Annotated in this window: 117 protein-coding genes, 4 tRNA genes, 3 rRNA genes, 1 pseudogene, 2 riboswitches and 1 other annotated feature (2 of these 128 only partly in view); of the genes and pseudogenes, 86 read left to right on the plus strand and 39 right to left on the minus strand. The window is 41.5% G+C overall.

Going from position 1 to position 113,652, the window contains the following annotated elements:
* Together MHI58_RS02805 and MHI58_RS02810 are read left to right on the plus strand one after the other, a co-directional pair.
* Positions 1 to 192, plus strand: the 3' portion of a protein-coding gene (locus tag MHI58_RS02805; RefSeq protein ID WP_045035188.1) for an MmcQ/YjbR family DNA-binding protein. The gene continues 186 nt to the left of window position 1, outside the view; the window shows 192 of its 378 coding nt (coding positions 187–378); its start codon lies off the left edge, out of view; its stop codon occupies positions 190 to 192.
* Between the two features lie 111 nt (positions 193 to 303).
* Positions 304 to 1,065: an SDR family oxidoreductase gene (locus MHI58_RS02810; RefSeq protein ID WP_041507603.1), complete on the plus strand. Its 762-nt coding sequence runs from the start codon at positions 304 to 306 to the stop codon at positions 1,063 to 1,065.
* A 93-nt stretch (positions 1,066 to 1,158) separates the two neighbouring features.
* Here the strand turns inward: MHI58_RS02810 and MHI58_RS02815 are convergent, their stop codons facing one another.
* Positions 1,159 to 1,755 carry a UPF0715 family protein gene (locus MHI58_RS02815; RefSeq protein ID WP_324606730.1) on the minus strand — a complete coding sequence of 199 codons (597 nt, stop codon included), beginning with the start codon at positions 1,753 to 1,755 and terminating at the stop codon, positions 1,159 to 1,161.
* A 25-nt stretch (positions 1,756 to 1,780) separates the two neighbouring features.
* On the opposite strand from MHI58_RS02815, the gene MHI58_RS02820 reads away from it, so the two are divergent.
* Positions 1,781 to 2,929, plus strand: a complete 1,149-nt coding sequence (locus tag MHI58_RS02820; RefSeq protein ID WP_007496435.1) for a type II asparaginase — start codon at positions 1,781 to 1,783, stop codon at positions 2,927 to 2,929.
* A gap of 35 nt (positions 2,930 to 2,964) precedes the next feature.
* On the opposite strand, the gene MHI58_RS02825 is transcribed toward MHI58_RS02820, so the two are convergent.
* From MHI58_RS02825 to MHI58_RS02835, 3 genes are all read right to left on the minus strand, one after another.
* A complete protein-coding gene (locus MHI58_RS02825; RefSeq protein ID WP_045035190.1) occupies positions 2,965 to 3,858 on the minus strand; it encodes an alpha/beta fold hydrolase in 894 nt (297 codons plus the stop codon).
* A gap of 63 nt (positions 3,859 to 3,921) precedes the next feature.
* Entirely contained in the window at positions 3,922 to 4,368 is a 447-nt protein-coding gene (locus MHI58_RS02830; RefSeq protein ID WP_192876920.1) for a MarR family winged helix-turn-helix transcriptional regulator, read from the minus strand.
* A 109-nt stretch (positions 4,369 to 4,477) separates the two neighbouring features.
* Positions 4,478 to 4,663, minus strand: a complete 186-nt coding sequence (locus tag MHI58_RS02835; RefSeq protein ID WP_024719177.1) for a hypothetical protein — start codon at positions 4,661 to 4,663, stop codon at positions 4,478 to 4,480.
* Positions 4,664 to 4,800: 137 nt separating this feature from the next.
* Here MHI58_RS02835 and MHI58_RS02840 point away from each other — a divergent pair, with 137 nt between their 5' ends.
* The 6 genes from MHI58_RS02840 (at position 4,801) to MHI58_RS02865 (ending at position 12,076) form a co-directional block, all read left to right on the plus strand.
* Positions 4,801 to 5,406 carry a TetR/AcrR family transcriptional regulator gene (locus MHI58_RS02840; protein WP_007496429.1) on the plus strand — a complete coding sequence of 202 codons (606 nt, stop codon included), beginning with the start codon at positions 4,801 to 4,803 and terminating at the stop codon, positions 5,404 to 5,406.
* Between the two features lie 31 nt (positions 5,407 to 5,437).
* Positions 5,438 to 6,634: an MFS transporter gene (locus tag MHI58_RS02845; RefSeq protein ID WP_045035191.1), complete on the plus strand. Its 1,197-nt coding sequence runs from the start codon at positions 5,438 to 5,440 to the stop codon at positions 6,632 to 6,634.
* A gap of 140 nt (positions 6,635 to 6,774) precedes the next feature.
* A complete protein-coding gene (locus MHI58_RS02850; protein ID WP_045035192.1) occupies positions 6,775 to 7,806 on the plus strand; it encodes an acyltransferase family protein in 1,032 nt (343 codons plus the stop codon).
* Positions 7,807 to 7,955: 149 nt separating this feature from the next.
* Positions 7,956 to 10,133, plus strand: coding sequence for an MMPL family transporter (locus MHI58_RS02855; protein WP_045035193.1), 2,178 nt, complete (start codon positions 7,956 to 7,958; stop codon positions 10,131 to 10,133).
* 102 nt (positions 10,134 to 10,235) lie between these two features.
* Positions 10,236 to 11,420 (plus strand): sensor histidine kinase, encoded by a 1,185-nt coding sequence (locus MHI58_RS02860; protein WP_045035204.1) that lies wholly within the window; start codon positions 10,236 to 10,238, stop codon positions 11,418 to 11,420.
* A 5-nt stretch (positions 11,421 to 11,425) separates the two neighbouring features.
* Positions 11,426 to 12,076 (plus strand): response regulator transcription factor, encoded by a 651-nt coding sequence (locus tag MHI58_RS02865; protein ID WP_045035194.1) that lies wholly within the window; start codon positions 11,426 to 11,428, stop codon positions 12,074 to 12,076.
* A 60-nt stretch (positions 12,077 to 12,136) separates the two neighbouring features.
* On the opposite strand, the gene MHI58_RS02870 is transcribed toward MHI58_RS02865, so the two are convergent.
* Entirely contained in the window at positions 12,137 to 12,553 is a 417-nt protein-coding gene (locus MHI58_RS02870; RefSeq protein ID WP_045035195.1) for a hypothetical protein, read from the minus strand.
* Entirely contained in the window at positions 12,550 to 12,990 is a 441-nt protein-coding gene (locus MHI58_RS02875; RefSeq protein ID WP_024719172.1) for a LytTR family DNA-binding domain-containing protein, read from the minus strand. Before MHI58_RS02875 ends, MHI58_RS02870 begins: the two co-directional genes overlap by 4 nt.
* Positions 12,991 to 13,151: 161 nt before the next feature.
* Between MHI58_RS02875 and MHI58_RS02880 the strand changes: the two genes are divergently transcribed.
* Positions 13,152 to 13,940 (plus strand): GNAT family N-acetyltransferase, encoded by a 789-nt coding sequence (locus tag MHI58_RS02880; RefSeq protein WP_045035196.1) that lies wholly within the window; start codon positions 13,152 to 13,154, stop codon positions 13,938 to 13,940.
* On the opposite strand, the gene MHI58_RS02885 is transcribed toward MHI58_RS02880, so the two are convergent.
* The gene (locus tag MHI58_RS02885; RefSeq protein ID WP_008346715.1) at positions 13,932 to 14,405 is read right to left on the minus strand and encodes a GNAT family N-acetyltransferase; all 474 of its coding nucleotides are present in this window, start codon (positions 14,403 to 14,405) and stop codon (positions 13,932 to 13,934) included. The two genes, MHI58_RS02880 and MHI58_RS02885, sit on opposite strands and share 9 nt — an antisense overlap.
* 51 nt (positions 14,406 to 14,456) lie before the next feature.
* Here MHI58_RS02885 and MHI58_RS02890 point away from each other — a divergent pair, with 51 nt between their 5' ends.
* Complete coding sequence (locus MHI58_RS02890) at positions 14,457 to 14,726, plus strand: YesK-like family protein (RefSeq protein WP_024719170.1); 270 nt, start codon at positions 14,457 to 14,459, stop codon at positions 14,724 to 14,726.
* 12 nt (positions 14,727 to 14,738) lie between these two features.
* Here MHI58_RS02890 and MHI58_RS02895 read toward each other — a convergent pair whose 3' ends face one another.
* From MHI58_RS02895 to MHI58_RS02905, 3 genes are all read right to left on the minus strand, one after another.
* The gene (locus tag MHI58_RS02895) at positions 14,739 to 15,263 is read right to left on the minus strand and encodes a GNAT family N-acetyltransferase (RefSeq protein WP_045035197.1); all 525 of its coding nucleotides are present in this window, start codon (positions 15,261 to 15,263) and stop codon (positions 14,739 to 14,741) included.
* Positions 15,260 to 15,655 carry a VOC family protein gene (locus tag MHI58_RS02900; protein ID WP_008346708.1) on the minus strand — a complete coding sequence of 132 codons (396 nt, stop codon included), beginning with the start codon at positions 15,653 to 15,655 and terminating at the stop codon, positions 15,260 to 15,262. Before MHI58_RS02900 ends, MHI58_RS02895 begins: the two co-directional genes overlap by 4 nt.
* Positions 15,656 to 15,723: 68 nt before the next feature.
* Positions 15,724 to 16,347, minus strand: coding sequence for a GNAT family N-acetyltransferase (locus MHI58_RS02905; RefSeq protein ID WP_045035198.1), 624 nt, complete (start codon positions 16,345 to 16,347; stop codon positions 15,724 to 15,726).
* Between the two features lie 150 nt (positions 16,348 to 16,497).
* Here MHI58_RS02905 and MHI58_RS02910 point away from each other — a divergent pair, with 150 nt between their 5' ends.
* The 6 genes from MHI58_RS02910 to MHI58_RS02935 all read left to right on the plus strand — a co-directional run bounded on the left by MHI58_RS02910 (position 16,498) and on the right by MHI58_RS02935 (position 20,569).
* The gene (locus MHI58_RS02910; RefSeq protein ID WP_024719167.1) at positions 16,498 to 17,049 is read left to right on the plus strand and encodes a TetR/AcrR family transcriptional regulator; all 552 of its coding nucleotides are present in this window, start codon (positions 16,498 to 16,500) and stop codon (positions 17,047 to 17,049) included.
* A gap of 79 nt (positions 17,050 to 17,128) precedes the next feature.
* The gene (locus MHI58_RS02915) at positions 17,129 to 17,668 is read left to right on the plus strand and encodes a dihydrofolate reductase family protein (RefSeq protein WP_082055602.1); all 540 of its coding nucleotides are present in this window, start codon (positions 17,129 to 17,131) and stop codon (positions 17,666 to 17,668) included.
* A gap of 109 nt (positions 17,669 to 17,777) precedes the next feature.
* A complete protein-coding gene (locus MHI58_RS02920; RefSeq protein WP_007496406.1) occupies positions 17,778 to 18,251 on the plus strand; it encodes a MarR family winged helix-turn-helix transcriptional regulator in 474 nt (157 codons plus the stop codon).
* Positions 18,235 to 18,858, plus strand: coding sequence for a nitroreductase family protein (locus MHI58_RS02925; RefSeq protein ID WP_039170198.1), 624 nt, complete (start codon positions 18,235 to 18,237; stop codon positions 18,856 to 18,858). Before MHI58_RS02920 ends, MHI58_RS02925 begins: the two co-directional genes overlap by 17 nt.
* 17 nt (positions 18,859 to 18,875) lie before the next feature.
* Complete coding sequence (locus MHI58_RS02930; protein WP_024719164.1) at positions 18,876 to 19,928, plus strand: LLM class flavin-dependent oxidoreductase; 1,053 nt, start codon at positions 18,876 to 18,878, stop codon at positions 19,926 to 19,928.
* 371 nt (positions 19,929 to 20,299) lie between these two features.
* Positions 20,300 to 20,569, plus strand: a complete 270-nt coding sequence (locus tag MHI58_RS02935; RefSeq protein ID WP_234710332.1) for a hypothetical protein — start codon at positions 20,300 to 20,302, stop codon at positions 20,567 to 20,569.
* 45 nt (positions 20,570 to 20,614) lie between these two features.
* Here MHI58_RS02935 and MHI58_RS02940 read toward each other — a convergent pair whose 3' ends face one another.
* Positions 20,615 to 21,169, minus strand: a complete 555-nt coding sequence (locus MHI58_RS02940; RefSeq protein WP_024719162.1) for a helix-turn-helix domain-containing protein — start codon at positions 21,167 to 21,169, stop codon at positions 20,615 to 20,617.
* Between the two features lie 112 nt (positions 21,170 to 21,281).
* On the opposite strand from MHI58_RS02940, the gene MHI58_RS02945 reads away from it, so the two are divergent.
* Positions 21,282 to 21,869: a LysE family transporter gene (locus MHI58_RS02945; protein WP_039170191.1), complete on the plus strand. Its 588-nt coding sequence runs from the start codon at positions 21,282 to 21,284 to the stop codon at positions 21,867 to 21,869.
* A 4-nt stretch (positions 21,870 to 21,873) separates the two neighbouring features.
* Here MHI58_RS02945 and MHI58_RS02950 read toward each other — a convergent pair whose 3' ends face one another.
* Positions 21,874 to 22,425: a GNAT family N-acetyltransferase gene (locus MHI58_RS02950; protein ID WP_024719160.1), complete on the minus strand. Its 552-nt coding sequence runs from the start codon at positions 22,423 to 22,425 to the stop codon at positions 21,874 to 21,876.
* A gap of 126 nt (positions 22,426 to 22,551) precedes the next feature.
* On the opposite strand from MHI58_RS02950, the gene MHI58_RS02955 reads away from it, so the two are divergent.
* Both MHI58_RS02955 and MHI58_RS02960 read left to right on the plus strand, forming a co-directional pair.
* Positions 22,552 to 22,737 (plus strand): CsbD family protein, encoded by a 186-nt coding sequence (locus tag MHI58_RS02955; protein WP_024719159.1) that lies wholly within the window; start codon positions 22,552 to 22,554, stop codon positions 22,735 to 22,737.
* A gap of 153 nt (positions 22,738 to 22,890) precedes the next feature.
* A complete protein-coding gene (locus MHI58_RS02960) occupies positions 22,891 to 23,553 on the plus strand; it encodes an O-methyltransferase (RefSeq protein ID WP_045035200.1) in 663 nt (220 codons plus the stop codon).
* A gap of 35 nt (positions 23,554 to 23,588) precedes the next feature.
* Here the strand turns inward: MHI58_RS02960 and MHI58_RS02965 are convergent, their stop codons facing one another.
* Entirely contained in the window at positions 23,589 to 23,909 is a 321-nt protein-coding gene (locus MHI58_RS02965; RefSeq protein WP_039170187.1) for an AzlD domain-containing protein, read from the minus strand.
* Positions 23,906 to 24,631, minus strand: a complete 726-nt coding sequence (locus MHI58_RS02970) for an AzlC family ABC transporter permease (RefSeq protein WP_007496390.1) — start codon at positions 24,629 to 24,631, stop codon at positions 23,906 to 23,908. Before MHI58_RS02970 ends, MHI58_RS02965 begins: the two co-directional genes overlap by 4 nt.
* Before the next feature lie 296 nt (positions 24,632 to 24,927).
* On the opposite strand from MHI58_RS02970, the gene MHI58_RS02975 reads away from it, so the two are divergent.
* Positions 24,928 to 25,803: a DMT family transporter gene (locus MHI58_RS02975; protein ID WP_045035201.1), complete on the plus strand. Its 876-nt coding sequence runs from the start codon at positions 24,928 to 24,930 to the stop codon at positions 25,801 to 25,803.
* Between the two features lie 79 nt (positions 25,804 to 25,882).
* Positions 25,883 to 26,902 carry a S66 peptidase family protein gene (locus MHI58_RS02980; RefSeq protein WP_045035202.1) on the plus strand — a complete coding sequence of 340 codons (1,020 nt, stop codon included), beginning with the start codon at positions 25,883 to 25,885 and terminating at the stop codon, positions 26,900 to 26,902.
* Between the two features lie 38 nt (positions 26,903 to 26,940).
* Here the strand turns inward: MHI58_RS02980 and gltP are convergent, their stop codons facing one another.
* Positions 26,941 to 28,191, minus strand: a complete 1,251-nt coding sequence (gltP, locus tag MHI58_RS02985) for a glutamate-aspartate/proton symporter GltP (RefSeq protein ID WP_024719154.1) — start codon at positions 28,189 to 28,191, stop codon at positions 26,941 to 26,943.
* A gap of 369 nt (positions 28,192 to 28,560) precedes the next feature.
* Between gltP and MHI58_RS02990 the strand changes: the two genes are divergently transcribed.
* The 12 genes from MHI58_RS02990 to tsaD all read left to right on the plus strand — a co-directional run bounded on the left by MHI58_RS02990 (position 28,561) and on the right by tsaD (position 37,808).
* Positions 28,561 to 28,637 (plus strand) — tRNA-Arg (locus tag MHI58_RS02990).
* A 15-nt stretch (positions 28,638 to 28,652) separates the two neighbouring features.
* Positions 28,653 to 28,726: transfer RNA gene (locus tag MHI58_RS02995), tRNA-Gly, on the plus strand.
* A gap of 134 nt (positions 28,727 to 28,860) precedes the next feature.
* Positions 28,861 to 30,409 (plus strand): 16S ribosomal RNA (locus MHI58_RS03000).
* Between the two features lie 181 nt (positions 30,410 to 30,590).
* Positions 30,591 to 33,521, plus strand: a 23S ribosomal RNA gene (locus MHI58_RS03005).
* Positions 33,522 to 33,582: 61 nt separating this feature from the next.
* Positions 33,583 to 33,698, plus strand: a 5S ribosomal RNA gene (gene rrf, locus MHI58_RS03010).
* The 16S, 23S and 5S rRNA genes sit together here with 4 tRNA genes alongside, the layout of an rRNA operon.
* A gap of 17 nt (positions 33,699 to 33,715) precedes the next feature.
* Positions 33,716 to 33,792, plus strand: a tRNA-Met gene (locus MHI58_RS03015).
* Between the two features lie 49 nt (positions 33,793 to 33,841).
* A tRNA-Asp gene (locus MHI58_RS03020) sits at positions 33,842 to 33,918 on the plus strand.
* Between the two features lie 278 nt (positions 33,919 to 34,196).
* The gene (thiL, locus tag MHI58_RS03025; protein ID WP_045034400.1) at positions 34,197 to 35,174 is read left to right on the plus strand and encodes a thiamine-phosphate kinase; all 978 of its coding nucleotides are present in this window, start codon (positions 34,197 to 34,199) and stop codon (positions 35,172 to 35,174) included.
* 12 nt (positions 35,175 to 35,186) lie between these two features.
* Positions 35,187 to 35,663 carry a tRNA (adenosine(37)-N6)-threonylcarbamoyltransferase complex ATPase subunit type 1 TsaE gene (gene tsaE, locus MHI58_RS03030; protein WP_007496038.1) on the plus strand — a complete coding sequence of 159 codons (477 nt, stop codon included), beginning with the start codon at positions 35,187 to 35,189 and terminating at the stop codon, positions 35,661 to 35,663.
* Entirely contained in the window at positions 35,644 to 36,333 is a 690-nt protein-coding gene (gene tsaB, locus MHI58_RS03035; RefSeq protein ID WP_041506699.1) for a tRNA (adenosine(37)-N6)-threonylcarbamoyltransferase complex dimerization subunit type 1 TsaB, read from the plus strand. Before tsaE ends, tsaB begins: the two co-directional genes overlap by 20 nt.
* 25 nt (positions 36,334 to 36,358) lie before the next feature.
* Complete coding sequence (gene rimI, locus MHI58_RS03040) at positions 36,359 to 36,787, plus strand: ribosomal protein S18-alanine N-acetyltransferase (RefSeq protein WP_041506698.1); 429 nt, start codon at positions 36,359 to 36,361, stop codon at positions 36,785 to 36,787.
* A complete protein-coding gene (gene tsaD, locus MHI58_RS03045; protein ID WP_017359857.1) occupies positions 36,780 to 37,808 on the plus strand; it encodes a tRNA (adenosine(37)-N6)-threonylcarbamoyltransferase complex transferase subunit TsaD in 1,029 nt (342 codons plus the stop codon). The genes rimI and tsaD overlap by 8 nt, the downstream gene beginning before the upstream one ends.
* 268 nt (positions 37,809 to 38,076) lie before the next feature.
* Here tsaD and MHI58_RS03050 read toward each other — a convergent pair whose 3' ends face one another.
* Positions 38,077 to 39,999, minus strand: a complete 1,923-nt coding sequence (locus MHI58_RS03050) for an ABC-F family ATP-binding cassette domain-containing protein (RefSeq protein ID WP_045034401.1) — start codon at positions 39,997 to 39,999, stop codon at positions 38,077 to 38,079.
* Between the two features lie 138 nt (positions 40,000 to 40,137).
* On the opposite strand from MHI58_RS03050, the gene moaC reads away from it, so the two are divergent.
* Genes moaC through tatC form a run of 4 tightly spaced genes read left to right on the plus strand, consistent with a single transcriptional unit; the run spans position 40,138 to position 42,276 of the window.
* Positions 40,138 to 40,629, plus strand: coding sequence for a cyclic pyranopterin monophosphate synthase MoaC (gene moaC, locus MHI58_RS03055; protein ID WP_026050052.1), 492 nt, complete (start codon positions 40,138 to 40,140; stop codon positions 40,627 to 40,629).
* Between the two features lie 15 nt (positions 40,630 to 40,644).
* Complete coding sequence (locus MHI58_RS03060) at positions 40,645 to 41,298, plus strand: redox-sensing transcriptional repressor Rex (protein WP_008355687.1); 654 nt, start codon at positions 40,645 to 40,647, stop codon at positions 41,296 to 41,298.
* Between the two features lie 27 nt (positions 41,299 to 41,325).
* Positions 41,326 to 41,505 (plus strand): twin-arginine translocase TatA/TatE family subunit, encoded by a 180-nt coding sequence (locus MHI58_RS03065; protein WP_008344374.1) that lies wholly within the window; start codon positions 41,326 to 41,328, stop codon positions 41,503 to 41,505.
* A 6-nt stretch (positions 41,506 to 41,511) separates the two neighbouring features.
* The gene (gene tatC, locus MHI58_RS03070; RefSeq protein WP_096881072.1) at positions 41,512 to 42,276 is read left to right on the plus strand and encodes a twin-arginine translocase subunit TatC; all 765 of its coding nucleotides are present in this window, start codon (positions 41,512 to 41,514) and stop codon (positions 42,274 to 42,276) included.
* A gap of 39 nt (positions 42,277 to 42,315) precedes the next feature.
* Here the strand turns inward: tatC and MHI58_RS03075 are convergent, their stop codons facing one another.
* From MHI58_RS03075 to MHI58_RS03085, 3 genes are read right to left on the minus strand one after another with little or no spacing between them, the layout of a single operon-like run.
* Positions 42,316 to 42,942: an NUDIX domain-containing protein gene (locus tag MHI58_RS03075; RefSeq protein ID WP_045034402.1), complete on the minus strand. Its 627-nt coding sequence runs from the start codon at positions 42,940 to 42,942 to the stop codon at positions 42,316 to 42,318.
* Between the two features lie 57 nt (positions 42,943 to 42,999).
* Positions 43,000 to 43,194, minus strand: coding sequence for a YdiK family protein (locus MHI58_RS03080; protein ID WP_017366710.1), 195 nt, complete (start codon positions 43,192 to 43,194; stop codon positions 43,000 to 43,002).
* Positions 43,191 to 43,925, minus strand: a complete 735-nt coding sequence (locus tag MHI58_RS03085; protein ID WP_045034403.1) for a CPBP family intramembrane glutamic endopeptidase — start codon at positions 43,923 to 43,925, stop codon at positions 43,191 to 43,193. The genes MHI58_RS03080 and MHI58_RS03085 overlap by 4 nt, the downstream gene beginning before the upstream one ends.
* A gap of 228 nt (positions 43,926 to 44,153) precedes the next feature.
* Between MHI58_RS03085 and groES the strand changes: the two genes are divergently transcribed.
* The 5 genes from groES to MHI58_RS03110 all read left to right on the plus strand — a co-directional run bounded on the left by groES (position 44,154) and on the right by MHI58_RS03110 (position 48,124).
* Entirely contained in the window at positions 44,154 to 44,438 is a 285-nt protein-coding gene (gene groES / locus MHI58_RS03090; protein WP_003214120.1) for a co-chaperone GroES, read from the plus strand.
* A 56-nt stretch (positions 44,439 to 44,494) separates the two neighbouring features.
* Entirely contained in the window at positions 44,495 to 46,129 is a 1,635-nt protein-coding gene (gene groL / locus MHI58_RS03095) for a chaperonin GroEL (RefSeq protein WP_007496015.1), read from the plus strand.
* A gap of 376 nt (positions 46,130 to 46,505) precedes the next feature.
* Complete coding sequence (locus tag MHI58_RS03100; RefSeq protein ID WP_039170043.1) at positions 46,506 to 46,958, plus strand: MarR family winged helix-turn-helix transcriptional regulator; 453 nt, start codon at positions 46,506 to 46,508, stop codon at positions 46,956 to 46,958.
* Between the two features lie 21 nt (positions 46,959 to 46,979).
* A complete protein-coding gene (locus MHI58_RS03105; protein WP_045034404.1) occupies positions 46,980 to 47,498 on the plus strand; it encodes a GNAT family N-acetyltransferase in 519 nt (172 codons plus the stop codon).
* Positions 47,499 to 47,518: 20 nt separating this feature from the next.
* Complete coding sequence (locus MHI58_RS03110; protein WP_045034405.1) at positions 47,519 to 48,124, plus strand: FMN-binding negative transcriptional regulator; 606 nt, start codon at positions 47,519 to 47,521, stop codon at positions 48,122 to 48,124.
* 145 nt (positions 48,125 to 48,269) lie between these two features.
* On the opposite strand, the gene MHI58_RS03115 is transcribed toward MHI58_RS03110, so the two are convergent.
* On the minus strand, positions 48,270 to 48,806 hold the full coding sequence (locus tag MHI58_RS03115; protein WP_045034406.1) for a lipoprotein: 537 nt from the start codon (positions 48,804 to 48,806) through the stop codon (positions 48,270 to 48,272).
* 237 nt (positions 48,807 to 49,043) lie between these two features.
* Here MHI58_RS03115 and MHI58_RS03120 point away from each other — a divergent pair, with 237 nt between their 5' ends.
* The gene (locus MHI58_RS03120) at positions 49,044 to 49,487 is read left to right on the plus strand and encodes a hypothetical protein (RefSeq protein WP_126268984.1); all 444 of its coding nucleotides are present in this window, start codon (positions 49,044 to 49,046) and stop codon (positions 49,485 to 49,487) included.
* Positions 49,488 to 49,517: 30 nt separating this feature from the next.
* On the opposite strand, the gene MHI58_RS03125 is transcribed toward MHI58_RS03120, so the two are convergent.
* The 3 genes from MHI58_RS03125 to MHI58_RS03135 form a co-directional block, all read right to left on the minus strand.
* A complete protein-coding gene (locus tag MHI58_RS03125; protein ID WP_045034408.1) occupies positions 49,518 to 49,868 on the minus strand; it encodes a DUF4064 domain-containing protein in 351 nt (116 codons plus the stop codon).
* A 138-nt stretch (positions 49,869 to 50,006) separates the two neighbouring features.
* Complete coding sequence (locus tag MHI58_RS03130; protein ID WP_017366718.1) at positions 50,007 to 50,474, minus strand: hypothetical protein; 468 nt, start codon at positions 50,472 to 50,474, stop codon at positions 50,007 to 50,009.
* Between the two features lie 321 nt (positions 50,475 to 50,795).
* Positions 50,796 to 51,470, minus strand: coding sequence for a hypothetical protein (locus MHI58_RS03135; RefSeq protein ID WP_039170029.1), 675 nt, complete (start codon positions 51,468 to 51,470; stop codon positions 50,796 to 50,798).
* Positions 51,471 to 51,680: 210 nt separating this feature from the next.
* Between MHI58_RS03135 and MHI58_RS03140 the strand changes: the two genes are divergently transcribed.
* Both MHI58_RS03140 and MHI58_RS03145 read left to right on the plus strand, forming a co-directional pair.
* Positions 51,681 to 52,049 (plus strand): RlpA-like double-psi beta-barrel domain-containing protein, encoded by a 369-nt coding sequence (locus MHI58_RS03140; protein ID WP_003213878.1) that lies wholly within the window; start codon positions 51,681 to 51,683, stop codon positions 52,047 to 52,049.
* A 73-nt stretch (positions 52,050 to 52,122) separates the two neighbouring features.
* Complete coding sequence (locus MHI58_RS03145; RefSeq protein ID WP_045034409.1) at positions 52,123 to 53,172, plus strand: hypothetical protein; 1,050 nt, start codon at positions 52,123 to 52,125, stop codon at positions 53,170 to 53,172.
* A gap of 217 nt (positions 53,173 to 53,389) precedes the next feature.
* Here MHI58_RS03145 and MHI58_RS03150 read toward each other — a convergent pair whose 3' ends face one another.
* From MHI58_RS03150 to gabP, 3 genes are all read right to left on the minus strand, one after another.
* On the minus strand, positions 53,390 to 53,764 hold the full coding sequence (locus tag MHI58_RS03150) for a carboxymuconolactone decarboxylase family protein (RefSeq protein WP_045034410.1): 375 nt from the start codon (positions 53,762 to 53,764) through the stop codon (positions 53,390 to 53,392).
* Positions 53,765 to 54,031: 267 nt separating this feature from the next.
* On the minus strand, positions 54,032 to 55,561 hold the full coding sequence (locus tag MHI58_RS03155) for a multicopper oxidase family protein (protein WP_045034411.1): 1,530 nt from the start codon (positions 55,559 to 55,561) through the stop codon (positions 54,032 to 54,034).
* Positions 55,562 to 55,658: 97 nt separating this feature from the next.
* A complete protein-coding gene (gene gabP, locus MHI58_RS03160; protein ID WP_024719380.1) occupies positions 55,659 to 57,047 on the minus strand; it encodes a GABA permease in 1,389 nt (462 codons plus the stop codon).
* A gap of 482 nt (positions 57,048 to 57,529) precedes the next feature.
* Between gabP and MHI58_RS03165 the strand changes: the two genes are divergently transcribed.
* The 5 genes from MHI58_RS03165 to guaA all read left to right on the plus strand — a co-directional run bounded on the left by MHI58_RS03165 (position 57,530) and on the right by guaA (position 64,618).
* Positions 57,530 to 58,429, plus strand: a complete 900-nt coding sequence (locus MHI58_RS03165; protein WP_008344349.1) for a cation diffusion facilitator family transporter — start codon at positions 57,530 to 57,532, stop codon at positions 58,427 to 58,429.
* 102 nt (positions 58,430 to 58,531) lie between these two features.
* Positions 58,532 to 59,494 (plus strand): MoxR family ATPase, encoded by a 963-nt coding sequence (locus tag MHI58_RS03170; protein WP_017366721.1) that lies wholly within the window; start codon positions 58,532 to 58,534, stop codon positions 59,492 to 59,494.
* A complete protein-coding gene (locus tag MHI58_RS03175; protein ID WP_041506685.1) occupies positions 59,491 to 60,681 on the plus strand; it encodes a DUF58 domain-containing protein in 1,191 nt (396 codons plus the stop codon). Before MHI58_RS03170 ends, MHI58_RS03175 begins: the two co-directional genes overlap by 4 nt.
* Before the next feature lie 11 nt (positions 60,682 to 60,692).
* Positions 60,693 to 62,891 (plus strand): transglutaminaseTgpA domain-containing protein, encoded by a 2,199-nt coding sequence (locus tag MHI58_RS03180; RefSeq protein ID WP_045034412.1) that lies wholly within the window; start codon positions 60,693 to 60,695, stop codon positions 62,889 to 62,891.
* Between the two features lie 185 nt (positions 62,892 to 63,076).
* Complete coding sequence (guaA, locus tag MHI58_RS03185; RefSeq protein ID WP_041506683.1) at positions 63,077 to 64,618, plus strand: glutamine-hydrolyzing GMP synthase; 1,542 nt, start codon at positions 63,077 to 63,079, stop codon at positions 64,616 to 64,618.
* Between the two features lie 79 nt (positions 64,619 to 64,697).
* Here guaA and MHI58_RS03190 read toward each other — a convergent pair whose 3' ends face one another.
* From MHI58_RS03190 to MHI58_RS03210, 5 genes are all read right to left on the minus strand, one after another.
* A complete protein-coding gene (locus MHI58_RS03190; RefSeq protein WP_045034413.1) occupies positions 64,698 to 65,183 on the minus strand; it encodes a YbaK/EbsC family protein in 486 nt (161 codons plus the stop codon).
* A gap of 88 nt (positions 65,184 to 65,271) precedes the next feature.
* Positions 65,272 to 66,330, minus strand: a complete 1,059-nt coding sequence (locus MHI58_RS03195) for a helix-turn-helix domain-containing protein (RefSeq protein ID WP_045034414.1) — start codon at positions 66,328 to 66,330, stop codon at positions 65,272 to 65,274.
* The gene (locus MHI58_RS03200; protein WP_368004366.1) at positions 66,331 to 67,992 is read right to left on the minus strand and encodes a 2-isopropylmalate synthase; all 1,662 of its coding nucleotides are present in this window, start codon (positions 67,990 to 67,992) and stop codon (positions 66,331 to 66,333) included.
* 55 nt (positions 67,993 to 68,047) lie between these two features.
* Positions 68,048 to 68,312, minus strand: a binding site (T-box leader).
* A gap of 239 nt (positions 68,313 to 68,551) precedes the next feature.
* Positions 68,552 to 69,079 (minus strand): hypothetical protein, encoded by a 528-nt coding sequence (locus tag MHI58_RS03205; protein WP_234710300.1) that lies wholly within the window; start codon positions 69,077 to 69,079, stop codon positions 68,552 to 68,554.
* 29 nt (positions 69,080 to 69,108) lie between these two features.
* Complete coding sequence (locus MHI58_RS03210; RefSeq protein WP_234710301.1) at positions 69,109 to 69,438, minus strand: helix-turn-helix domain-containing protein; 330 nt, start codon at positions 69,436 to 69,438, stop codon at positions 69,109 to 69,111.
* 517 nt (positions 69,439 to 69,955) lie between these two features.
* Here MHI58_RS03210 and MHI58_RS03215 point away from each other — a divergent pair.
* Positions 69,956 to 72,268 (plus strand): SIR2 family protein, encoded by a 2,313-nt coding sequence (locus MHI58_RS03215; protein ID WP_045034416.1) that lies wholly within the window; start codon positions 69,956 to 69,958, stop codon positions 72,266 to 72,268.
* 643 nt (positions 72,269 to 72,911) lie between these two features.
* Here MHI58_RS03215 and MHI58_RS03220 read toward each other — a convergent pair.
* Positions 72,912 to 73,496, minus strand: a complete 585-nt coding sequence (locus MHI58_RS03220; protein ID WP_045034417.1) for a GNAT family N-acetyltransferase — start codon at positions 73,494 to 73,496, stop codon at positions 72,912 to 72,914.
* Positions 73,497 to 73,664: 168 nt separating this feature from the next.
* Between MHI58_RS03220 and MHI58_RS03225 the strand changes: the two genes are divergently transcribed.
* Positions 73,665 to 74,204, plus strand: coding sequence for a hypothetical protein (locus tag MHI58_RS03225; protein WP_235340253.1), 540 nt, complete (start codon positions 73,665 to 73,667; stop codon positions 74,202 to 74,204).
* Positions 74,205 to 74,248: 44 nt separating this feature from the next.
* Here the strand turns inward: MHI58_RS03225 and MHI58_RS03230 are convergent, their stop codons facing one another.
* Positions 74,249 to 74,422 carry a hypothetical protein gene (locus MHI58_RS03230; protein ID WP_008344319.1) on the minus strand — a complete coding sequence of 58 codons (174 nt, stop codon included), beginning with the start codon at positions 74,420 to 74,422 and terminating at the stop codon, positions 74,249 to 74,251.
* A 179-nt stretch (positions 74,423 to 74,601) separates the two neighbouring features.
* On the opposite strand from MHI58_RS03230, the pseudogene MHI58_RS03235 reads away from it, so the two are divergent.
* Both MHI58_RS03235 and MHI58_RS03240 read left to right on the plus strand, forming a co-directional pair.
* Positions 74,602 to 75,143 (plus strand): annotated as a pseudogene (locus MHI58_RS03235) (sigma-70 family RNA polymerase sigma factor).
* Positions 75,112 to 76,557 carry a DUF4179 domain-containing protein gene (locus MHI58_RS03240; RefSeq protein WP_041506673.1) on the plus strand — a complete coding sequence of 482 codons (1,446 nt, stop codon included), beginning with the start codon at positions 75,112 to 75,114 and terminating at the stop codon, positions 76,555 to 76,557. The pseudogene MHI58_RS03235 and the gene MHI58_RS03240 overlap by 32 nt, the downstream one beginning before the upstream one ends.
* Positions 76,558 to 76,575: 18 nt before the next feature.
* Here the strand turns inward: MHI58_RS03240 and MHI58_RS03245 are convergent, their stop codons facing one another.
* Positions 76,576 to 77,763 carry an MFS transporter gene (locus tag MHI58_RS03245; RefSeq protein WP_041506672.1) on the minus strand — a complete coding sequence of 396 codons (1,188 nt, stop codon included), beginning with the start codon at positions 77,761 to 77,763 and terminating at the stop codon, positions 76,576 to 76,578.
* Positions 77,764 to 77,863: 100 nt separating this feature from the next.
* Between MHI58_RS03245 and MHI58_RS03250 the strand changes: the two genes are divergently transcribed.
* The 21 genes from MHI58_RS03250 (at position 77,864) to ablB (ending at position 98,246) form a co-directional block, all read left to right on the plus strand.
* Positions 77,864 to 78,742: a LysR family transcriptional regulator gene (locus tag MHI58_RS03250; RefSeq protein ID WP_045034418.1), complete on the plus strand. Its 879-nt coding sequence runs from the start codon at positions 77,864 to 77,866 to the stop codon at positions 78,740 to 78,742.
* A 126-nt stretch (positions 78,743 to 78,868) separates the two neighbouring features.
* Positions 78,869 to 78,970: riboswitch (purine riboswitch) on the plus strand.
* Between the two features lie 145 nt (positions 78,971 to 79,115).
* On the plus strand, positions 79,116 to 80,441 hold the full coding sequence (locus tag MHI58_RS03255) for an NCS2 family permease (protein WP_045034513.1): 1,326 nt from the start codon (positions 79,116 to 79,118) through the stop codon (positions 80,439 to 80,441).
* 207 nt (positions 80,442 to 80,648) lie between these two features.
* On the plus strand, positions 80,649 to 80,810 hold the full coding sequence (locus MHI58_RS03260) for a hypothetical protein (protein ID WP_008344307.1): 162 nt from the start codon (positions 80,649 to 80,651) through the stop codon (positions 80,808 to 80,810).
* Positions 80,811 to 80,828: 18 nt separating this feature from the next.
* Positions 80,829 to 81,011: a YezD family protein gene (locus MHI58_RS03265; RefSeq protein ID WP_045034419.1), complete on the plus strand. Its 183-nt coding sequence runs from the start codon at positions 80,829 to 80,831 to the stop codon at positions 81,009 to 81,011.
* 216 nt (positions 81,012 to 81,227) lie between these two features.
* Complete coding sequence (locus MHI58_RS03270) at positions 81,228 to 82,025, plus strand: hypothetical protein (protein WP_212361068.1); 798 nt, start codon at positions 81,228 to 81,230, stop codon at positions 82,023 to 82,025.
* Between the two features lie 305 nt (positions 82,026 to 82,330).
* Positions 82,331 to 82,885 (plus strand): DUF2179 domain-containing protein, encoded by a 555-nt coding sequence (locus MHI58_RS03275; RefSeq protein WP_008344300.1) that lies wholly within the window; start codon positions 82,331 to 82,333, stop codon positions 82,883 to 82,885.
* Positions 82,882 to 83,082: an NETI motif-containing protein gene (locus tag MHI58_RS03280; protein ID WP_368004367.1), complete on the plus strand. Its 201-nt coding sequence runs from the start codon at positions 82,882 to 82,884 to the stop codon at positions 83,080 to 83,082. Before MHI58_RS03275 ends, MHI58_RS03280 begins: the two co-directional genes overlap by 4 nt.
* Before the next feature lie 79 nt (positions 83,083 to 83,161).
* Positions 83,162 to 83,263: riboswitch (purine riboswitch) on the plus strand.
* 169 nt (positions 83,264 to 83,432) lie between these two features.
* Complete coding sequence (gene purE, locus MHI58_RS03285; RefSeq protein ID WP_017359824.1) at positions 83,433 to 83,921, plus strand: 5-(carboxyamino)imidazole ribonucleotide mutase; 489 nt, start codon at positions 83,433 to 83,435, stop codon at positions 83,919 to 83,921.
* Complete coding sequence (gene purK, locus MHI58_RS03290) at positions 83,914 to 85,056, plus strand: 5-(carboxyamino)imidazole ribonucleotide synthase (RefSeq protein ID WP_025206860.1); 1,143 nt, start codon at positions 83,914 to 83,916, stop codon at positions 85,054 to 85,056. Before purE ends, purK begins: the two co-directional genes overlap by 8 nt.
* Positions 85,053 to 86,348 (plus strand): adenylosuccinate lyase, encoded by a 1,296-nt coding sequence (gene purB, locus MHI58_RS03295; protein WP_008355754.1) that lies wholly within the window; start codon positions 85,053 to 85,055, stop codon positions 86,346 to 86,348. Before purK ends, purB begins: the two co-directional genes overlap by 4 nt.
* 72 nt (positions 86,349 to 86,420) lie before the next feature.
* Positions 86,421 to 87,143, plus strand: coding sequence for a phosphoribosylaminoimidazolesuccinocarboxamide synthase (gene purC / locus MHI58_RS03300; protein ID WP_007496901.1), 723 nt, complete (start codon positions 86,421 to 86,423; stop codon positions 87,141 to 87,143).
* Positions 87,136 to 87,390 carry a phosphoribosylformylglycinamidine synthase subunit PurS gene (gene purS / locus MHI58_RS03305; RefSeq protein ID WP_008344293.1) on the plus strand — a complete coding sequence of 85 codons (255 nt, stop codon included), beginning with the start codon at positions 87,136 to 87,138 and terminating at the stop codon, positions 87,388 to 87,390. Before purC ends, purS begins: the two co-directional genes overlap by 8 nt.
* Complete coding sequence (gene purQ, locus MHI58_RS03310; RefSeq protein ID WP_008344292.1) at positions 87,387 to 88,070, plus strand: phosphoribosylformylglycinamidine synthase subunit PurQ; 684 nt, start codon at positions 87,387 to 87,389, stop codon at positions 88,068 to 88,070. Before purS ends, purQ begins: the two co-directional genes overlap by 4 nt.
* Positions 88,054 to 90,285, plus strand: coding sequence for a phosphoribosylformylglycinamidine synthase subunit PurL (gene purL, locus MHI58_RS03315; protein ID WP_008344291.1), 2,232 nt, complete (start codon positions 88,054 to 88,056; stop codon positions 90,283 to 90,285). Before purQ ends, purL begins: the two co-directional genes overlap by 17 nt.
* Entirely contained in the window at positions 90,261 to 91,691 is a 1,431-nt protein-coding gene (gene purF / locus MHI58_RS03320) for an amidophosphoribosyltransferase (protein WP_017359819.1), read from the plus strand. The genes purL and purF overlap by 25 nt, the downstream gene beginning before the upstream one ends.
* A gap of 96 nt (positions 91,692 to 91,787) precedes the next feature.
* Positions 91,788 to 92,828 (plus strand): phosphoribosylformylglycinamidine cyclo-ligase, encoded by a 1,041-nt coding sequence (gene purM / locus MHI58_RS03325; RefSeq protein WP_017366751.1) that lies wholly within the window; start codon positions 91,788 to 91,790, stop codon positions 92,826 to 92,828.
* The gene (gene purN, locus MHI58_RS03330; protein WP_056705691.1) at positions 92,825 to 93,394 is read left to right on the plus strand and encodes a phosphoribosylglycinamide formyltransferase; all 570 of its coding nucleotides are present in this window, start codon (positions 92,825 to 92,827) and stop codon (positions 93,392 to 93,394) included. The genes purM and purN overlap by 4 nt, the downstream gene beginning before the upstream one ends.
* Positions 93,395 to 93,409: 15 nt before the next feature.
* Positions 93,410 to 94,948 carry a bifunctional phosphoribosylaminoimidazolecarboxamide formyltransferase/IMP cyclohydrolase gene (gene purH / locus MHI58_RS03335; protein ID WP_008344287.1) on the plus strand — a complete coding sequence of 513 codons (1,539 nt, stop codon included), beginning with the start codon at positions 93,410 to 93,412 and terminating at the stop codon, positions 94,946 to 94,948.
* 12 nt (positions 94,949 to 94,960) lie between these two features.
* Positions 94,961 to 96,235: a phosphoribosylamine--glycine ligase gene (purD, locus tag MHI58_RS03340; protein WP_368004368.1), complete on the plus strand. Its 1,275-nt coding sequence runs from the start codon at positions 94,961 to 94,963 to the stop codon at positions 96,233 to 96,235.
* Positions 96,236 to 96,386: 151 nt separating this feature from the next.
* Positions 96,387 to 97,028 carry a hypothetical protein gene (locus tag MHI58_RS03345; RefSeq protein WP_071167948.1) on the plus strand — a complete coding sequence of 214 codons (642 nt, stop codon included), beginning with the start codon at positions 96,387 to 96,389 and terminating at the stop codon, positions 97,026 to 97,028.
* 372 nt (positions 97,029 to 97,400) lie between these two features.
* A complete protein-coding gene (gene ablB, locus MHI58_RS03350; protein ID WP_039168506.1) occupies positions 97,401 to 98,246 on the plus strand; it encodes a putative beta-lysine N-acetyltransferase in 846 nt (281 codons plus the stop codon).
* On the opposite strand, the gene MHI58_RS03355 is transcribed toward ablB, so the two are convergent.
* Positions 98,241 to 99,899, minus strand: coding sequence for a PucR family transcriptional regulator (locus MHI58_RS03355; RefSeq protein ID WP_019743753.1), 1,659 nt, complete (start codon positions 99,897 to 99,899; stop codon positions 98,241 to 98,243). The genes ablB and MHI58_RS03355 overlap by 6 nt on opposite strands.
* 191 nt (positions 99,900 to 100,090) lie before the next feature.
* On the opposite strand from MHI58_RS03355, the gene MHI58_RS03360 reads away from it, so the two are divergent.
* From MHI58_RS03360 to MHI58_RS03375, 4 genes are read left to right on the plus strand one after another with little or no spacing between them, the layout of a single operon-like run.
* Positions 100,091 to 101,455 (plus strand): aspartate aminotransferase family protein, encoded by a 1,365-nt coding sequence (locus MHI58_RS03360; RefSeq protein ID WP_368004369.1) that lies wholly within the window; start codon positions 100,091 to 100,093, stop codon positions 101,453 to 101,455.
* 12 nt (positions 101,456 to 101,467) lie between these two features.
* Positions 101,468 to 102,154 carry a CoA transferase subunit A gene (locus MHI58_RS03365; protein WP_008344277.1) on the plus strand — a complete coding sequence of 229 codons (687 nt, stop codon included), beginning with the start codon at positions 101,468 to 101,470 and terminating at the stop codon, positions 102,152 to 102,154.
* Entirely contained in the window at positions 102,130 to 102,795 is a 666-nt protein-coding gene (locus MHI58_RS03370) for a 3-oxoacid CoA-transferase subunit B (protein WP_081114587.1), read from the plus strand. Before MHI58_RS03365 ends, MHI58_RS03370 begins: the two co-directional genes overlap by 25 nt.
* A gap of 14 nt (positions 102,796 to 102,809) precedes the next feature.
* On the plus strand, positions 102,810 to 104,075 hold the full coding sequence (locus MHI58_RS03375) for a peptidase (RefSeq protein WP_368004370.1): 1,266 nt from the start codon (positions 102,810 to 102,812) through the stop codon (positions 104,073 to 104,075).
* Between the two features lie 194 nt (positions 104,076 to 104,269).
* Here the strand turns inward: MHI58_RS03375 and MHI58_RS03380 are convergent, their stop codons facing one another.
* The gene (locus tag MHI58_RS03380) at positions 104,270 to 104,491 is read right to left on the minus strand and encodes a DUF2892 domain-containing protein (protein WP_008344274.1); all 222 of its coding nucleotides are present in this window, start codon (positions 104,489 to 104,491) and stop codon (positions 104,270 to 104,272) included.
* Between the two features lie 125 nt (positions 104,492 to 104,616).
* On the opposite strand from MHI58_RS03380, the gene MHI58_RS03385 reads away from it, so the two are divergent.
* Together MHI58_RS03385 and MHI58_RS03390 are read left to right on the plus strand one after the other, a co-directional pair.
* Positions 104,617 to 106,359, plus strand: coding sequence for an adenine deaminase C-terminal domain-containing protein (locus tag MHI58_RS03385; protein ID WP_007496880.1), 1,743 nt, complete (start codon positions 104,617 to 104,619; stop codon positions 106,357 to 106,359).
* 532 nt (positions 106,360 to 106,891) lie between these two features.
* Positions 106,892 to 107,206, plus strand: coding sequence for a YerC/YecD family TrpR-related protein (locus tag MHI58_RS03390; protein WP_007496879.1), 315 nt, complete (start codon positions 106,892 to 106,894; stop codon positions 107,204 to 107,206).
* A gap of 80 nt (positions 107,207 to 107,286) precedes the next feature.
* On the opposite strand, the gene MHI58_RS03395 is transcribed toward MHI58_RS03390, so the two are convergent.
* Both MHI58_RS03395 and MHI58_RS03400 read right to left on the minus strand, forming a co-directional pair.
* Entirely contained in the window at positions 107,287 to 107,802 is a 516-nt protein-coding gene (locus tag MHI58_RS03395) for a DUF3916 domain-containing protein (protein WP_035391438.1), read from the minus strand.
* A gap of 93 nt (positions 107,803 to 107,895) precedes the next feature.
* The gene (locus tag MHI58_RS03400; RefSeq protein WP_081114584.1) at positions 107,896 to 109,476 is read right to left on the minus strand and encodes an FMN-binding glutamate synthase family protein; all 1,581 of its coding nucleotides are present in this window, start codon (positions 109,474 to 109,476) and stop codon (positions 107,896 to 107,898) included.
* Between the two features lie 147 nt (positions 109,477 to 109,623).
* Here MHI58_RS03400 and MHI58_RS03405 point away from each other — a divergent pair, with 147 nt between their 5' ends.
* Positions 109,624 to 109,854 carry a hypothetical protein gene (locus MHI58_RS03405; RefSeq protein WP_019743748.1) on the plus strand — a complete coding sequence of 77 codons (231 nt, stop codon included), beginning with the start codon at positions 109,624 to 109,626 and terminating at the stop codon, positions 109,852 to 109,854.
* Position 109,855: 1 nt separating this feature from the next.
* Here the strand turns inward: MHI58_RS03405 and MHI58_RS03410 are convergent, their stop codons facing one another.
* Positions 109,856 to 110,257 (minus strand): DUF2283 domain-containing protein, encoded by a 402-nt coding sequence (locus MHI58_RS03410; protein ID WP_234833540.1) that lies wholly within the window; start codon positions 110,255 to 110,257, stop codon positions 109,856 to 109,858.
* A gap of 273 nt (positions 110,258 to 110,530) precedes the next feature.
* Here MHI58_RS03410 and MHI58_RS03415 point away from each other — a divergent pair, with 273 nt between their 5' ends.
* The 3 genes in view from MHI58_RS03415 to ligA are tightly spaced (at most 57 nt apart) and all read left to right on the plus strand, a layout consistent with a single transcriptional unit that may run on beyond the window.
* Positions 110,531 to 111,223, plus strand: coding sequence for a heptaprenylglyceryl phosphate synthase (locus MHI58_RS03415; RefSeq protein ID WP_046344937.1), 693 nt, complete (start codon positions 110,531 to 110,533; stop codon positions 111,221 to 111,223).
* Positions 111,224 to 111,280: 57 nt separating this feature from the next.
* Positions 111,281 to 113,503, plus strand: coding sequence for a DNA helicase PcrA (gene pcrA / locus MHI58_RS03420; RefSeq protein ID WP_138278189.1), 2,223 nt, complete (start codon positions 111,281 to 111,283; stop codon positions 113,501 to 113,503).
* A 44-nt stretch (positions 113,504 to 113,547) separates the two neighbouring features.
* Positions 113,548 to 113,652, plus strand: the start of a protein-coding gene (gene ligA / locus MHI58_RS03425; RefSeq protein WP_330547069.1) for an NAD-dependent DNA ligase LigA. 1,902 nt of this gene lie beyond the right edge of the window; only the first 105 of its 2,007 coding nucleotides appear in the window; its start codon is at positions 113,548 to 113,550; the stop codon falls past the right edge of the window.

Genomic DNA, 113,652 nt, shown 5'->3' on the forward strand with positions numbered 1-113,652 from the left:
GAAATGCATGAAGGAATTATTCCCGGCTATTACATGAATAAGACGCATTGGAATTCTATTTATCTTGATGCAGATATTCCATCTTCATTTGTCGAAGAGCTAATTGAACATTCCTATCAACTGGTTTTTCACAAATTAACCAAAAAAGCTCAGCAGGCTATCCTCCAACATGATTCAACAGAAACCGATTAAATGCTGAACGTTCAGTTGTTCATGTCTCTTTGAATCTCTTCAAAATTGACTAGAGTCACATGCTCTCGCTATACTTTAAACAGCTAGAAGATACGAATAGGGGGATATACAATGGGCTATACAGTCATTACAGGGGCAAGTTCAGGTATTGGGTATGAAACGGCTTTGGCCTTTGCAGCAAGAGGAAAAAATCTGATCTTAGCTGCACGCCGGCTTGATAAACTCCAAGAACTGAAAGAAAAGATTCTAGAAACATATCCCGATATTCAAGTGAAGGTCCAGTCTGTTGATTTAACAGACAGAGAGCAAGTGTATTCTTTCTATGAGTCATTAGCTGGTGATGAGCTGGATACGTTCATTAATAATGCTGGGTTTGGCCATTTTGGTTCAATAGGAGAGCAGGATGTGAAAAAAATTGGGGACATGCTTCATCTCAATATTGAAGCGTTAACAATTTTATCCACTCTGTTTGTCCGTGATTATGAGCAAAAAGAGGGGACGCAGCTAATCAATATCTCTTCAAGAGCGGGTTATACCGTCGTCGGCAACGCTGTCACTTATTCAGCCACGAAATTTTATGTGAGCGCCTTTACAGAAGGGCTGGCCCTAGAATTGAAAGAAAAAGGAGCCAAATTACAGGCAAAAGTATTAGCGCCTGCTGCGACAGAATCGGAATTTGCAAAGCGTTCATTAGATGTCGATCAATTCGAATATGAAGGCACTATCAAGAAATATCACACATCAAAAGAAATGGCAGCGTGCTTGCTTGAGCTTTACGACAGTTCAAAAACAGTTGGTATCGTTGATGGGAAGACATTTGATTTTGAATTGAAGGACCCCATTTTTTCACACGCTGGCACAAGCATGAAATAAAAAGTTCCAATCACTGAGATAGATTCTCTTAGCGATCAGCAGGATACCGAGCCGAAAGATGTCTTGGATAATGTGGAGCACTGTCAACACATACTAGAATAGATAAAAACACCTATACATTAGGTGTTTTTTTATACTTCTTTGATGAATGAAAGAATCGCAGGTCCAGTAGATGAGACTGCTGACAATCATGATCGGAAGGGATGTGGAGCTCTCAATTCCATCCATAACAAAAAGCATGACAATCATTGCTATCAGTAAGTAAGCCGCTAAATAAAGAGGATCAAAAGCCTTGGGCTGTAAAGAAAACAACAACTGTAAAGGTACCGCAAAGATGAAATAATAAACAAAAAAGACGGGAGTGTAAAACATCATAAACGCAGGCTCGCCCTGAATCGGTGGATACAAACATACGAACAAGCTGAGTAAAATGGAACTGAAGAATAGTGTGAGTAGGATTTTGTAAAATGGTTGAACGGAACGCACTGTATGTACTCCTTTTTTGTAATATTTCCTATATTTTATCATAAATGGGTTGAGAACAATTTCTGAAGTCAATTTAGGTATTATGGTATAAATAAATTTTGATAATAGTGCCCTTTTTCCTTTATTTGGTTCTGTGACTTTCACCTCATGCTGATGAATGAAGGAATGGTATAAAGTAAACCCTATAGACAGATAATTATTCATCACATTTAAGAAAAGAGATGATCTTATGAACGTAACAAAATGGTTTGGTGCTGCCCTTCTTTCTGTTTCACTATTGGTGACCGCAGCTTGTGCGAACGATAGCACTCAAGAGAATAATCAAAGTAATCAAGAAAGCACTACTAGTGAAACAAAAGAAAAAAACACGGCTGTTGAGACAGGGAACAAATCTTTATCCAACATTAAGGTGCTGGCAACAGGCGGAACGATTGCCGGTAGTTCAGATAGTAATACAGATACGACTGGATATAAATCTGGTGCACTTGGAATCGATAAAGTCATTGCTTCCGTACCACAGCTGAAAGATATTGCAAATGTCACGGGTGAGCAAGTAGCGAACGTCGGCAGTGAAAATGTGGATAACGCTCTTCTTTTAAAATTAGCGAAACGAGTCAATCAGCTTTTAAATGATGATCAAGTGGATGGCATTGTGGTGACACATGGTACAGATACTTTAGAAGAAACGGCCTATTTTTTACATTTGGTTGTAAAAAGTGATAAGCCAGTGGTGGTCGTGGGTTCCATGAGGCCAGCATCTGCCATTAGTGCGGATGGCCCGCTTAACCTGTATCATGCAGTGAAAATTGCTTCGACAAAAGAAGCCAAAGGCAAAGGTGTAATGGTGACATTAAATGACCGAATTGCCTCTGCTCGTTTTATTACGAAGACAAATACCACCACAACCGATTCGTTCAAGTCTCTTGAGCAAGGGTACATTGGAGAAGTGGCGGGTGAAGTTGTCTCTTTTTATAACGAACCGACAAGAAAACATACAGCTGACAGTGAATTCGATATTTCAAAGCTAAAAGAGCTGCCGCAAGTGGATATCTTATACGGCTATCAAAATGATCAAAAGTATGTGTATGATGCTGCGGTTAAAGCAGGAGCGAAAGGCATTGTCGTTGCCGCCGCAGGAAATGGAACGATGTCAACAGAAGCGATCAATGGGGCAACAGATGCAGTGAAGAAAGACGTGGTGATCGTGAGGTCAAGCCGTGCAGGAAATGGCATTGTCACACATGAAAAAATGGATGATGAACATCATTTTGTCTCATCGGATTCATTAAATCCACAAAAAGCCCGCATTCTACTCATGCTGGCTCTGACGAAAACAAAAGATCCAGATAAAATTCAATCCTATTACGAGCAGTATTAAAAAGAAAAAGACCCGACGTATCATTGGGTCTTTTTTTATATGTGTACCTGATGTTCAGCCCGTTTTTTTAAAGAGAGTAAAATGTCTCTCCAAACATCATCTATATCAGTAAGAAAATGTCCTGCTTGCTCGATATAGTGCGTTTTGGCGTTTGGAATGTTCGGAGCCATTCTTTCTATCTCTGCAAAAGGGGCCATCTGATCCTCTTTTCCATGCCAGACATCCACAGGGATTTGTATATCTTTCATATCGAATGCCCATGACCGTGAGAGTAAATCTGGTTCATGAATACATTCATCAACCGATTGACGAGTAGCTTCGTATAAATGCATCATCATCAGCTCCAGTTGCTCATCGGTTTGAAGAAATTGCCGATCCGATGGATGTAAATGTTTGTTCCCTTTTTTCGTTAGTTTCTTGAATTTCTCTGGTTTCTTTTCAATTAGTTTTTTCTGAGCGCGATAACTTGCCTTTAAGAGCCAAGGCATTCTTTTACTGAGGAAAAAGGCAATCTTGTTCTCTTTTAGCATACTTTTAGGCGGTTTACCATCCTGAAATGGAGTGGTACTTGAGACGAGAGCAGCCGAAAGAATGCGATCTGGCAATTGATAGGCACAACCAGCAGCGAATGCCCCGCCTCCAGAGACACCAATCACTGAAAAATGGGAGATGTCAAGATGATCGGCCACTTCCTGTACGTCTTTTGCCCAGTCTAAAATGGTACGGTTAGGTTGCGGATCAGATAAACCAAAACCAGGTCTGTCTAAAGAAATGAGACGAATGCCAAGCTCTTTTGAGATTGGATCATCATCTAAAAACATCACTCTCGATCCAGGTGTCCCATGAAAAAAGAATACTGGGAATCCTTCAAGATCACCGTATTGAGACAAACCAATATGACGTCCATCTTGCAAATGAATCCTATCCATATGATCATCCCCTTCATCGTTTATCGTTTATCTAGCTTACATATTCATGCATGAAAGGCCGGGTTAAGGCGTTTCTTTCGCAATTTGATAGATTTTTTCGTAAAGCGATAATAATGTTTTTAGATCTTCTTTTGAAAGCTTGGCATAGTATTTTTGAATAAGATGTAGCTGAATTTTTTCAATATCTTTATGATAGTCATGGCCCTTTTGAGCAAAATCAACAATGATTTCTCTACGGTTATGTGGATTAATCTCTCTTTTCACATATCCAAGCTGTTCAAGCTTTGATATGAGCTGGCTAGCGGCACTAGATGAAATGGAGAAATAATCAGCTAGTTCATTGATTGTTCTCGTCTTCGACCGCAGCAATTCAAGTGTCAGTTCTTGTTTGCTTGTTAAATCTGCATACTCATTTTTTAAGAATCGTTGATACTCTTCTACATAGATAGAGCCTAGCGCGTTTGAGTACTCAATGATTTTTTTGCTGTAATGAATGATATCCTCATCCAATGACTTCACCTCTTTTCTCCTATATTATATGTGATCTTAATATTTAAGTGAAGTTAAATATTAAGAAAAATTAAATAAAAGAGGGATAGATGTGATGAGAAAATGACCTCTACCTCCACTTTCTCATCAACAATGGACAAAGAATACTTCCTGTTATCCCTAAGCATTCATAAAACATAGTTGGTTTGATTTTGAACATGTAGTAGGCTAAGGTGGCAATGAATAGATCATAGAAGAAAAACAAGTATACGTCCTTTTTGGTGATGGCATAAATGATCGTTTTGTTTGTTTTCACTTAGATTCACTCCTTAGGAAGTCGATGCCTTTTTCATTGTATTATGGGCGATCTCCATTTATAATAAAAAAATAAACCAACTGGTCGGTTTTATTTGTCCGTGTGAAGAAATGCAAGGTAGAAGGGATTGTTCATAGATGACAAGTACACAAAGCGGGGCTGGAAAAAGTGAAAAGACGAAGCAGAAGATTGTCACCGCTTCACGTGATTTATTTGCGAAAAAAGGATATTCCGAAACATCCGTGCGAGATATTCTAGAGGCGGCTGAAATTAGTAAAGGCAACCTTTATCATCATTTTAAAGGAAAAGAGTTTTTGTTCCTTCATATTATGGAAGAGGATCATCGATTCATGATGGAGACGTGGCATGAAGAGAAACAAACGCTGCACCGGGCCATTGATAAGCTCGCAGGGTTTGCAGAGCTGCTTAGTCAAATGGGGATTAACTATCCTTTAATGAGAGCAAGTGAAGAATTCTGTGCCAGTGCATTTACATCAGATGAAGTCATGGAGCGGCTGAACAAGATTGATGTAGACTTTGATGATGTAATGCGAGACATCCTGCTTGAAGGAAACGAAGATGGCAGCTGGTCGATTCAGCATGTTGAATCAAAAGTGAAAATATTACTTTCTGTATTCTATGGATTAGACGTGTTATATAAAAATGACACGATGCAGCAGAAAAAGGAATTACAAAAAGAGGCGATCTCATTGTTTATTCACGGAATCAACCATCATGAGTAACAAGTGAGTCAGTAAAGGGGAAACAAACATCATGCAAAAACCGATTCGTGAGCAAAAAGCGGTACTTGTTATTTTATTAAGTAATATATTTATTGCGTTTTTAGGTATCGGTCTGATTATACCTGTCATGCCGCTCTTTATGAATGTCATGCATTTAACGGGCAGTACGATGGGATATCTTGTGGCGGCGTTTGCTGTTGCACAGCTTATCGCATCACCTATTGCGGGAAGATGGGTAGACCGATACGGAAGAAAGATCATGATTGTGTCTGGGCTGTTTCTATTCGCGTTATCAGAACTCGTTTTTGGCTTAGGAACACACGTATATGTTCTGTATTTTGCAAGGGTTCTTGGCGGCATTAGTGCAGCATTTATCATGCCGGCTGTCACTGCCTATGTCGCTGATATCACAACCGTTCAAGAAAGATCAAAGGCAATGGGGTATGTATCCGCTGCTATTAGTACCGGATTTATCATTGGCCCGGGAATTGGCGGATTTATTGCAGAATATGGCGTTCGCCTGCCGTTTTTCTTTGCAGCAGGGATTGCATTTATTGCTGTGATTTCGTCTATGTTTATGCTGAAGGAACCATTAACAAAAGAAGAGCGAGAGAAACAAATGGATCAAGTGAAGGAATCGAGCTTCTTTAAAGACTTGAAAAAATCGATTCATCCAAGCTATCTCATCGCCTTCATCATTGTCTTTGTGCTGGCGTTTGGACTATCTGCATATGAAACGGTCTTTAGCTTGTTTACAAATCACAAGTTTGGATTTGGTCCGAAGGATATTGCGATTATCATTACCGTCAGTTCAATTGTAGCCGTCATCATCCAAGTCCTCGTGTTTGGTAAAATGGTGAATGCGCTTGGGGAGAAACGAGTTATTCAACTATGCTTGATTGTTGGAGCAGTTCTCGCTTTTGTTTCCACAGTCGTGTCAGGCTTTATGGTTGTGCTGATCGTGACGTGTGTGATTTTCCTTGCGTTCGATTTATTGCGCCCTGCACTCACGACCTTCTTATCAAAAATCGCTGGCAATCAGCAAGGATTTGTCGCAGGGATGAACTCTACCTACACAAGTCTTGGTACGATCTTTGGCCCGGCACTTGGCGGCATTTTATTCGATCAAAATATTCATTTCCCATTCCTGTTTGCAGGTGTTGTCTTATTTCTTGGATTGGGCTTAACCCTTATTTGGAAGGGGAAGGCGACGGTTGAATCTGATTAGATTAGGGGCTCTAACTAGGGCTCTTTTTTTTGTTCCTTTTGGATAGATGATTGAAAAATAATCACAAGGTCCCTGTTGATAAGGTGTTATACATGTTAATCTAATACATGTTTTACCAAAATGCAGGAGGAGGATTTTCAATGCAAATTAAAGAGATTTTTTATATTCGGTGTATCTCGTGTTTGAGTGTTGTGCTCATTCATGCAATAGCCATTTTATCTAGCTCTCATTCATCATCTATTCTTGTAGCACTACTCATGTTCAGTACCCCGAGTTTTATTTTCATTTCTGAGTTTTTATTGGCTCATGCTTATCCGAATGGTACCCCTAAAGGATTTATGTGGAAGAGGGTGAAAGCCATCTTTTTCCCATTTGCTTTTATTGGGATTGTCGATGGTTTTTTGCATTCGGCATCTTTAAATGGAGGGGCAGTTGACTTTTTTAAAAGAGCTTCAGCAAATGTCTTATTGGGAAATTATATTGGTTATTTTGTTCTGATTATTTTTCAATTTTACTTTTTGCACATGTTTTTTCACAAAATGGCTAAGCGTACCTCAGCTAAATGGGTATTGCCGATCTCCTTTATCATCACAGTTGGTTATTTAAGTGTCATGAACCTCGTCAAAATCCCACAACCTCAATTACCTAATCCAATGTTCGGCTTAGAATGGATTCCATTTCCAGGGTGGTTGTTCTATTTTTGTTTAGCCTATTATTGTGGAGCGAATTATCAGCAGTTTATCACAAGACTTCATCGTTTTAAGTATGCCGTGTATGGACTTGTTTTGATTTCAGCAGCGACCCTTCTAAGCAATTCATATGTAGGCTTTTTCGAGTCTTCTTCTAAGAGGCCAGACGTTGTTCTTTATACAGTCAGTATTGTCTTCTTATGTTTTCTCTTGTTTTCTAAAGTGAAAAGCGTTCCACCTTTCGTAGCTGTCATTAGTCAATATTCATTCACCATCTATTTGCTTCACGGGTATTTTCTAGGTATCTCTGTGTTACTATGGGGACAATTAAAAGATTATCCATTCTTTGTAGGGACAATCATAACATCAGCACTTGCAATTGCTGGACCTATCCTATTGTCACGGATAGCAAATCATTATAAATATGGCTATATGTTTGTCGGTAAAATCAACAGAACGAGGCGAAAAACAGTCGCTTCATAAACGTTTTAAAGGGGATCTTAAGAAGATGCCCTTTTTTTGTTGCCTAAAAGTACAATGCTTCTTGCCCGAAAGTACAATTTCAATCGACCATCTCATTGCTTAGAATAAAGAGATCAAGTTCACGAAGTTGAAGAAAAAGGAGTAAGTGAATGGCAAAATTTTTATATCATTTAGGAAAAAGTGCATTTTCTAAGCCGAAACGGATGATTATCGGTTGGTTACTTGTTTTAGTAGCTGTTGTGGCGGCAACAATAGGGACAGGAGTTTCATTTAATGGCGATATGTCGATTCCAGGAACAAAGTCAGAAAAGGCAATGGATCTCTTGGAGAAAAGGTTCCCAGCAGGTGATGATGGCGGGACGATTCGTCTGATCTTTAAAGCACCTAAGGGTGAAACATTAGAAACAAAAAAAGTAAGAAACAAATTGAACGAAACGATCAAAGAAGTCAAAAAGGATAAAGCAGTCAAGCAAGTGACGGATTTATATCAGACATTTGCTATTAGTAAGGATAAGAAAATAGGGTATGCGGATATTACATACCGGGTAAAGGCGGATGAGGTAAAAACATCCTCAAAAGAGAAAGTATTAGATAGTATTAAGATTTCAAGAAAGGCTGGCATCCAAACAGAATTAGGCGGCTCCGTCACATTCTCAGAAATTGAGGTAGGCGGGATTTCGGAAGTCATAGGTATTGTCATGGCCTTCTTTATTTTAGCCTTTACCTTCGCTTCACTATTGATTGCAGGACTACCAATCTTGACGGCTGTCATTGGGTTAATAATCGGCGTGATGGTCATATTAATTACCTCAAATTTTGTTGAGATGTCTGCATTTAGTCTTACATTAGCTGTGATGATTGGACTTGCAGTAGGAATTGATTATGCATTATTTATCATTTCTCGTTATCGACAGTTATTAGCAGAGGGTTACGAATTGAAAGAAGCAGCTGCTAGAGCTGTTGCTACAGCAGGCAGTGCTGTATTGTTTGCAGGTGTTACCGTCGTAATTGCACTATGCGGACTTGTATTAGTCGGTATACCATTTTTAGGCGTTATGGGTCTTGTAGCTGCATTCATGGTACTATCAGTTATGCTTGTGTCTCTCACAATTGTTCCTGCCATACTAGGGATTCTTGGTGATAAAGTAAGCCCTTCAAGAAAGAATAAATGGTTCTCTAAATTACAATCTCAACAAAAAGAAGAAGCCACAGCTTGGGGAAGGTTTATCAAGAAGTATCCAGGTAAGATCATCTTAGGTGTCATTGTATTGACTGGTCTACTCAGTTGGCCAGCACTTCATATGGAGTTGGGTCTTCCTGATAACGGCATGAAGGGGAAGGAAACAACTGAACGTAAGGGCTATGACCTGTTAGCAGAAGGGTTTGGTAAAGGGTTTAATGGGCCACTGGTTGTTATCATTGATGCCTCCCGTGCAAATAACGCAATGAAATCTATTGAGAAAACAACAAAAGTATTAGAGAAGATGGATGGCATCAAACAAATGGCACCGCCTGTTCCTAATCCATCGGGTAAGTACGCCATGCTGACCATCTTACCGAAAAGCGGTCCAGAAGATAAGGCGACAAAGCAATTAGTCAAAGATATACGAAATGAATCTAGTCAGACTGCTGCAAAGTATGATACGAAATTACTTGTTACTGGTTCTACGGCAGTTAATATAGATATTTCAGATAGACTCAGTGAAGCGTTACCGAAATTTGCAGGAGTCATTATTGGATTTGCTTTGATTTTGATGATTCTTGTGTTTAGATCCTTCCTTGTTCCATTAAAAGCGGTTTTAGGATTCCTTATGACATTGACCGCTACACTAGGTTTTTCAGTCTTTGTTTTACAGGATGGACACCTTGCGCCATTGTTTGGAATACCAGCAAATGGCCCATTGTTAAACTTTATGCCTGTACTAGTGACAGGAATATTATTTGGTCTTGCAATGGATTATGAGGTCTTTTTAGTCAGTCGAATGAGAGAAGATTTCCTTCTATCAGGTGATGCGAAAAAGTCCGTTGTATCAGGTTTGAAGCACAGTGGAAGAGTAGTGACTGCCGCAGGCTTAATCATGATCTTCGTCTTTGCTAGTTTTATCTTTGCAGATGACTTGATTATCAAAACAATGGGGTTAACGTTGGCATTCGGTGTTCTGTTTGATGCATTTGTCATAAGAATGACTTTTATCCCAGCTTGTATGATGCTGATCGGACGAGCTGCTTGGTACTTACCCAAATGGTTTGAAAGCTGGCTTCCACGTATAGACATTGAAGGTGAGTCTATTTCTCAGAAGGATGAGAAAGAAGAGAAGGTGATTTAGTCACTGATAGTCTTACATGGTATGATTGATGATACCGCCATTACCTCGATAAAGGGTGGGCGGTATTTTTTGAGTGAATATGAGGCTCGGATGGTGATATTTATGGCGAAACGACGGATAGACCCTTTTAATGAAATGATCTATTCGCGAATTCCAACATTATTATGGGTCATTCTTGTTTATATTGCAGCAATGATATTTCAGTTTATAACCACCCCATTAGCACTTTCTGGCCTGTTTTTTTCTGCACTTATTGCCGTACATCTGATTCTGCATTGGTGGTCATTTTACTGGTTTCGGCAGAATCCATGGGTATATTTTCTGATTCAAGGAATAGTGATTTTACTTTGTGTTTCAGTCATGCAGGCGGCTTCCCCTGTGATCTTAATTGGTCTGTTACCGGTACTAATAGCGCAAAGTATTGGGGTATATTATCATACATTGAAGGTGATTTTGACAGGGCTTAGTTTTTATGTTCTTTTTTTTCTTGCCCTTATTTTGGTCAATGATACAGATGATTTGACCGTATACATTCCTATTTTGTTTTTGATTCTGATTGTAGTCATCGCATACTCCATTTTATTTTTTAGACAAGTCAAAGCTAGAATTCGTACACAAACATTTTTAAAGGAACTTGAATTGGCACATCAACAAGTGGAAGAGCTGACACTTGCTAATGAGCGTCAAAGAATGGCGAGAGATTTACATGATACCCTTGCACAAGGGCTGGCAGGTATTATTATGCAGCTAGAAGCGGTCCATGCCCATTTAGAGAATCAGAATGTTGAGCGTGCTCAAAGCATTATTAAAGGTTCAATGAGCCATGCGCGGACGACATTAGGTGAGGCGAGATTGGTCATTGACGACCTTCGAACATACAGCCAGGATCAATATGACTTAGCTGATTCTGTGAAAGATGAAGTGAATCGGTTTAGGACGGCGACGAATATTCCAGTTCATACAAAAGTGGCTGTCTCTTATCAAGTGTCCCCTTTCCTCATCGAACATACTGTATACATTGTCAGTGAATGTTTGACGAATATTGCCAAGCATGCCAAAGCAAGTAAGGTCGAATTGATGATGAAGCAACAAGATGATCACATCTCCTTGCAAATCACAGACAATGGAGTGGGTTTTGAAGAGAAAAAACAAGAATCCACTTCCGGGCATTACGGTCTAATTGGTATGTCAGAACGTGCCCGACTGCTTGATGCACAGCTACACTTGAAAAGTGAAAAAAATGAAGGTACACAAGTGACGGTAACCATACCTTTGAAAAAGGAGTAAAAACAATGTCTTATCAAATTGTGATTGTCGATGATCATTTTGTTGTTAGAGAAGGATTAAAATTAATTCTTGAGACAGATCAACGATTTGATGTTGTTGGTGAAGCAGAAGATGGAGCAAAGGGTTTAGATATCTTGAAAGAGAAGGCTCCAGACCTTGTATTACTTGACCTCAACATGTCTAACATGAGTGGGCTTGAGATGTTAAAAGAGATGCAGTCTCTTCAATTAAAAGTGCCGGTCCTGATTCTCACTACCTATAACGAAGAGAAATTAATGATTGAAGGGCTGCAACTTGGAGCAAAGGGCTATCTTTTAAAGGATGCCAGCAGAGAAAATTTATTTTATACAATTGAAGCAGCTATCAGAGGGGATATTCTTCTTCAAGCAAACGTCGCTGCTAAAGTATTTGAATCACCAGAGCATCAAGTGACTCCGACCCATTTGAAAAAAGAAATAAACATGCTGACTGAAAAAGAGATGCTTGTCTTACAAGCAGTGGCTAGGGGATATCGAAGTAAGGAAATTGCATTTGATATGGGGATTTCCGAGAGAACTGTCAAAGCTCATTTAACAAATATTTATCAAAAGCTGGAGGTCACTTCAAGAGCGGAAGCAATTAAAGCAGCAGTGGAATTAGGGGTGATTCATTTTTAGAGAGAATGAGTTAGCAGCAGAATAATAGACAAGAGACCTTTCAAATAAGGTCTCTTTTTTTTAAGGCTGCGGCTTCAGGTGATTCAGTGCCTGCGCCAGTTTTTGATTTTGTTGCTTTTTGTAAAACAGAAAGGCGATGATATGGCCTACTAATGTGAGAAAGGCTATACCGATAAAATAAGGCATGATCCATTCGAGCAGTGCAGTCGAATATAAAGCGACGGCTCCTACTTGAAACCCTAAATTGACGACAGTGGAGATGAGAATGTTGGTGGGTGCTGGAAAGGTAAAGTAGTTCCATAGTAAAGGATACATGACCCCAAAGACGATGCCTGCCAGAGTACCGATGCCAATGATGTGCCACACGTAATGAAAAGGGATAGAGGATGACCATTGAGTGATTGACAGGATGAGTGTCAGCCATACGATAGAGACAAAAGCTGTTTGCATAAATTGATGTTTTAGTTCCTTGATCATTTGAATCGCTCCTTTATATATTTGGCGTAATGACGACTGACGGTGTAACTGTTTTTCGAGATGGTTTCGACCTCTAAGCGAGCGTACGTACCAGCGACAAAACTGTCGACTTGCGCTAAATTGAGAATGACTGCATTGTTGATACGATAGAAATGTTCACGCTCTAACGACTTCAGATCCTTCAGCCGTTTACTGAGAAAATACGTCGTACCCTGAGTCGTGATCACCTTTGACAGATGTCCAAGCGCAGAGATCGCTTCAATTTGTTCTAATGGTAAAAGAGACTGCCGATCATTTTTTGGATCTTTGACCGTTAGAGATGTACTAGTCTCCAGCATTGATGCCATCTTTTGTAAACGTTCTTGATTATGTGGATGGCTGATGACGTCTACTTCCGTCACATCCTTTTCTTGATTCCAGATCAAACGAAATTTCATCCATAAACCTCCTCTCACAATGAGCATAGCAATAGATGAAAGCGAATGCGATTGAATGTTGCTTTGATGCAGAAGAATTCTTTTTGTTGCAAAGATTCACCGCGTGTCTGCGGCTTTCCTTTATAATGAAAAGATACTCGTTCGTGAATGGAGGAATGATGTTGTATCTTGTAGATCAACAAAGGACAGGAGCGGTAAAAGAGGAAATTCGGCGGATTGATCCTGCCTATCCAGTGTTCGTAGATGCGATACTCGATGGCGTGATACAAGGAGATTTATATGTGGATCACCGAGATCACCCGTGTGTCTATTTTGCAGGGACTACAACCGGCATTTATTATGTCGCAGGCAAAACAGAAGCAGCACTCTCATTATGTTCAACGTTCATTGTGGATGTTTATAAAAAGCAGAAAAGAGATAACAGACGGTTCACTTTGTTTTCAGCAAATCCAGCATCAGATGAGATGATGAAAAAATGCTTCGGTTCCCAACTGAATGAAATGCAAAGACATGCGTATTCTTATGACTTGACCTCTCCTGATCTGATTGTGCCTGATCAAGACGAAATGATCAAACGCACGAATGAACAAGTCATTGCCGCAAGCAAAGTATTCCCATCCAGCTATTATGAAGCATATTGGGGAGGAGTAGATCACTTTTTATCTAATGGCGTCGGAGTTGCCATCTTAAATGGTGAAGATGTGGTCAGTGAATGTATCTCTATTTTTTTAAGTGAAAAACGTGTGGAAATCGATATTTGGACAGATGAAGCCTGCCGTGGAAAAGGGTTGGCTTTGTTAGCAGCTCAGCAAATGATCAGCATCTGTGTTGAAAAAGGGAAGACACCGCATTGGGATTGCGATGTCCATCATGCAACCTCGGCAAAATTGGCAGAGAAGCTAGGTTTTCAGTGGACAAAGACGTATCGCTTATTTTATGCCTCACGCTGAAAAGGTTTTGAGATACCAAGCATCCATGGCAGAATGCTCTGAGCCTTCAATCGGTGCAGGAAGAAGAGAGAAGTCATACCGTTGATAAAGACCAGTAGCAGCTGTTAATTCACTGCGGGTTTCTAAATAACAAGCATCGTAGTATGTAGCAGCATATTGCAGGGCCGTATCCATCAGTTTCTTGCCCGCACCTTTGCCTTGTGCTTTTGGGCTTAAATAAAGCTTTTGCAGCTCACAAATGCCATCTGTGAAAGGGGCAATGCCAACGCCACCAACAATTTCACCATGTTCTTCGGCAATCCAATAGGCTGCATGAGTCAATGATTGATAGTATTCGAAAAGCTGATCAAGGTGTGGGTCTGTGTAGGCTGTACCTTCAATCGCAAGATTCGCTGATTCTAATGACTGGCGGATAATGGCCGCGATAAAAGGATTGTCCTGCTTTTGAATCGGTCTGATATTCATTGGAAAAACCTCCATTGTCATAGGATAAAAAAGAAAAGGAGTTGATGCGATATGTTCTGGCTGCAAACCGCTATTTTTACTGTCATTGTACTCTGTCTCTCGTGGTGGGCAGGAAAAAGACGCAGGCATCGCCATGCCGGGCTGATTGTTCCGATATGTATCACCTTGTTTGGATTGCTCTTATTGATCGGGAGTTTCTTCATTGGCAGATGGGAAGGGATGGCGCTCAGCATATCAAGCGTCTCTATCGTTCTCTCTTCTATCATTTGTTTGATCATCGTTACAGGGGTTCATTTGTTTAAAAAAGATGACCCATCGTAGGCTGGGACATCTTTATGATTTGATTCTATCGTATTCCTCACGAAGGATGCCCATCATGATGACATCCGAATAAGCACCGTTGAAATAGAGCGCTTGACGTCTTTTTCCTTCATATTGAAATCCGGCTTTCTCATAGCTTCGAAAGGCTCGTGGGTTATGGGAAAAAACTTCAAGCTCAAGCCGATTGAGTTCTAACGTCTCAAAGGCAAATGTTTGGACCATCCGAACAGCCTCAGTGCCATATCCTTTGTGAAAATGCTCTGGACCATGTAGCGCAATGCGGAAACTTGCCGTATGGTTTATCGGATCAATATCCACAATCGCCGCATCCCCGATCATTTCTTTCGTGTCTAGCAGACAAATAGCAAAGTCTCGTCTACTGTCATCCAGCAGAAAACGGGTATAGGCTGAACGAATTTCTTCTAGTGTGAACGTTTTGCGTGTGCCAGTCATATAAAGTGTTTCTACATGCTGGCATCCTCTATGAATACCAGGATAATCTTTTTCTTCAATCGGTCTCAAAAATAATCGAGTCATGATGGATCAGCCTCCTCTATATATCGGGAGATTTCAATTAAGTTCATATCAGGATCACGGATATAAATGGATTCAATCGGACCTAATGCACCAGAACGTCTGACCGGACCTTCTTCAATTGGAACAACCTGCTTTCGAAGATGAAGCAATAAACTGTCTATATCTAAATCGGTGATAAAACACAAGTCAGCAGACCCAGGCTGGGGATGAGCAGCTTTTGGTTCAAATTCATGACCCGCTTCATGAAGGTTGATCTTTTGTAAGCCAAAACGAAGGGCTTTACGGCCTTCTCCAAAAGTTTCTTCCTTCATTCCTAATACGTTTGTATAAAAGCGAATGGTTTCCTCCATATGTTGAACAGTCAACACGATATGATCAAGTCGTCGTATCATCAGTCTCTCCTCCAAGTATGATCATTGTTTGAACTGCTTCTATTATATCATCCCTTGAAGAAGATACCTTATTTGATCACGGTTTTATAACTCCAGCTTTCTAGGGACATCTCTTCTCCGTGCAGTACTCTCTCATCAAACTCCGTCCACCCATTTTTTCGATAGAAATGACGATTGGCCTCGTTGTGTGTAATCAGTGTGAACAGTCCGCCGCCTTGCCGGGCGATAAAGGGGAAAAGGCATTGCTTTAACATACGGCTTCCAAGTTTTTTTCCTTGTTGGTCTTTTGCAACGACAAGAGCTTCTAAATACCAGTAAGGTTTCTTTAAGGAGGAACACGCTTTTTTTGCCTCCTTTAACATCCGGAACACATGCTGAATCGCCGATATGCCACCAGTAAAGAGCAGCTTTAACCCACCAGATAACACATAATCCATGAGTCCTGGCTCAGGAAGACGGGGATGTTTTAACAGGGCGGCAGACACAATTTTCTCGTTCTCAACCCCGACCAAACAGATTTGATGCTGAAAATATACCTTTGTATTGACCAAATGCAACTGCCGGGCGAAAGCAGCACGCTTGGTAACCTTTTCGCATAATAAATCAAAAAATGAATAGTTCTGAAATGAATCATCTAACAACGCTGCCACTTGAGGCAGTTCATCCTCTCTAGCAAGTCTGAATTGAAACATATGATGGTCCTCCTTTTTTTGAACAGATATAGATTATTGAACATGTGTCTATTATAATAAGAGGAAAATAAACCGAACATCGGCAATGAATGATCTCTTGTTCATAAATAGACAGGTATAGCCAGATTGTTCAAAAATGGAGGGTGTTTGATGAAGGACAGACGAACAATCAAAACCAAAAAGGCGATACGGGAAAGCTTTCTTGAGCTTTTAAAGGAAAAAGATGTTCAACAAATTACAGTATCAGAGCTATCTAGAAGAGCGGATTTAGGAAGAGGGACCTTTTATTTGCACTACCAAGATGTATTTGATTTGCATGAACAGCTTGAGAAGGAACTATTCGATCAGCTTGGCGGACTATACGATGAATCGTTTCCAAGCCAGGACCCGCTTGATATGCTGTCCTTTTTAAACAAAACAACTGAGTATTTAAAAGAAAAACAATTCATGATGACGTTGTTTGTCAAACCGAATAGCCCAACGACGAATCAATTCAAATCGTTTTTTAAAGAAAAAATCATGAAAGAGTGGCAGCTTGATCAGCGGCAAATTACGGAGCATGAACAGATTGTGGCCTCATTTGTTGTGTCTGGTGTTGTTGGTGTACTGGAGGAATGGATTCATGAAGGGATGACAGTCGAAGCGGGGCAGCTTGCACACATCTTGTACAAACTTCTCATGAAGGTAGAACAGGAATCGTAAGAAACGAATGGATCATATATCATTTATCTATTCTTTCTGTTAAAATGGGAATATACGTTCTTATTTCAGGCGGGGAGTGGTGAGATTGAAAAGGAAATTACTATTTTATGGGGCAATGAGCATTGATGGATATTTAGCAAGGGATGATCACCGTTTAGATTGGCTCATAGGAACAGAGGGCGAAGAGGATACGAGATATGAGGAATTTTATGCTTCCGTCGATACGCTGATCATGGGACGGAACACATACGAACAGGTTCTAAAGCTCTCACCTGATGGGTTTCCTTATGAAGACAAGACATGTTATATCGTTTCTCGCACTTTACAAGACAGTCATACAGGAACCCATATCATTCGTGAAGATGTTCTCTCATTTATCCACAACTTAAAAAATGAAAAAGGGCAGCATATGTGGATAGTAGGAGGCGGGGAACTGCTTCAAGCATTATTAAAAGAAAAATTAGTCGATGAGCTGTATCTCCAAATCGCACCTGTCATGATTGGAAAAGGAATCCCTCTTTTCCCTCCAACTGATCAGGAATCTAGATTTTCATTACAACAAGTGAATCAATACAAACAAATTGCTGAAATGCATTTTGTGTCAAAAGAAGACCACTGAATCACAGGGGTCTTTTTTTTAATCAAACAAAAATGTTGACAAGAAAATATCCTAGTGTTAGGATAAATTTATCCTAGTTTTAGGATTTATTGAAAAAGGAGTAGTTGCCATGGTGCAGCAAGATCAGGAATTAGACTTAAGGCTTTTCCGAGTGTGGATGAAAGCCTACCATGCCCTTTTTGCAAACATCCAAAAAGACATTGAACGTTATGATATCGGATTTGAAAACTTTCAAATTCTTGAATTACTGTATAGTAAGGGACCGCATCCCGTTCAAAAAATTAGTGAGATTCTATCCATTCCAAGTGGGAGCATCACCTATGTGGTCAACAAATTAGAAAAACAAGAATTAGTCAAAAGACAATGTGCACCTTCTGATAAACGTGTATTCCATGTATTACTGACAGATAAAGGGAAGCAGCTATTTGACGATATTTTTCCAAAACATACAGATGTCATTTCACAAAATCTGTCCTTTATCGAAACAGAGGAAAAAGAACAGCTCATTGAATGGTTGAAAAAAATCGGTTTAGGTGCAAAACAACTTCACGAAAAGGGGAAACAAGATGACACACAGCTTTGATACATTGGTACGTGAAAGACGATCAGCATCAAATTTTTTGCCAAATATCTCGATTTCGAGAGAAGAGCTTAATAGTATCTTTGAAGAAGTGAAGCTGGCACCTTCAGCCTTTAATTTACAGCATACGCAATATGTCGTCGTCCAATCAGAAGCGCTTAAAGAGCAAGTAAGAGATGCTGCATTTGGACAATATAAGGTGCATTCCGCTTCAGCAGCGATCATTGTACTCGGCGATCCGAAAGCTTATGAGCAAGCAGGAAACATTTATGAAGGCCTAAAAATGCTCGGCATCTTAAATGCGCAACAATATGAGGAAATGGTCAGAGAGACGATGAGTTTTTATGTGCAGAGAGGATCAGACTTTCAGAAAGAAGAGGCGATTCGCAATGCTTCATTATCTGCCATGCTATTTATGCTTGCCGCCAAAAACAAGGGATGGGATACTTGCCCAATGATCGGCTTTGACCCCGAAGCAATGAAAAAGGTGTTAAACATCGAATCAGATTTGGTTCCTGTATTAATGATTACACTCGGAAAAGAAAAAGTAGAAAGCAGACAAGCGAGAGGCTACCGCAAGCCGGTCTCTGAATTTGTGACATATTTATAAGATAGGGGGTTCCATTCATGGAACTAGGAATTAGTACATTTGTAGAAACAACACCTGATTTTCAAACAGGAAAAACAGTCAGCCACGCACAGCGTATTCGTGAAGTAGTAGAAGAAATTATTTTAGCAGATCAAGTGGGTCTCGACGTTTTTGGTGTAGGAGAGCATCATCGTGAAGATTTCGCCGCATCAAATCCAGCAGTCGTATTAGCAGCTGCGGCAACGCAAACAAAGAATATTCGTCTGACAAGTGCCGTAACTGTTCTTTCATCGGCAGATCCTGTTCGTGTGTTTCAAGATTTTGCGACATTAGATGGCCTTTCTAACGGTCGTGCAGAGATCATGGCTGGCCGTGGATCATTTATTGAATCGTTCCCGCTTTTTGGCTATGACTTAGATGATTATGAAGAATTATTTGAAGAAAAACTAGATTTACTGTTGAAATTACAGCAGTCAGAGCGTGTGACGTGGAGCGGTAAGCACCGTCCTTCCATTCAGGATGTCGGCGTATATCCAAGACCTGTTCAAGATCCGCTTCCCATCTGGATTGGCAGTGGAGGAAACAGAGAATCTGTCGTACGTGCTGGATTATTAGGATTACCACTTGTCCTTGCCATTATTGGCGGCAGCCCTAGACAGTTCGCACCGCTAGTGCAGCTCTACAAGCAAGCTGCGATTCACGCTGGACATGATCCTGAGAAATTAACGGTGGCATCCCATTCACATGGATTTGTTGCGGAGGAAACAGAATTAGCAGCAGATCAATTCTTCCCTTCTACACAGCATGTCATGAATACATTAGCAAGAGAACGAGGCTGGGGACCTTATACCCGTTCTACATTCGATGCAGCAAGAACATTAGAAGGTGCATTGTATGTAGGAGATCCAGATGCCGTAGCAGAGAAAGTGATTCATCTGCGAAAAAATGTAGGCATTACGCGCTTCATGTTGCACGTGCCAGTCGGTTCAATGCCGCATGATCAAGTGCTGAAAGCTATTGAGTTATTTGGGAAAGAAGTGGCTCCTAAAGTAAGAGAAGAGGTTGCTCGCTGGGAAGCCGAACAAGCATAACAAAAAAGTCGATCAAGTGAATAGGCTTGATCGACTTTTTCTTATGCTTAAGGATCAATAACACATGGTTTCACTGTAGGGCATGAAGCAGCAGAAGCAAATGGTGTGGCCGTCAAGGTGAAGAGGAAAACAAGTTGAAAACAGATAAGCCATTTTTTCATGAAATCACCTCCGTTATCAATTGTTTCACTAGAATGAGGTGAGGATAAAAGCATAGAAGTATGTAACACTCTCTATCCAGCATAAGACAATCATATCAAAATTTTCAAAAAAATGAAAAAATAACTTACTAAAGTTCTAAATTATGGTATGGTTAATATGTTCAACAAAAAAAGGGGGGGTTTTTTATTAAAAAGGTCATAACTTCTGTTTTGGTTGGAGCAATTGTTTTAACGGGTGCGGGTGTTACCGCTGTCCCGGTAGAAGCGAAGGGGAAAGTAAGCAGTGAAGTAACGGTACAAGCAAGTCGAACCGTCTCGGAAACGAGAACATATACGACGTCAAACATTCCATCAAGTATTACATATGCAAAGGATGGATGGGTCGGTATTCTCTATCAATCGTCAATTGAAGAGTTAGGTTTAGGAAAATATAGAGTTACCTTTACTGGAACGGTTGTACGCGATCCAGGATTTAATTAAATATAAAATGTAAAGCTGACAGGTGGACAAGCCTGTCAGCTTTTTTTAATGGGGATAATAAAGAATCATTTGCATCCGTACCATCTGTTCTCCTGATTGTTTATACTCATGGGCACGGTCAGCTTTAAACCGAATCGAGTCACCAGCTTGTAATGTGTATTGCTCATCACCGATCGATAAATCAAGTGCTCCCTCAAATACGGTAATCAATTCCTCTGTACCGCCGATATGTTCTTCCGCACTTAACGACCCATGAGGATCAATTTCTACCTGATAGACTTCAAATTTTCTCAGGTCATCAAATGGGAACGTCGTATATACCCGATACTTTCCCTCATCCTCGGTTAAAACTTGTCCTTCTTCTTTTCGCACGATCTTAATTTCAGGTTGCGGTGCGTATATGAGTTCACTAAAAGACACCTTCAACCCATTGGCGATTTTCCACAGAGTGGTGATGGTCGGTGTGGATTCTCCTCTTTCGATTTGCCCAATCATCGTTTTACTCACACTTGTTACCTCAGCCATCTTTTCTAGGCTTAATTTCTTTTGCTCTCTTAGCAGTTTGACATTTCTAGCAATAATTGATTGTACATCCTCCATCAAAAAACTCCTTTCTTTTATTTACTTTATAACGACCGAATAGTACAATGAAACGTAATATACGCAATAAAGACTTTTGAGTCTAAATAACGTATGAAAAGGAGGTAACGATTTGATTGTTTCCATGTTGATTTATGCTTTTGTTACCAGTTTCACCCCTGGGCCGAATAATATCATGGCGATGGTCTTTACGAATAAATATGGGGTCAAGCAAACATTTCGATTTTGTTTAGGGGTTGGGATCGGATTTTTGGTCATTTTGTGTTTGAGTGGTTTCTTTAATCTCATTCTTTATCAAGTCATGCCGAAAATCGGCTGGGTCATGGCTTTCATAGGAGCCGGTTACATGATCTATTTGGCTGTTAAAATCATGAAAAGTAAAGGCGGAGATGACGAAACATTAGACCGCTATAATCATTTTATCCCGGGAATGCTGCTGCAATTTATTAATCCGAAAGCCATTTTGTATGGGTTAACCGTCATTTCCACTTTTGTTCTGCCGTATGGACAGTCCAATATGCAATACATGTTGTTGACGCTGATTCTCGCCATCATTGGTTTTTTAGGCACATTTAGCTGGAGTTTATTTGGCTCTGTATTCAAGCGTTTTTTAACTCTTTATCAGCGGCCGTTCCAGTTCGTCATGGGGCTGCTGCTTATGTATAGTGCGATTTCGATGATCTGGAGTTATGTCATGTAAGCGGTCAGGAGACTGGCCGCTGCCTGCCCATCACAACCGTATCATAATACATGCCGTCCGCCAGCCGTTTATCTTTTTTTAACAAGCCTTCAATCTCAAAGCCATAGTGTTCATATAAACGAATGGCTTTTTGATTGGTTTCCATTACTTGAAGTGACATCTTTTGAATGCCTTGCTGATCTGCCCAGTCGATCGATGTAGCTAAAAGTTCTTTCCCGATGTGATAGCCCCAAGCGGCCTTCTGTACGGCGACGCCAAACGTTACTTTGTGAGCAGAGCGCTTAAGAGAATGTCCTTCGCATCTTGAAAAACCGACAATGTCTCCTTCAATATCTGCAACTAAAAAGAGATGACGGCATTCATTGGAATCCTCTTGAATCAACGCCTCGAACCCTTTCTCATCAATAAAAGCTTCACCCGGTTCACGATCTAAATATTCGGTTTCACCATCGATTTTCAGTCTGAGAGTTGATAACTGTTTGGCATCTGCTAATGCAGCAGAGCGAATACGATAGGTCACACCACGTACAGTGAACATACTTTCAGAAATGATCATTGAACAGACCACCAACCTTTCATTCCATTATGTCTATCATACCTGAAACGCGCACACAGCACACTCAGATGTTTTGTCGTGTGCAAAAAGGCTAAATAAACAGTATCAAACGTGGAGGTGGAACAAATGAGTGAACAAAATGGACATATGGATAAAGCGAAAGGAAAAACAAATCAAGTCAAAGGTCAAGTGAAAGAAAAACTTGGCGAAGCGACAGATCGTGAAAACCTGAAAGCAGAAGGAAAGAAAGATCAAGTAAAAGGAAAGCTTCAAGATAAAAAAGGTGACGTGAAAAATAAGCTGAATCAGTAGTTTGCGCATACTTGCAGGTACTCGCCCCATGTATCCATCATCACATTCCTTTCATCAATAAAATCAATAGGTGTGTGAAAAGAATTGATTATAAATTCTTGCTTCCGTCATGTAGACTTTAAATAGAAGACATGAACAAGGGAGATGGATGAAATGGAGCAAGTATGGGGGAAAGTTGACGAGTATATCAAAGACAAATTGATGGCCAAAGATGACGTATTGGAGCAAACTCTTATCAAGAATAAGCAAGCCGGGTTACCAGAAATAGATGTGTCGCCGGCCCAAGGAAAACTGCTTTATTTGTTAGCAAAAACCAAGGGTGCAAAGCGCATTTTAGAAATCGGTACACTTGGCGGTTATAGTACCATTTGGCTTGCCCGTGCACTTGAAGCGGATGGAGAACTCATGACATTAGAGGCTGTCAGTCATCATGCAGAAACCGCACAGCAAAACATAGACAGAGCAGGCCTAGCAGAACGTGTCACCATTTTACAAGGAAAAGCGTTAGATACTTTATCTCAGTTAAAAGAGCAGGATACGCTTCCGTTCGATTTGATTTTCATTGATGCAGACAAACCGAACAACCCGCAATATTTGAAGTGGGCGTTACATTTCTCAAAAAAGGGAACAGTCATTATTGCAGACAATGTGGTCAGAAATGGGGCAGTTCTTCATGCCTCTGATCAAGATGAGCGAGTGAAGGGAACGCGTGAATTTTTCGATTTACTCAAACAAGAGTCGAGAATTGAAGCAACTGCTATTCAAACTGTTGGCGAAAAAGGCTATGACGGCTTTATATACGGTATCGTAAAATGAAAAAAGCTTAACCGCATCCGGTTAAGCTTTTTCTATTAGAAAAACCATCTAGCTGTACCCATCAGCATGACGCCTACTAGAACGGTGAGGGACAAGCTTTTTGTCCAAATAGCGATTAACACAGTTGGAACCAAGACAGCAAGGTACATCCAGTGAATGGTGACGCCTGCTGTAGTATGTATGAAAAGATGCTCTGCAATCAAAGCGGTAAATATACAAATAGGAATAAACGATAACCATTTGAGCACCACTTCTGGCATCTGGATACTCCTTACAAATAAAAATGGAACGACTCTTGGGATGATGGTCACAATCATACAGCCAAGAATAAGCCATAACATAAAACTGCTCATCATTTATCTGTCACCACCCCAATAGTGGCAACAAGCACAGTCGCCAACAAAACAGCCACGTGTGAAGGAACAAAATGAAGCAGCACAAACATCGCAACAAACATATATAAAACAAGTGACAAGCGATGGGTTAGCTTATTTTTTGGCACCGTCTGTAAAGAAAGAATGAGCAGCGCAGCAAACATCGCGGATAGGGCAAAATCAAGACCAAGCGCCTCTGGATTTGAAATCCAGTGTCCGAATATTCCGCCAAGTGTACATGCAGCAATCCAGCATAAATAAGCCGTAATATTCAGTCCATGCATCCATCTGTTATTCAATTTTCCTTGCTGTGCTAATTTATTCATCGCTACGCCAAAGGATTCATCAGTAAGCAGAAGACCAAACCCGATGTTCTGCTTTACAGAGTAGCGTGTAAAATGGGGGGCAAGCGTAAGGCTGAGTAACAAATGCCGTAAATTGACAATGAACGTGGTGAAAATAATAGCGGAAAGGGGGCTTCCTGTCACAAGTAATGCACAGATGATAAACTGTGAAGCGCCAGCATAAATAAAGATAGAGAGCAGCGCGATTTCCCATATACTTAACTGCGAACTAATGCCAACAATTCCAAAGGCAAACCCAATGCTCATATAACCAAGCAAGGTTGGCACACAATCTTTTATTCCCTCAAGAAACGGTTCGTTTCCGGCAGTGGGAATGTGTTTCCTAGCTTCAACATCCAAAGACCTCTACTCCTTTTCTGTGTAAACCTCAATTGTTGTACTTACTATAAGAAAACGAATTCATCATGTCAATCCTATTGAACTTCTATTATATGAAGAAACATGGCGATAAAAAAGGATTGAAGTGAACCAGATTTTGTTATAAAGTAATCAGAAAATAAAAACAATTGGGGTGACTGATATGCAATGGAAGCCTTTATTTGAACATGATGTACCAAATCACCTCCGTCCATAACGGAGAGTGATCTCCGTTTGTGGATATCGCAGTGAATATATCCAGTAACGGAGGGGAAAAAATGAATGAAAAATATATAGGAGCCCTTTACTTAGCGTTAGCTGCTAGTATTTGGGGCGGTATGTATGTAGTGGTCAAAGTAACAGTTGCGGTGGTCCCGCCACTTGAGCTCGTCTGGATGAGATATGCAATAGCTGGAGTCGTTCTTGTGTTCACGATTTGGCGTTTGGGCTACTCTTTTCGGTTAGACAAAAAGGATATCCCGCTGATTGTGGCGATTGGATTGATTGGCAACTTTCTTTCGATCGTGACCCAAGAAATTGGCACAATGTATACGTCTGCACAAATGGGTGCCGTCATCACATCGGCCACACCTGCTTTTATGGTGCTTTTCGCTTTCTTTCTATTAAAAGAATCTTTCACAATGAGAAAGTGTGTCTCCATTCTGCTTGCTACAGTAGGTGTGCTGACGATGATTGGGCCTGTCGCTGTTCAAACGGATGAGTTTGTTGGCGGTCTTTCACTGGTTATTGCTGCATTAACATGGGCGCTGATGTCTGTTCTTTTGAAACGAGTTCCAGGAAAGTATCCTCAAGTAGTGACGACAACATATGCGATCATTGTGGCCTTTATCGTATTAACACCACCTGTCATGTTTCGTTTGCCTCATCTTGATGTGCAGCAAATGGCAAGACCGGAAATATGGGGCGGCATTCTGTATCTAGGTATCATCTCAACGGCCCTTGCTTTCTTTTTGTGGAATAGAGGGCTTCAACTGATGGACGCTTCAAGCGGTGGTCTTTTTTTCTTCTTTCAACCAATCGTTGGCACGGTTCTTGGATGGATGCTTCTAGGTGAAGAGATGGGCTTACGTTCGTTTGTTGGGATTTTGTGTATTTTCGCAGGTGTATATACTGTCCTGCGTCAGAGAGAGTAAGACGAGATTCCCCTTGGAGAAGGGGAATTTTCTTTACAATGAATAGATGAGAGATTCATAGAAGGTGGAGGTGAGCAGGATGATCCAGTATCCATTTTTGCAAAAAGGACAAACGATTGGGGTGACAGCACCTTCCTCAGGTGTGCAGCCCTCTTTGCATGAGATGTTTCAACTGTCTTGCGATCGGATGAAAAAAAGAGGCTATGAAGTCATATGTGGAGAGACAGTATGGCAACAGGAAAAAGCGAAATCAGCCCCTGCAATCAAGCGAGCAAATGAGTTACAGCGGATGATGACTTGTCATGAGATTGACCACATCATCCCGCCATGGGGCGGACAGCTGCTTATTGAAGTGTTAGAGCATCTTGATTTCTCAGTGATGCAAAAAAAGTGGATTCTTGGGTTTTCTGATACAAGTCTCCTTCTATTAGCTTTGACATTAAACACTGGCATTGCGACAGCGCATGGACCGAACCTTGTGGATCTTCAGGGGGAAGAGCTTGATCAGGTGACGGCTATGTGGGAACAAATACTTTCCACTCCAGAGAAAAAGGACGTTACTCAATTTTCTTCTGATATGTATCAAAAGGAATGGCAGTATGACCATCCAAGCATTCATGTCTTTCATTTAACCGAGCCAACCGCATGGCGTACTGTTGATCACTTAGAGACGACGATGAAGGGAAGACTGATGGGTGGCTGTATTGATGTGATCCGGCACTTAGCTGGCACGCCTTTTGGAGATGTCAAAGCTTTTCAAGAAACATACCTGAAAGGTGAACCCATACTATGGTATTTTGAGAACTGTGAATTAAATGCTGCGAGCATGAAGAGGTCTCTTGTTCAATTAAAACTAGCAGGCTGGTTTGATCGTTGCTCTGGCATCATGTTTGGCAGGAGTGCAGTGGACACTCCTGTGGAAGGATATGAATATACGGATCTATATGAAGAATTGCATAAGGAATTACACATACCGATTGTTTACGATATTGATTGTGGACACGTACCTCCGCAAATGACCCTCATTAACGGAGCATATGCGGAGGTACAGTTGCAACAAGAAGGTAAAGCCGTGCTGAAGCAGACATTTTTGCCATAAAAAAAGGAAAGGGCGATCCCTTTCCTTCATAAAAAACATTACATTCCTTTTGTTTCTTCACCTGCTTTTGGAACTTCCCATGCAGACTCTCGGAATACTTTTTCCCATTTAGAAACGACAATACAGGCAACCGCATGTCCAGGAACATTCACGCCTGTTCGAGCCATATCCATAATCCGGTCAACCCCGGCGATAATAGCGACACCTTCTGCTGGCAGACCTACTGCATGAGCTGTTGCCAAAAGAACGACAAGTGAGCCAGACGGGACAGCTGCAATGCCTTTACTTGTTAAAACAAGGACAAGCATCATGAGGAGCTGCTGTGATAAACTCATATCGACACCAAACGCTTGTGCAAGAAACACACAGGAAACCGATAAATATAAACTTGAACCATCGCAATTAAGAGAAAGACCTGACGGGATGACGAAGGAAACGATTCTTTTTGGGCAGCCGTATTTCTCCATCCGTGACATGAGCTGTGGAAGAACAGTTTCTGTACTTGTAGTAGAAAAGGCAACCAAAAACAAATCCCAAATCATTTTCAACACTTCGAAGTAGTTAAAACGGAAGATCAGTGCGACAAGAGGGAACAAAACAAATAGAATAATAAACAATCCTAAGAAGACAGTGCCAACAAGTTTCATCATAGGAATGAGTAAAACAATGCCGTATTGTCCGACAGAAGCTGCCATTAATGCTAAAACTCCAATAGGAGCTGTCACCATGACCATTTGTGTGAGCTTAAACATAATTTGTGCTACTGATTCAAAGAAGGTAAGGACAGGAGCGGAAGCTTTCCCAATGCCGCTTGCGGCTACACCGAATAAAATAGCGAAGAAAATCACTGCTAGTAAATCATTCTGAGCCATGACATCGATGATATTGGTTGGAATGATGTCTAAAACCATCTGTTTAAAATCGACGACCTTTTGAGTATAACCATCGAGTTCCCCAATATCTTTCTTAGCTAATTGAGAGAAATCGAGTCCAACGCCTGGCTTTAACACGTTGGCCAATAAAAGTCCGATTCCAAGAACGATGGTCGTAATGACTTCAAACCAAATGATTGTCTTTAATCCGAGACTGCCCATTTTCTTCATTCCACCGCTGCCAGCTGCGCCGATGACAATCGTAGAGAAAACAATAGGGACCACAATCATTTTAATCAATCGGATAAAGCCATCCCCAATGGGCCGCAGTGCCATTCCGAAATCAGGGAAGAAGTGGCCGATAAGAGCTCCTATCACCAAAGCGATCATGATTTGAAAAGCGACAAACTTTTTCATCATCTCCTACCTCCTTTAAATGCATGGAAAATATTAAGAATTTTCCAATAAATAAAAATTCTAGGTGACTATGTTTTGTCCTCCTTTGGATTTAGAAAGATTTTATTTAAGAATCATTAGAATTATGAAGAAAGAAATGAAAATAGGGCGATTGAAACTCTATTTATCTAACAAAAGAGCACTTCTTAAAAAACATTAAACTTTTTTAGAAAAATGTATTGACCCTTTTGTATGATCCATGGTATATTTTTATTCGTCGCTGATGACGCATCTGAAACACTGATGCTCAGACAGATACGACAAACAAACTTTAAAAAGATGTTGACTTAATAAAAACGATATGTTAAGATAATTAAGTCGCCTGATTAAGCGCCCGTAGCTCAATTGGATAGAGCGTTTGACTACGGATCAAAAGGTTAGGGGTTCGACTCCTCTCGGGCGCGCCAATAACATTTAACCACGCGGGTGTAGTTTAGTGGTAAAACCTCAGCCTTCCAAGCTGATGTCGTGAGTTCGATTCTCATCACCCGCTCCATTTTAAAAAAATGATCTTTGAAAACTAAACAAGACAAAACGTACCTGTTAATTCGAGTTTTTATAAAAAATCCTATGATACATCATAGGTAGTCAGTCAAACGCTGACGAAAAACAAAACTTCGGTTTTGTACTTTTTCGGAGAGTTTGATCCTGGCTCAGGACGAACGCTGGCGGCGTGCCTAATACATGCAAGTCGAGCGGACAGAAGGGAGCTTGCTCCCGGATGTTAGCGGCGGACGGGTGAGTAACACGTGGGTAACCTGCCTGTAAGACTGGGATAACTCCGGGAAACCGGAGCTAATACCGGATAGTTCCTTGAACCGCATGGTTCAAGGATGAAAGACGGTTTCGGCTGTCACTTACAGATGGACCCGCGGCGCATTAGCTAGTTGGTGAGGTAACGGCTCACCAAGGCGACGATGCGTAGCCGACCTGAGAGGGTGATCGGCCACACTGGGACTGAGACACGGCCCAGACTCCTACGGGAGGCAGCAGTAGGGAATCTTCCGCAATGGACGAAAGTCTGACGGAGCAACGCCGCGTGAGTGATGAAGGTTTTCGGATCGTAAAGCTCTGTTGTTAGGGAAGAACAAGTGCAAGAGTAACTGCTTGCACCTTGACGGTACCTAACCAGAAAGCCACGGCTAACTACGTGCCAGCAGCCGCGGTAATACGTAGGTGGCAAGCGTTGTCCGGAATTATTGGGCGTAAAGGGCTCGCAGGCGGTTTCTTAAGTCTGATGTGAAAGCCCCCGGCTCAACCGGGGAGGGTCATTGGAAACTGGGAAACTTGAGTGCAGAAGAGGAGAGTGGAATTCCACGTGTAGCGGTGAAATGCGTAGAGATGTGGAGGAACACCAGTGGCGAAGGCGACTCTCTGGTCTGTAACTGACGCTGAGGAGCGAAAGCGTGGGGAGCGAACAGGATTAGATACCCTGGTAGTCCACGCCGTAAACGATGAGTGCTAAGTGTTAGGGGGTTTCCGCCCCTTAGTGCTGCAGCTAACGCATTAAGCACTCCGCCTGGGGAGTACGGTCGCAAGACTGAAACTCAAAGGAATTGACGGGGGCCCGCACAAGCGGTGGAGCATGTGGTTTAATTCGAAGCAACGCGAAGAACCTTACCAGGTCTTGACATCCTCTGACAACCCTAGAGATAGGGCTTTCCCTTCGGGGACAGAGTGACAGGTGGTGCATGGTTGTCGTCAGCTCGTGTCGTGAGATGTTGGGTTAAGTCCCGCAACGAGCGCAACCCTTGATCTTAGTTGCCAGCATTCAGTTGGGCACTCTAAGGTGACTGCCGGTGACAAACCGGAGGAAGGTGGGGATGACGTCAAATCATCATGCCCCTTATGACCTGGGCTACACACGTGCTACAATGGACAGAACAAAGGGCTGCGAGACCGCAAGGTTTAGCCAATCCCACAAATCTGTTCTCAGTTCGGATCGCAGTCTGCAACTCGACTGCGTGAAGCTGGAATCGCTAGTAATCGCGGATCAGCATGCCGCGGTGAATACGTTCCCGGGCCTTGTACACACCGCCCGTCACACCACGAGAGTTTGCAACACCCGAAGTCGGTGAGGTAACCTTTATGGAGCCAGCCGCCGAAGGTGGGGCAGATGATTGGGGTGAAGTCGTAACAAGGTAGCCGTATCGGAAGGTGCGGCTGGATCACCTCCTTTCTAAGGATATATGGAGCAGTGTGCGTTTTCGTCTTGTTTAGTTTTGAAGGATCATTCCTTCAAACATGTCTCTAGCGAGACAGGATTGTTCTTTGAAAACTAGATAACAATAAGTAATACATTCACATTGAATGCAATGCAAAGTTCATCACACATAGTGATTCTTTCTAAAGTAAGAAATGGTTAAGTTAGAAAGGGCGCACGGTGGATGCCTTGGCACTAGGAGCCGATGAAGGACGGGACGAACACCGATATGCTTCGGGGAGCTGTAAGCAAGCTTTGATCCGGAGATTTCCGAATGGGGAAACCCACTGCTCGTAATGGAGTAGTATCCATACTTGAATACATAGAGTATGAGAAGGCATACCCGGGGAACTGAAACATCTAAGTACCCGGAGGAAGAGAAAGCAAATGCGATTCCCTGAGTAGCGGCGAGCGAAACGGGAACAGCCCAAACCAAGAGGCTTGCCTCTTGGGGTTGTAGGACACTCTATACGGAGTTACAAAGGAACGATATAAGCGAAGAGGTCTGGAAAGGCCCGCCAAAGAAGGTAACAGCCCTGTAACTGAAATGTTGTTCTCTCCAGAGTGGATCCTGAGTACGGCGGAACACGTGAAATTCCGTCGGAATCCGGGAGGACCATCTCCCAAGGCTAAATACTCCCTAGTGACCGATAGTGAACCAGTACCGTGAGGGAAAGGTGAAAAGCACCCCGGAAGGGGAGTGAAATAGATCCTGAAACCGTGTGCCTACAAGTAGTCAGAGCCCGTTAACGGGTGATGGCGTGCCTTTTGTAGAATGAACCGGCGAGTTACGATCCCGTGCAAGGTTAAGCAGAAGATGCGGAGCCGCAGCGAAAGCGAGTCTGAATAGGGCGCATGAGTACGTGGTCGTAGACCCGAAACCAGGTGATCTACCCATGTCCAGGGTGAAGTTCAGGTAACACTGAATGGAGGCCCGAACCCACGCACGTTGAAAAGTGCGGGGATGAGGTGTGGGTAGGGGTGAAATGCCAATCGAACCTGGAGATAGCTGGTTCTCTCCGAAATAGCTTTAGGGCTAGCCTCAAGGTAAGAGTCTCGGAGGTAGAGCACTGATTGGACTAGGGGCCCCTACCGGGTTACCGAATTCAGTCAAACTCCGAATGCCGATGACTTATCCTTGGGAGTCAGACTGCGAGTGATAAGATCCGTAGTCGAAAGGGAAACAGCCCAGACCGCCAGCTAAGGTCCCAAAGTATACGTTAAGTGGAAAAGGATGTGGAGTTGCTTAGACAACCAGGATGTTGGCTTAGAAGCAGCCACCATTTAAAGAGTGCGTAATAGCTCACTGGTCGAGTGACTCTGCGCCGAAAATGTACCGGGGCTAAACGTATCACCGAAGCTGCGGACTGTTCTTACGAACAGTGGTAGGAGAGCGTTCTAAGTGCAGTGAAGTCAGACCGGAAGGACTGGTGGAGCGCTTAGAAGTGAGAATGCCGGTATGAGTAGCGAAAGACGGGTGAGAATCCCGTCCACCGAATGCCTAAGGTTTCCTGAGGAAGGCTCGTCCGCTCAGGGTTAGTCGGGACCTAAGCCGAGGCCGAAAGGCGTAGGCGATGGACAACAGGTTGATATTCCTGTACCACCTCCTCACCATTTGAGCAATGGGGGGACGCAGGAGGATAGGGTAAGCGCGGTATTGGATATCCGCGTCCAAGCAGTTAGGCTGGGAAATAGGCAAATCCGTTTCCCGTGAAGGCTGAGCTGTGATGGCGAGCGAAATTTAGTAGCGAAGTTCCTGATTCCACACTGCCAAGAAAAGCCTCTAGCGAGGTGAGAGGTGCCCGTACCGCAAACCGACACAGGTAGGCGAGGAGAGAATCCTAAGGTGATCGAGAGAACTCTCGTTAAGGAACTCGGCAAAATGACCCCGTAACTTCGGGAGAAGGGGTGCTTCTTAGGGTGTTAAAGCCCCGAGAAGCCGCAGTGAATAGGCCCAGGCGACTGTTTAGCAAAAACACAGGTCTCTGCGAAGCCGTAAGGCGAAGTATAGGGGCTGACGCCTGCCCGGTGCTGGAAGGTTAAGAGGAGCGCTTAGCGTAAGCGAAGGTGCGAATTGAAGCCCCAGTAAACGGCGGCCGTAACTATAACGGTCCTAAGGTAGCGAAATTCCTTGTCGGGTAAGTTCCGACCCGCACGAAAGGCGCAACGATCTGGGCACTGTCTCAACGAGAGACTCGGTGAAATTATAGTACCTGTGAAGATGCAGGTTACCCGCGACAGGACGGAAAGACCCCGTGGAGCTTTACTGCAGCCTGATATTGAATGTTGGTACAGCTTGTACAGGATAGGTAGGAGCCTTGGAAACCGGAGCGCTAGCTTCGGTGGAGGCATCGGTGGGATACTACCCTGGCTGTATTGACCTTCTAACCCGCTGCCCTTATCGGGCAGGGAGACAGTGTCAGGTGGGCAGTTTGACTGGGGCGGTCGCCTCCTAAAATGTAACGGAGGCGCCCAAAGGTTCCCTCAGAATGGTTGGAAATCATTCGCAGAGTGTAAAGGCACAAGGGAGCTTGACTGCGAGACCTACAAGTCGAGCAGGGACGAAAGTCGGGCTTAGTGATCCGGTGGTTCCGCATGGAAGGGCCATCGCTCAACGGATAAAAGCTACCCCGGGGATAACAGGCTTATCTCCCCCAAGAGTCCACATCGACGGGGAGGTTTGGCACCTCGATGTCGGCTCATCGCATCCTGGGGCTGTAGTCGGTCCCAAGGGTTGGGCTGTTCGCCCATTAAAGCGGTACGCGAGCTGGGTTCAGAACGTCGTGAGACAGTTCGGTCCCTATCCGTCGCGGGCGCAGGAAATTTGAGAGGAGCTGTCCTTAGTACGAGAGGACCGGGATGGACGCACCGCTGGTGTACCAGTTGTTCTGCCAAGGGCATCGCTGGGTAGCTATGTGCGGACGGGATAAGTGCTGAAAGCATCTAAGCATGAAGCCCCCCTCAAGATGAGATTTCCCATTCCGCAAGGAAGTAAGATCCCTGAAAGATGATCAGGTTGATAGGTCTGAGGTGGAAGCGTGGTGACACGTGGAGCTGACAGATACTAATAGATCGAGGACTTAACCTATATTCTAATGTGAAAAATGAACATTGTTATCTAGTTTTGAGAGAACATTCTCTCCATCAGGTTTGGTGGCGATAGCGAAGAGGTCACACCCGTTCCCATACCGAACACGGAAGTTAAGCTCTTCAGCGCCGATGGTAGTTGGGGGTTTCCCCCTGTGAGAGTAGGACGCCGCCAAGCTTTTCATTTTATATCGTCGCGGGGTGGAGCAGTTCGGTAGCTCGTCGGGCTCATAACCCGAAGGTCGCAGGTTCAAATCCTGCCCCCGCAACCAAATTATTTTACCTATTAAATATGGAGTACTCATTGAGTACAGCCAAAATGGTCCGGTAGTTCAGTTGGTTAGAATGCCTGCCTGTCACGCAGGAGGTCGCGGGTTCGAGTCCCGTCCGGACCGCCATTTTTATGACTTGTAAACGAAAACGTATAGTTTCGTTTTTTTTTATGTCTTTTTCTTTCAATAAGTATCCTAGATGCAATGAAACTCCTTGTGTTTGGCTACACTAAATGTGATAAGAAAAGATCATGACTTCAACAAACATCGCCTGGTTTTTTTATACCAGGCTTTCTTTATATCGTTTTTAGTTGGAACCGAGGCTCATATTCGCTACACTAATACTAACTGTGTCTGACATCATGTTTGCTCAATCAGTTGATTGTATGAAGGGGCTGTCTTTTATGGATGAATTTGATCTTATTCGCCGAATTACACCAAAAGAAACGCATCAGCGTTCTTTGGTCATGGGCATCGGTGATGATGCTAGTGTTTATCAACCTCATTCACATTGTGAAGAGGTCGTTTGTGTTGATACAATGGTAGAGCATGTCCATTTTCGATTTGATTTTTCCACACCCTTTGAGGTTGGATTTAAAGCGCTGGCAGTGAATATCAGTGATATCGCAGCCATGGGAGGAACCCCTAAGTATTATCTTGTATCAATTGCGATCCCGCCTCATGGGGATGAAGCAATTGTCGCAGCTTTTTACGAGGGAATGAAAGCATTGGCTGACACATATCATATGGATTTAATCGGTGGAGATACAGTAGCCACCCGCAGTGACTTTGTCATCACAGTAACGGTCATTGGTGAGATTCCAAAGGGAACAGCCTGTTACCGTCATAGTGCTCAGACAGGAGACATTGTCTTTGTCACAGGTGAACTAGGTTCATCAGCTGCTGGGCTATCCCTTTTAATGAATGAAGTAAATGCTGCACATTCGATTGACACTGCTTTTTTTCTAGAGCGACACAAAATGCCGCAGCCGCATATTGCTGCTGGCCTTATTTGTTCAAGCTTCCCCCGGGTGACCTTGAATGATGTGAGTGACGGATTAGCGAGTGAGCTGAACGAAATAGCGGAGGCCAGTTGTGTAACGCTGGAAATTGAGGCTGATCAACTCCCAAAACATCCACATCTACCGTTGTTACATAAAGAGTGGCTTGAATGGGTCTTGTTCGGTGGAGAGGATTTTGTCTTAACTGGTACGATCCCTGAAACGGATTGGAAGCGATTTGAGACGCAATGTAAAAAAGAACACATTCAGGTCACGCGTATTGGACAAGTCAAAGATGATCGAGCGTCCAGCGTTATTTTAAAAGACCATGATCAACAAACAATTTTAATGAAAAAAGGATATAATCATTTTAAGAAATGAGGTGACTCCACCATGAAGTTAACGTGGACAACAAAAGGTGCGGATGAGACGAAACGAATTGCTGCTGCCTTGGCTACACTTGTGATGCCCGGCGATGTCTTAACATTAGAAGGAGACTTAGGCGCAGGTAAAACGACTTTTTCAAAAGGTTTTGCAGAAGGCTTAGGTATTACCCGTATCGTCAACAGCCCTACTTTTACAATTATTAAAGAATATACGGATGGCAGACTGCCACTTTATCATATGGATGTGTATCGTATGGAAGATGCGGAAGAAGATATTGGACTGGGCGAATATTTTGAGGGGGAAGGTGTATGTTTGGTTGAATGGGCACATCTCATTGAACCTCAATTGCCTTCATCGTATTTAAAAATTGAAATGCTGAGAACAGAACGTGAAGAAGAACGTCATCTCACGTTTTATGCAAAAGGGGAGCGCTATGAGGCCCTTTGTAAGGAGATGAAAGATATTGACCATACTGGCAATTGATACGTCAAACCATACACTCGGAATAGCTCTTGTCCGTGATGACACTGTGGTTGGGGAAAGTATTACGTACTTAAAGAAGAATCATTCAGTACGAGCAATGCCGACAGTTGAAGCACTGATGAAAGAATGCGGCGTAGCACCGAACGAATTAAGCAAAATTGTTGTAGCCAAAGGACCCGGTTCTTACACTGGCGTTAGAATCGGTGTGACCATTGCAAAAACACTTGCTTGGACGCTGTCTATCCCGATAACTGCTGTTTCAAGTTTAGAAACGCTGGCGGCAAATGCTCGATATTTTGATGGAATGATTTCTCCTATATTTGATGCAAGAAGAGGACAAGTTTATACAGGGTTATATACATTTGAAGGTGGAAAGATAAAAGAAGTGAAACCAGATCAAAATATCCTGCTTACTGATTGGCTTCAAGAGCTGAAAAAGGAAGGGAACTCTGTTTTATTTCTTGGACATGATGTGCATCTTCATCAAGAGAATGTTCTCTCCATACTTGGAGAAACTGCTGTGATCGCAGACGAGGCATTTCACAACCCAAGACCTTCAGTGCTCGCATTTTTAGGGGCAGACCGCCCAGCTGAAGATGTCCATCAGCTTGTTCCTAATTATATTCGTTTGGCAGAAGCGGAAGTGAAATGGCTTGAAGGACAAAAATAATCTCAACACAGTAGAGATGCGAAGAATGACAGTAGAGGACATCCCAGAGGTATATACGATTGAATTGCATTCGTTTACAGCGCCTTGGAAAAAAGAGTCGTTTGTCTATGAAATTCTCCATAACCAATACAGCCATTATTTCCTCATTGAAGAAGATGGTCAGCCTATTGGGTATTGCGGCGTTTGGATTGTCATGGATGATGCACAAATTACGAATATTGCGATTCTCCCTGAGCACCGGGGAAAAGGATACGGGGAAGCGCTGCTTCGATATGTCATGGAATTTTGCAAAGAAAAAAAGACAGATCATCTTTCACTAGAAGTGCGGGTATCAAATACGCCAGCACAATCCCTTTATGAAAAGCTAGGTTTTAAACCAGCTTCTATTCGAAAGAATTATTATACGGATAACGGGGAAGATGCATTAGTCATGTGGGTGAAGATAAATGAGTGAAAAAAAAGATCGATTCATATTAGGTATAGAAACAAGCTGTGACGAAACAGCTGCGTCCATTGTGAAAAATGGGAAAGAGATCGTAGCGAATGTTGTCGCCTCACAAATAGAAAGTCATAAACGATTTGGCGGCGTGGTACCAGAAATCGCTTCAAGGCATCATGTGGAACAAATGACGATCGTATTAGAAGAAGTCATGACGCAGGCCAATATGACCTTTCAGGATTTAGATGCCATTGCTGTGACAGAAGGTCCCGGCTTAGTTGGTGCACTTTTGATAGGTGTCAATGCAGCCAAAGCATTGAGTTTTGCACATCAAATTCCGCTTGTTGGTGTTCATCATATTGCTGGACACATTTATGCGAACCAGCTCGTTGGTGAACTAGTGTTTCCTTGTTTAGCTCTAGTCGTCTCTGGTGGGCATACTGAGCTTGTATTGATGAAAGAGCATGGGTCTTTTGAGGTCATTGGTGAAACGTTGGATGATGCGGCTGGGGAAGCGTATGACAAAGTAGCTCGGACGATGGGTCTGCCATATCCAGGGGGACCTCACATTGATCGATTGGCACATGAAGGGGAGCCAACGATTAAGCTTCCTCGAGCGTGGCTTGAAGAAGGATCCTATCATTTTAGCTTCAGCGGTTTAAAATCAGCGGTTATCAACACACTACACAATGCGTCTCAAAAGGGTGAAACCATTGCGCCGGAGGATTTGGCTGCAAGTTTCCAAGAAAGCGTGATTGAGGTGTTAGTCGGAAAGACATTAAAAGCGGCTGAAGCGTATGGTGTGAAACAAGTCGTTCTAGCTGGCGGGGTTGCTGCCAATAAAGGTCTTAGAGAAGCCCTTACTTCAGCATTTGCGAAGCTGCCTGAAGTGAATGTCATGATTCCGCCATTGTCTCTTTGTACAGACAATGCAGCCATGATTGCTGCTGCGGGAACCATTGCATTTGAAAAGGGAATAAGAGGCGACATGGCAATGAACGGTCAACCTGGACTGCCGCTTGTCTCCTATGAATAAGAACTCCTGTGGATATACAGGAGTTTTTTCTATTGAAATGAAAGCGATTTATTCACATGTAAACGTTATATATCCACAATTGTTAGAAAATTCGTTTTAAAATGAAGAAAATGTGTATAAATGTGATCTTTTATGTGGATATGTGATTAAAATACTGTGGATAAAGTGGATAACTTTAAAATATTTAAGAATAATCAAGATGTTATTGTGGGTATCATTGTGGATAAAGATTCTCACCTTAAAAAAAGAGCACCCGTTAGGGCACTCTTTATGCATCTGATAGATCTTCCCATTCCGCAAAAAGTGATTCCATCTCTTGATTGAGCGCATCATTTTCTGTTTGAATGGCTTGTACTTTCTCGTGATCTTGGAAAATAGCAGGATCACATAGAAGCTCTTCGTTTTCACCGAGCTTGTCTTCGATGACAGCGATACGCTCTTCAATTTCTTCAATTCGGCGCTGCTTTTGTCTTTCTTTCTTTTTGAGTTCTTTCTCTTCTGCATAGGAAAGTTTTGCTGTTTCTACTGGTTTTTCTGCTTGTTTTTTATGCGTCTCCTGAGTTTGGAGTGCTTCAAGCTCTAATTGTTCGTTTTTCTTTTCAAGATAATAGTCGTAGTCACCGAGGTATTCTTTTGTTTCATTTGGTGACAACTCGAGAACTTTTGTTGCCAAGCGATTGATAAAGTAACGGTCATGCGAAACAAACAAGATGGTGCCTGGATAATCAATTAGTGCATTCTCTAATATTTCCTTACTGTCTAAATCAAGATGGTTCGTCGGTTCATCGAGAATGAGGAAATTGGCTTTTTGGAGCATCAGCTTTGCCAGCGCAAGTCGTGCTTTTTCTCCACCACTTAAAGCATGAACAGGCTTTAAGACGTCATCACCTGAAAAAAGGAAGTTTCCTAAACAAGTCCGAATGTCTTTTTCAGTCATATGGGGATAATCATCCCAAAGTTCATTTAACACTTTTTTGGAGGATGTCAGCTTGGCTTGTTCCTGATCATAGTAGCCAATCGTCACATGAGAACCAAAGCTGATTTCGCCTTTTACTGGTTTTAACGTATCCGTTAAGGTTTTTAAAAGAGTTGATTTCCCGATGCCGTTAGGACCGATGAGTGCCACGCTATCCTCACGTTTAATATGAAAAGAAAGTGAGGAGAGGAGTGGCGTTTTTTTATCGTAACTAATATCGAGATCATGCACCTTTAGCACGTCATTTCCGCTTTGCCTCATAATATCGAAATGGAAGTTTGCGGATTTTTCATCTCCTAACGGCTTATCTAAACGATCCATCCGTTCCAGCTGTTTCCGCCTGCTTTGAGCACGCTTTGTGGTGGAGGCTCTTGCTAAGTTGCGATCCACGAAATCTTGAAGCTTCGAAATTTCTTCTTGTTGTTTTTCATACAGCTTCATATCACGCTCTAGCTGCTCAGCTTTTTGGTCAAGATACTTACTATAGTTCCCAGCGAACTTTTTCATCGCTGTTCTTGAGACTTCATATACATGGTTCACGACTTTGTCTAAGAAGTATCGGTCATGGGAAACGATGAGGATGGCTCCTGTATAATTTTGCAAATACTGCTCAAGCCATGATAAGGTATCAATATCTAGATGGTTGGTTGGCTCATCCAAAATCAAGAGTTCTGGTTTCATCAATAATAGCTTTCCAAGCGCTAGACGAGTTTTCTGACCGCCGCTTAAGGATTGGACGGTTGTATGATCTTCAAAATGACTAAAGCCGAGTCCGTGTAAAATGGAGCGGACATCTGCTTCATATTGATAGCCGCCTTGATCTTTAAATGCTTGTTGCAGTCTGTCATAGGTTTTCATTAGAGAATCTAATTCTGTTCCTGTGGAAGAAGCCATTTTCTCTTCTATGGTTCTCATCTCTTGTTCCATTTCTTTTAAATGATCGAAAACGGATAGTAGTTCGTCTTTTAGCGTACGTGTAGACGTCACATCTGTATGCTGTGCTAGATATCCAATGGATAGGTCTTTCGGTTTGATGATCTCACCTTGTTCGTAAGACATTTGACCGGCAATGATTTTTAAAAGCGTGGATTTTCCTGCACCGTTACGACCGACAATGGCAATACGATCCCTCGCTTTGACTTCCAATTTTATATTCGTTAAAACGGTATCAGCGCCAAACGATTTGGACAGCTGATTCACTTGTAGAATCATCATGTAACTTCACCTCTGCTATAATATGTTAAGTGTAGCTTATCAGCAGTAAACCGGCAAATCTTACATACGGCTGCCATGGTCAAATGAAAGACAGATAGGAAAAAATAGTGTATGATTTGAGTGAGGGAGCGTTGAAAGATGAGTCAATTTAGCCACTTTAACGAACAAGGAAGAGCAAAGATGGTCGACATTAGTGACAAATCGTCTACAGTGAGAACTGCCGTTGCTGTTTCAAGCGTTCGTATGATAAAAGAAGTATTTCATCAAATACAAAAGCATGACATTGGAAAAGGGGATGTGCTGTCTGTCGCACAGGTAGCTGGCATTATGGCAGCAAAGCAAACGTCCAGCATCATTCCAATGTGTCATCCGCTTGCATTAAAAGGTGTCGATATCTCCTTTGATTGGGAGGAAGACGGAAATGCGTACATTCTGAACATACAAGTACAGGTGAAAACAAAAGGAAGTACGGGTGTGGAGATGGAAGCGCTCACTTCTGCCTCAGTATGTGCACTGACCGTTTATGACATGTGCAAAGCAATAGACAAAGGGATGATCATCGGCCCGACCTATCTAGTAGAAAAAACAGGCGGGAAAAACGGTGATTTTCACAGAGCATCTGATATTTAAGTTGGAGGATCTTATATGAATATAGACCAGTCAAAAATTCCACAAGCGACAGCCAAACGTTTGCCGCTTTACTACCGTTTTTTAAAAAATCTGCATGCATCAGGAAAACAAAGGGTGTCATCGGCAGAGCTTAGTGATGCAGTCAAAGTGGATTCTGCCACCATTCGCCGAGATTTTTCTTACTTTGGTGCACTTGGGAAGAAAGGTTATGGCTATAATGTCGATTACCTCTTGACCTTCTTTAGAAAGACCCTTGACCAAGATGAAATGACGAATGTCATGCTCATCGGTGTCGGGAATTTAGGGACTGCTTTTTTACACTATAATTTCATTAAAAATAATAATACAAAAATTTCAATGGCTTTTGACGTCAATGAGAGTAAAATAGGAAGTGAGATAGGCGGCGTGCCTGTCTATGATTTGGATAAGCTTGAAGAGCATGTGCAAGAGGTAGGAGATATTCCTGTTGCGATTTTGACAGTGCCTGCCGTAGCAGCTCAATCCATTACAGATCGTTTGATTGCCCTTGGCATCAAAGGAATCCTTAACTTTACGCCGGCTCGATTGAATGTGCCGGAACACATTCGAATTCATCATATAGATTTGGCGGTTGAACTTCAGTCTCTTGTGTATTTCTTAAAGCATTACTCTGTTACACAGGAGGACTGACGAAAAGGGGTAAAGGGGGTGGAGCAAATGGGTCCGATCGGTCCTGGAAGTTTGGTTCTGATTGCGGTTGTTGCGCTCATTATTTTTGGGCCGAAAAAGCTTCCTGAATTAGGAAGAGCAGCAGGAGATACATTACGTGAATTCAAAAATGCCACAAAAGGTTTAGCTGATGATCAGGAAGAAAAAAAGAAAAAAGAAGATCAGTAGAATAGGATGAGCTTCATGAATGTCAAAGATATGCCGCTTATGGAGCATATTGTGGAACTGCGAAAACGTTTAGTGATCATTGCGATGTTTTTTGTCACCTTTATGGTGGCAGGTTTTTTTCTCGCTAAGCCGGTCATTGTGTATTTACAAAATACCGATGAAGCGGCCACACTGACATTGAACGCGTTTAAGCTCACAGATCCACTGTACGTGTTTATGCAGTTCGCTTTTGTCATTGCTCTTGTTTTGACGTGTCCCGTGATCTTATATCAGCTTTGGGCGTTTGTGAGTCCTGGCTTATATGAAAAAGAAAGAAAGGTGACACTTGCTTATATTCCGATTGCACTGCTTTTATTTCTGAGCGGTGTGGCTTTCTCTTATTTTATTTTGTTTCCATTTGTCGTCGATTTTATGATACGGATGTCAAATGATTTACATGTGGAGCAAGTGATTGGGATTCATGAGTATTTTACATTTCTGATGCAGTTAACACTTCCATTTGGCTTTTTGTTTCAGATGCCTGTCGTGTTGATGTTTCTCACTAGACTTGGTATCATTACACCGATGTTTTTATCAAAAATACGGAAGTATGCCTATTTTGTCCTCCTTGTCATTGCCGCACTTATTACACCGCCAGAGCTCGTTTCTCACCTCATGGTTACCTTGCCAATGCTCGTTTTGTATGAAGTGAGTATTGTCATTTCAAGAGTGACCTATCGCAAAATGCAGCAAACAGAGACAGAGGAGAAAGAAAATGATGTTGTCTCATAAAAAAGCATCGTGATCCAAATAGGGGTCACGATGCTTTTTCTATTGTGAAAGAAATTGATTGATTGCTTGAAAGAGATGCTCATAATAGGCAGGTTCATGCGGGACAAAATCATGTACATGGACCTCTCTCTTTTCCTCACGTCGCTTGCCGTCTGCATCCACTTCAAAGCCCTCGATGTTCATTTTTTCGCATTCTCTATTTAAAAGCTGCTCTGCATCCATCAGCCTTGCTCTATAAAGTCCAGCAACTTCTTCTTTCTGTAGATGGACATCCATGTGCTCTTTTTGATCCATATAAAAATACACATGGCAAAACTCACGATCGGTAAACGATGGCATATGGATTTCATCTTTAATGACACCAGCAAAGGTAAGGTTCTCAAACGAGATGGAGAGACCAAGCTCTTCTTCGACTTCTCTGATGCCATCAGAAGGCTGTTCATCTGCGAGAAGGTGGCCTGCTGCTGTGATATCAAGTAGAGAAGGGAAATCCTTTTTGGAGGGACTCCTCAGCTGAAAATAGAGAAACACTGTGTCATCTTCCTTTTTTAAAAGCCAGAAATGAAAGGTTTCATGCCAAAGGCCCTCAGCATGGATATCAGATCGAGCGGCTGTACCAATCGTTTCATGCTGATTGTTCATGATGTTCAGTTTTTCGTGTTCCATGAAAACATGACCTCCATAAAAAAACCATTTTCCAAACGGCGGAAAATGGTTTTTGGTTTATTTTTGCTGTTGTTTTTTCATTTTGACAGAAAAAGCAAACATTTTTAACGCGATATTGATATTATAGGCCGCAAACACCATCAGCAAAATGCTGTAAAATGACCACATGTCACCTGGATTTTGAATGGCCATATAGGTGAACGCCACACCTACGGCAAAATAAATAATGCCCCATACGACAGGGTTTCTCATGAGAAAAAGCCTCCAATAATCATTTGCATTGTTTGAGATTGTTCTTCAATCATTTTTCTTACTGGCTCAATCTGCACAAGAATGACGAGCGAGTTCATCAGCATGTGTGCGCCGATTGGCACAATGATTCGTTTTGTTTTCGCATATAAAAAGGCAAATGTAAAGCCCATTGCGGTATAGAGCAAGATATGTGGGAAATCATTGTGTACAGCAGCAAAAACCACTGAACTGACAAGTGCGCCAATGAAAAAATTCGTTTTTTCATAAACCACACCAAAAATGATTTTTCGAAAAATGATTTCTTCTAATATCGGTCCAATCAGAGCGATGACGATTACAAGCCATGGAACTGCATCCATAATGGCTAAAATGTTTTGAGTATTTTCGGATTCTCGGCTAATGCCAAATGCATATTGTTCAATCGCCCCCGCAATGGATTGTGCAAAGAGGGAAAGAAAGAAACCGCCAATGATCCAAGCGATTGCCACGCCGACTGATGCCGGTGCTTCATTTCGAAGTGATGTTTTTGGCACAGTCCGAAGAATGAGCAGAATAATGATTAATCCGACACAGAAGCTAATGATTGTCCAGGTTCCTGACAATTCAGAGAGCTCTGCTTGTGTCATCGGTGTCTGAATGTATCCTAACCATTTCATAATGAACACATAAGGAATCGCAGAAACCTGCACCAATATATACGTTAAGATGATGTACCAATATTGTTTTTTCAAGTAACGAAAACCCCTTTACTAAAAGAACTAGATTTATTGTAACACAAGTCTTCTTTTTCGTTGAAAAGGAAAGAATCGGTGATAAAAAAAGATCATGAAAGCGTAAAAATTTTTAAAGGTTTTTACTTGAAATTACAGAAGACATTCTTTATTATAATAAATGTGTTAGCACTCGTTGATGATGAGTGCTAAAAAAGACTACATATAAAAATTGAGGAGGTTGTTCTTATGTTAAAGCCATTAGGCGATCGCGTAATCATTGAACTCGTTGAATCTGAGGAAAAAACCGCTAGCGGTATTGTCTTACCGGATTCTGCAAAAGAAAAACCGCAAGAAGGTAAAATTGTTGCAGCAGGTTCAGGTCGTGTACTTGAAAGTGGTGAGCGCGTTGCGTTAGAAGTAAACACAGGCGACCGCATTATCTTCTCAAAATATGCAGGTACTGAAGTGAAATATGAAGGAAAAGAATATTTAATCCTTCGTGAAAGCGACATTTTAGCTGTTATTGGTTAATCACATAAACAAAGATTGAGATAAATTTCTAAAAAGACTGAGGAGGTTTCGTTATTATGGCAAAAGATATTAAGTTCAGTGAAGAAGCACGTCGTGCGATGTTACGTGGTGTAGATGCACTTGCAGATGCTGTAAAAGTAACTTTAGGACCTAAAGGACGTAACGTGGTTCTTGAGAAAAAATTCGGTTCTCCACTTATCACAAATGATGGTGTAACGATTGCAAAAGAAATCGAATTAGAAGATGCATTTGAAAACATGGGTGCAAAACTTGTGGCAGAAGTTGCAAGCAAAACAAACGATGTAGCTGGTGACGGTACAACGACTGCAACAGTTCTAGCTCAAGCAATGATCCGTGAAGGTCTTAAAAACGTAACAGCTGGTGCAAACCCTGTTGGCGTTCGTAAAGGAATCGAAGAAGCAGTGAAAGTAGCACTTGAAGGCTTGCATGAGATTTCTAAACCAATCGAAGGTAAAGAATCAATTGCTCAAGTTGCGTCTATTTCTGCAGCAGATGAAGAAGTCGGCAGCCTAATTGCTGAAGCGATGGAGCGTGTAGGAAACGACGGCGTCATCACAATTGAAGAATCTAAAGGTTTCACAACTGAGCTTGAAGTGGTTGAAGGAATGCAGTTTGACCGTGGATATGCTTCACCATACATGGTCACTGATTCTGATAAGATGGAAGCGGTTCTTGAAAATCCTTACATCTTAATCACTGATAAAAAGATCACAAACATTCAAGAAATCCTTCCTGTACTTGAGCAAGTCGTACAACAAGGAAAACCATTATTGATCATTGCTGAAGACGTAGAAGGCGAAGCACTTGCAACACTTGTTGTGAACAAACTTCGTGGAACATTCAACGCAGTGGCAGTAAAAGCACCTGGATTCGGTGACCGTCGTAAAGCAATGCTTGAAGACATCTCTGTTCTAACTGGCGGGGAATTAATCACAGAAGACCTAGGACTTGACCTGAAATCAACTGAAATTGGTCAGCTTGGCCGTGCGTCTAAAGTGGTTGTTACAAAAGAGAACACAACGATCGTAGAAGGATCAGGAGATTCTGCTCAAATCGCAGCACGCGTGAACCAAATTCGTGCGCAAGTAGAAGAAACAACTTCTGAATTCGATAAAGAAAAATTACAAGAACGTCTTGCAAAACTAGCTGGCGGCGTTGCTGTCATCAAAGTTGGTGCTGCAACTGAAACAGAACTAAAAGAACGTAAACTACGCATTGAGGATGCACTGAACTCAACTCGTGCAGCAGTTGAAGAAGGTATCGTATCCGGTGGTGGTACAGCACTTGTGAATGTATACAACAAAGTTGCTTCCATCGAAGCTGATGGTGACGTTCAAACAGGTGTGAACATCGTTCTACGTTCTCTTGAAGAGCCAATTCGTCAAATCGCTCACAACGCAGGTCTTGAAGGATCAGTCATCGTTGAGCGCTTGAAAAACGAAGAAATTGGCGTAGGCTTCAACGCAGCAACAAACGAATGGGTAAACATGATCGAAAAAGGAATCGTTGACCCAACAAAAGTCACTCGCTCTGCACTTCAAAACGCAGCTTCTGTAGCAGCTATGCTTCTTACAACTGAAGCAGTCGTAGCTGACAAACCAGAAGAAGGCGGCTCAGGCGGCGGAATGCCGGATATGGGCGGAATGGGCGGAATGGGTGGCATGATGTAATACCCCCGAAAACCCCTTGAAATATAGGGGTTTTTGTTTTGTCTATTTTTTGGTTAAGAGCGTTAAATGAATTGAAACTTTCACCGCTTTACATCCGTTAACTAAAGAGACAGTGATTTTTTTGGTTTTATCTAACATAAAGAGATGATTTTCAAAAGAAAAGCGGTGATCATATGGGCTTTACAACTTGGGTGGCGATTATTGTTGCACTGGCTGTCGTGTTTGGATTGTTTGGATCGAAGAGGCGTGATAAATAAAGAAAGAGTTGAAAACCCACTTTCAATTAAGAAGTGGGTTTTTTGTTGCAAATACAACATTAATCAATTATACTAACTTTAGTTATTTATTGTAAATGCAATAAAAGGAGTCGAGGTATATGAAAGAAATATTGCGGGAGATCGGCGTGATTGCTCGCGCGCTTGATTCCATTAGTAATATTGAATTTAAAGAGTATGATTTAACGAAGGGGCAGTATTTGTATCTTGTGCGTATTTGTGAGGAGCCTGGCATCATTCAGGAAAAACTAGCGGAAATGATTAAGGTGGATCGAACTACGGCTGCTCGGGCTATTCAAAAATTAGAGCTGCATGAATTTATTGAGAAGAAACATGACTCAGCGAATAAAAAAATCAAGAAATTGTTTCCAACTGAGAAAGGGAAAGCCGTCTATCCAATGATCAAACGAGAACATGATCATTCAAATCGGGTAGCGCTGGATGGGTTTTCTGAAGAGGAAGCGGAACAGATTTATCAGTATCTTTTGAGGGTGCGAAAGAATATCGAAAAAGATTGGGAAGATGTGAAAAAAGGCAAAAAGAGAAGCTACTAATGACTAAGGAGGGGTTACTTCATGACCGTCACGCTCATTCGGTGTAATGAACAACATATAAAAGAGCTGCAAAAAATCGGAATCGATACTTTTATAGAAACGTTTCAGGAGCAAAACAAGGCGGAGCATATCGACGCATATGTGAAGACAGCTTTTCATTCGAACCAGCTGTTAAAAGAATTACAACATCCCTTTTCACAATTTTATTTGGTTCAAGTAAATGGGCGCCTTGCTGGTTATTTAAAGGTCAATATGGACGATGCACAGTCAGAAGAGATGGGTGATGACACATTAGAAATTGAACGCATTTATATCAAACAGTCCTTTCAAAAACTAGGATTAGGTCGATATTTAATGAATCAAGCCTTTGAAATTGCAGAGAAACACCATAAACGTGATGTTTGGCTTGGGGTGTGGGAGCATAATAAAGCCGCCATGGCATTTTATCAAAAGCTTGGGTTTGTTCAAACAGGAGTGCATGCTTTTCACATGGGAGACGAGGAGCAAATGGACTTCATTATGACCAAAACATTGAGATGATCAAAAAGGGGGAAGGGAACATGCATATACCATCATTTTTTCAAGTGAAAGATATGGAGAAAATCAAATCATTTATTCAATCACATTCATTTGCTACAGTTGTGACGACAACGAATGAAAAGCCCATTGCGACCCATATTCCAGTAAGTTTTCATCAAATTGGAAATTCGTATGTGATCTCAGGGCATATGGCGATTGGGAATCCTCAGTGGAAAACGTTTGAAGAAAATGAGAAGGTGCTTGTCATTTTTCAAGGGCCGCATGCTTACATATCCTCTTCGTGGTATGAGAAAGAAGCCGTACCGACGTGGAATTATCAAGCTGTACATGTATATGGAAAGGCTTCACTGCTTGAAAAATCAGAACTGGTCAAGGAATTAACAGCGATGCTGGAGACATATGAAAGTCATAGAGATCAGCCAGTGTTATGGGATACGTTATCTGAGGAACTGTTAGAGAAACAAATGAAAGGGATTGTGGGCTTCAAAATCATCATTGATGAAGTTCAAGCTGCTTTTAAGTTAAGCCAAAATCGCCATGAAAGAGATTATGCTCGCATTATTGAACAGCTGGAAGCAGAGGGTGAAGTGGAAATGGCGGCTGCGATGAAAAAGAGTTCCATGTAAGAGACTTCTCGAAAAATCAGTTATTCTTATGAAGTATTAAAATGAATGAATCGTTACTTATAAACAAAAACACTTTCTTTTCGGAAAGTGTTTTTTAATGTGATAAATAAAAAAGCCCTCATTATTCAAGGGCAATAGCGAAAGTTTATTTTACTTTTACTGTGAAGGTCACATCTTTACTATTCATGTAATCGTCAGTTGTGACATTTCCAAATTTCAGCTTTAATTCTTTGATGTTTTTAATGTTGATCTCTTTGCCTTCAGGAGCTAAGAATTGAATAACACCATCTTGTTTAACGCCACCTTCAACTTCGCCACCAATATCACCATCAGTCATAAACATATTCGCATCTAATTGCATGCTTCCAGCTACAACTTTACCTTGGTCTGGATAGAAGTTTAGAACTTTATCTGTTGTATTTTCGATATTCATTCCTACATTGATTCTATCCTTCATAATTTTAATTTCGCCAAGGTTTACTTTCATTCCTTGAGCAGTTGTTTTGTGTTTGCTAGCATTTATTTTCTTTGAACCATCATCTTTTTTGTTTTTTGATTGTGTTTTTGTGCTAGTAGACTCTTTTTCTTTAGATGCACCTGTAGACACATCTTCTGTTGAGCCGCAAGCAGCCAGTGTAAATGTTAGCCCTAAAGCTAAAAATAAAGCATATAATTTCTTCAAAATGAAAATCCCCTTTTGTTTAATTTATATAAGCGTCTTGCACTTATATATTGACCATGACTATTATAATAGGATAAAAGAACCTTTAAATCAACAAAAAATGATAAAAATAGAAAATAATTGTTTTTGGGTGGTTTTTTGATAAACCAGTTAGCTTAAAATTACATAAAATCCACTTCTGATGACTTAAAACGAGTTTGAATTTCCTTATAATAGAATTATTATAAGAGATTGGGAGTGATTAAAATGGATGGTTCGTCAATCAAGATGGTTAATAGAGAGGATCAACATGAATTCTCGTTTCTGAATATATCTTCAAATACAGTTGGGGCTCTTTCAAAGGAATTTGCTGAGAGGATTCTAAAGGAAAGGAAAGTAGATGAAATTCATCAATTGATGTATGTTCCTATTGAAAATCATGAAGACCTTAAATGGCTGATCTACTCTTTGCATAAAGCCATCATGGATGAAAAAGATGTAAGTGTCGCTCTTGAATTGGCTGACCTACTCTATTTCTTTATTGTCCCTGCTTACAAAGAAGAATTGATGTGCAAGGAAGATTTGTCACACATGATGGATGATATATTGTTTATATTTGATCTTTGGACAGATGAAAACATAATAGAGTTAGTTGATGCCATTCAATATGAATTACAAAAAGTAGAGAGAAAAGGCTTGTAGAGCAATCTCTACAAGCTTTATTCTCTATTTTTATGCAGTTGTGTTATTGACGACAGTCTCTTTTCTAAACACGCCCATGCAGCCTGCAATGATGATTAATACAGCTGGAAGGATAAAGAACATAGAAATAGAAATAATACCACCAACAGCAGATACTAATAATAAAATCCCGCCAAGCTTTGCTTTTTTCTTCACGATAACAGATGCCACAATCGCAAGAATAGAGAAAAGCATCGCTGCCCAGCCTAATCCTGTGATTTGACTCGTACCTGATTCACTAAATGCCGCATCGAGTCCTCCAAAGGCAATGGCAAACATTGCACCGAAAAATCCAAAAATACCTCCAATTAAACCTAAAACAAATTCTGTCGTTCTTTTCATAATACTTTCCTCCGTTATGTACATAAGAATTATTGGTACTTAAGAACCAACACAATCTTACTAATCGGCATTTCTTTCATAATGTTAATAGTTTTGTTAAAAAAAAGAAGAAAATCCATAAAGGATTTTCTTGTCCGGTTATTGGGCTCTTTCCCAAGTGATTTTTGTTTCATTTGTTGTTTTCTTTCCTTTTGCCAGTACTTTTCCGTTTTCCTGTTTCACGGTAATGTTTAGGTCATAAAAGGAGTAGAGGGCGCCGAGGCTGTCATTTTCCGGTTTATGCAGGTTGTTTTCCTTTTCAGTGGATGCACCAATAGCTAGTGTTTTGGCAAAGTTCAAACCAATGACTTCAGCGTAATCACTATTGGTCTCAGATGAAGCCGTCACGTTTAAAGAAATGACTTTTTTCTTTTGATCAACGGTGATCGCTGTGTCTTTTACGAGCTTAGACTGCTCCATAACCTCTTTCGTTTCATTTTGAATGCGTTCATTAATCGTTGGAAGTGCCGTAGATTCTGTTTTTTCTTCTTTTGCCGTATTTGAGCATGCTGCTAGGATAGAGAAGGTTGCAACAAGACTCATGAAAACAAGTAGACTTTTTCTCACGTTCTTTCTCCTTTGTTCTTCAAAGTATGTATGCTTATGTTACCACGAATTGATGTTTTGATTAAAAGAGAAGTGTTGATAAGCTGTGAACAATCAAAAGCACCCAAAGTTGGGTGCTCCAGCGTGTAGACAAACCCTCGCATTCGGTGTCAGGCCTGCGCGCCGGTGCTCACGAATGTCAAATTCGCTCCGCGCCGGTGCTCACCCTTCCTAGACTGCAAAGGTTTTCTTGCACGCTGAAAAGAAGACAAAGAGCTAAAATAAAATCATTTTAGCTCTTTGTCAGCAATTTTGAAGCACCCAAAGTTGGGTGCTCGTGTTTTATTGTGCTGAAAGGGTTGTACTAAGTGGGATAGACGAAATGACCGTGAATTTTGGAGCCGGAGCACCAGATTCTAGATTTTTGCGTAAAAGAGATGATTTGACGGTGCCGTCCCATTTTTTATAGACACTTCCAGATGTATTTGCACGGAGCTGTACATTAGAGAAACTTGCTTGCGAGTAGCTGTTTGTTCCATTATCTTGTACGCCGTGTACCATTTTGACGACATCGAGGTCTTTCAGACGACTAGGGTTGAAAACAGGCTGTTTATAACGCAGTTTCCCGTTGACGTATAGTGACACTGTGCCATCACCATTGTTGATGAGTTTTAAGTTGACACGTGCACCATCTTTAATACTTGAATCGTATTCGCTGTTCCAATATTGACTGCCGCCTTGGGAGCCGGTGCCCAGGAAGACCTTATAGCCAGAAGATGTTTTTGAAATCCCGCTTTCAACAACGGCAGAACCGAGACCAAGATACCAGTCGGCATAGCCATTTTTAATGGTGGCTGTTTTTGGCAGCACAATATCAGCCGAGATACCTGACCATTTGGCTTCATCCGTTTGTGTCACGATGGCGCCGTGACGAGGACCAGCCGCAGAGGCAGGAATACTTGAAAGCATCAAAACGAAGATCAAACTTACACTCAAAACGATGAACCACTTTTTCATGAAAATTCCTCCTTATCTTTGATTCATTTCTATTATATAAAACGAAAGGGAGGGATCTACTGACAATGTTCTGGCTGTTTTTGGTGAAATTTATGAACAAAATCGGTCATTAAGTGGTCAACTTGTATTCGAATTGTAATGTGACTGTAAAATAACTGGGTGCATCTTCATGTATAATGGGGTCAGAAACCAAATACGGAGGATTTTTTAATGAATAAAAAGCTTATCGCGACAATCGTAACAGTAGCTAGTTTATTTTTAGCGTTTAGTTTCTCACATGGAGCAAGTGCAAAAAAAGTAAGCGGCAATATTACATGGTATAATGGTGTCGGTAAAAAAGGCGCAGATGGAAAAAAACTCGGTCATTGGGATGCAGCAACAAAAATGGGATTTGACGTACCGAAAAAAGGTACAAAACTAAGAGTGACAACAAAAGCGAAACCACATAAAGTGATTACAGTATATAAATATGATGTAGGTAGAATGCCAAACGCAGTATTAGACGTAAGTCCGAAAGCATTCAAAGCACTTGGGTATAAAACAAGTAAAGGTGTCGTCAAAGGGCATTACACTTATTAATACATAGGCATGCAAAGAAGCGGGAAAAGTTCATTTTCTGGCTTCTTTTCTTGTGGAGAGGGTCTGAAAGTCAATGAAAAAATCAACATGGTGGATCATCACAGTAATTGGAGTCGTAGTGATTGCGGCCGTCATCTTCTTCATGATGAAGCCGGGGCAAGAGGCAAAACATGCAGGAAAAGTGAAAACAAATCAAGATGCAAAAGACGAATTGCTTGTTTCATTTACGGATCAAAAGTTAAACAATACTTATTACTTGCATGACAAGGCGCTTCATACAGAGAAACTGACAGCATATCCTTCAATTGCTTATGATCAGGCGAAACAGCTTTTATACTACACGTATACAGATGAAGACACACAAAAAGTAAGTATACGGGAATTGAATGTGAAAACGGATAAAGAAAAAACGCTCTTTACGAGTGACGATTCAATCGACAGTATGAGACTTTCTGGTGACGGAAAACAGTTATATCTAAGGTATAACAAGGATTCAGGTGAGCAATTTTATGTAGCGTCTTTTGATTTGAAAACACAGAAAGTGAAAGTGTTATATCCAGAAAAAAGTAATGATGATACGGTGAGTTCTTTTGCTTATGATCCATCATCAAATCTGTTGGCCATTCAGCATTATTCGTTAAAAGAGGATTATAAAAAGACGGATGAGGCAAATGAAAAAGGAATGGATCCTGAACCAACGACCATGAATATTACCCTACAAACAGGTGAGAAGGGTAAGCGAATTGCACGTATTTCTCAAACCATCAATGATATTTCTTTTTCACCAGATCATAAAAAACTCATTTATACAGAAGTGAAGGTTCGAAATGAAAAAGAAGTATCATCTATTAAGGTGATGGATGTAGATACAGGAAAAACAAAGACACTTGTTAAAAACAGCCAAGATGTGCGTATTTTAAGTGCTGCCCAGCCGCAATTTTCTGCGGATGGTACATCTGTTTATTTCTTAGGTGTTGCAAAGAACGCAAAGGAATTAAAGGATGACACAGGACGAAAGGCGAAGGTCAGAACCATTTTTGAATATGATATTAAGAAGAAAACAGTAGAAACCGCTTGGGAGAAAGAAGGCGGGATTGTTAACAATTTCACTGTCAATCGGTAAAAGGTGCGCGTTCAGTTATTTTATATAACTGGACGTTTTTTTATTTTGTCATGGGATGTGTCGGTGAAAAATGCGGTTTGTGAAATGAACATCACTTTTTAAGCAAGGAAATGAGTGGTATTTTGATATTTTGCTACTGTGACAGAATCAGCGTAAGAGAGTAAAGTAAGTGGAAATAAAAAAACGAGAGGACAGAAGACTTCTCGTTTTCTCTTATTTATTTATTGTTTTCATCTAGTAAGTTCTGAAAAATAAACAAGGCATTAATGGAATGAGGGAATCCTGCAACCTTTGTACAGTGCTTAATGATCTCCATAATCTCTATAACAGAGAGCCCGATATGTAATGCTTGTACAAAATGAGCTTTTAACTCTTCATCACAATCACCTTTTGCAATGAGAGCCGATAATGTGCTGATGGTCTTCTGTTTTTCATCTAATATGAAGTGATTGAATTCTTTTTGTTCACCGAGTTCAATTGTTAGTTGTTCAATGTTTGATCGAATGCTCTCATTTTCATGAATTGAAAGCTTCTCCCTGTTACCTGCCACTGTTTCTTGCTTGACCTGGCAAGTCTCTTTTTCTTCATTCAAATTGAACTCCTCCGTTTTTTATGACGATTTTCTATTTGTTCGTGCATGGTTTCTTAAGTGCCTTTTGATAGAGGTAATGGGTATATAGTAGTATTATCGGTTTACTTCGTCAACTTTTTAAGTGTGGAATGTTCAAAAAAATGCCATTCATGCGATACATTGTTCGTTTTTTCTCATGGAGATTGAAAAGAAAATAGAGGGCTAATATATAGAAGCTGTTAGCCCTTTTCATATTACGCAATTAAGAGAGAGGAGGTTTCATATTTACTAAATGATATCCATCGGCCGCATCATGTCATAATCCTCGTGTTCTAAAATGTGACAATGCCACACATATCGTCCGCTATATGGGACAAACCGAGCGATGATGCGAATGACTTCACCGGCATGCGCCTGAATTGTATCCTTGTATCCTTGTTCATGCAAAGGAGGCGCTTCATTTGGTCCTGTATACACGATTTCACCTGTTGATTGATAGATGTCTGTATCGAATGGTCTTCTATCAATCACCCGAAATTGAACAAGATGTAAATGAATAGGGTGTGTGCCCCTTGTTGGGTTGACAATGTTCCATACCTCTACACTACCAAGTCGAGGATTTTCCGTGACAGGATCATTCCAAAACTGGTTATCTAGTAATAAAACTGGGCGCCCATATTTATCTTGTGTGCCAGTAAGAGTTAGCGTCCGCTCGTTATCAGCTCTGCTCGGCCGGAGCGGTGGCAGTGGTTTGAAGATCGGACGTAATGTTTTAGCTGCTCTTCCTTTGAGCGGACGAGTGACTTTAAATTGCATAATGTTCGCATCTGTTTCTGGATTGACATCCTGACCGCAGCCTGCCGTATTTTTTAAAACAATCGTTTTGTTTTCGTAAGCTGAGAAGTCGATGATGACATCAAAACGTTCAGCAGGTGCAATGCTAAAAGATTGGTGATGAACAGGTCTTGGCAAAAAGCCGCCATCAGATCCAATTTGTAAGATTGTGGCGTCGTTATCTAGATGAAGCTCGTAAGTTCTTGTGTTGGATGCGTTTAAGATACGAAAACGATATTTTCGCGGCTCTACTTCTAAATACGGCCATACTTTTCCATTGACTAAAATCGTTTCCCCGCAAAAAAATGGCACGATAGAGGGATCTGGAAGGTCACTATCTTCTGGTGTGTTATTTGGTCTACTTGGGTAAAACAGTGCGCCATCCTCCTGGAATGTCCGGTCCATGATCATTAAAGGGATATCATATTCATCTTTCGGTAATTCGAGTGATTTTTCAAACGCATCTGAGATCAAATAAAAGCCAGCTAATCCGGCGTATACATTTAATCGTGTTAATGCCATGGCATGATCGTGATACCACAATGTGCATGCTTGCTGGTGATTAGGGTATTCGTAAACCTCTCGTTCAAAGAAGGGGCCGGTCGCTTCAAAGTCTCGCGAAAACCAAGCCTCCGGATAACCGTCACTGCTTGCAGGTGTCACGCCCCCATGTAGGTGAACGACTGTTTTGACTTCGGGTTCATCATGATGTCCAGCGTGAATGGTATGATCGACAGGCAGGAAGTGTTTCAGCGGCAATTTGTTCATCCATTTCACTTTGACCTTTTCATTTCGATTCGCTTTAATGGTTGGACCCGGCAAACTGCCATTATAGGTCCATAGCTTGGTTGGGGGCAGATCTCTATGAACTTTTAGGAACACCTCCTCCATAGCGATTTCATAATACGTTTGTCTTGGGTTTTTTTTGACGGGCTCTGCGACTTCTGGAATTGGCAGCTCGTCAACAAACTTTTCTAGGTTCATGTTGACTAATCCTCACTTAAAATCAATTTGATACATTATAAGTGCGGACATCCAAATAGGTGAATAAAATAAAAAAACCCGCTTTTCAGCGGGAGAATTAAGGGTGTTTATTTTCAAGCGCTGCACTTGCAGGCACTTTTTTGTTTGGTTTAAAGATGAAGTAGGCGGCTAGTACACCGATGGTAATGATGCTTGTCAGTATGAGCTGAGGTCTCATCGATTCGATAAATAGCATAGAGGCCAAGATGGCGCAGATGACCAAAATGGTAAAGTACGTAAGGTATGGGAACAGCCACATTTTGATTTTGAGTTGTTCTGGGTTTTCTTTTTCAATTTTACGACGCATTCTTAATTGTGAAACGGCAATGACCAAGTAGACAAGAAGTGCAATGGCACCAGAGGCATTGACTAGAAATAGAAAGATGGTTTCAGGGTAAAAGTAGTTCATCATGACGGCAATATAGGAAAAGAAGGTACCTGCGACTGTCGCTGCTACAGGGACACCGCGTTTGCTGATTTTCATAAAACGTTTTGGTGCTTCGCCTCTTTCTGCTAGTGAATAAAGCATTCTGGACGTTGTGTATAGGCCGGAGTTTAAACAAGAAAGAACGGCTGTTAAAACAATGACGTTCATGACTTGAGCGGCTGATGGGACACCGATGTATTCTAATACTGCAACGAACGGGCTTGTTAAAATATTCGCTGAATTCCATGGGAGTAACGTGACAACGACGGCGATCGACCCGACGTAGAACACAATAATACGCCATACAACTGAACGGGTAGCTGTTGTCACAGATTTGACAGGGTCTGCTGATTCACCTGCGGCAATTGCCACAATCTCGGTTCCCATGAAGGAAAAGATGACAACGACAATCCCGAGGAGCACAGAGCCGAACCCGTTTGGAAGGAAACCGCCATTCCCCGTTAAATTAGCAAGACCTGCAGTATGATGACCGCCAAAACCAAAGATAAATGCAAAACCAATGAGTAGGAATAGAATAATGCTGACGACTTTAATCAATGAAAACCAATATTCAAATTCGCCAAAAGATTTAACAGAAAAGATATTTGTCAAAGTTAAGAGGATTGTGAGGATAAGACTTGTGAGCCAAACAGGTGCATCTCCATACCAATATTGAATAATGGCAGCACCGGCAATGGCTTCAATGGCGATGACGATGACCCAGAAGAACCAGTAAAGCCAGCCGATTGTAAACCCGGCCCACGGGCCGATGGCGTCGCTCGCATATTGTGAGAAAGAGCCGCTTGTCGGATAGGCACATGCCATTTCTCCAAGCATTCTCATAATAAAGATGACCAGAAGTCCGGCAAATGAATAGGAAAGAATCGATCCAGGCCCTGCAGAATGAATGACAGCACCACTACCAACAAATAGCCCTGCCCCAATGACCCCGGCAATGGAGATCATTGAAATATGTCTTGTCTTAAGGTTTTTTTGAAGACCGTTTGTCATGTTGGACATTTCTTTACCTCCAAACATTTCTCTTTTATTTGAGAGTTTGTTTTTAGAATATTTTAAATTTTATCATACTGAATAGTCATTCAGCATTGGACAGGTTATCAAACTGACATTTCAAACCTCTTAACATGATGTTAAAAAGTATAAAGGATTTGAGAGATTATGTTCCCTCATTTTCCTCAGCCCATTCTTAAAAATAGCATAAGAAGGAAGAAAGAAAAGTTGTGTTTTGAAATAAAACTATTCTGACAATTATATAGTAGAGTGATGTTGTTCTTTTTCATTTTTCTGGGTGGTTTTGAAAAACATTGATGGGAGTAGGTCTTGAGGTCAATTGACCTTATAAAAATAAGTTTGCTTAGGTCAACACATTTCTATGTATCCTATTTTGCTGATTCAAGCGAATCATGTTGCTGTAGACCCACACGGGCTTGGCTTTGTAAGATAAATATAGAAAAGTAATGTGTGAGGAGGCGCTGTTCGGTATGGAGCGCTACAACGAATTAAGACAAGGTGAAACAGGTGCTTGGGTCAGCATTATAGCCTATGTGATCTTATCTGCTGTCAAACTGATCATTGGGTATGTGTTTCATTCAGAAGCCCTTTCCGCAGATGGCTTGAATAATACGACAGATATCATTGCTTCGCTTGCCGTATTAATTGGGTTGCGTATTTCTCAGAAGCCACCTGATGAGGATCATCCATACGGTCATTTTAGAGCTGAAAATATTGCGTCACTTGTGGCTTCCTTTATTATGATGCTTGTCGGGCTTCAGGTTTTGCTGAGTGCAGGCCAGTCGCTTTTCTCATCAGAGCATCAAACGCCTGATATGATTGCAGCTTGGACGGCAGCAGGAAGTGCTGTTGTGATGTATGGCGTGTATATGTATAACCGTAAACTGTCTAAACGAATTAATAGCCAGGCGCTATATGCCGCAGCGGCTGATAATAAATCAGATGCTTATGTGAGTATCGGGACGTTTGTCGGAATTATCGCCTCTCAATTTCAGCTGGCGTGGGTTGATACGCTTGCTGCATTTGTGATTGGCTTAATTATCTGTAAAACGGCGTGGGAGATTTTCAGAGATGCGTCTCATTCGTTAACGGACGGTTTTCATATAAAAGATATGTCTAAATATAAAGAGACGATTGAAGCGACACCAGGAGTGGGCGATTTGAAAGACATTAAAGCTCGTTATCTTGGAAGCACCGTCCATGTGGATGTGGTCGTTGAAGTAGAACCGCATTTAAACATCGCAGAAAGCCATGATATTGCAGATGAAATTGAACGCAGAATGAAGCAGGAACATGATATTTTACACTCTCATGTTCATATGGAACCAGCAAGTGAGCCTAAAGAGGAGCAGAAGTCTTTTCCATCGTGAGAAGGCTTCTTTTTTCTACGTGTTGATGTTTCATGCAAATGCGCGTTGTATGGTAAAGTTAGACTATATGAAAATTGACGGAAACGTGATAGGAGGATCAGGATGGCATTTGATGAACCGATGCATTCAGATTTACAAAAAATCGTAGATAACATCAATAAAGTGATGGTGGGGAAAAAAGATATTGCGATATTAAGCCTTGTTGCGATTTTGGCGAAGGGGCATGTGCTATTAGAGGATGTGCCTGGCGTTGGGAAGACCATGATGGTTCGTGCTCTGGCAAAATCCATTGGGTGTGAGTTTAAGCGAATCCAATTTACGCCTGACCTTTTGCCTTCAGATGTAACAGGTGTGTCGATTTATAATAAAAAGACAAACGAGTTTGAATTTAGACAAGGACCGATTATGGGGCAGATTATTTTGGCTGATGAAATCAACCGAACCTCTCCTAAAACACAATCAGCCCTTCTTGAAGCGATGGAAGAAGGCAGTGTCACAGTAGACGGAGAAACGATGCCGCTGGCAGATCCTTTCTTTGTGATGGCTACGCAAAATCCAGTGGAGTATGAGGGAACCTATCCACTTCCAGAAGCGCAAATGGACCGTTTCTTATTTAAGCTGCAGATGGGGTATCCAACGATGCTGGAGGAGCTTGAGGTGCTGAATTTGCAGGAGAAACAATCGCCAATTGACACGCTTCAGGCAGTCATGACAAAAGATCATATCCATGCTTTGCAGCAAGCGGTTCAGACCGTACATGTGGATGCATCGATTAAAGAATATATTGTCGAAATCGCCCAAGCGACGCGAAATCATCCGTCTGTCTATTTAGGCGTGAGCCCAAGGGGTTCAATTGCATTAATGAAAGCGGCTCAGGCGTATGCGCTGTTGAACAGGCGGGATTATGTGATTCCTGATGATGTACAGTATTTGGCGCCTTACACATTGCCGCATCGCATGATTTTGACATCAGAAGCAACATATGAAGGGAAGAAGGCGGAGACACTGCTGCGACAGATGATTGAGCATATTGGCGTACCAGTTCAAAAGTCGATGACTCAATGAAGTCACTTGACCGTTTCGCTTTTTCACTATGGTTACGGGTGTTTATGCTCCTTCTCCTCACGGCAGCAGCCTTTTGCTATGCCATGTTTCAGGGCGGCTTTGTGAGCTGGTTCCTTTTTTATGCATTTTCACCATATGCTTTGTATGCTTTGTTGTTTGCCCTTGTTCCACTTCGTGCAACAGCCAAAAGGACATTACAGCATACCCGGTTAAAGGCAGGGGATGTGCTGTCTGTTGACCTTGAAATCAAGCGGACGAATTTATTTCCGTACGTGTACGTCATACTTGAGGATGACCCGCCGGATACCTTCCATTTACAGGAACAGATTGAAATGAAGCGAATGATCTTTCCATGGTTTCGGAAAACGTGGCGATTTTCATATCAATTCAATGACATCATGCGGGGAGAGCATCAATTGACGGCGGTTAGAATCAAAACGGGTGATATGTTTGGGTTTGTTGAAAAAGAAGTGATTCTTCCACTAGAGAAAACATTGCTTGTGTATCCGAAAATGTTGGATATTCCGGTTGAATCTGCTGCATCGGTGAATGAAAATGGAGGCAAAGCGTTGCACTCTTGGTTAAATGAACCGACAAATGTGACGACAGGTGTGCGTGAATACCAGCAAGGAGACCGTTTCGCTTGGGTGGACTGGAAGACAACAGCTAGAAGAGGTCAGCTTATGACGAAGGAGTTTGAACAGAATCAGACAAAGGATCTGGTGGTGTTTGCTGATTTTACAGATGAAGCCGCTTTTGAAACGATTGTGTCTATGGCTGCGTCGGTTCTGCAAACGGCTGTGAAAAAAGGGGTGCCGGTAGGCCTTGTCCCGCTTGGGGATCAGCACTTATTTCGAGTGGATCAAGGAGAGAGGCATTTACAGGACATGCTCTACTATTTAACAAAGGTGCAGTATCAGCCTTCTCGTGCACCTGATTATCAATCATTAACATCGAGTGAGCACCAGCAGACAGGAAAGTATGTGGTGACAGGTCATCTGCAAGAAGAGCTTGCTGCCATTTTACTTGGGAATCGAAACAGAAAGAACATCACCGTTCTTTTAGTGAAGAGAGCCGTTGATCGATTGACGGCAAAAGAAAAACAGCTTGTGGACCGGCTTAAAGCTTCTGGGATACACACGACCCTTTTATTTGAGGACCGGCTGCACGAAAGAACTGTGAGGTGACAAACATTTATATGCATCAGCGGCAAAGCCGTTTTGAGTTGTTCATCTATTATGCTGTCGCATTTCTGCTGCTTTGGGAGTGGCTTCGTCCGCTTCAAGATTTTACAGAGACGAGTCATACGTCTTATTTCATCATTTTTATAGGGCTTACGTGTTTGTTTACGTTCTTTCGATTGAAGTGGTATGTGCCGTTTCCTATTTGTGCTGGATTGATCTTGCTCGCATTATATTTGATTTTTTATCAATCAGAGCCAAGTTATCTGCCTGCGCTGTTTGCTGATATTAAAGATAATATTTCTTTGATGAGCATGGGCATGTGGAGTGACATGTATCCGTCTTTCCGCACATTGTTGTTTTATATTTTGCTTTGGCTACTTGTTTATTTGCTTCATTATTGGGTTGTGTATCAGCAGCGTATCTTTTTCTTTTTACTGATGACGATTGTATATGTCACGATTCTTGATACGTTTACACCTTATGATGCGACTTTTGCGATCGTTCGAATTATGGTATTTGGCTTTTGTTTGCTTGGCCTGCTCTATTTCGACCGGCTTCGTTCGGCTGAAGGTGTGCGGGTGTCACAGAAAGCGCGTCTCAATTGGTTCTTACCCATGCTGGCACTTGTTCTTGTATCAGCATCACTCGGTGCTTCTTTGCCAAAATCTGATCCGAAATGGCCTGACCCTGTCCCGTTTTTTAAAGCGGTCACGAATCAAGATGGTTCTGCCGGGCAGAATAAGGTGGGATATAGTACGGATGATTCGTCGCTTGGGGGACCGTTTAGTGAGGACCGTACACCGGTATTTAAATGGAGTGGAAAAGAGCCGTCTTATTTTCGTGTAGAAACAAAAAGTATTTACACGGGGAAAGGCTGGGAGGATGCTTCAAATGATACGAAACCTACTCGGTTAAAAGGGAATGAAGTGCCGAACCAGTGGTTTACCAATCGCGTGAAAACAGAGGAGCATGAAACGAGAGTCGATATGGAATCAAATTATCGATTTAATCATGCTGTTTATCCGATTGGTACGGTTATGCTGACGCCAATGGAAAACATTCCACTACAAATGATGGGCAAAACGGAGAAAATTGTCCCGTCTACTCAAAACCCGCCCAAAAATTTAGGGAACTATCGAGTCAGCTTCTTATCACCTACATTTATCCTAGAGGACTTACAGCGGATCAAAGTACCGACCAAGCAACAAGTGAACCAGCAGGTCGGACGTGAATACTTGCAACTCCCATCCTCGCTGCCAGAGCGTGTGAAAACATTGGCGAACAGCTTAACGGAAACGAAGGATAATATGTATGATAAAGCAAAAGCGATTGAGGATTATTTAGGATCTGCGAAGTTTTCATATGAAACCCAAAATGTCGCTGTGCCTGGGCGTGTCGAAGACTATGTGGATCAGTTCTTATTTGACACAATGATTGGCTATTGTGATAACTTTTCAACCTCGATGATTGTCATGCTTCGCTCGATTGGAATTCCGGCGAGATGGGTGAAAGGGTACACGTCAGGTCAATTATATGAAACACAGATGGATGGAAACAATGTGTATGAAGTGACCAATAACAATGCGCATTCATGGGTAGAGGTGTATTTTCCAAACCGTGGCTGGGTGACTTTTGAACCGACAAAAGGGTTCACGAACCCAGAGACATTTACGAATGAAACCACGGCTAACAACGACCAAACAGATGATCAACAGGATGAAAAAGATCAGCCCGCATCTGATCAACAAGAAAACGAGCAGACACAACAGCCGCAGCAACAAGAACCAGAACAGCCGGCAAAACAAGAGGAACAAGCAGCTAAAGCAAAGCCAAGTGTGGTTCATGTTGGTTCAATCTTGGGTTACGCAGCAGGTGTGATTGTCTTTCTTGGTTTCATAGGCTGGATGCTTTACCGGTTCAGAGCAAGATGGCTGCCAATCTTTATTGTGAGAAAGGTAAAACGTCTGCCAGATGAGGAAGCTTTTTTCTACGCATATGCTGCTCTATTAAAACAGCTAAGGCGCAGAGGGATCGAGAAAAAGCCAGGCATGACGCTAAGAGAATTTGCTTCTTTGATCGATGACAAGGAAGGGAATCATCACATGTCTGAACTAACGCAGTTCTATGAGCGGGCGCTCTATAGACAAGAAGATGCGTCGGCGCTTTGGCGGCAGTCGGTGAAGTTATGGGAAAATTTAATAAACAGGAGATAGTCTTGACCCCGTACCTTCCTGTTGTTAGAATAGGTGAATATTAAAACCTTCTAAAATACATGAAATTGAAGCGTTCGGATGTGAGTCTGGGCGCTTCAAAAGCGTGATTTACACTGAGAGCAGGTTTTCTCCTCTCATTTTTTCTGTGCGTTTATAAAAACTATATTGGACATAGAGGTGACACCATGACAAATTTAGTAAATGAAATGATTTTGGTTCTCGATTTCGGTAGTCAGTACAATCAGCTGATCACTCGCCGTATTCGTGAATTTGGTGTGTACAGTGAGCTTCATCCGCACACTTTAACTGCTGAAGAAATTAAAGAAATGGCGCCGAAAGGAATCATCCTTTCTGGTGGACCAAACAGTGTATATGATGAAGGATCTTTCCGCTGTGACGAAAAGATTTTTGATCTAGGCATTCCAGTTCTAGGCATTTGCTACGGCATGCAGCTGATGACTCACTATTTAGGTGGGAAAGTAGAAGCGGCTAGCCAGCGTGAATATGGAAAAGCAGACATCCATATTAACGGAACACCTGATTTATTCAAAGACCTTCCAACGGATCAAGTCGTTTGGATGAGCCATGGTGACCTTGTTGTTGAAGTACCAGAAGGCTTTACAGTTGATGCAACAAGTGCACATTGTCCAAACTCAGCGATGAGCTTAGCTGAGAAGAATTTCTATGGCGTTCAGTTCCACCCAGAGGTACGTCATTCTGAGTACGGAAATGATCTATTGAAGAACTTTGTCTTCGGCGTATGTGAGTGCGATGGCAAATGGTCAATGGAGAACTTCATTGAAATCGAAATGCAGAAAATCCGTGAAACAGTAGGCGACAAACAAGTATTGTGCGCACTAAGCGGCGGTGTAGATTCATCTGTTGTGGCGGTATTGATCCACAAAGCCATCGGCGATCAGCTGACATGTATTTTCGTTGACCACGGTCTTCTTCGCAAAGGCGAAGCAGAAGGGGTTATGAAAACATTTAGCGAAGGTTTCAACATGAACGTGATTAAAGTAGATGCGAAAGATCGCTTCTTAAACAAGCTAAAAGGTGTGTCTGATCCTGAGCAAAAACGTAAAATCATCGGTAACGAATTCATTTATGTATTCGATGACGAATCGGACAAGCTTAAAGGAATCGACTACTTAGCACAAGGAACACTTTACACAGACATCATTGAGAGTGGAACAGCAACGGCACAAACAATCAAATCTCACCACAACGTTGGCGGTCTTCCAGAAGACATGCAGTTTGAATTGATTGAGCCACTCAATACACTATTCAAGGATGAAGTTCGTGCTCTAGGGTCAGAGCTAGGTATTCCAGACGACATCGTATGGAGACAGCCATTCCCAGGTCCAGGACTAGGAATCCGTGTACTAGGTGAAATTTCTGAAGAAAAACTAGAAATCGTCCGTGAATCGGATGCGATTCTACGAGAAGAAATTGCCAACTTCGGCCTTGAGCGCGACATCTGGCAATACTTCACAGTCCTCCCAGACATCCGCAGCGTAGGTGTCATGGGTGACGCAAGAACATACGACTACACAATCGGTATCCGTGCTGTTACGTCTATTGACGGTATGACGAGTGACTGGGCAAGAATCCCTTGGGATGTACTTGAAAAGATCTCGACTCGTATCGTGAATGAAGTGAAGCATGTGAACCGCGTGGTGTATGATATTACGAGTAAGCCGCCTGCTACGATTGAGTGGGAATAGTTATAATAGAGCTAGAAACCTTTGTGTATCAAGGATTTCTAGCTCTTTTTTATGTTTAATTGCACTTTTTCCTTCCATTTTATTGTGTGAATTCATCATTCCATCCCTTACACACATCAATCCATTGTGTATAACCGGAGTGTTTTTCTAGTTGTTTGATTGTGAGTTCAATCGCACTGTTACTGCTGCCGCAGGCTGGATAGACTGTCTCAAAACGTTTGAGTGACATATCTAAATAAACAGAAACGCCATTCTTTATAGCAAAAGGACATACTCCGCCAATTTCATGACCGACCAAGTCAACGACCTCTTGAGGAGGCAGCATTTTCGCTTTTGTTTTAAAGTATTCCTTAAATTTTTTGTTATCAACTTTTGCATCGCCAGAGGTCACAACTAAAATAGCTTGTCCATTCACTAGAAAGGAGAGTGTTTTTGCGATTCTTTCAGGTTCGCAGCCCAATGCAGAAGCAGCTAAGTCTACGGTTGCACTAGATACTGAAAATTCCTGAATTCGAGTATCCATTTCATATTGTTTAAAATAATCTTTTACTTGCTTGATTGACATGATGATGTCTCCTTTTTATTCGTATTGATTTGACATTTTCTTGATTTTGAAATTTTACTTTAAAGATAAGTCTCATACATTCTGCTCATTATGTTCTATTATTTAAACGATATTGATGTGGTGTTAGGTGATACTTTTTCTTAAATAAACGAATGAAATGCTCTACATTTTGATAACCAACGGCTCCCGAAATATGATCCACTTGTAAATTACTACCGGTTAGCATTTCGCAGGCTTTGTCCAATCTTATTTCTTGTCGAATCTCACGAAATGATTTGCCGAGTTTACGAGCTATATATTTAGACAGGTAAGATTGTGAAAGGTTAAATTCCTCTGCCATCTTCTGGAGTGTTATATGCTCACAACATTGCTGAATATATTGAAGCATTTGAATCATACGTATATCACTATATTGTTTGACCTGAATGACGTTCATATGACTTGGTTTAAATCTTAATAAGAGACATAATAATATCTCAAACAAATTATTCATAATCAACTGGTAACTAGGAAATCGATTGTGATTTTCTATAAATAATTGAAGAGAGCAGTCTAGCAAATTTTTATCCAAGTGACTATGGAAAATAAGAATATGTTTATTTTCTTTTATATACAATGCATTCAAAAAGAACTCTGAAATGACATGATTTCCTTTTAACATTTTAAAAAACACTTTTTGAAAAGTACTTTTGCGGATCATGATTTGTATAGCGATTGTATTCTCCATTACAAGTGGCTTGTGTATTGTGTCAGGTGGAATAAAGGCAATATCTCCTGATTTTAAAACGATTTTTTTATCTTCCACTTCTACATACATCTCATTTTCCAGAACATAGATCATCTCAAAGAAATCATGGATAGCCGACAATTGAGGCATAAAACGGCTATACTTTCTCACTTCGATATCTTTCTCCTGACCTAACCACATGGTATCCTCTTTTTCAAATTCGTTTTGCCCTTTTAGCAAAAATTCTTCTATATATATTTGCTTTTGCATGAAATTGTTTTGATCATAATCCTTCAAAAATAATTGCAATGATTGTTTGTCATGCTTTTTCTGTTGGTATTGTTGATAAAAGATTTCTTGTTCGTTATATTCTCTTAAATATTGCATCGCTTCATGTTTTTCAAGTTTATCTGTTTCCATCTACATCCAAACCTCTAGTTTATTTACTGCAACCACCAGGGCCTTCACTGTTGCTTCTATAATATCTTTATCGATTCCAGCACCCCAATGCATTTTTCCTTGATTTGAAATACCAATCTGTGCACAGGCTTTTGCTTGAGAATCGTTGCCCAAAGAATTCTGTTCATAGACTTCCAAATCATACTCGAGATGAAAATGTGCTTTTAACGCATTACTGATTGCATCTAAACTTCCAGTGCCAGTTCCTTGTATGTCAATTTGTTGATGATCTCTCAGCAAAGTTAAGGTGACTTCTTGCTTCTTTCCTTTATGAAATTGATAATCAAGCAGCTGGAAATGAGGGTGAAAATCAACATACTGTTCTTCAAAAACATGATATATTTCTTCGACAGACAATTCCCTATTTGTCTGATCAGATACTTTCTTCGCTGCATATCCCATGGCTTCATTCATTTGATAAGGAAGTTGAATGCCATAATTTGTTTCTAGGATATAACCTATGCCACCTTTTCCAGACTGGCTATTGATTCGAATCACATCCGTTTGATAATTCCTCCCCAGGTCAACTGGATCTACTGGGATATACGGAACGTCCCATTTATCAACATGATGTTCCTTTCTATATTTCATACCTTTAGATATCGCATCTTGATGTGACCCAGAGAATGCGGTGAAAACCATCTCACCAGAATATGGCTGCCTCTCATGAACAGTGATTTTTGTTAGTTTTTCATATTTTTTACGAATCGCTTCTAAGTTATTGAAATTTAATTGTGGATCATAACCTTGTGAATACATATTCATCGCCAAGGTAATCAAGTCTACGTTCCCTGTACGCTCACCGATACCAAATAATGTCCCTTCGACTCTTTCTGCGCCAGCTAGCACACCAAATTCTGCATCACTCACCCCAGAGCCACGGTCATTATGAGGATGGACAGATAATGTCACACTGTCTCGGTAAGACAGATTTTTGTGTATATACTCAATCTGACTTGCAAAGATATGAGGCATTGAATATTCAACTGTTGTCGGAATATTGATGATCGCTTTATGATGTGGTGTCGGTTTCCAAATATCTAAAACACTATTACAAATATCTAATGCATAATCCACTTCTGTTCCTGGAAAGCTTTCAGGACTATATTGAAAATAAATATCACTTTCTGTATTTTCGGCCAGTTCTTTTACTAAAATAGCGCCATCAATGGCAATTTGTTTAATTTCATCTTTTGTTTTCTGAAATACTTGTCGGCGCTGCGCTTCTGAAGTCGAATTATATAAATGAACAATCGCTTTCGGCACCCCCTTAATGGCTTCGAAGGTTCGGCGGATAATATGCTCTCTCGCTTGCGTGATCACCATAATCGTGACATCGTCTGGAATCATATGCTGATCAATCAGTGTCCGTAATAGCCTAAATTCCGTATCAGAAGCAGCTGGAAATGCGATTTCAATTTCTTTAAAACCTATCTCTACTAGTAACTGAAACATTTCCAATTTCTCTTCTAAGTTCATAGGAATAGGTAATGCTTGATTTCCATCCCGTAAGTCCACACTACACCATATCGGGGCACGTTCTAATGTTTCTTTTTTCACCCAATCATAAGTAAGGTTCGGTGGCAAAAAGTATTTCTTTTCGTATTTTTTGTGGTTAAACATCATCGATTCCTCCTAGTAAATAGAATAAAAAAAGTCCTTCATCTCCAATATTTTCATTGGAGACGAAAGACTTCTTCTTACGCGGTACCACCCCTGTTTCATGATAACCATACATTATCATGCCCTTATTCGGATACAGATTGTTTGATCTTATATCCTTCCCGTATAACGGCGGGGTGCCGACCTTAACTACATCAATCATTTTCATTTCACTAAGGCTACTCTAAGGTGAGTTCCCTGCCTTTTTGTTATTGCTTCTCATCAACCAGCAACTTTCTGAAAACATTTCGGCAAGTACTATTCCTTATCATCGCATTCTCATTTTTCTGATTTTTTCTATTATACCAAGATTACAAAAAAGTGATAGTGGTAGGGATATCTTTTTAAATTGATTTCTTTTGTCCTATGGGTGTCTGATCTTTATTTTACTTCTGTTTTAATGTGGTATCCTCTTCACCAAATAAAAATCCAAGGCCACAAATAAAGGTAAGTGAATTCACAGCGAACAATAAAATTGTACCAATTTTTTTCATATCAATTAACCTCCTCCTTCTGTCTGCTAGCCCTCAAAATTTAAATTGACGGTTGTATCCTCTAAATCATCCACAGCGTTTTGTTCTGTCACTGGCACATTTTCATCTACCGTTTTAAAAATAAGTTCGTCTATCCAAATTTGACCTTGACCATGTAGCAATATGCCAAACGCAATGATTTCACTTTTTACTGGAACATCTGGAACTACACTAAAATGATTCCAGCTGTTTGTTCCTGTAATGGGACGGTTCATCATATTGTCAAACGCAAGAACTTCACCTGAAGAATGGTCGATTCTCATCCATAAACCAGCTGAGCCTTTCACATCTTCGCTTTTCACAAAAGCAGAAAATTGAAGGCGTTCTCCTCGGTAACGATCAGACTTAATTTGCTGCATTAAGGTCGCGAATCCTCGTGCTTTTTCATCTTTTGATTTTAAATAAGCGGAGTTAGTACCACTGTGTACAATTCTGTTATCCAATCCTGTTTCATAGTCAGATGGGGTGTCCCCCGTCATAATCCAGCCAGTAGGTGTGTTTTTATGTGCAACCATATTCGTTTCCTACTTATCAATGACATTCCTTAGTAATCTCCGATAACGTACGGGGACATGTCATATATCTTCTTAAAGGCTCTAGGAAAGGATTCCTGTGAACCAAAACGATACTGCAATGCGATATCGATCGCCCTTTGGTCCGTATGAAGTAAATCCTTCGCCGCTTGGGTCATTCGACGTGCCCGTATATAATCAACAACTGACTTCTTCATCACTTTTTTGAACATACGGTGAAAGTGAAACCTAGAATAACCAGCGTGTTTCGCTAGAGTTTGAAGCGGTAAATCATCTTTCAGATACTGTTCAATATAATTCAATGTTTCTTGAATCGTTTTCACATGTTCTTGATAGGACAACCGAGCACCTCCTTGCCTTACGAGTTTAGTATAGCGGAAATGCTCTTAAGGAAACTTGACTTTTTGTGCTATGTTGCAATATTCAGAGCAAGATTTTCCTTACGGTACGTTTAGAGCTGGGTATTCCTTACGCATCGTCTGAAGACAGTCGTTCCTAGGTTTATAGGTATCCGTGAATTTGAGGGGGATATCTGGAGATTTACTAAAAAATGTTCGTGAATTTTTCTATGCAAAGAAAGTATTAAACATATGACTACGCAATCAATTTAAATAATTTATTTTGAAAGTTTTATTAAAATTTGGATATATGAATATGTGAATAAGGATTTTTAGGCGAAGAAAATTAAGAAATTGATAGAGTCTTAAACTAAATTAACAAAAAGGGATAAAATGTATTATTTCACTTAAAAATGAAAAATTTTGCAAAAATTCAGAATGAGGATATAATAATCTTATTATGTGAAAATATTAGATTAAGTAATGGGTTAATTTTATAAATATTGGAGTGAAAACCACAATGGAAATTGAAAACAGTAGTTTGTTTAAAGAAAAGTTGAAAGAAGGAATAAATCTTTTTACCGGTGCGGGCTTTTCAACTTTACCAGATATTCACGGTGAAGTATTACCAACTGGTAGAGATTTATGTATGGAAATAGAAAAAACTTTTAATATATTAGCTGAGGAATTCGAGTATGATTTAGAAGTAATCTCCTCTATTTTACCAGATAACTCATATCAGGATTATCTAAGAAGGCGATTTCGTGTTCATAGCTATAATGAAAAATACGAAGTGTTAAATAAGATTAATATGAATTCTTATATAACAACTAATATTGATAATATAATAAGTCAAGTTATTTCAAAGAGCTCTCGATATTATCTAAGAAATCTTTCTTTTTATGGAGCAAATAAAGGTAATAAAAGTGAATTAGTTTATTTGCCCTTACATGGAGATGTATTAAACAATAATGTACCATTGTATTTTAAAAAGTTAGATTTGGCAGTTGTAGATGATGTAAATAGAAAGTTATTCGAGACAATGAGGACGTATTTAAGAAAACAAAGTACTTTGTTTATAGGTTATGGTTTTCATGATAAAGGTATTTTACCTATAATTAAAGAGATTACATCTGAAAGACCTCAAGATTTATGGATTCAGTGTTTACCGAATGATGAGAAAATGAAGAATCTTTTTTCTAGACTTGGCTGTAATTTAATATTAGGGACTACAGAGGAGCTTTTAGATTGGATAAATATTAATATCAAGGATGAAGAGATAATAGAAGAACACTCTGACATCTTAGAGATAAATGGTTATAAAATACCCAATATTGATGACCTAGAAGTTATGTCTTCAGAAGATTACTTTAATAAAGGAGAAACACATTGGCATGCGATCCATGCAAATCATCCTTATGAGACAAAATGGGTTACCAGTATTTATGATGCTGCGATAAAAAACAAAAAAATTATAATTGTTGGTGGTGACTTTTCTGGAAAGAGCACATTGCTAATGCAATTAGCTATTAAAGTTAACGCCTCCAATAAATTTTACTTGAAGTCACCAACTAAAGAAGAAGCTAAACTAATTCTTAATAGAATAGGTGAAAAAAAATCTTGGGTATTTTTAGAAAATTGTGCGGAGGATATAGAGGCTTTTTCAATACTTTTGAATAGCGAAAATATTATAGTAGTTGGTACTGCAAAAGAATATCAATTTGAGCAATCGAAGCATTTGATTCAAAAAAATAATTTCACCAAAAAAATTGTTGATGAGATTTCTGAAAATGAAGCTTTTAGAATATATAATCACATCTCTAATAGTATTAGAAGTAGTAATTTCAGATATAAGGAGAATGAGGAAGAAAAATTCACTATGCTAGAAATGATAGCCAAAAATATTAAGCATCCCCTAACTAAGTCATTTGTGGAGAAAAATATAAGTGAAATTATGAAAAAAGATAAAGAGGCTTTTGAATTGCTTGGATTATCAACATACTTAACTACAAATGGTTCTAGCGTTTCTACAGATATATTATTTTCTTATTTTGATATTAAAGAATATAAAGAAGTGGAAGAATTATTTAATCGAACCAACAGTTATTTAAGAGAACTTGGCAGTGAATACGAAGCTGAGTTAAATGATCAAGATTATTTTATACTAAGATCTAAACTCTTTACCAAAATAGCTAAAGAAGTTTTTGAAAGTGACCCGATCATTAAAAGAGAATATAGGGAGATTATTAAAAAGTTTATATATAAAATAGATCCTTTTAAAATTTATAGGTATTATGTTTTCAAGCGAAGCGCATATGATAGTAGCCTTTTTTATAGTCTCTTTTTAGATAAAGCCGAAGACATATATAATTATTTATATCAGTTTGATAAGAATCCTTATACTTTACAACAATTAGCTTTATATTTATCAAAGCTCGGGAAGTACGAAGAAGCGTTTACTAAAATTGATAAAGCTTTGCAAGTACAACCTAATAATTTTAGTATGAAAAATAGTAAAGCAATAATCCTTTTCGAAGCTAACAAAGGTAAAAATACTCCTCTTGCCAGAGAACAGTTGGTTTTAGCTTTAAAAAATTTGGAACAATGTTATTCTAGTGATAAGAGAAAGGTGTATCATGCACAAAAGTATAGTGAATTTGTACTTTATTTAGAGGAGGATTATGGTAATTCTACTGAGATAAACATAGCGCACTTTTTAACTCAGGCTTCGGATTGGATTGATGAAATAATTAAAGATGGGAGTTCAAATTCAAGAAGAACTTTACAACTAAAAGAAAAGTTAAAAAAAGTCTTGTCATACAATAATTATTGATAGATAAGTTTGATGGAATGACATACGATTAAGCTGGGACGCTCTTGAAAAGATTTCAACTTGTTTCGATAACGAAATGAAGCATTTTATGTAATACTTCTAGTAGAGTTTTGCCAAGCTGGAGTGGGATTAGATTACTGAAATATGCTAAATAACTATTGGTAACACTTTCATTTTAAATTTGAATATGAGATTCTCTGATAATCACATTGATTTGTGGAAAAAGAGAATCTTTTTACATCTAAAATCTCAAATTCTTTTAAACTGAGTCAATTAACCGAAGGCTGAAAACTAAATTATAATATACATTCGTGAGATTTAGACGATTGAATGAAGACCAGAGTTATTTTAATTTTCGACAATGACACTCTCTTTCAGTATTGTGTATCATTCTTAAACTAATCTATACACGAAAAAAGATGATAGGTCATTTTGAGTAGATTATACTAAGAATAAAGTAGAGGATTTTCAAAAGAACAACCTCATATCCTAGTTGGTATTATCGATACAATGAATGTAACTCAAAAAGTGAATGCGGTGATTATTGGTTATTGGTGGAGCATTGCAACAAAAATAGTGAATTTTCTGTTTGTAAAAAGCATAAACAAAACAGCGAGTGCTAACCTCACTAATTTCATTTGTTTTATTCATGAAATCTGTTTGTCTCGTAATCACTCTTCAAAATCGAATACATAAACACATCATCAAACCCATGTTGACCAAGATCATACTCCCTCAATAAACCCTCTCGTACAAAATTAATCTTCTCCAATAATTGAACAGAAGACGTATTTGCTGGATCAATGATGGCTTCAATCCGATTCAAGTTCATCTCCTGAAATCCATACCGCAACACCGCAGTAATTGCTTCCTTCATGATGCCTTTTCGCCAATGATCTTGGTGTAATTCATAGCCAATTTCCGTACGGAGGTGCTGTTTTTCTAGATTGAGAAAGCCGCAGCTCCCGATGATGGCTGGATTTTCTTTTAGAGAAATTCCCCAGCGGATGCCTGTTTGTTCTTTGAAGATATTGTCATACCACTTGATTTCTCCTTTTGTGTCTACGATGGTTTCATGTGCATCAATGCCCATATAGCGGCAGACGGTTTCATTTGATAAGTAGAGGTGCATATCCTCAGCGTCTTTGATCGTTGCTTGTTTTAAGATTAGTCTTTCGGTATGAATTGTTGGAAATGATTGTGGAAATATCAGTTTATGTCTAGTCATATGTATCTCCTATAGTTTATTTTATTTAAATTATACCTGTATTGGTACAATTTGTGGAATGCTCTGATATAATATGAATTTATCATTGGGGTAATCATTTACATTCGAATTTTACTAAAAAAAAGAGGGTAAAAGAAATGGGCATTTTTTCTGATCATGATTTGTATCATGATGATCACCGTATCTTTAATGATTTATTTATTTAAAAAGGGAGCCTTTCGTTCTAAGGTGTTAGTGATAATAGGTTCTGTTTTAGGTGGAGCCATACTAGTTGTCTGGATAGCTATGTTTTTTAATTTTCACTCTATCACTTTAACAGATGAATCGATAGGTCATTTTAAGATCGGTCAAACATTTAAGGGAGATCATCATTTTGTTGAGAATTCTCAATTCTCTCATCAAAAACAGACGGTCTACATGGAAAAAGAAAATGAAGATTTTGTCGTATCAGTTGATCAACATCATCGAGTAACATCTATTTACAATCAGTCAACTCAAAAAAGTTTTCAAACATCTAAGGGTGTTGCAATTGGTGCAGATTATTCATCTGTGATACAAATGTATGGAAATCAATTCAAGCAGCTTTGGTTTGTCGAAGGGTATAGCAAAGGTATACAATACCAAGATCAATCAAATGGCATCATTTTGGAGTTCTTTTTCAATGACGAGACACTAGCACTCATTGAACTTCGCAGTAAGCGGGAGTGAAATAGTAGAAAGTAAAAACGAGCATTCTATTGAAGTGCTCGTCTTTATGTTGTTTTTTCATAACATGCCTTACAATAAAAAACCCCTTCATTTCTTAGCCAAGCCTTTACTTCTGTCATTCCTCGTCTCTTTGGATAGACCAGCTTAACGTACACTTCTTCGTTACCTTCTATTTTCTTTTGGCAGCTAGCACAAGCAGGTTCTTCAAATAGAAACAATCAATATCCTCCTTTTTGTAGATATTTCTTCCATTATATCAAAAGTTCAATACGATCTTTGTGGCCTATTCTTCACTTTCTCTATTTTTGTCCGACATATGTTGAGTAAAAGAAATTTTTGTTTGTTGAAACCGTTTGAGAGAAACCTTGCTCTAACAGGTGTAGGAGGTGTGGATGAGATGAAGCAAGTGCGTCTAATTAAAAAAGCACAAAAAGGGAATGTCCCGGCATTTGAGACATTAATGCTGATGTATCAGGAGCGTTTATATAAAACGGCTTTTCTCTATACAAGAAATAAAGAGGATTCGTTAGATGCTGTTCAGGAGACGGTCATTAAAGCATTTAAACATTTATCTGGATTAAAAGAACCGGCTTATTTTTCTACATGGCTGACTAGGATCTTGATTCATACGATTTTTGCGATGAAGAAAAAGCAGCAATTGTTCTGTTTGAACAGCATCATGAGAGCGTTGAGCGGCATGATTTTTTGGAAGACAAGCTGGATTTAAAAAATGCACTAGATGTGTTAGATGAGCAATATCAGCTCGTGATTCAGCTATTTTATTTTCAAGATTATTCGATTTCAATGATTTCTGAACAGATGGGTGTGCCCGAAGGAACTGTCAAAACTCATTTGTATCGAGCAAGAAAGTTATTAAAGCAAACATTGGAGAAGGAGGAGAGTGTCGATGGAACGAAAAGAAATGAAAAAGCTCTATGATGAGATTGATGTACCAAAGGTTGAATTGACCTCTGCGGTTCGCCAAGCAATAGGAGATGTGAAAGCGGAACAGAAAAGACGTTGGTTCACATGGAATTGGAGAACGCCAATCTATTCAGTTATCGCCCTTGTTGTCCTTTACTTTTCATCAGGCTTCATTTTTCCTTCTCTTAATACAGCGATGGCTCGAGTACCGTTTGTTGGACAGTTATATATGATGTTTCACGATAAAGTAGGAATGTCTCTTTTTCAGAGTGAGTTGGTGAAGCATGTCAATGAGGGGGCTGAATCAAGAGGGGTTACTGTGAAAGTGAACAGTGTGTATTATGATGCCGGGCGGCTTGTTTATACATTTACTGTGGAGAATTTCCATACAAATGAAGATTTTATACCGATCAACATTGATTCAGATCAGATCAATGAAAATTTCCAACCAGATACAAGTGGTCCAGAGTTGAAAAAACTAAAAGATGGTCGATATGCTGGACGAATAGAATTCTATACAAATGGACAAATGATTAAGCAAGGTCAAAAAGCACAACTCGTGATTTCGAAAATTGGAGATATTGTAGGGAATTGGCGCTTTGAGTTACCTGTGGTTAAGCAAAAAACCACCTTATTAGCAGGACAAAAAGAAGTATCTATTCTAAATGGACGTTATCAAGTGAAAGATATCAAGGTGGAAAATGGAGTGAATTCCTCTGTTATTCAATATGCGATTGATTACAATGGTGTCGCAAAAGATGATGATATCACTCTAGATAGCATGAGAGATAATTTGGGAAATGAGTACAGGCTTATGAATGGAGCAACATTAAAGGAAAAACAACTTTCAACTGAAAAAACTAGACAAAATGCTTTGACTATTTTGGATAAGCCAATCGCTTCAAACACTACTGAACTGACATTTTATATTAATGGGATATATGAACATGAAGAAAGCAAAATCATTTCACTCCAGAATCAGCTGCCTGTTCAGTTCAGAACAAAGCACCATGGAATTGGGATTAAGATCAATAAAATAAAGCAAAAAGGGCGTTCTTTAACAGTTGATTATCAATTTACTGGAGTAGACCAGGAAAAATTAGATGAGGCTGATATGAAGAATGTCGGCGGATCAATTGGATTAGGCGATGTGAAAAAAATGAAATCATGGTCAGACCCTGAAGCAAATTACGAAAACGGATATTATTTAAAGGGGAACGATGCAAAGGTGATCAATTTAAAGACAGCTTCTATGCAATCCACCTTTGATTTTGATGTGAAGGAGTTAGACAAACTATCATTAAACCATTTTTCATTTAAGGATTATGGGCTTTATCTTAATTTGTCAGACCTGAATCTGTTGGCACCACAAAAAGAAATAATGGTAACCATTCCAGTCAAAAAAGAAACATCAAAAGCTAGTCAATAAGTAAGAAAGCGAACATGATTACACATGTTCGCTTTTTATCTGTTGATGTGCCAGTCGATGACGATTGAACGAGTACCGAATCAACATCAACGCAACAAAACTGGCTAACCCGCCAATCCAACTTAAATTCGTTACATTTGTATATTGAATAATTAGACCGCCCATTGACGAGCCGAGCATCATGCCGATATTCATAATCGCTGTATTAAAGCTCAGCACGGTTTCCGATGTTTCGGGTTTTAGGGAGATGAGATAAAATTGCTTCGCTGGTGTTGTTGTCCATGTGGCGGTTCCCCAAATGGCGAGCGTGATGAAGACGCCAACTACAGAAAATTGTGTAAAAGATAATGCAAAGAGCATGAGCATCTGAACCGTGATGCTGATTGAAATGGTTCGGTTTGGTCCCCATTGATCGACGGCGTATCCGCCAAAGCGTGATCCGATAAAAGCAGAAATCCCTAAGACGAGCAAGGCAATGCTTGTCATTTCGAGCGTAAATCCGGATGTCTGTCGCAATAATGGCGAAATGTAAGCAAATACCATCGTGTACCCTGAAATCCAAAAGGCAGTCGTGGCTAATCCGCTTAACACCCTGCGGTCTTGAAGAATTTGCATTTGCTGCTTAAATGGCACATGGGAATGTCCCCCCATAGGCGGTAATAATCGATACAGAAGAAACAAGAGAAAAGCGGTTCCTATTGCAATGATGAGAAAAATGGCATGCCAATCTACATATCCTGCTAAAAATGTTCCAATCGGTACACCGAGTACTAGTGAAACTGTAAATCCAGTGATCACCGTGGCCATCGCACTTCCCTTTTTTTCTGGCGGGGCGAGATGCGCTGCATAATTTGTTGCGAGCACAATATATAAGCCGCCACTCATGGCCATGATGACCCGTGAGAGCATGAGCAGCATAAAGTGATGGCTAAAAAAGGCAAGCACATTCCCTGCTATAAACATGGAAATCGCCGATAAAAGAACCTTTTTTCGATTCAATTTCGATGTGGCCATGACTAAAAAGAGGGCACCCACCGCATAAAAAAGAGAATAGATGGTGATGAGCTGTCCCGCAACCGGGATGGAGATGCGCAGATCGTCAGAAATGATGTCCAGTATGCCTGATACGACGAATTCTGAAGTGCCTGTGACGAAAGAACCGACGGCTAAAAGAAATATGAGCAATGGATAAGATGTACTTTTCATTTTGAACCCTTCCTTTATGTTGAAACGTTGTATTCATTTTAAATTCCGTGCTAACATAAGTAAAATTGATGTTTTTCATGAAAGGGATGAGTGAATACTCATGAGCTTTGTTCGATTCGAGACGATGGCTAAGGTGGTCGAGCTAGGCAGTTTTACCGCTGCAGCTGAAGCGTTAAATATGACACAGTCTGCCGTGAGTCATGCGGTGGCAAGTTTAGAGACGGAGTGGGGCGTGTCTTTATTCGTGCGTGACCGAAAAAAGGGCATTACGCTGACAGATACCGGTGAAACCCTTCTTCCGCATATAAGAGAAGTGCTAAATCGAGTAGAGAAAATTCAGCAGGAAATTGCGCTCACCAAAAATATTGAATCTGGCTTGATTCGGATTGGAACATTTGCCAGTGCATCCGCTTGTTTGTTGCCAAAACTACTTGTGAGCTATCAGAAAAAGCATCCAAAGATTGAATTTAAATTCTATGAGGGGACATATGAAGAAATATTGGAGTGGCTCGATTCTGGCATTATTGATGTTGGGTTTGTTGTAAAAGGTAAAGCGGATGAAGCGTTTCATCTATTGCCACTTATGAAAGATAAAATGGTGGTCGCCTATCACGAAAATCATCGTTTTAAGCAGCAACCAATTGTAGACATGGAAGAATTAGCTGATGAACCGTTTATTATGCCAACTGGTATGTATCAATCCCATGTAGAGGATATTTTTTCAGAGGCGCAAATCAAGCCGGCTATTTTATTTGAAGTGCATGATTGTACGACCATTGCCCGCATGGTTGGGGAAGGACTTGGTGTGACGATAGGTCCTGAGTTATTCCTAAAAACGCAGCAACTTGTGCAGATCAGTCATCTGAATGTATCGCATCATCGTGAGGTGGCGCTTGCCTGTCCATCGCTCACGCAAGCTTCTCCTGCTGTGAAGGCATTTTTCGATGTAGCAGAAACGGTTTTTGCCAGAATTCAGTGATGGGTGTATAAAGAACTAGATGTGATTTTCCAAATTCGTGTAATAAGACGAATGAAGCGGACATTTCTTTGAAAAATGTTCGCTTTTTGTATTGTGTTTTAAAAATGAAGTTGGTACAATAGACACAGAAATCAAATAGATAGAAGTCGTATAATGGCGGGGATATGGCCCGCAAGTTTCTACCAAGCTACCGTAAATGGCTTGACTACGTCAATTCACACTCGTTTGATATAAATCATGCATTGTTCTTGTTTGATGTCACGGTCTGAATTCACATTGTAGTCAAGCGTCCCAAAAACTGTTGGGGCGTTTTTTATTTGACTTGTGAATGGGACAGACTAAAGCAAAAGGACATGAAGGGAGTCAGTTGGCTTTGAAACAGTTTTTTCAGTTTGATGAGTTAGGTACGAATTATCGCAGAGAGATCATCGGCGGTTTAACGACATTTTTGTCGATGGCTTACATCTTGTTTGTCAATCCGATCACACTTGCTTTAGTAGCAGTACCGGATTTTCCAGATAAATTACGAATTGATCAGGGGGCTGTCTTTACAGCTACGGCGTTAGCTTCTGCGGCAGGTTGTTTCCTGATGGGATTGATCGCCAGGTACCCGATTGCGATTGCACCGGGCATGGGACTGAATGCGTTCTTCGCTTTCTCAGTGGTTCTTGGTATGGGAATCTCATGGCAGGCAGCACTTTCCGGTGTGTTTGTGTCAGGATTGATTTTCGTTGCTCTTTCTTTAACAGGTTTCCGTGAAAAAATCATCAATGCTATTCCAAGTGAGCTGAAGCTGGCTGTTGGTGCAGGGATTGGTTTGTTCATTACATTTGTGGGTCTTCAAGGCTCCGGTATTATTGCAAATAACGATAATACGCTCGTTTCGATTGGGAATATTCATAGTGGTCCTGTCCTGTTAACGGTATTTGGGATCATTGTGACTGTCATTTTAATGGTTCTTCGAGTGAATGCAGGTGTCTTCATTGGGATGCTTGTGACAGCCATTGCTGGAATGATCTTTGGTCTTGTGCCAGTTCCATCTCAAATTATCGGAAGCATTCCAAGTTTGTCTCCAACCTTTGGTCAAGCTTTGATTCACTTGCCAGATATTTTCTCCATTCAAATGCTTGTGGTCATTTTAACGTTCCTATTCGTTGGGTTCTTTGATACAGCTGGTACACTTGTGGCTGTGGCGACACAAGCTGGTTTAATGAAAAATAATGAGCTGCCTCGTGCAGGAAGAGCGCTTCTGGCGGATTCTTCTTCTATCGTCGTCGGTTCTGTTCTTGGAACATCAACGACGACGTCTTATGTTGAATCTAGTTCAGGTGTTGCTGCGGGTGCCCGCTCTGGTTTTGCAGCCGTCGTGACAGGTATTTTCTTCTTACTTGCGATGTTCTTCTCGCCACTATTATCTGTCGTGACATCGAATGTAACGGCACCTGCTTTAATCATTGTCGGTGCACTGATGGTAGCACCTCTTGCAAAGATCGCATGGGATCGTTTTGAAATTGCGGTACCGGCCTTCTTAACCATGATTATGATGCCACTCACATATAGTATTGCAACAGGGATTGCGATTGGTTTCATTTTCTACCCGATCACCATGATCTTTAAAGGAAAAGCAAAAGAAGTGCATCCAATTATGTACGGACTGTTTGTCATCTTTATTCTATATTTTGCTTTCTTAAATCATTAATGATTTGTCTGAAACAGCAGCTCATGGAGGCTGCTGTTTTTTGTAGGGAAATTTTAAAAACATAGTTGACTTATAGGAATTATATGTTTATGATAAAAAGACATAATTCGCTGATTGGATCACCAAAGGCGCTTTGATTTCCTTTTTTCTATAGAAGGGTTCAGAGTGCCTTTTTTTCTTGCATTCATCATAACGGGAGGGGATGACTTGTCACGCTGGCTTAGGCAGGTGATTGAGCGGAAAAAGCAGGTATTGATTGAGCAGCTCCTTTTATGGGGGCATGAAGAAAAACATGAAGCGCTCATGCATTATACGATTCATGAGCTGGAAAATGAGGTTCTCTATTTAAAAGAGCGAAAGCAAAATTAGTGGGATGGGGGATGAGCGATGGATGAACAAAAGCTGAATTTTATTTTATCTGCCTTAAAAGGGATTGAATACGGGTCGGTGGTGATCACCATTCATAATGGACAAATTACACAAGTCGATACGACAGAAAAGACTCGTTTCCCAACACACCAGGAGAATCTTCGGATTCAGAAAGCAAAGCAGGGGCGCTATCGTTCATGAAAAGTGATGAAAGGTGATGAAAAGCTGATCCACTCATCAGCTTTTTTGTTTTGGCTTATTTCTCTCCATTTAAAACCTCTTCATTCATTTATCCGTCTATTCGTATGAACGTCAAGGAATCTTGACTGAATAGAGAGACTCCGCTACTTTAATAGGAGTCATCCGGACAGGTCACCTGAGCCTGTGCGGATTGTCTGAGATAGGAGTTGATATGGGATGTTAGAGAAAGATCAAGAGCAGGTCACATCTGAAACGAAAAACGAAAACGAAGAGCCATCAATAGATCAAGAAACGAGGCAGTCCCGCCTCAGCCGCAGTGCTGCAAAACGAGGAAGAACGGCTAAGCCAGCTGATGAAGAGCGTTCAGCCATTCAGCGCATTGCAAGAGGTGTAGGCGGTGCGTTTAAGCGCTATGGCTCATATGGGCTCGCGATGTTAAAATCACCGAGCCGTGCGATCCATCAAGCGGACACTTTACGTATGAAGTACGCTTGGATTTCAATTGTGTTATTCAGTGTGTTTTTTGCTTTAGGCAACTACGTTCAATTAAAGGCGTCAAAGACCCGTTTATTAGGTTTTGGTATTCATTATTCTTTTGGTGACGCCTTTTTGAAGGTAGCGGTCTTTACACTTATTTTGTTGACACTGATGATGCTGACGGTTTGGGTGCTCGGTAAGTACATGCTGAAAGGGAACATATCGCTGAAAGAAGTGATCATGAAGTTCGGTGCCGTGCTTGTGCCGGTTTTGGTTTTATCTATCCTTTGGCTTGTATTTGCCATGCTGAATATTCCATATGTAACGGTGATTTTATCCGTGATGATGTTTTTTGGTCTTCAGCTGATTGCCATTGTGCTCTTCCGCTCCATTCAATCAGAGCAAGAAGCTGTGCGGGGAGACTTGATGTATGCCGGCTGGGTCTTTTTGTTGATTGAGCTCATTATCATTGCCCTTTTATGGGGCATAGTCGGAGAGTATTTGATCCCATCACTTGTTCCGGTTAGGTTTGGATAGAATACGTTTCAGCGTGTACTCGGTCTTTTTAAAATTCAAAGGTTTTCTATCACGCTGAAAAGAAGACAAAGGGTTAAAATAAAGTATATTTTAGCCCTTTATCAACCATCTAAAGCCTCCTTTTGAAAAAGGAGGTTTTTCATGTTGAGAAGAGGAAAAAACGGGTAAACTCTTGGTAACAAAGACCACCCCTTGTTGTCGAAAGATATATGTGTTTTTCTCGCGCAAATTTGATTGTATCAAGGTTTGTTCTCTAGTAGAATATGGGGTGCTTTATTTGATTTTTAGTGCAGGGGGTTCGAATCGTGCTTCAACAACTTTTATCCAATGCGTTCACCATGGTTTTGATTATTTTAGTGATTAACATTGTTTATGTCTCTTTTTCCACTATGCGTTTAATTTTAACAATGAAAGGCAGAAGGTACGCAGCCGCTTTTGCTGGTACTGTCGAGATGCTGATTTATGTCATTGGTTTGAGTATCGTATTAGATAACTTAGATCAAGTACAAAATGTCATTGCGTATGCGCTAGGTTATGGAATTGGAATCATTGTCGGGATGAAAATTGAAGAGAAGCTGGCACTTGGCTACATTACTGTGAACGTGATTACAAAAGAAATCGATCTAGATCTCCCAAAACAATTGAGAGAAAAAGGATATGGCGTCACCAACTGGGTAGTAGGAGGTCTTGAAGGAGACCGGTCAGCGATGCAAATTTTAACACCGAGAAAATATGAACTGCAATTATATGAAACGATTAAAACGCTTGATTCAAAGGCGTTTATCATTTCGTATGAGCCCAAAACGATTCATGGCGGCTTCTGGGTGAAGGCTGTGAAGAAAAGGAGAATTAAAGAATGACCGCAAAACCAAAGAAAAAGAAATTCTACGTGGAAGACAACATGACGATTGAACAAGTGTTGTCCCAGATGGCAGAGGAAGGCTACTCACCTGTCCGACGAATGGAGGAGCCCATCTTTCAGGAAAAGAAGGGAAATGGGTCGATTCAGATCATTCCGATTGGGAAAAAAATCGTATTTGAGGGAAAAATACTCTAAATCCGAACATTAAAACGACGACTTCATAGATTGTTCGATAAATCCGTTGACATCATGAACATCCGTTGTTAAGATAAACATGAAATCAAAACACGAGCCTCATATAATCTTGGGAATATGGCCCATAAGTTTCTACCCAGTTACCGTAAATGACTGGACTATGCAGGATAGTGAACAAAACTGACATGGCGTTTTAAAAGCGAACAGCGCTTACCATGGCCCGGTTTGTGTTGCTTCCTAACAATGCAATACAAACCGGGCCTTTTTGTTCGGCGTTTGACAAGCTACTTAGGTTTGGGAAGCGTGTCAAACGGTACAAAATCGAATAATAGCTTAAAGGTGGGGACAAAATGAAGCCGCTTGTAGGTGTCATCATGGGAAGTACATCTGATTGGGAAACAATGAAACATGCGTGCGATATCTTAGAGGAATTAAACATTCCGTATGAAAAACAGGTTGTATCCGCACATCGGACACCTGATTTGATGTTTGAATATGCGACTGAAGCAAGAGGTAAAGGACTCAAGGTCATTATTGCCGGTGCTGGAGGCGCAGCACATTTACCGGGGATGGTCGCAGCAAAAACGACACTGCCGGTCATTGGTGTGCCCGTACAATCAAAAGCATTAAACGGGCTGGATTCCTTATTATCCATCGTTCAAATGCCAGGCGGTGTACCTGTTGCCACAGTGGCAATCGGCAAAGCCGGTGCAACAAATGCAGGGCTTCTAGCTGCACAAATGATTTCAGCATTCGATGAAGCCGTTGCAGCACGCCTTGAAGAAAGAAGAGAGCAAACAAAACAAACTGTATTAGAAAGCAGTGATCAGCTTGGCTAAGCAGACCATTTTTCCAAACGCAACCATTGGTATCATCGGCGGCGGACAGCTTGGCAGATACATGGCCGTCAGTGCAAAGCAAATGGGCTACCGGGCAGCAGTCCTTGACCCTGTCACACTTTCTCCTTGTGGACAGGTTGCTGATACAGAAATCACAGCCGCATACAGTGACCTTGAAGCGATCAGGCAGCTGGCGGACATCAGCGATGTGGTCACATATGAATTTGAAAATATTGATTATGATGCACTCAATCAGCTGAAGGAAGAGGCGTATTTACCGCAAGGAAGCGAACTCCTTCTTTTAACCCAAAACCGTGAAACGGAGAAAAAAGGGATTGTAGATGCAGGCTGTGAAGTCGCCCCTTATCGCATCGTTCATGATGAGAAGGAGCTGAAAGATGCAGTAAATGCGCTTGGTTTGCCAGCTGTGCTGAAAACATGCAGAGGCGGTTACGACGGTAAAGGACAGTACGTCATCAAAGAGAAGGATCAGCTTCATGAAGCGGCTGCACTTCTTACGCATGGAACGTGCATTTTAGAAAGCTGGGTTCCTTTCCAAATGGAACTGTCCGTGATTGTGACGCGGTCTGTTCATGGGGAAATTGCGACATTCCCAGTCGCTGAGAACATTCATAAGCACAATATTTTATTCCAAAGCATCGTGCCTGCACGGGTAGATGGCAGCATTCAGGAGAAAGCAAAAGAGCTGGCAACAACGCTTGCTGAAAAGCTAGGGCTGGTCGGTACGCTTGCTGTTGAACTGTTCCTGACAAATGAAGGGAAGCTGCTCGTCAATGAACTGGCACCGCGCCCGCATAACTCTGGACATTACACATTGGATTTATGTGAGACGAGTCAGTTTGAACAGCACATTCGCGCCATATGCGGTTTGCCGCTTGGCGGAACAGCTCTTTTATCAGAGGGTATGATGGTGAATTTGCTGGGCGATGAAGTGGACATCCCAAAAGAACATCCTGAGCTTTTAAAGGAAGCGAAGCTTTATCTATATGGCAAACATGAAGTGAAAGCCGGCCGCAAAATGGGGCATATGACATTTATGAAACAGCTTGATGATGAATGGATGGCAAACATCACAAAGATATGGACTGAAAGAGATGGAGGAAACGGGAAATGATCGAACGTTACGCACGACCAGAAATGTCAGCAATCTGGACAGAGGAAAACAAATTTAATGCATGGCTTGAAGTAGAAATTCTCGCTTGTGAAGCTTGGGCAGAACTTGGTGTTATTCCAAAAGAAGACGTTGTGACAATGCGCAAGAATGCAAGCTTTGATATTGGACGTATTTTGGAGATTGAACAAGACACGCGCCACGACGTGGTTGCCTTTACGCGTGCTGTATCTGAATCTCTAGGAGAAGAAAGAAAGTGGGTTCATTACGGGTTAACATCTACAGACGTAGTGGATACGGCGCTTTCATATCTATTAAAACAGGCGAACGATATTCTGCTCAAGGACATTGAGAGATTTGTTGACATACTAAAAGAAAAAGCAAAAGAGCACAAATATACAGTCATGATGGGCCGTACGCATGGTGTACACGCTGAACCGACAACATTTGGCTTGAAGCTTGCTCTTTGGTACGAGGAAATGAAGCGTAACTTAGAACGTTTTAAACAAGCAAAAGCCGGCATCGAATACGGCAAAATCTCTGGTGCTGTTGGCACATATGCGAACATCGACCCGTTTGTTGAGCAATATGTATGTGAGAAACTTGGCATCAAAGCTGCACCAATTTCAACCCAAACCTTGCAGCGTGACCGTCATGCAGATTACATGGCAACCCTTGCTTTAGTGGCAACAAGCATTGAGAAATTTGCTGTTGAAATTCGTGGTCTTCAAAAGAGTGAAACACGTGAAGTAGAAGAGTTCTTTGCAAAAGGACAAAAAGGATCATCAGCGATGCCTCATAAACGAAACCCGATCGGTTCTGAAAATATGACGGGAATTGCCCGCGTGATCCGTGGTTATATGCTGACTGCTTATGAAAATGTACCGCTATGGCATGAGCGTGATATTTCTCATTCATCTGCTGAACGCATCATTTTACCAGATGCAACGATTGCACTGAACTATATGCTGAACCGTTTCTCTAACATTGTGAAGAATTTGACGGTGTTCCCTGAAAATATGAAACGCAACATGGACCGCACACTTGGCTTGATCTACTCTCAGCGTGTTCTTCTTGCACTTATTGATACAGGCATGGCACGTGAAGAAGCATATGACACGGTTCAGCCAAAGGCGATGGAAGCTTGGGAAAAACAAGTACCATTCCGTTCATTAGTAGAAGCAGAAGAGAAAATCACTTCACGCTTAACACCTGAACAAATCGCTGACTGCTTCGATTACAACTATCACTTGAAAAATGTCGATATGATTTTCGAACGTCTAGGTCTTGCGTAAGAAATGGGCCGCCTGCTAGTCAGGCGCCTAATCCTGAAAATTGCCAACATTCAAATTAGGAGGCCAATCTGAATGACTGTGAAACAAGAACTTCTCTACGAAGGCAAAGCGAAAAGAATCTATCAGACCGATGACGAGCATATTTTATATGTCGAATATAAAGACTCAGCTACAGCATTTAACGGTGAGAAGAAAGCGGAAATTGAAGGCAAAGGCAGACTGAATAACGAAATTTCTAGCTTGATTTTTCAAATGCTACATGAGAAAGGGATCAACAATCACTTTGTGAAACGCCTATCTGAAACAGAACAGCTCATTCAAAAGGTAGACATCGTACCGCTTGAAGTCGTTGTGCGAAACGTGGTGGCAGGCAGTATGTCAAAACGTCTTGGGATTCCAGAGGGAACGAAACTGGACACACCTTTGATCGAGTTTTACTACAAAGATGATGCACTCGGCGATCCGCTCATTACAGAAGATCATATTCGCATTTTACATGCAGCGACACCTGAGCAGGTCGAGGAGATGAAACAAATCACAAGACAAGTGAATGAAGAATTGAAGCAAATCTTCTCAGATTGCCATGTGAATTTAATTGATTTCAAGCTTGAATTCGGAATAGATCACGAGAATCGTATTTTGCTAGCTGATGAGATTTCACCTGATACGTGCAGGCTTTGGGACAAAGACACAAACGAAAAGCTTGATAAAGACGTGTTCAGACGAAACCTGGGCGGCTTAACAAATGCATACGAAGAAATTTTCAAAAGACTTGGAGGCCATAAACATGTATAAAGTGAAAATTTTTGTCAGCTTAAAAGAGAGCGTTCTTGATCCACAAGGAAGTGCCGTGCAGCACGCTTTGCATAGCATGTCTTATCAGGAAGTAAAGGATGTCCGTATCGGGAAATATATGGAGCTAGTCATTGAGAAATCAGAACGTGACTTAGATACAGTGGTCAAAGAAATGTGTGAAAAATTGCTTGCCAATACGGTGATTGAAGATTACCGCTATGAGGTGGAGGAGGTTGTCGCACAGTGAAGTTTGCAGTGATCGTCTTGCCTGGCTCTAACTGTGATATCGATATGTACCATGCGATTCAAGATGAGTTAGGTGAACAAGTTGAATATGTATGGCACGACGAAACGAGTCTTGATGGTTTTGACGGTGTACTCGTACCAGGCGGTTTCTCTTATGGGGATTACTTAAGATGCGGTGCGATTGCTCGTTTTTCTAACATCATGCCGGCTGTGAAAAAAGCAGCTGCGGAAGGAAAACCTGTTCTTGGTGTTTGTAACGGGTTCCAAATTCTTCAGGAGCTTGGCATTTTGCCAGGTGCAATGAGACGGAATAAAGATCTAAAATTTATCTGTCGTCCAGTTGAACTCATTGTAGAGAACAACGAAACGCAATTTACAAGCGGTTATCAAAAAGGTGAATCGATTACGATTCCTGTAGCACACGGTGAAGGTAACTTCTACTGTGACGAAGACACGTTAGCGAAGCTGATTGAACGAGGCCAAATCGCTTTCACTTACGGTGACGATATTAACGGCAGTGTCAATCGAATTGCAGGTGTAACGAATGAACAGGGCAATGTACTCGGCATGATGCCGCACCCTGAGCGCGCGGTTGACTCATTACTAGGCAGCGCAGACGGACTTAAATTGTTTCAATCTATCGTGAAAAATTGGAGGGACACTCATGTCACTACTGCTTGAACCAAGTCACAAGCAAATTAAAGAAGAGAAATTGTATCAGCAAATGGGATTGAGTGATGAAGAATTCGCTTTAATCGAATCCATTATTGGCAGGCTGCCAAACTACACAGAAACGGGTATCTTTTCTGTCATGTGGTCAGAGCATTGCAGTTATAAAAACTCAAAGCCTGTTTTAAGCAAATTCCCGACAAAAGGAGAGCATGTTCTTCAAGGTCCTGGGGAAGGCGCTGGAATCGTTGATATTGGAGACAACCAAGCGGTTGTATTTAAAATCGAATCACATAACCATCCATCTGCAATTGAACCGTATCAAGGAGCGGCAACAGGTGTCGGCGGAATCATCCGTGATGTATTCTCCATGGGGGCTCGTCCAATTGCGGTATTAAACTCTCTTCGTTTTGGTGAACTGACTTCACCGCGCGTGAAGTACTTGTTTGAAGAAGTAGTGGCAGGGATTGCAGGCTATGGAAACTGTATCGGTATTCCAACAGTCGGCGGAGAAGTTCATTTTGATCAAAGCTATGAAGGCAACCCGCTCGTTAACGCGATGTGTGTAGGGTTAATCAACCACGAAGACATCAAGAAAGGGCAGGCAAAAGGTGTTGGCAATACGGTCATGTACGTTGGTGCTAAAACGGGACGTGACGGGATTCACGGTGCAACATTTGCGTCTGAAGAATTTTCTGATGAATCAGAAGAAAAACGTTCAGCGGTTCAAGTCGGCGATCCGTTCATGGAAAAGCTTTTGCTTGAAGCATGTCTTGAAGTCATCAAAAATGATGCGCTTGTGGGCATTCAAGATATGGGAGCGGCTGGCTTAACTAGCTCAAGTGCAGAGATGGCAAGTAAAGCCGGTTCGGGTATCGAAATGAACCTAGACCTGATCCCTCAGCGTGAAACAGGCATGTCAGCGTATGAAATGATGCTGTCTGAATCCCAAGAGAGAATGCTGTTGGTCATTGAAAAAGGCCGTGAGCAAGAAATCATTGATATTTTTGAAAAATACGATCTTGAAGCAGTCTCAGTCGGTCATGTGACAGACGATAAAATGCTTCGTTTACTCCATCAAGGAGAAGTAGTGTGTGAGCTTCCAGTTGATGCTCTTGCAGAAGAAGCACCGGTTTATCATAAGCCGTCAAGTGAGCCTGCATACTATCGCGAGTTTTTAGAAACAAAAGTGGAAGCTCCAGCGATCACAGATGCAGCAGATACGTTGAAACAGCTGTTAAAACAGCCAACGATTGCGAGCAAAGAATGGGTTTACGATCAATACGACTATATGGTTCGTACAAACACAGTCGTTGCACCTGGCTCTGATGCGGGTGTGCTTAGAATCCGTGGGACGAAAAAAGCTCTTGCGATGACAACAGATTGTAATGCACGTTATCTTTACCTTGATCCAGAGGTCGGCGGGAAAATCGCCGTCGCAGAAGCCGCACGTAACATTGTCTGCTCAGGCGCTCGTCCGCTTGCAGTAACAGATAACTTGAACTTCGGTAACCCGGAGAAACCAGAAATCTTCTGGCAGATTGAAAAATCTGCTGACGGCATTAGCGAAGCTTGCCGTACATTAAGCACACCGGTCATCGGCGGTAACGTCTCTTTATATAACGAGTCAAATGGAACAGCCATTTACCCAACGCCAGTTATTGGCATGGTTGGTTTGATTGAAGATACAGCTCATATTACGACTCAATCGTTCCAACAGGCAGGCGATGTGATTTTCGTCATTGGTGAAACGAAGGAAGAATTTGCAGGCAGTGAGCTTCAAAAAATGACAGAAGGCCGTATCTACGGAAAAGCACCAGAAATTGATTTGGATGTAGAGCTGGCGCGTCAAGAAGCCCTATTAGCAGCAATTCAAAACGGACTTGTTCAGTCAGCACATGATGTGTCTGAAGGTGGTCTTGGTGTAGCACTAGCTGAAAGTACATTTGGAACAGATGGTCTTGGCGCTGATATCCAGATCGATCTAAACAGCGCTGCATCACTATTCAGTGAATCACAGTCACGTTTTGTCGTCACAGTAAAACCAGAAAACCGCGAAGCGTTTGCTGCGGCTGTGCAAGATGCAAAAGAAGTCGGAACGGTCACAAATGATGGTGTATTCACTGTCAAAAATCAAGAAGGACAACAATGGATTCATGCGGCAGTCAACGAGCTTGAACGCGCATGGAAAGGAGCGATCCCATGCTTGCTGAAATCAGAGGCTTAAACGAAGAATGTGGCGTCTTTGGGGTTTGGGGACACGAAGAAGCCCCGCAAATCACATATTACGGATTGCATAGCCTTCAGCACCGAGGACAAGAAGGTGCGGGAATTATTGCAACAGACGGTGAAAACCTGACGTCACACAAAGGCCTTGGACTGATTACGGAAGTGTTCCAAAATGGTGAGCTTAAGGATTTAAAGGGAAAAGGTGCGATCGGACACGTTCGGTATGCGACAGCAGGCGGAGGCGGCTTTGAGAATGTGCAGCCCCTCTTCTTCCGCTCGCAAAACAATGGCAGTCTTGCCCTTGCTCATAATGGAAACTTGGTTAATGCAACGCAATTAAAACAGCAGCTAGAGAACCAAGGAAGTATTTTTCAAACGTCTTCTGATACCGAAGTGCTCGCTCACTTAATTAAGCGTAGCGGATATATGGATTTGAAGGATCAAATCAAAAATGCTCTGTCTATGTTAAAAGGAGCTTATGCTTTCCTAATCATGACGGAAACAGAAATGATCGTAGCGCTTGATCCGAACGGATTACGCCCACTTTCACTTGGTATGCTTGGTGATGCTTATGTTGTCGCTTCTGAAACATGTGCATTTGATGTCGTCGGTGCTACCTATTTACGAGATGTAGAGCCTGGCGAAATGCTGATCATTAATGATGAAGGCTTAAAATCTGAGCGCTTTTCGATGAACATTAACCGTAGCATGTGCAGCATGGAATACATTTATTTCTCAAGACCGGACAGCAATATCAATGGCATCAACGTGCATAGTGCGAGAAAGAATCTTGGCAAGAAGCTTGCAGAAGAAGCACATGTCGAAGCAGATGTCGTGACAGGTGTGCCAGACTCCAGTATTTCTGCAGCGATTGGCTATGCCGAAGCAACTGGTATTCCATATGAGCTAGGTTTAATTAAAAACCGTTATGTCGGCCGGACATTTATTCAGCCGTCTCAAGCATTGCGTGAGCAGGGCGTGCGCATGAAGCTGTCTGCTGTGCGTGGGGTGGTCGAAGGCAAACGTGTCGTCATGGTGGATGATTCCATCGTACGTGGAACCACAAGCCGCCGAATTGTGACGATGCTAAGAGAAGCAGGTGCGACGGAAGTGCATGTACGCATTAGTTCACCGCCAATCGCTCATCCGTGTTTTTATGGAATTGATACGTCTACACACGAAGAGCTGATTGCGTCATCTCATTCAGTGGAAGAAATTAGACAGGAAATCGGTGCAGACACCATTGCATTTTTATCTGTAGACGGTTTAATGGACGGGATTGGCAGAAAGTATGATGATCCGCAGCGCGGTCAGTGTTTAGCATGCTTTACTGGAAAATACCCGACCGAAATTTATGAAGATACTGTCCTTCCTCATGTGAAGGAAACAGTCCTGACGAAATAATCGAATAATGGAGCAGCAGTCAACGTGATTTGATATGCTGCTCTTTCATTCTGCCGAAAATACATGGAAGACAAGCAGATAAAAGGAGTGAATGGGATGTCAGAAGCATATAAAAACGCCGGTGTCGACATCGAAGCAGGATACGAAGCCGTTAAACGAATGAAAACACACGTAGAACGTACAAAAAGAGCAGGTGTCATGGGCGCTCTAGGTGGATTTGGCGGGATGTTTGATTTATCTGAACTGCCATACAAAAAGCCCGTTCTTGTCTCAGGAACAGATGGTGTTGGTACGAAATTAAAGCTCGCTTTTTTAATGGATCAACACGATACGATCGGTGTAGATGCTGTAGCTATGTGTGTGAACGATGTACTTGCACAAGGGGCAGAGCCGCTCTTTTTCTTAGATTACTTAGCAGTTGGAAAAGCAGATCCTTTGAAAATTGAATCCATCGTCAAAGGTGTAGCTGACGGATGCGAGCAGTCTGGTTCAGCGCTTGTCGGCGGAGAGACAGCAGAAATGCCGGGACTTTACACAGAAGAAGAATATGATATTGCTGGATTTTCTGTAGGTGTCGTTGAAAAGGATGAAATCGTCACAGGTGAGAACATCAAGGAAGGGCATTTGCTGATTGGACTCAGCTCTAGCGGCATTCATAGCAATGGCTATTCTCTTGTACGAAAAGTATTGCTTGAAGATGCGGGTCTAGATCTTCACCAAACGTATGAACCTTTTACAAGACCGCTTGGAGAAGAGCTGCTGGAACCGACGAAGATTTATGTCAAGCCTGTTCTTAAACAAGTGAAAGCTGGCAAGGTTGACGGTATGGCACATGTGACAGGCGGCGGCTTTATTGAGAATTTACCACGTATGCTACCTGAAGGACTTGGTGTTGAGATTGATAACGGCTCATGGCCGGTCCCGCCTATTTTCTCCTTTATTCAAGAAAAAGGGCAATTGAAAGCAGAAGAGATGTTCAATGTATTTAATATGGGCATTGGCTTTGTCCTAGCCGTCAAAGAGGATGATCTTGTGGATGTGATCAGCGGACTTGAACAAGACGGAGAGAAAGCCTTTCTGATCGGACGAGTTCAAAAAGGAGAAGGCGTCACTTTCGGTGGTGGAAGCCTCTCATGAAAAAGTTTGCGATCTTCGCCTCTGGAAGCGGGACAAATTTTCAAGCCATTATTGATACGTTAAAAGAAGAACAGTGGCAGGCAAAAGCCGCCATTGTGATCTGTGATAAACCGGGTGCGAAGGTGCTGGAGCGGGCAGAGAAAGAGGGTATTCCGTCCTTTTCTTTTACGCCGAAGGCTTTCCCGAGTAAAGCCGCTTTTGAGCAAACCATCATTGAACAGCTGAAGCTGCATGAAGTGGAATGGATTTTCCTCGCTGGGTATATGCGACTGATCGGTCCGACATTGCTTGATGCATTTAGAGGGAAAATCGTGAATATCCACCCATCTTTATTGCCAGCATTTCCTGGACTCGATGCGATTGGACAAGCCTATCAAGCAGGAGTCAAAGTGGCTGGTATTACGGTTCATTATGTCGATGAAGGCATGGATACCGGCCCGATTATTGACCAAGCAGCCATTCATATTGAACAAGGGGAAGACCTTGAATCCATTGAAAAAAGAATGCATGAATTAGAACATACACTATATCCAAAAGTGATCAAATCACTTTTAGAATTATCTTAATGAGGTGACAAAGGCATGACGATCAAACGCGCATTAATCAGTGTTTCCGATAAAACAAATCTTGTACCTTTTGTGAAAGAACTAACAGAACTTGGCGTTGAAGTGATTTCAACTGGTGGTACACACAAACTTCTTCAAGAGAACGGCATTGATGTCATTGGTATTTCTGAAGTGACTGGCTTCCCAGAAATCATGGACGGACGACTCAAAACACTTCATCCAAATATTCACGGTGGACTATTAGCAGTGAGAGAAAACGATGAGCATATGGCACAGATTGAAAAGCACGGCATTCAGCCGATTGATCTTGTCGTTGTGAATCTATATCCATTTAAAGAGACCATTTCCAAAGACGATGTCACGTATGAAGAAGCGATTGAAAACATTGATATTGGCGGACCGGGTATGCTTCGTGCTGCTTCTAAAAATCATCAGGACGTCACGGTGATTGTGGACCCGCGTGATTATGATTCTGTCGTTCAACAAATCAAAGAAGGTGGCGTATCACTAGAGAAAAAACGTGAGCTTGCAGCAAAAGTATTCCGTCATACAGCTGCTTACGATGCCCTGATTGCGGATTATTTAACGAACTTTGTTGGCGAAACAGAGCCAGAACAGTTCACAGTCACATTTGAGAAAAAGCAATCTCTTCGTTATGGAGAAAACCCGCACCAAGCGGCGACGTTCTATGAAAATGCGCTTCCAAGCAAAGGCTCTTTAGCTACTGCAACGCAATTACATGGAAAAGAACTTTCCTACAACAACATCAAAGATGCAGATGCAGCACTTCAAATTGTACGTGAATTTACGGAGCCAGCGGCTGTGGCTGTAAAGCATATGAATCCATGTGGTGTTGGGACAGGAGAAACGATTGCAGAAGCATTTGATCGTGCATTTAAAGCAGATGAAACATCTATTTTCGGCGGCATTGTGGCGCTTAATCGTGAAGTAGACAAGCAAACGGCTGAGGTGCTCCATACGATTTTCTTAGAAATCGTCATCGCACCATCGTTTAGCCAAGAAGCACTTGATGTGCTAACAGCGAAAAAGAACCTTCGTCTACTAACATTAGATGTTGAAGCAGATCTTGGGAAAAAAGAAAAGCAGCTCACAAGTGTTCATGGTGGATTGCTCGTTCAGGATATCGACACATACGGCTTAGAGGAAGCAACGATCTCTATCCCAACGAAGAGAGAGCCGACTGAAGACGAATGGAAAGACTTAAAGCTCGCTTGGAAAGTCGTCAAGCATGTGAAATCAAATGCCATCGTTCTAGCGAAGGATCAAATGACAGCAGGTATTGGTGCTGGTCAAATGAACCGTGTTGGCTCGGCTAACATTGCGATTGAGCAAGCAGGTGAAAAGGCAAAAGGCAGTGCACTAGGTTCTGATGCATTTTTCCCAATGGGCGATACAGTGGAAGCTGCTGCAAAGGCAGGCGTCACAGCGATCATCCAGCCAGGTGGTTCCATTCGTGATGAAGAATCAATCCAAAAAGCAGATGAATACGGCATCGCCATGGTCTTCACTGGCGTTAGACATTTCAAACATTAAGGGGATGACAGTGTGAACGTATTAATTATCGGCAGAGGTGGAAGAGAGCATACCATCGCATGGAAAGTGAATCAAAGCGAACTTGTCAGCCAAGTATTTGTCGCACCCGGCAATGATGGAATGACAGATGCTGCGAAGCTTATCCCAATCGACGAGGGCGATCATGAGGCGTTAATTCGTTTTGCAAAAGACAATAACATCGGTTTAACAATTGTCGGTCCAGAGGTTCCATTAATTGCAGGTGTCGTCGATGCATTTGAAGAAGCAGGTCTCAAGGTATTTGGACCGAATGCAAAAGCCGCAGTCATTGAAGGCTCAAAAGAATTTGCAAAGGACTTAATGAAAAATTATGAGATTCCGACAGCCGCTTACGCCACTTTTACATCGTTTGAAGAAGCGAAGGCATATGTGGAAGAAAAGGGTGCCCCAATTGTCATTAAAGCAGATGGGCTTGCTGCCGGAAAAGGCGTGACAGTGGCAATGACGCTTGAAGAGGCAATCAACTGCCTGCATGACTTTTTAGAGGATGAAAAGTTTGGCGATGCGAGTGCATCGGTTGTCATTGAAGAATTTTTAACAGGTGAAGAGTTTTCTCTGATGGCCTTTGTCAATGGAGAAAAGGTGTATCCGATGGTGATCGCACAGGATCATAAACGGGCATTTGAAGATGACAAAGGACCAAACACCGGCGGGATGGGCGCTTATTCACCGGTTCCACAAATTTCTGATGAAGTGGTACAAAAAGCGGTGGAAGACGTCGTCAAACCAGCAGCTCGCGCGATGGTGCAGGAAGAGCGTTCGTTTACAGGCATTTTATATGCAGGCTTAATGCTAACACCAGAAGGCTCAAAAGTCATTGAGTTCAATGCACGCTTTGGCGACCCTGAAACGCAAGTAGTGCTCCCTCGTCTTGAATCAGATCTAGTCCAAGTATTCCTCGACATTCTAGATGGAAAAGATGTGGACTTGCAGTGGAAAGACACAGCCGCTGTCAGTGTCGTTCTTGCATCAGAAGGATACCCGGAAGACTACGCAAAAGGCACACCAATCGGTGCTTTGCAAACAACGGTCTCTGATGTCGTGACCTTCCATGCAGGAACGAAAAAGGAAAACGATCAATTTGTCACAAATGGCGGACGTGTAGCAAATGTGACCGCATTTGACGACACATTTGAAGCGGCAAGATCAAGAGTGTATGAAGCGGTTGAAGAAATCATTCAGCCAGGTTTATTTTATCGCCGTGACATTGGCGCCCGTGCGCTGAAGGCGGCGGGGAAAACTACATGATTATACTAGACTCTCTCACTATGTGAGTGGGTCTTTTTTTATATTATAAAACTCACAGATAAACCTTAAAATTACTTTAAATGTATAAAAAAACCTTTTTATTTTCATTTTAATGTTATAAATTTAATATATTACAAAGGGAGGTATAATAATGAAAAAAGTGATTTCATCAGTTCTTCTAGTTCTCGTATTAGTAAGCTCAGCTTTTGCTATTCCTGCACCAACTTCTGCTAAAGAATTTGGTTCTATCAATCTTAATAAGGTTCATAATTTAGGTAAAACAGGAAATACCAAAATTGAAAAAATTTCATATGATCAATATGTTAAGGAAGTATCCAAATCAAGGGGGATCTCTAAGAAAGAAGTTCAAAAATCTTCTACAAATTTATCAAAGAAACAATTTAGTACAGCTGCAACAAAATACAGTATGCATAAAATGACAATTGTTCAGGATGTAGGTTTTTTATATCAACCTAAAGTTCAAATTTATGCTTGGACATATGCGAGTGGATCATTTGTACAATTTAAATATATTGAAGATATAGACTTAGACAGATATTCTAGCCTTGGTTCAAAACATTTTGCTGGTAAAGTTAAAGCAAAAATAACTTCTCCAACTGCTATTTGGTGGTATGTAAATGGAGACTTCTATAATAATGGAACCACTAATGTATCAATAAGTGGAAGTGGTTCTGCAGCAGTAAAAGGGGTAACAGTAACTGGTAGTTTCTCAGTTTCTAAATCTTCAAATCATTACAAATATTGGAATAATAGTGGTACTAAACATCGTTAATTATAGAAATTATTTTCTGAAATTTTCGAGAAAATTGGTTTAATCAAAACACCTTTCTATCTAACGAGATGGAAAGGTGTTTTTTCTTCTTTTGATGATTAGAAGGGATAAAGCCCGAATATGGAGAAGTGTTATTGGATGACCCATTCACGAGGAGGCAACATGGAATTTAAGGCAATTATTCTCTTTGCAATATTCATGATCATTTTATTTCTCATAAACATAAATAACATTATGTTATTTGCCATTAAACACAATAAAATGAAAAAAGCTTCAGCCATTAGTTATATGATCCTATCCATTTTTTCTGGCGTTGCTATTTCTTCATTTTTAATTTGGAAGTTTTTCATTAGCTAAGAGGGGAATGAGTGTATGGTGCAATTGAAGAAACTTGCAAACGAGCGATTTTCTGCTTTGATCTGTATGGATCCATTCAATGAGCGAATTCGTTTGGATGACTATAGCGGCAGGGTGCAGGATGTGATTCAGTCCGTGCTTCAGGAAGCGGCGGACTGCAAGGCGTCTAAGGTTATTGTAAAAGTAAGGCGCGAGCATATGCCTCTTTTTTTAGCAAAAGGCTTTCGGCTTGAAGGCGTGTTTTCTCATTATTTCCTCGGAAGTGATGCGTACGGCATGTCGCTTTTTCTGACCGAAGATCGAATGAACAGCCCATTTTGGCTGAAGGAAGATGAAATCGTTGCGTCTATTCAAGAAAAGCCGATGAAAAAAGACCAAGGCGTGTGGCAGGATGAGTATGTGATGAGGAAAGCCGGTCCAGAGGATGTGCACAAGCTGGCAGCGCTCTATGATACGGTCTTTGAAACGTACCCCACGCCAATGAACGAGCCAGATTACATCCGAAAGGTAATGGAGGAAGGGACGGTTTTTTATGCCGTTGAACATGACGGTCAACTTGTAAGTGCCGCATCCGCTGAAATCAATGCACCGTATGGTCATGCAGAATTAACAGATTGTGCAACCCTTCCCACATACAGAAAACTAGGATTCATGCATCATTTGATTCTAGCCCTCGAACAAGAGCTTCAATCCATGCACATTTATGTCTTTTATTCTCTTGCCCGTGCACTGTCCTATGGAATGAATCAAGTATTTTATCAGCTCGGGTATACATACACCGGACGCTTTCAAAACAACTGCTATATTTTTGACAAAATTGAAGATATGAATCTATGGGTCAAAACGCCAAATGAATCATGAGATGGTTCTCATCTGATCAAGCAGACCAGATAGGCGGTACGCCATGATACTCAGCTGCAGCTTCATCCGATCATCAGTGGATTTGAGGCTGCAGCCTGTTCTCGTTTCAATTTGTTTCAACCGGTAGCTTAACGTATGCCGGTGAATAAACAATTCCCCCGCTGACTTTTGAATATTTTCATTGTGTGCCAAATACACTTCGAGTGTATGAATGAGGTCAGCTCCTTGTTTTTTTGTATAAAGCAGCGGGCTTAACAGCTCCACATAAAAGTCATGCAAATTCATTCCGGCTTCGTTCATTTCAAGCAGCATCCCATATAGACCGAGCTTCTGATAATGAATGATGCTGTCATCTGTTTTCAAAAGAGGAAGAAGCCTTGCTGCATACTGGGCTTCTTTTGCACTTTTAGCAAAGAGACTGATCTGGTCGTAGGCTCTTCCAATGCCAATCACAATGGGATGGACGGGGAAAAAATAAGACCAAGTACTGCGGCATTCTTCTGATGCGCGATACCAATTTGTTTCTTGATACGTGCTTTTCCCTGCAGGCGTCAAGACGAAAATGGAATCAAGCCTTGCCTTTAATAAAAAAGGAATTTGTCTGCGTTCAAAAATGGATGTGAGCAATTGGGATAGGCGCTGCACCATTTGATGGTCGAGCTGTGTGTGCTGATGCTGAAATTGAAAGTAGATGACGACTTGTTCTTCGCTCATATCATATTGCAGCTTTCTTGCTTGTTCGATGACATAACTTTCTTCTGTGTATTGCTGTTGCAGCATATCATCCAATAAATGCCCCTGCATTTGGTTTTCTGTATCTTGAATGGCTTTTTGTTTTAACCATTCAATCGCATACACCGCACCGGCATGCTCAATGGCGATGGCATCGAGATGGTGCCACGTCTCTTTTTTCTTTAACGCCACAATGAACCCGAAAATATCGCCCATTGCAATCACAGGGCATGCAGCTAGAACAAACGCACCATATGTGTCATAGACGAGCCGGCCTTTTTCCTCTGCCTGCTTGAGCAGAGAAGAGGTTTCAATCGGTTCGTCATCTGTTAGAAAGCCAAAAGCAGGAGAATAGGTCACTTCGTCTGTTTCGAGATGAGCTGCTGTTTGGTGCAAAAACACATCCAGTACGACGATATTTGCTGCTGTGAGATGTGCCAGTTCATCTGTAATTTGCGTGACATTTTTATTGCTCACATTTAAATGGGTCAGTCTTTGATGAATCGCAGAAGAATATTTGAGCTGATGGAGCTGACTACTGACGATTTGTTCTAGAACGGCTTTTGTGATGTCTGAAAAATTGACATGGGGCGGAATCTCGATGAGTGGAATACCGCTATTTTCGGCGGCTTCAATGAGTGATGCGGGAATTTCCGTTAAGTACACGCCTTTATAAATGGCAATGGCTGAAAGACGATGAGATTGAATCAATTTTTCAAGCCGGATGCGTCTTTCTTTATTTTCTGTCAGTCCAAACCCAGTTGTAACAAGCAATTCTCCTTCGGAAAGTCTAGACGTGTCCTCAATAATTTCCACAATGGTCACCCACTGGATAAGACGATCCAGTCCATTTTCTCCAGCAAGCAGTTTGGTTTCTTTCATCATATCGAGCGAGAGTGCATCTTTGACGAGAATCGCCATAGACTCATGACCTCCTTTTGAACACTCTTATACACCATGTATAAAAAACACGCGTGAAATTCGGGCATATGGCGAATGGAGGATGACTGCCCTCTTGATTAAGCTAATCTTATACCAAGTATACAAAATTTTCTTGCGATTCATGTGAAAAGAAAAGTGCAGCTGCTGACAAGAGAGGGAGGAATGACAAAGTGGAGACCCGGGATTACTTAATCAAACCGATGTTAAATCAGCAATATCCTGTGGCTGTGAGAGGAGAGGGGATTTATTTATATGATCGGGACGGAAAAAAATATATAGATGGCTCATCAGGGGCAGTCACGGCAAGTATTGGACATGGTATACAAGAGATTATTGATGCGATGACGGAGCAAGCGAAAAAGGTGAGCTTTACGTACAGATCACAATTTACGAATGAACCAGCGGAAGAACTAGCGTATGAATTGAGTACACTTTGCCCAGGTGATCTGAACTGGTCTTTTTTTGTAGGGAGCGGTTCAGAGGCAACGGAGACCGCTATGAAAATGGCGATACAGCATTGGCAGGAGCAGGGGAAGACGGAAAAAAATCATATCATCTCAAGATGGATGAGTTACCACGGTATTACATTAGGGGCGCTGTCAATGTCAGGTCATATTGCAAGGAGAGAGCGTTTTGAACCACTGCTTGAAAAGCACCCAGTGCTGTCTCCGCCCTATAGCTACCGGTCATGGCTGCCAAAGGAAGACAGCAAGCAGGTCGAGTGGTATGTCCAGGAATTTAAGACCGTCATCCAGCGTATAGGAAAAGAGAGGATCGCCGCATTGATTGCTGAACCAATTGTTGGCGCAGCGGGAGCGGCGCTCCTGCCGCCAGACGGATATTTCGAAGCGATGAAGCGAGTCTGTGAAGAAAACGACATTTTAATGATCGCAGATGAAGTCATGACGGGCTTTGGACGAACTGGAAAAATGTTTGCAATGGAACATTGGGGTACGGTACCAGATATCATGGTTCTTGGAAAGGGAATGAGCGCAGGTTATTCTCCAATCGCAGCAGTTGTCTCAACGGATCGTGTGATGGCACCAATTATCAGCGGCTCCGGCTCTGTCATGGCAGGACACACATATAGTGCCAATCCGCTTTCAGCAGCCGTTTCATTAGCGGTCATTCGATATATGAAAAAGCATCAGCTTCCCGACCGGGCTGAACTTTCCGGGCGATACATGATGAATGCTTTAAAAGATCTGCAAGTAGCCCATTCCATCATAGGGGATGTAAGAGGGAAGGGATTGCTTATTGGCATTGAGTTTGTCGCAGATCGTTTATCCAAAACGCCATTTCCAGCACATGCCCAGATAACCAATCTCGTTGTTGAAACGGCAAAACAAAATGGACTGCTGGTGTATCCAGCAAGCGCTGGAGAGGATGGAGTCGGAGGCGCAGCGGTTATGATCGCACCGCCGCTTTCCATCACACAGCAGGAAATGGATGAACTCATTGATTTATTCGGGCAAACCATCACACAAGTCGAACAAGAAGTGATCAATCGAGGGTTTTTCCCATCTGCTATGTAAGGAGGAACGAACATGAACAAAACTGTGGGTTTGGATGAAGTGATGACGCGATTAAAAGATGGCATGACCATCATGTTTGGCGGATTTGGCGGCGTGGGTTCACCACCATCGTTGATTGATGCCATTTTGGAAGCAAATATTCAAGATCTGACATTGATCGGAAATGATGCAGGTTTCCCGCAAATTGGTGTGGGCAGGCTCATCACAGAAGGAAGAGTGAAAAAAATCATCGCCTCTCATATCGGCTCAAATCCCATTGCCGGACAGAAAATGCAGGCTGGTACATTAGACGTTCATTTTTATCCGCAGGGCATTCTTGCAGAAAAAATCAGAGCAGGCGGAATGGGGCTGGCGGGCATTGTGACAGATGTTGGGATGGATAGCCTGAATCTCGATGAGAAACAATTGGTTGAGCTGAATGGGAAGAATTATATGTTAGAGCCTGCGCTCACAGCGGATATTGCCATCGTCAATGCCTACAAAGCAGATGAAGTGGGAAACCTCATTTTTGATAAAAGCGCACGGAATACAAACCCGATTGTGGCGATGGCAGGAGACTGGACCATTGCGGAGGCAGAAGAAATTGTGGCAGCGGGGCAGCTCGATCCAGAAGAAATCGTGACGCCAGGCGTATTTGTGAATCAAATCGTGCAATCAAAAGGAGTGAACTGGACATGGGCATGGGAGACATCGATTTAAGACACCGCATTGCCAAAAGAGCAGCACAAGAAATTGAAGATGGCATGATTGTGAATCTTGGGATCGGCATTCCGACCCTAGCAGCAGATTACATTCCATCACATTACGAGGTGTGGCTGCATGCAGAAAACGGCATTATGGGGGCAGGAGCCTCGCCTCTGCAAGGGGAAGAAGATCCGAATTTGTGCAATGCCGGTGGTTTTCCCATTACGTTGACAAAGGGCGGCTCGTACATGGACAGTACGACTGCTTTTGGCATCATCCGAAAAGGCATGCTGGATATGACGATTTTGGGTGCACTTGAAGTAAGCAGCCAAGGGGATCTTGCCAATTGGATTGTACCGGGGAAAAGAGTACCAGGTATGGGCGGAGCGATTGAGCTGGCGCAAAAAGCGAAAAAAGTGGTGGTGGTGATGAGCCATCTTGATAAACACGGTCGATCTAAAGTGAAAACGGTTTGTACATTGCCATTAACCGCTAAAGCGTGTGTCGATTTGATTATTACGGATATGGCGGTCATTGAGGTCAAGTCTCAGCTGCTCATTTTACGTGAAGTCATGCCGCCATTTCAGCCGGAAGATGTCATAAGGGCGACTGAAGCGTCATTAATTTTAGCGCCTGATGTCAAATCTGTTGTGTAGAAAGGATGAACGACTTGCAGCCAATGACACGTATCAGAAACTGGATGAAAGAGCATCAGGATGAGGCCATTACGCTTCTTCAACAAATGGTGCAATGTGACAGCACCCAAGGGGATGAAGAAGAGGTTCAGCAGATCGTGGCCAATAAACTGTCCGCCGTTGGTTTTGATGTAGACGTTTGGGAAATTGGCGGCGATGAATTACTAGAGCATCCTTATTTTTATTCCCCGCGCCGATCTTTTCAAGGGAGTCCCAACGTTGCAGGGCGATTGAAAGGAAAAGGTGGGGGCAAATCGATTTTATTAAACGGGCACGTAGATGTGGTTCCAGCAGGAGATAAGAATCAATGGACATATCCGCCTTACAGCGGGCATATCATAAACGGGAGACTTTATGGACGCGGGGCAACAGATATGAAAGGTGGAAACGTTTCTTCACTCTTTGCGCTTGAGGCACTGCATGCGCTTCAGATTCCCCTTAAAGGAGATGTGGTGTTTCATAGTGTCGTCGAAGAGGAAAGCGGCGGAGCAGGCACACTTGCAGCAATATTGAAAGGGTACACAGCGGATGCTGCCATCATTCCGGAGCCAAGTCATATGAACATTTTTCCGATTCAGCAAGGGTCAAAGTGGTTCAGGTTGCATATTAAAGGAAGGGCAGCTCATGGCGGAACAAGGTATCACGGTGTTTCTGCTATTGAAAAGAGCACGGTGGTCCTTTCTCATATAGCGGCACTAGAAAAAGAAAGAAATCAGCGAGTGACGGAGACGCTGTTTCAGCATATCCCGATTCCAATTCCAATCAACATTGGGAAAATTCAAGGCGGTGATTGGCCGTCCTCTGTCGCAGATCTTGTCACAATGGAAGGCAGGCTTGGTGTGATGCCAGGTGAGACAGTTGAGCAGGCAGAGAAGGAATTAGAAAATTGGATGACTGGACTCGCTGAAAAGGATGATTGGTTTCAAGAACATCCTGTGGAGGTGGAGTGGTTTGGTGCTAGGTGGCTTCCAGGGTCAATCGACTCTGATCACCCGCTTTTAGGTCTATTGAAGGAACAATATGAAGAGGTCATGCAGCACCCGCCAAAGGTAGAAGCCGCCCCTTGGGGGACAGACGGCGGATTACTGTCACAAGCAGCGGATATCCCAATCATTGTGTTTGGACCTGGAACGACAGAGCTTGCCCATTTCCCGAATGAATCTATTGAGATCAAACATGTCATTGAAGCAGCAGAAATCATTGCTGGTACGTTGGTCAAATGGTGCGAAGTAGCGGAGTGATTCACACACAAAAAAGGAGGCTGTCTACTCAGCCTTCTCCAGCGTGCAGATAAACCCTCGCATTCGCCTGCTGGTCTGTGCGCCGTTGCTCGCCCTTCCTAGACTTCAAAGGTTTTCATGTCACGCTGAAAGGAAGACAAAGAGCTAAAATAAAATTCATTTTAGCTCTTTGTCAACAATCTGAAGAAGGCTGTCTACTCAGCCTTCTCTTTATGTGTATTCTGCTGTTCACACATATAGGTCACTGGACAAAAACGAAGAATACCAGAGCCCAATTTTAATCCGCCGAGCATGATGCCAAAAAGCAGCATTTTACTCCATGGTTTTCGAGCATATAAGGATCCAGCTACAGTACATATCGTCATTCCGCAGGCAATTCTCATGAGCGCTTCCATTAAGCCAAGATTAGGTTTCATTGCAAGTGATTCTCCTTTTTTAAATTATTTTAAGTGTGATTTCAAGAAATTGTAACGTTTCATTAATGCGTAACGTGGTTCGTTATGTTACGATAGGGCTAATACAAATGAAGGAGAGTATGTGAATGTCCGAACGTACTTTTAATTGGAGAAACAATGACATCCGCACACAAATCGATGTAGTCGACTCAAAAATAGTTCCAACACTCCTTTTAACGAATGGACTCGTGCTAAACCCGTTTTTGAAGCAATGGGTGAAGGCAAATATTTGGATACATGATGATCGAATTGTTTATGTCGGAGCAGAGCTTCCTCAAAATAAATCAGCTAAACGTGTGATTGATTGTGAAGGTAAATACATTGTGCCGGGGTATATTGAACCTCACGCGCATCCGTTCCATATTTATAATCCCCAATCACTTGCAGAATATGTGTCTCAATTTGGCACAACAACGATGGTCAGCGATAACTTATTTCTTCTTTTGCAAAGCAATGAAAAGAAAGCGCTTTCCACTCTATGCGAATTAAAAAAGCAGCCATTTCAGTATTTCTGGTGGTCCAGATACGATCTTCAAACCGAGGTCAGGTATGAAGATGAGATGCTTCCTATTAACTATCGGAAAGAATGGATTGATCATCCCGACGTCCTACAAGGCGGCGAATTAACGAGCTGGCCAAGATTAATGGACGGTGATGATCTCATTTTATATTGCATGCAAGAAACGAAGAAGCAGAGAAAACGAATTGAAGGGCATTTCCCTGGGGCTTCTGAGAAAACGCTAACAAAAATGAAGCTGTTTGGAGCGGACAGTGATCATGAAGCAATGAATGCAGACGATGTGCTCAAACGCTTGTCTCTTGGCTATCATGTGTCGTTGCGTCATTCTTCCATCCGCCCAGATTTAGTGAACATTTTAAGAGAGTTGCATGAGCGTGACTTTAGGCACTACGATCACTTTTTCTATACAACAGATGGATCAGCGCCTCACTTTTATGAAGAAGGCATGATCAATCGTCTCATTTCCATTGCCCTTGAAGAAGGCGTGCCTACTATTGATGCGTACAATATGGCGACTTTTAACATTGCGAAATACTATCAAATTGATGACTTATTAGGGGTGGTCGGTCCTGGCCGATTGGCTTCTTTGAATATTTTAGATGATCCGATGAATCCAAATCCAGAAACGGTGATTTCTAAAGGGGTAATCCTGAAATTAGAGGGGGAGAACCAGCATCAATTCCAAGAGACAAAATGGGAAAATGGCGGGCTTGAACCATTAGATTTAAGCTATGACCTGACAATGAGTGACTTGCAATTCTCAATGCCGCTTGGTGTCAAAATGCGAAATGCTGTTATTATGGAGCCTTATACAGTGGAGATTGATAACTCTGTCAACCAGCTGTCCTGTGACCATGATCAAAGCTTCTTCAGTCTGATTGATCGAAAAGGCGAGTGGCGCGTGAACACAATGTTAAAAGGATTTGCAAACAAGGTGCAAGGATTTGTCAGCTCATTTTCAACCACTGGTGACATTTTAGTGATTGGGAAAAATAAAGATGATATGATGCTTGCTCATAAGCGAATGAAAGAAATTGGTGGGGGAATTGTGCTCGCAGAAAACGGAAAGATTTTGCATGAAATCCCGTTGCAATTATCAGGCTGTGCATCAGCTGAATCGTTTGAAACGGTTCTTCAGCAGGAGCAAACGTTACGCGAGCTACTCATTGAGCGCGGGTATCCATTTGACTGCCCAATTGATACACTTGTCTTTTTCCAAAGCACACACTTGCCGTATATTCGAGTGACACCAAGAGGAATATTTGATGTCATGAAAAAAACTGTACTCTTTCCGTCTATAATGCGTTAAAATATAACAGAGTGGAGCTGTATCATATTTGCTAGATTTCTGACTGCTGTTATAGGGCAGAAGCGAGCAAGAGATCTCTTCGCTGCTAGATATGGTGACAAAGCATAGGGCTTTGACATGACGAATGAAGTGCCCAATTGTAAAATGAATCTGTCGGTTACGCTGGCCGACCAACATATTTTGAATAATTAAGCAAGGCGGGGCGCAGGTTTGTCGTCCTCGCCAAGCTTTCTACACATACTGTTTTTTAGGGAAAGACTTAACAGAGCAGAAGTGTTCTAGATATCGGAGGCAAACAAGTTTGTCAGATTGTCGCACAAGGAATATGACAAAACTTGTCGAATTTGTTTACGATAAAGAAGCTTCGGCTTACGAAAGAACCTGATGGCATTTTCAGCGTAGAACCAAACCTGTCATGATTCGTTCAAAGCTCATTGCTGAGGTTGAAAAAAATGAGTCAGGAAAGATACCGCTTTCTCGGAAAAGTCAGTGCGGAGCGGTGTGCCAATAGTAAAGGAGAAGATGTATAAAGATGCAAATTGATAAATTAAGGGGCAAAAGCTTAGATCAGCTATTCAACTCCATCTTATCCCTTAAAGACCTGGAAGAATGTTATCGATTTTTTGATGATTTGTGCACCATCAATGAAATCCAATCTTTATCACAGCGTCTTGAAGTAGCGCGTATGCTTCGCGAGGGAAATACGTATCATAAAATTGAGACGGAAACAGGTGCAAGTACAGCCACTATCTCACGTGTCAAACGCTGCTTGAACTACGGAAATGATGCCTATACGATGGCACTTGACCGCGTAGCAGAGCAACAAGCAACGGACGAAACAAAATAAAGCAGCTTTCACTGCAAACATTCTTTATGATTTGTCGTTTTGAAGTTGAACAAGTAAGAGCCATTTCATTTGAAATGGCTCTATTTGATGTCATCAAGTTCCCCCATAAACCATCGTTCACCTTCATAGGACACTTCATCGTCATCAGTGATTACTTCCTTAAAACCGATAGTTCGCATATTTTGCGGAACAGATAAATCCCAATCTTTTTGAATATTTCTCTGATCAGAAAGGGGAAGCCATGTCTGATACTCATCTTGTCTGTTGAAGAAATCTTTCACATAAGAATCCCCTTTAAACACAATGATTTGTGAATGCCATAATCCAGGCAGATCGACTGCGACCACGACACGATATATGTCCCCGTCGTTTGGTTTCAAATCAATGAGATGCTCAGCTCTATTCAATAGAGTTTGAATGCATAGACGTTTGATCTTTTTCGGTGTTCTGTTGGAAGTCATAAAATCATAAGCCGCTGGTAGAGGCAGGTGCCAGTAGTCAGAAACATTCTCCGGAAACGACTGCGTATTTGCGTTCATTTCTTTTATGATCTGTTGAGTCTTTCGTTTCATACCGCGGACCTTTTTTTCACGCATACTCTTTCTCCTTATCAAAGATCTATTAAGTTCTTTATACGTGATTGAGCAAGAATGTCAACGAAAAAAGGTGCGGAAACGCACCTTTTTAAGCTAGACAGACTGCTCTGTGCCTGAGAACATAGGGACTTCACTTGTCTGACCGTTTTCTTGTCTAAAAATAATATGTTTTTCGTTAAAATGAATAGGTGATTCAATTCCAGCTGCTGCGCATAAATTAAACAAACCTTCTCTAAGGGACAGGATATAATTGCAGACGCGGTATTTCTTTTCTTCAATGGATAAACCTTTTTGCAGCTTTGGATCTGTCGTGGCAACCCCAACTGGGCATTTATTCGTGTGGCATACTTGCGCCCGAATACAGCCAACCGAGAACATCAATCCTCGTGCGATATTCACAAAATCCGCTCCCATGGAAAGGGCAATGGCGATTTTATCAGGGGAGAGAAGTTTACCAGACGCAAACAGCTTGAGTTGATCTCGAACCCCATATTTCTTCAAAATTTGATGGACCATCGGTAGTGCGGTGAAAATGGGCAGGCCTGCGGAATCAGCCAGTTCATGAAAGGAAGCACCTGTGCCACCTTCTCCGCCATCCACTGTAATGAAATCAGGATGTTTTCCACTTTTTTTCATATAGAGAGCAAGCTCCTCGATATCTTCTTTATGTCCAACAACTAGCTTGATTCCAACTGGTTTTCCGCCGATGTTTCGCAGTTGTTCAATAAAATCAAGCATGTCAGGAATGGAGTGAAACATCTCGAACCGGTTCGGACTGTCAATGGATTGGTGCGGCGGCAGTTTGCGGATTTGGGCAATTTCTTCTGTGACTTTTTCACCGTCAATGTGTCCCCCGCGTGTTTTCGCTCCTTGTGCTAGCTTAAGTTCAAAGGCTTTTACTTCATCATGCTCACTTTTTTTCTTAAACTCTTCAAATGAAAATGCGCCATCCTCTGTTCGAACCCCAAATAAACCAGGCCCAATCTGGCAAATGATATCGGCGCCCCCTTTGAGATGGTAAGGCGAAAGCCCGCCTTCACCTGTGTTCATCCATGTGCCGCCAGCCATTTTTAAGCCGGAGGATAGAGCCGTAATCGCCCGGTCGCCTAAGGAGCCGTAGCTCATGGCTGATTGACCAATCAATCCCTTGACGCGGAAGGGTTTTTGGCATGTATGTTCACCAATGATTTGTACATCTTCTTCATGGAGATAATAAGGTTTTGCTTCAACTTCTTTCGTATGTTCACTTCTTCTAAGTAAATTATCTTGATCAATTTGATACACTTTTGTTTGAATGTTTTCTGATTGGTCGATGCGCAATTCATCTCGCTGCTTTGGAAAGAGGACGTTTCGAATGTAATAACCTGGCTTGTCAAAATCACGTTTTGAACCAAATCCCATTGTCCGGCTGTTGTATTTTCCAGACATGACGGCCTGCTCGTATTCTCTTCTTGAAAAAGGAAGTTCCTCTCGATCATTGAGAAAGAGATATTGGCGAAGCTCAGGTCCTATTTTTTCAAAAATGAACCGCAATTTTCCAATGACCGGATAATTCCGCAGGACAGAGTGTTCTTCTTGTTTTTCATCTCTCATCCAAATCCATAGTAATAGCACGACAGGTACGATCAAACAAATCACAATAAGTGCGCCTATGACAATGAAAGTCGTTGTCATCCATATCCCCTCTTTTCTCTTTCATTGTTGTTGTTATTCCACTTTTCGGTCAAAGAGAAACCACATGGCAAGAACAACATACTGTGACGTTTAGAAATGAAAAGGCAGGGTAACTTAAAAATAAGATCAAAAGGGGAGGGAACAAACATGAATAAGCGTCCAAATACGTATGTACTTGCTGGATTAGGAGTTGGAGGTGCTGTGTTATTAGCGGTTAAAAATAAACAGCATCTGAAGAAATGGATCAGCATGTTCCGATCAGATGAAAAGGTTCCTGAAAAAGCTGGTCACCCTGATCCGTTAGATATTCAAGACAACAAGATGGTCGATGAAGGGGCCATGACATCCGTCCATTATTTTAATGAAGTGAGACAATAGTTTAGAAAAACCGTTTTGACCATTCAAAACGGTTTTTTCTTGTCTTTTTTTTGATGTGATATCGAAGAGGATCGACAATCGTAAAACCGATCAACCCTTCGTGATCAGGCGTCGAGAAAAGAAATTCAATGCCCGATAAATGATAGGTTGAGAGAACTTCCTGATCCGTAAAACGTAACGAAAGCTCGTCCTCATAAACGGGTGTGTGCTTCAACACCTTGGCTTCTTCTGCAAATAACTCCAGCCCAGCCACTCGGCCCTCTTTGTCGATGTCTACGTTCACACATTCATTTACGTCTAATTCAATGGTTTCTTTGATTGTCCCGATTCGAGGCGGGATGAGATAGATGTATCCGATGTCGATCGTTTGATCATATGTGATGGTTCTTTTCAAATCATTCACCTGCTTGGTCGATAGTAAAATGTTCCTTTCATGTATAATATCATGTGATGAGATGAAGTAGCTCTCATTTCAGTTCAGCATCCATCTATTGATCTCCCTCGGCTCCTCTTGAAGTGGAGCTTTTCATATAGTCTCCATTCACCTCGCCTAAAGTGAAAATCGACTATTTTCAAAAGAATGAAACTTTTAGCTGAAGGAGGTTACCCATTTTTTGCGGTGTCTGATTTTGTTATAATATTTAAATGGAATGAAACGAATGGAGGAACGTTTTTCATGTATGATGTTACCGAGTGGAAGCATGTCTTTAAACTCGATCCAAATAAAGAGATTTCCGATGAACAACTTGAAGCGATTTGTGAATCCGGTACGGATGCCATTTTGATTGGCGGCAGTGACAACGTGACAGAAGACAACGTGCTGCAACTGATGTCAAAGGTGCGCCGCTTTCTTGTGCCATGTGTCCTTGAAATCTCGACACATGAGATGATTGTGCCTGGCTTTGACCTGTATTTTATCCCCACTGTGTTAAACAGCGCTCATCCTGATTGGATTGTTGGTCTGCATAAGGATGCGATGAAGGAATACGGTGATTTGATGTCAATGGAAGAGATTGTGCCGGAAGGATATGTCATCTTAAACGAAGAGTGTAAAGCGGCTAAGCTGACAGAGGCCAATACGTCACTGGATATAGATGACGTAAGGGCATATGCGAGAGTGGCAGAGCACTTGATGAAACTGCCCATCTTTTACTTAGAATACAGCGGGACGCTTGGAGACATAGAGCTTGTGAAAGAAACCAAAGCAGTGCTACATGAAACGGTTCTATTTTATGGCGGCGGTATTGAAAGCGAAGAGCAGGCGAAAGACTTTGCACAGCACGCAGACGTTGTCGTAGTGGGAAACGTCATTTATGACAATTTTAAAGAAGCGTTAAAGACAGTCGACGCAGTGAAAAAGTCATCATAGTCAAACAAGACGAAACGGGTTAAAATAGAACATAAGTTCGAATTGGCGGTGAATGAAATGAATGAAATATCGAATCATCTATTAGAAGGGCTGAATGACGCGCAGAAAGAAGCGGTCAAAGCAACAGACGGGCCGCTGCTACTGATGGCAGGAGCAGGTAGTGGAAAAACACGAGTGCTCACGCATCGAATTGCGTATTTAATGGCAGAAAAGCATGTGGCACCGTGGAATATTTTAGCGATTACCTTTACAAATAAAGCAGCAAGAGAAATGCGTGAGCGTGTACAAGCCATTTTAGGGCCTGGTGCGGATGACATTTGGATTTCTACGTTCCACAGCATGTGTGTGCGCATTTTACGACGCGATATTGACCGTATTGGTGTGAATCGCAACTTTTCTATATTAGACACATCTGACCAGCTTTCAGTCATTAAAAACATTTTAAAAGAACGAAATATCGATCCTAAAAAGTTTGATCCACGTAGCATTTTAGGTTCAATCAGTAGTGCAAAAAACGAACTCATTGACGCAGAGGAATACGCAAAAACAGCCGGTGACTTTTACGATCAAGTCGTCAGCGACGTCTACACAGATTATCAAAAACGATTACTCAAAAACCAATCACTCGATTTTGATGATCTTATTATGATGACGATTCGTCTGTTTGAGCGGATCCCTGAAGTATTAGAACACTATCAGCGAAAATTCCAATACATTCATGTCGATGAGTATCAGGATACAAACAGAGCGCAGTACATGCTTGTGAAATTGCTCGCTCAGCGTTTTCAAAATATATGTGTGGTCGGTGACTCGGATCAGTCTATCTATCGCTGGCGTGGAGCGGATATTACAAACATTCTTTCCTTTGAAAAAGATTATCCGTCCAGTGAAGTGATTTTGCTTGAGCAAAATTACAGATCAACTAAACGTATTCTGAATGCCGCAAACACGGTCATTCAAAACAATTCAAACCGTAAGCCAAAAAACCTTTGGACAGAAAATGACGAAGGAGCGAAGATTGCCTATTACCGCGCAGATAATGAATTCGGTGAAGGTCAATTTGTCGCTGGAAAGATTCGTCAGCTCCATCAGAGCGGCAAGCGTAAATTATCTGATTTTGCGATCCTCTATCGAACGAACGCTCAGTCACGTGTCATAGAGGAAACGTTAATGAAGGCAAACATTCAATACAACATCGTCGGCGGCACGAAGTTCTATGACAGAAAAGAGATCAAGGACATTTTGGCTTACTTACGCCTTGTGTCAAATCCAGATGACGACATTAGTTTTGCGCGCATTGTCAACGTACCAAAGCGTGGAATTGGGGCGACTTCTGTTGATAAAATTGCCGCATACGCAGAAATGAATGATCTCTCTATGTTTGAAGCACTTGGTCAGGTGGATTTCATTGGACTCAGTGCAAGAGCAGCCAATGCACTTGATGAGTTCAAACAGCTCATTGACCAAATGACAAACATGCAGGATTATTTATCTGTCACTGAATTAACGGAAGAGATCCTAGAGAAAACAGGTTACCGTGAAGCGCTGAAGATTGAAAAAACGATTGAAGCACAAAGCCGTTTAGAAAATATTGACGAGTTTCTATCGGTCACTAAAAACTTTGAAGAACAAAATGAAGATAAATCACTTGTCACCTTCCTGACAGACCTCGCCCTCGTCGCAGACATTGATAAGCTGGATGAGGCTGAGGAAGAAGATCAGGATGCGGTCATTTTAATGACCCTCCACGCAGCAAAAGGACTTGAATTCCCTGTTGTGTTCTTAATGGGAATGGAAGAAGGCGTCTTCCCGCACAGCCGTTCACTAATGGAAGATGCCGAGATGGAAGAAGAGCGCCGTCTTGCTTATGTAGGGATCACACGGGCCGAAGAAGAGCTTTATTTATCAAGTGCGAAGATGAGAACGTTATTCGGCCGGACGAACATGAATATGGAATCACGATTTATCAGAGAAATACCAGCTGATTTATTGGACAACCTAAATGAGAAAAAAGAAACGAAAACACCGTTTGGCCAAACGAGAGAAAGACCGCAAAGACGAGGGCCTGTCTCACGTCCCCAAACGCAAACCATTCAAAACACAGGCGGCGGCAGCATTGGCTGGGCTGTCGGTGATAAAGCCGCTCATAAAAAATGGGGCGTTGGCACGGTTGTGAGTGTAAAAGGTAGTGGAGATAGTACAGAGCTTGATATTGCCTTCCCAAGCCCTACAGGCATTAAGCGTCTCCTTGCCGCATTTGCGCCAATCGAAAAGCAATAAACTGATAGGACTGACAAAACGGATGAAGTGAAAGGAAGAAGCAGATGGATAAAGAAGCAGTGAAACGCCGGATCGAGGAACTACACCAGATTTTGAATCAATACAACTACGAATATCACACACTGGATCGTCCAAGTGTTCCTGACGCT

The sequence above is a fragment of the Bacillus sp. FSL K6-2869 genome, from assembly GCF_040869405.1.
GTDB lineage: Bacteria > Bacillota > Bacilli > Bacillales > Bacillaceae > Bacillus > Bacillus altitudinis.

What these genes read in the sequence shown, in the direction of transcription:
- MHI58_RS02875 (WP_024719172.1), bottom strand. Translation starts at nt 12,990, where the DNA reads ATGAAATTTCGTTTGATCTGGAATCAAGAAAAGGATGTGACGGAAGTA.
- purF (WP_017359819.1), top strand. Translation starts at nt 90,261, where the DNA reads ATGCTTGCTGAAATCAGAGGCTTAAACGAAGAATGTGGCGTCTTTGGG.
- MHI58_RS02920 (WP_007496406.1), top strand. Translation starts at nt 17,778, where the DNA reads ATGGTGCAGCAAGATCAGGAATTAGACTTAAGGCTTTTCCGAGTGTGG.
- MHI58_RS02820 (WP_007496435.1), top strand. Translation starts at nt 1,781, where the DNA reads ATGAACGTAACAAAATGGTTTGGTGCTGCCCTTCTTTCTGTTTCACTA.
- tsaE (WP_007496038.1), top strand. Translation starts at nt 35,187, where the DNA reads ATGAAGTTAACGTGGACAACAAAAGGTGCGGATGAGACGAAACGAATT.
- purE (WP_017359824.1), top strand. Translation starts at nt 83,433, where the DNA reads ATGAAGCCGCTTGTAGGTGTCATCATGGGAAGTACATCTGATTGGGAA.
- MHI58_RS02910 (WP_024719167.1), top strand. Translation starts at nt 16,498, where the DNA reads ATGAAGGACAGACGAACAATCAAAACCAAAAAGGCGATACGGGAAAGC.
- MHI58_RS03125 (WP_045034408.1), bottom strand. Translation starts at nt 49,868, where the DNA reads ATGAAAAGAACGACAGAATTTGTTTTAGGTTTAATTGGAGGTATTTTT.
- MHI58_RS02865 (WP_045035194.1), top strand. Translation starts at nt 11,426, where the DNA reads ATGTCTTATCAAATTGTGATTGTCGATGATCATTTTGTTGTTAGAGAA.
- MHI58_RS03270 (WP_212361068.1), top strand. Translation starts at nt 81,228, where the DNA reads ATGTTAGAGAAAGATCAAGAGCAGGTCACATCTGAAACGAAAAACGAA.
- MHI58_RS03380 (WP_008344274.1), bottom strand. Translation starts at nt 104,491, where the DNA reads ATGAAACCTAATCTTGGCTTAATGGAAGCGCTCATGAGAATTGCCTGC.
- guaA (WP_041506683.1), top strand. Translation starts at nt 63,077, where the DNA reads ATGACAAATTTAGTAAATGAAATGATTTTGGTTCTCGATTTCGGTAGT.
- purL (WP_008344291.1), top strand. Translation starts at nt 88,054, where the DNA reads ATGTCACTACTGCTTGAACCAAGTCACAAGCAAATTAAAGAAGAGAAA.
- purB (WP_008355754.1), top strand. Translation starts at nt 85,053, where the DNA reads ATGATCGAACGTTACGCACGACCAGAAATGTCAGCAATCTGGACAGAG.
- gabP (WP_024719380.1), bottom strand. Translation starts at nt 57,047, where the DNA reads ATGTCCAACATGACAAACGGTCTTCAAAAAAACCTTAAGACAAGACAT.
- MHI58_RS03155 (WP_045034411.1), bottom strand. Translation starts at nt 55,561, where the DNA reads ATGAACCTAGAAAAGTTTGTTGACGAGCTGCCAATTCCAGAAGTCGCA.
- MHI58_RS02850 (WP_045035192.1), top strand. Translation starts at nt 6,775, where the DNA reads ATGCAAATTAAAGAGATTTTTTATATTCGGTGTATCTCGTGTTTGAGT.
- MHI58_RS03170 (WP_017366721.1), top strand. Translation starts at nt 58,532, where the DNA reads ATGGCATTTGATGAACCGATGCATTCAGATTTACAAAAAATCGTAGAT.
- MHI58_RS03180 (WP_045034412.1), top strand. Translation starts at nt 60,693, where the DNA reads ATGCATCAGCGGCAAAGCCGTTTTGAGTTGTTCATCTATTATGCTGTC.
- MHI58_RS02980 (WP_045035202.1), top strand. Translation starts at nt 25,883, where the DNA reads ATGATCCAGTATCCATTTTTGCAAAAAGGACAAACGATTGGGGTGACA.
- MHI58_RS03110 (WP_045034405.1), top strand. Translation starts at nt 47,519, where the DNA reads ATGCATATACCATCATTTTTTCAAGTGAAAGATATGGAGAAAATCAAA.
- tsaD (WP_017359857.1), top strand. Translation starts at nt 36,780, where the DNA reads ATGAGTGAAAAAAAAGATCGATTCATATTAGGTATAGAAACAAGCTGT.
- ablB (WP_039168506.1), top strand. Translation starts at nt 97,401, where the DNA reads ATGGTGCAATTGAAGAAACTTGCAAACGAGCGATTTTCTGCTTTGATC.
- gltP (WP_024719154.1), bottom strand. Translation starts at nt 28,191, where the DNA reads ATGAAAAAGTTTGTCGCTTTTCAAATCATGATCGCTTTGGTGATAGGA.
- MHI58_RS03250 (WP_045034418.1), top strand. Translation starts at nt 77,864, where the DNA reads ATGAGCTTTGTTCGATTCGAGACGATGGCTAAGGTGGTCGAGCTAGGC.
- MHI58_RS02890 (WP_024719170.1), top strand. Translation starts at nt 14,457, where the DNA reads ATGTTCTGGCTGCAAACCGCTATTTTTACTGTCATTGTACTCTGTCTC.
- MHI58_RS02815 (WP_324606730.1), bottom strand. Translation starts at nt 1,755, where the DNA reads ATGAATAATTATCTGTCTATAGGGTTTACTTTATACCATTCCTTCATT.
- MHI58_RS03400 (WP_081114584.1), bottom strand. Translation starts at nt 109,476, where the DNA reads ATGACAACGACTTTCATTGTCATAGGCGCACTTATTGTGATTTGTTTG.
- MHI58_RS03220 (WP_045034417.1), bottom strand. Translation starts at nt 73,496, where the DNA reads ATGACTAGACATAAACTGATATTTCCACAATCATTTCCAACAATTCAT.
- MHI58_RS03390 (WP_007496879.1), top strand. Translation starts at nt 106,892, where the DNA reads ATGCAAATTGATAAATTAAGGGGCAAAAGCTTAGATCAGCTATTCAAC.
- MHI58_RS02885 (WP_008346715.1), bottom strand. Translation starts at nt 14,405, where the DNA reads ATGAATATCAGACCGATTCAAAAGCAGGACAATCCTTTTATCGCGGCC.
- MHI58_RS03215 (WP_045034416.1), top strand. Translation starts at nt 69,956, where the DNA reads ATGGAAATTGAAAACAGTAGTTTGTTTAAAGAAAAGTTGAAAGAAGGA.
- MHI58_RS02925 (WP_039170198.1), top strand. Translation starts at nt 18,235, where the DNA reads ATGACACACAGCTTTGATACATTGGTACGTGAAAGACGATCAGCATCA.
- MHI58_RS03385 (WP_007496880.1), top strand. Translation starts at nt 104,617, where the DNA reads ATGTCCGAACGTACTTTTAATTGGAGAAACAATGACATCCGCACACAA.
- MHI58_RS02840 (WP_007496429.1), top strand. Translation starts at nt 4,801, where the DNA reads ATGACAAGTACACAAAGCGGGGCTGGAAAAAGTGAAAAGACGAAGCAG.
- MHI58_RS02845 (WP_045035191.1), top strand. Translation starts at nt 5,438, where the DNA reads ATGCAAAAACCGATTCGTGAGCAAAAAGCGGTACTTGTTATTTTATTA.
- MHI58_RS03265 (WP_045034419.1), top strand. Translation starts at nt 80,829, where the DNA reads ATGGATGAACAAAAGCTGAATTTTATTTTATCTGCCTTAAAAGGGATT.
- MHI58_RS03105 (WP_045034404.1), top strand. Translation starts at nt 46,980, where the DNA reads ATGACCGTCACGCTCATTCGGTGTAATGAACAACATATAAAAGAGCTG.
- purC (WP_007496901.1), top strand. Translation starts at nt 86,421, where the DNA reads ATGACTGTGAAACAAGAACTTCTCTACGAAGGCAAAGCGAAAAGAATC.
- MHI58_RS02870 (WP_045035195.1), bottom strand. Translation starts at nt 12,553, where the DNA reads ATGATCAAGGAACTAAAACATCAATTTATGCAAACAGCTTTTGTCTCT.
- MHI58_RS02940 (WP_024719162.1), bottom strand. Translation starts at nt 21,169, where the DNA reads ATGGAGGATGTACAATCAATTATTGCTAGAAATGTCAAACTGCTAAGA.
- MHI58_RS03135 (WP_039170029.1), bottom strand. Translation starts at nt 51,470, where the DNA reads ATGAAAAAGTGGTTCATCGTTTTGAGTGTAAGTTTGATCTTCGTTTTG.
- purM (WP_017366751.1), top strand. Translation starts at nt 91,788, where the DNA reads ATGTCAGAAGCATATAAAAACGCCGGTGTCGACATCGAAGCAGGATAC.
- rimI (WP_041506698.1), top strand. Translation starts at nt 36,359, where the DNA reads ATGACAGTAGAGGACATCCCAGAGGTATATACGATTGAATTGCATTCG.
- MHI58_RS02975 (WP_045035201.1), top strand. Translation starts at nt 24,928, where the DNA reads ATGAATGAAAAATATATAGGAGCCCTTTACTTAGCGTTAGCTGCTAGT.
- MHI58_RS03195 (WP_045034414.1), bottom strand. Translation starts at nt 66,330, where the DNA reads ATGGAAACAGATAAACTTGAAAAACATGAAGCGATGCAATATTTAAGA.
- MHI58_RS03245 (WP_041506672.1), bottom strand. Translation starts at nt 77,763, where the DNA reads ATGAAAAGTACATCTTATCCATTGCTCATATTTCTTTTAGCCGTCGGT.
- MHI58_RS03200 (WP_368004366.1), bottom strand. Translation starts at nt 67,992, where the DNA reads ATGTTTAACCACAAAAAATACGAAAAGAAATACTTTTTGCCACCGAAC.
- MHI58_RS02810 (WP_041507603.1), top strand. Translation starts at nt 304, where the DNA reads ATGGGCTATACAGTCATTACAGGGGCAAGTTCAGGTATTGGGTATGAA.
- MHI58_RS02895 (WP_045035197.1), bottom strand. Translation starts at nt 15,263, where the DNA reads ATGACTCGATTATTTTTGAGACCGATTGAAGAAAAAGATTATCCTGGT.
- MHI58_RS02950 (WP_024719160.1), bottom strand. Translation starts at nt 22,425, where the DNA reads ATGATCATTTCTGAAAGTATGTTCACTGTACGTGGTGTGACCTATCGT.
- MHI58_RS02955 (WP_024719159.1), top strand. Translation starts at nt 22,552, where the DNA reads ATGAGTGAACAAAATGGACATATGGATAAAGCGAAAGGAAAAACAAAT.
- MHI58_RS03140 (WP_003213878.1), top strand. Translation starts at nt 51,681, where the DNA reads ATGAATAAAAAGCTTATCGCGACAATCGTAACAGTAGCTAGTTTATTT.
- MHI58_RS02905 (WP_045035198.1), bottom strand. Translation starts at nt 16,347, where the DNA reads ATGTTTCAATTCAGACTTGCTAGAGAGGATGAACTGCCTCAAGTGGCA.
- MHI58_RS03075 (WP_045034402.1), bottom strand. Translation starts at nt 42,942, where the DNA reads ATGGAACACGAAAAACTGAACATCATGAACAATCAGCATGAAACGATT.
- MHI58_RS02930 (WP_024719164.1), top strand. Translation starts at nt 18,876, where the DNA reads ATGGAACTAGGAATTAGTACATTTGTAGAAACAACACCTGATTTTCAA.
- MHI58_RS03175 (WP_041506685.1), top strand. Translation starts at nt 59,491, where the DNA reads ATGAAGTCACTTGACCGTTTCGCTTTTTCACTATGGTTACGGGTGTTT.
- purH (WP_008344287.1), top strand. Translation starts at nt 93,410, where the DNA reads ATGACGATCAAACGCGCATTAATCAGTGTTTCCGATAAAACAAATCTT.
- MHI58_RS03415 (WP_046344937.1), top strand. Translation starts at nt 110,531, where the DNA reads ATGTATGATGTTACCGAGTGGAAGCATGTCTTTAAACTCGATCCAAAT.
- MHI58_RS03205 (WP_234710300.1), bottom strand. Translation starts at nt 69,079, where the DNA reads ATGGTTGCACATAAAAACACACCTACTGGCTGGATTATGACGGGGGAC.
- purS (WP_008344293.1), top strand. Translation starts at nt 87,136, where the DNA reads ATGTATAAAGTGAAAATTTTTGTCAGCTTAAAAGAGAGCGTTCTTGAT.
- MHI58_RS03280 (WP_368004367.1), top strand. Translation starts at nt 82,882, where the DNA reads ATGACCGCAAAACCAAAGAAAAAGAAATTCTACGTGGAAGACAACATG.
- tatC (WP_096881072.1), top strand. Translation starts at nt 41,512, where the DNA reads ATGAGCTTCATGAATGTCAAAGATATGCCGCTTATGGAGCATATTGTG.
- MHI58_RS03060 (WP_008355687.1), top strand. Translation starts at nt 40,645, where the DNA reads ATGAATATAGACCAGTCAAAAATTCCACAAGCGACAGCCAAACGTTTG.
- MHI58_RS03190 (WP_045034413.1), bottom strand. Translation starts at nt 65,183, where the DNA reads ATGTCAATCAAGCAAGTAAAAGATTATTTTAAACAATATGAAATGGAT.
- MHI58_RS03225 (WP_235340253.1), top strand. Translation starts at nt 73,665, where the DNA reads ATGATGATCACCGTATCTTTAATGATTTATTTATTTAAAAAGGGAGCC.
- MHI58_RS03240 (WP_041506673.1), top strand. Translation starts at nt 75,112, where the DNA reads ATGGAACGAAAAGAAATGAAAAAGCTCTATGATGAGATTGATGTACCA.
- thiL (WP_045034400.1), top strand. Translation starts at nt 34,197, where the DNA reads ATGGATGAATTTGATCTTATTCGCCGAATTACACCAAAAGAAACGCAT.
- MHI58_RS02900 (WP_008346708.1), bottom strand. Translation starts at nt 15,655, where the DNA reads ATGATACGACGACTTGATCATATCGTGTTGACTGTTCAACATATGGAG.
- MHI58_RS03145 (WP_045034409.1), top strand. Translation starts at nt 52,123, where the DNA reads ATGAAAAAATCAACATGGTGGATCATCACAGTAATTGGAGTCGTAGTG.
- moaC (WP_026050052.1), top strand. Translation starts at nt 40,138, where the DNA reads ATGAGTCAATTTAGCCACTTTAACGAACAAGGAAGAGCAAAGATGGTC.
- MHI58_RS02860 (WP_045035204.1), top strand. Translation starts at nt 10,236, where the DNA reads ATGGCGAAACGACGGATAGACCCTTTTAATGAAATGATCTATTCGCGA.
- MHI58_RS02825 (WP_045035190.1), bottom strand. Translation starts at nt 3,858, where the DNA reads ATGGATAGGATTCATTTGCAAGATGGACGTCATATTGGTTTGTCTCAA.
- MHI58_RS03345 (WP_071167948.1), top strand. Translation starts at nt 96,387, where the DNA reads ATGAAAAAAGTGATTTCATCAGTTCTTCTAGTTCTCGTATTAGTAAGC.
- MHI58_RS03370 (WP_081114587.1), top strand. Translation starts at nt 102,130, where the DNA reads ATGGGCATGGGAGACATCGATTTAAGACACCGCATTGCCAAAAGAGCA.
- MHI58_RS03080 (WP_017366710.1), bottom strand. Translation starts at nt 43,194, where the DNA reads ATGAGAAACCCTGTCGTATGGGGCATTATTTATTTTGCCGTAGGTGTG.
- MHI58_RS03395 (WP_035391438.1), bottom strand. Translation starts at nt 107,802, where the DNA reads ATGCGTGAAAAAAAGGTCCGCGGTATGAAACGAAAGACTCAACAGATC.
- MHI58_RS03355 (WP_019743753.1), bottom strand. Translation starts at nt 99,899, where the DNA reads ATGGCGATTCTCGTCAAAGATGCACTCTCGCTCGATATGATGAAAGAA.
- MHI58_RS03165 (WP_008344349.1), top strand. Translation starts at nt 57,530, where the DNA reads ATGGAGCGCTACAACGAATTAAGACAAGGTGAAACAGGTGCTTGGGTC.
- MHI58_RS03365 (WP_008344277.1), top strand. Translation starts at nt 101,468, where the DNA reads ATGAACAAAACTGTGGGTTTGGATGAAGTGATGACGCGATTAAAAGAT.
- MHI58_RS03100 (WP_039170043.1), top strand. Translation starts at nt 46,506, where the DNA reads ATGAAAGAAATATTGCGGGAGATCGGCGTGATTGCTCGCGCGCTTGAT.
- groES (WP_003214120.1), top strand. Translation starts at nt 44,154, where the DNA reads ATGTTAAAGCCATTAGGCGATCGCGTAATCATTGAACTCGTTGAATCT.
- MHI58_RS03405 (WP_019743748.1), top strand. Translation starts at nt 109,624, where the DNA reads ATGAATAAGCGTCCAAATACGTATGTACTTGCTGGATTAGGAGTTGGA.
- MHI58_RS02965 (WP_039170187.1), bottom strand. Translation starts at nt 23,909, where the DNA reads ATGATGAGCAGTTTTATGTTATGGCTTATTCTTGGCTGTATGATTGTG.
- purN (WP_056705691.1), top strand. Translation starts at nt 92,825, where the DNA reads ATGAAAAAGTTTGCGATCTTCGCCTCTGGAAGCGGGACAAATTTTCAA.
- MHI58_RS02960 (WP_045035200.1), top strand. Translation starts at nt 22,891, where the DNA reads ATGGAGCAAGTATGGGGGAAAGTTGACGAGTATATCAAAGACAAATTG.
- pcrA (WP_138278189.1), top strand. Translation starts at nt 111,281, where the DNA reads ATGAATGAAATATCGAATCATCTATTAGAAGGGCTGAATGACGCGCAG.
- groL (WP_007496015.1), top strand. Translation starts at nt 44,495, where the DNA reads ATGGCAAAAGATATTAAGTTCAGTGAAGAAGCACGTCGTGCGATGTTA.
- MHI58_RS03065 (WP_008344374.1), top strand. Translation starts at nt 41,326, where the DNA reads ATGGGTCCGATCGGTCCTGGAAGTTTGGTTCTGATTGCGGTTGTTGCG.
- MHI58_RS03050 (WP_045034401.1), bottom strand. Translation starts at nt 39,999, where the DNA reads ATGATGATTCTACAAGTGAATCAGCTGTCCAAATCGTTTGGCGCTGAT.
- MHI58_RS02855 (WP_045035193.1), top strand. Translation starts at nt 7,956, where the DNA reads ATGGCAAAATTTTTATATCATTTAGGAAAAAGTGCATTTTCTAAGCCG.